Source organism: Akkermansia massiliensis, from assembly GCF_018847375.1.
In the GTDB taxonomy this organism is placed as follows: Bacteria; Verrucomicrobiota; Verrucomicrobiia; order Verrucomicrobiales; family Akkermansiaceae; genus Akkermansia; species Akkermansia massiliensis.
The window spans coordinates 1,207,163-1,322,505 of record NZ_CP072036.1 but is presented as its reverse complement, the minus strand read 5'-3'; the positions used below and the strand labels follow the sequence as shown (position 1 = coordinate 1,322,505).

Sequence of the window (115,343 nt, the reverse complement as noted above, 5' to 3'; positions counted from 1 at the left end):
GTTCCTCTTCATCCAGCCGCCGGAAGATTTCCTCTGCGGAGGTGACGTGAGCCAGCAGATAACGCTTCATGATATGGGCCAGCCAGCCCTGCCTGACGGCAGATTCCAGCCAGCCGATTTTTTCCCAGTAGGCCGTCACATATTCCAGACGGTCCATGTTCATGGAGTAAAACCATCCGTCCCGGTCCCAGACGTCGGAAAGGGATCCGGCCCTTTTCCTGCGGTAAAAGTATAATTGATCCTGAATGACCGCGAGCCGTGACGCGTGGGGAAGCGCCGTCAGCCAGAAAATGTCATCTTCCCCGCCGCGGAACCCCGGTTTCATGCGCAGGCCGTTTTCTTCAAAAAAGGAACGCCTGTACACCTTGTTCCATACCACCACGTCCATCCGGAGCCACACGGACTCACCGCTGAAACAGGATTTTTTGGCATCAGGTTCAAATCCGGGTTCCGGCGCGTGCCCGGCGTCTTCCATCACCGTGCCGTCTTCTTCGGAAAAGGAGGTATATCCGCAGGCCGCCACCTCCGCACCATGCCGCTGCGCGGTTTCCACCAGCCGGGCATACATGGAGGTATCCACGTAATCATCCGGATCCACAAAGCCGATGTATTCACCCGCCGCCGCATCCAGCCCCGCATTGCGCGCGGAAAAGGCGCCCCCGTTTTCCTGGTGAATCACCCGGATGCGGGCGTCCTTTTCAGCCCATCCGCGCAGCACGTCCGGCGTATCGTCCGTGGAGCCGTCGTTGACGCAGATGATTTCCAAGTCTTCCCAGGTCTGCCGGACCAGGCTTTCCAGGCATTCATCCAGATAAGGAGCAACGTTGTAGCAGGGCAAAATAATGGAAACAGTACCATCCATAGAGAAATCGTGAGTATCATTCAGTTTTTCATGGGAAAAACCAGCGGAAACCATGATTCATGATGCCCGCGCCTTTTCCCGCAACGGCTACCTTACTTCAACACGGGCGTTCCCGCAAGTCCCAACGATGCGCAGAATGTTAAGAACCAGTCCGCCGGGAAGCTATTTCCCACCGCCGCAAGAGGAAAGCTTCCCTTTAAGCCTGTAGTAACGTCCCCGCCGTCCGCGGCAGCGGGAGAGAAGCTTCCACCACGCACGGGACAGGAAGCCGGGATGTTCCGGCGGAGAAGCCAGCATCCGGCACAGCGCAAAGTCCCATTTGCCGAGAGTCCGGAACGCCTCCGCTTCCCCCGCCAGGGCAAACCATTCCCGGCATTTGCCGCGCAGGCGCCCCCATTCCTCTTCACTCAACTGCGGCAGGGGCTGCCCCGGATTCAGCAGCCGGACCAGAAGATAATGCCTCAGAGCCCGGAGTACCCAGCCGCGCTCCAGGCCGGATTCCAGCCAGCCGCATTTTTTCCAATACTCCGTAGCATGCAGCAGCCGTTCCGCCACCAGCAGGAGGGGACGTTCCTGCGCTTCCAGCATCTGGGAGACGGAACCGCGCCTCCGGCGGCGGTACCAGTACAGACGGTCCGGAATGACGGCCAGGCAGGAGGCATGAGCCAGCGCCATCAGCCATAACACGTCGTCCTCCATGGACCGGAACGAGGTTTCAAAACGCAGGCCGTGCCGGTTCAGAAAATCCCTCCGGTACAGTTTGTTGCACGTCACCACGTCCATCCGCTCCCAAACGGAACCCGCGCGGGCCATACTTGACTGCACTTCCTTTTCCACGCCCGCAGCGGGGGACCAGCTCAATTCCTCCAGCACGGAACCGTCACCGTCGGAAAAACTGGTGTAACCGCAAGCCGTGACGTCCGCGCCATGCCTGCGGGATTCCTCCACCAGACGGGCAAACATGGCATGCTCCACATAGTCGTCCGGGTCCACAAAGCCCACATATTCACCCGCAGCCGTATCCATCCCGACGTTGCGCGCGGAGGCCTGCCCTCCATTTTCACGGTGAATGACGCGGATGCGGCCATCCCTCCGCGCCCACGCATCCAGAAGCGCCGGGGTAGCGTCCGTGGAACCGTCGTTCACACAGATGATTTCAAGGTCCTGCAAGCTCTGGTTCACCAGGCTTTCCAGGCACTCCTCCACATACGGAGCTACGTTATAACAGGGAACGACGATGGAAACGGACATGGGGCGTCAGGAATGGTTTTTTTCTCCGGCGGAAGCCAGGAGCAAGCGAAGAGCGGAATAGCGCCCTCGGCGCCCCCTGCGGAGGGAAAGACGCTTCCACCAGCGGCGGCGCAGCCAGCCGGGACGTTCCGCAGGCTGTTCCAGCAGGCGGCAGAAGGACTTTTCCCATTTGTCCAGGCCCCGCAACCGGTCCGCCCCTCCCACCAGGGAGAACCATTCCCGGAATTTTCCGTGCAGCCGGGCCCATTCCTCCGCATTCAGGCGCGGAAGCGGCTTGTGCGCCGGCACCAGATGCACCAGCAGGTAGTACCACAGGGCGTGCAGAACCCAGCCGCGTTCCAGGCCGGATTCCAGCCAGCCGCATTTTTTCCAGTACGCCGTGGCATATAGAAGGCGGTCCGCCACAAGAGGCAGCGGACAACCTTCTTCCTCCCATGGCAGGGAAATAGCCCCTTCTCTCTGGCGGCGGTACCAATAGAGCCGGTCCGGAATGACGGCCAGACGGGAGGCGTGGGCCAGCACCATCAGCCAGAAGGCATCGTCCTCCCCCTGCCGGAAGCGGGGCTCAAAGCGGAGGCTGTTCCTTTCCAGGAATTCCCTCTTGTAAAGCTTGTTCCATGCCACGGCGGCCATCCTTCTCCATACGGCATTTTCCTGAAAAACGCATGCCTGTACATTCTCTTCCACTCCTTCTTCCGGTGACAGGCTCCATTTTTCCAGTATGGAACCGTCACGGTCGGAAAAACCGGTATAGCCGCAGGCCGTCACATCCGCATCACTCCTGCGGGCTTTTTCCAGCAGGCGGCCATACATGGAGTGTTCCACGTAATCATCCGGGTCCACAAAGCCGATATATTCCCCGCCAGCCAGGGCCATGCCGGTATTGCGCGCCGCAGAAAGGCCGCCGTTTTCCCGATCCACCACCCGGATGCGGCCATCCCTTTCAGCCCATGCGCGCAGGATGGCTGGGGTATCGTCCCCGGAACCGTCATTCACGCAAATGATCTCAAGGTCCCCCAGCGTCTGGAGAGTTAGGCTTTCCATGCATTTATCCAGATAAGGAGCTACATTATAACAGGGGACGATGATGGAAACAGCCGCGCTCATACCAAGAAAACCCTATGTAAACGGATTTCAAATCCGGGGTCAAGGGCCGATTTTCATACCAAGGAGCTTACGTTGCGTGGCCCTTCCTCGAGGGGAAACCGTTTTCCCCTGGAAAAAGCCTTCCGGAATTACGCAACGGAAACCTGGACCGCGGCAAGCCTCTCAGCCGTTGAAATGCATGCATTCCGTCAGGACGCACTGGCTTTCAGGAAAGAGAGTTCGCTGCCTCCCGGTTTGGCTTCCGGAAGCCGCAAGCGTTTACGGCACTCCAAACGGTACGGGAATCATTCCATATTAATCCATGACGGATTTGAAATTCGTATGATGCCCAAACAAAATATGAGCGTTTTCACCGCCGGGAATGTCCCATGCAGAGAATAACGGAACGCCGGAACAGGGATGCCCGTTTTCCCTGTTTCAACAGCTCTTCCGGAATTCATCTCCGCCATGAAAAACAAGACCTTTCTCCCAACTACCTTTATACCGGAATTCCCGGCAGGCACCGGAAACGCTTTCAGCTTTTCCCATTCTTCTTCATGACCTGTTGAATTCCTTTTATGCCGACTATCTCTCCCTTATCCGGCATGGCGGAACCTCCCGTTTCCGTCATGTTCGCCGTCACTTCCTCCTGGCTCATCCCGCTGGCCGTGGCGATACGCTCCCTTTGCGTGCATTCCGATCCGCGGCGGAATTATGAACTCTACATCGTTCATCATGGATTGGAGGAAGAACAGATGAAGGAACTGGGAAAAGCCGTTTCCGGCTATCCCCGCGTCTCGCTGGAGTTTTGCAGGCTTCCGGAGAGGCTGCTTCGCATTCTGCAGCACAGGGATTGCGGACGGTTCTCCCCTCTCACGTATGGACGCCTGCTGGCCGCCGCCCTGTTCCCCCGGCACGACAGGGTGGTTTACCTGGACGTGGACGTGCTGCTGAATGGAGACGTGGCCGAACTTTACGATGCGGACCTGCACGGCGCGCCGATAGGCGCCGTCCGGGACTGCGCCGTCCTGCAAAGCATCAGTACGGGCCGCCTTCCCGACCATCTGGAATACATCAGCGGCATGGGGGTAACGAATCCGCGCCTGTACTGCAATACCGGGGTCATGGTCATGGACCTGGTCCAGATGAGGGAGCAGGAAACGGAAGACAGGCTGCTGAGGCTGCTTGAGGCCCATCCGGATTCCTTTCCGTACGTGGACCAGGACATTATCAACATTGTCTTTCACGGCCGCATTGCTCCGCTGCCCCTCCGCTGGAATTACCACTTCCAGTTTGAGCTGCACCATGCGGGAATGGCGGACCTCATCTCCGGCACCGAGTTTGAAGAAGCCCCGGCCCTGTTTGAAAGCCGTTCCTGGAAGCTTTTCCACCTGGTGGGTGATTACAAGCCGTGGCTGCCGCCGGATATGGAAAAAATCTACCACCGCCTGTATCTCGCCCTCTGGTGGCCCCTTGCCCGGCAAACTCCGGCTTTCCGCAGGGAGCTGCGCGCCCTGTACCGGCAATTCACGCGCGCCTTCCGTTCCCGGCTGCGCCACCACCAATGGAGCCTCCCCGTCTCTCCGGGCCGGAATTTCCGGAAACGCCGGGAGAAAATCAAAACCCTTCAACGCCAACTGGCCGTGTTTGACGGCTCATGGCCCTGATTCCATCCCATCCTTTAACATCATGCCCTCCTCCCTCTCCGCCGCACCGCCCGCAGTCTTCCATGCTGCCGCTGCGCCTCCTGCCATAGACGTCATGTTTGCCGTCACCTCCGCCTGGACCGTGTGCCTGGCCGTCACCCTGCATTCCCTGGCACGCCATTCCAACCCGGAACGGAACTACAGGCTGTGGGTGGTCCATGACGGGCTGGAAGAAGAAAACATGCAGGAACTGGACAAGGCCGTTTCCGGTTATCCGAACGCAACCCTTCAGTTCATGACCATTCCCGGCAAGCTGGAACAGATGCTGCGCCGGAGGGACGTGAAACGCTTTTCCGCCCTGGCCTACGCGCGCCTGCTGGCACCCAGCCTGTTCCCCCGGCATTCCCGGATTGTCTATCTGGATGCGGATACGGTCCTGTATGCGGACGTAGCGGAGCTTTACGATACGGACCTCTGCGGGGCGGCCGTGGGCGCCGTACGGGATACGGCGGTGCTGAGCAGCCTGGTGGCGGGGTATCCGCGGCGCCAGCTCCGGAAACTTCAACCTTTGGGCCTGCACGATCCCTTCCACTATTTCAACTCCGGCGTGCTGGTCCTGGACCTGGACCGAATGAGGGAGGAGGATGCGGAAGTCCGCCTGCTCCACGTCATTGAAGAACACAATGAGCTCCTGGAACATCCGGACCAGGACGCGCTGAATATCGTCTTCCACCGGCAGATTTTTCCGCTGCCTGTTGAATGGAACTACCATTTCCAATTTGAACTGGGGAAAAACGGACTGGAAGAGGCCTGCGCAGGCACGGAATTCGCCGGGGTTTCCAACATCCACGCCACATGCTCCTGGAAGCTTTTCCACATGATCGGCTCCAAAAAGCCCTGGCTGTTCCCGGAAAAATCAGAGGAATATATCGTGTCTGCGGCCGTCTGGTGGAAGCCGGCCATGGAAACGGCCTCCCTTCGGCCCCATCTGTCCCAATTGCTGGAGGAATTCACGCAATGGACGCGACGGCAATTGCGCCACAATCAATGGCACCTGCCGTTCTCCTTCGGGAACGGCTTCCGGAAACGCAAGGCCAGAATCAACCTGCTGAAACGCCTGCTGCGCGTCTTTGAAGGCGTATAGCCCCGCCGGCGGCAACAGGCGTTCGAGAAGAGCCGCAGTTTCCAATCACTCCGGCAGTTTGATGATTTCCCCCGTTTTAGGTTCCCGGTCTTTCAGAGCCGGATTCAGGCGGATAATTTCCCCGGCGCGCTTTCCGTCCTTCAACCGGCTTTCAGCGATGGACGCCCGGGTTTCCCCGGCCTTCACCTGGTAATCCCGCGCTCCTTCTGCCGGGCACGCCTGTACGTACGCCATTTTCCCTACATTCACCACCTGGTCCCGGCCATTCAGGCGGAATACCAGCGTTTTCCGCTTTTCCTGCGGACGGCCGTAATCCGTGTACACTTCCGCGTACAGAGTAACGGGAGCCAGCATTTTCTGCGACCGGGTGCCGTAATAATGCGTCTGGATCAGATAGGGACCGGGAAGAGCCTTGCGCACCAGGTATTCTTCCGGCCCGTAGCCCTGCGTCACGTCACGGGACAAATGGCCGCCATGAGTGGTCAGCCGATGGGAGTAATAGCATTTTTCTCCGGTGATGTCCGTGACCCAAAGGTCCATGTCAGACGCATCCGTGTCCCAGTTGATGACCACACGCAAATCAGCCTCCACCGGCTGGAGAAAGGCAGGGTCCAGCCCCCCGGTATCCAGCTTCACTCCCGCCGCCCTGCTCCGGGAAACGAGCCGGTTCAGTTCCACCAGCACAATCTGCTCCACGCCGGTGAAGCGGCGGGGCATCGGGCGTTCCAGCACCTCCCGGTACATGTCGAACGCCTTTTGGGCTTCCCCCAGTTCATCCAGCACCAGCGCCAGATCCCGGTAGGACTGGGGTTCTTCCGGAAACAGCGTTTTTACGGTTTCAAAAATGAACCTGGCTTGCCGGAGTTCTCCCATGTAACGCAGCTTGTAGCCCAGCATGCGCAGCAGGGAACGGTTTTCCAGTTCCAGCTCCGCCAGGTTGGACAGAATCTGGACAGCCAGCGCCTTGTCCCCCTTCCCGGCAAACCAGTCAGAGCAGTCCATGTAAAAACCGGGGCTGTCCCCATACTTTTCCTTGAGTTTCATATAGACCGCAAAAGGCCGGTCAGCCGCATCCAGAGCCGCCAGATACGGAGCCTTGGAGTCCCACGCCTTCACGTTCATGACGGGGGAAGAACCGGCATCCCGTTCCCGCGCCTTTAGTCCATTTAATGTTTCTCCCCCTCCCAGGAACAGGGACCCTACCACCTCTTGATTTTCCGGAGCGGAATTCTCGTTCCCCAGCAGATCCGGGGAGGCGGAGTCCGGAGAACTACCGGCTTCTGCATTAAAACTTCCGGACGCCCTGATGACAGCACCGGAATCTCCGGATATATTGTTACCTTGAACTATAACAGGCGCCGGAGCGGATTCCCCCGAATTTTCATCCTCCGGAGAGGATCCGGCCGGACGCTCCCAGAGAGAATCCACTTCCGCCAGCATGGCGCTTCTTCTTTCATCATAAGCGGCGGAGTAATAGGCAGTTTTTCTGCGGGCCACAGTCTCCGCACCCCTTCTTGCCGAAACATTTTCCGGAGCCTTTTCCAATATCCTGTTAAACAGGGAAAGGGCCTTATCGTAATCCCCAAGGTCATAAAAGCCGTAGGCCAGGCGGAGGCTTCCCGCTATGTCCGCAGGCTCCCTGTCCAGTTCCCTGTTCAAGTTTGCTCTTGCCTCAGCCAGCTCCCTGTCACGGGCAGCGTTTTCCCCAGAGGCTTTTTCAGCCTGTGCTTCTTTTTCCCGGAGGCGCCTTTCCATGACCGTGACGCCCTTCAAGGCCGTCCGGTTATTACGCTCATCCTTCAATACTTTCCGGTAGATTTCCAGCGCCTCCCGGTCATTGCCCCGGCACGTATGAATCAAGGCCTGTTTCAACCGGTCATCTTTCAAGACGCTTTCCATCTCTTCCGGATTGAAAAATTCCTTTGCGTACCATTTCTGCATTTCTTTCCAGGAAGCAAGGCACGCTTTCAAGCGGTTTAATCTTGCGGTCTCTTCAGCCATGTCCTCCTTCCGTCCGCGTTTCAGCATCCTCTTGTCATATTCCGCCCGCAATTCTGAAGCGGAAGCGGGAGGACGCACACCATATTTCAGGTATTGCTCCAGGGAGTCCAGCACCAGCAGAGAGGTACCGGGCGTCACGATTCCATATTCCATTCCCAGGTTCCCCACAGCTTCATCCGTCACGGCAGAGGGTGGACGGCAGAGAAGTTCCTGGAGCCTTGCCTGGGCATATAAGGCCCTCAGCATGGTTCCGGGCGTCCCCCCGGAGGCATCCGCCGCCACGGGAATTTCCACTCCGGCAACCTCCACCGTCCCGCGGTAAGAACCCGGCTCCAGTTCCGCCAGCAAAAGGACGGAATCCGATGGCATTCCAGGAATTTCATACCTTGAAAACGCCCTCCAGGGCATATTCCCCCTGTCAATAATGTAACGGATGGAAATTTCCCCCCTGACGAGGCGCTCCATCGCCTGCTCCGCCGTTTGACTGGCCAGGTCAATCACAGGAATGCCCATCCGGATGAACGTATTCGCATCCTTGCGCGGTGTCACCATCAGGGCGAAGGTTTTAGCGGAGCTAGTCTCCCGCTTTTCCGGCACGGGGCTGAAATTGATAAATCCATCACTGACAACCAGGCAGTCCGACGCCCCGGAACAAGCGCTCAGCTTTTCCCGAACAGCGCTCCAGTCACACGTGGCCCCGTCATAGTCCAGAGCCAGCAGTTCGCGGGCCAGCTCGTCCAGATTGTCCGGAGCGACCTCGAACGTTTTTGAAGGCATGATCCGGTCCCGGAAGACAGTCAGGTTGATGCGGGTTTGCCGCCCCTGCGTTCTGCCGCAAGCAAGATATCGTTTCAGAAAATCCAGGAATTTCCGGACATCCGCTCCTTTCATGGAACCGGAAGCGTCCCAAAGCAGCTCTATCGTGGGCGCGGCTTCCACGCCGCTCTTTCCGTCCGTCCGCTCAGGCCGGGGAATAATCACGGCGGCATAGTCCCTGCCGTCAAAGGACTCCACAAATACCTTCGCTCTCCCCGCATCTTTTCCCTGCGCACGCGGCAGGGAGATGAACAGGTCTTCCGTCAGGGACAGACCCTTCCATTCCTTTTCCGCCAGGAAGGCGCTGCGCCAATCCTTGAATTCCACGTTGTCCAGCGGGGAGGAAACGACAACGGGCTTCCGGCCGGCGAACACTTCCACCCTCAGCTTGAGGGAATCCAGTTTCTCCTTGAAATTCATCGGAAGCTGCAGGGACGGCGCTCCTGCGGCATCCACGGGAAGAACCGTGGAATAGCGCAGCCGCACAGTGCGGGTTCCTCCCGCAGGAATGGGATATACGCGCGTCTTGAACATGTTGCCGCCGGACCATTCCACCAGTCCGGGATCAACCTGTTTGCGCACCTCTTCTTCAAACGCCACGCGCGCCTTTTGCCTGGGTACCGGCACGCCATCCACCATGCGGCCGTTGATGTCCAGCGCATACCCCTGTACGATGGCTCCAGCCGGGAGAGGGTACACCAATTCCCCTTCCATCACACGCGTGTTGGGGTTGTGAAAAACCAGCGTCACTTCCGTTTCCGCCAGGAAATCCATCACGCGAGACTTGATTTCCGCCCGGGAAATGGAAACGGGGCTCTCATCCGCGCGGCATTCCACTTTCATGGAAGGAGGAGGGAGAACAACGGAACGCAAGGAAGCCGTCTGGGCCAGAGAAACGCAGCAGGCAAGAATGCACAGGCAGAGAGAATATGTAAATTTCATCATTCTAGGGGGGGTTGGGGAGAGATGGGAAAAGGCGGGTTTTCCCATCTCCCTCCCTTCCTACCACAAGGCACAGTCCAGGGCAAACTATTTGTTGTAAACGGCTCCCGCATGATTGCCCGCAAAAGGGCCAATCCCCCGGGAGGAAAGGAATCTGCCCTTCCCCGTTCAAAAGTGGAACCTGACGGCGGCAAACCAGGTCCATCCGCTGAAGCACCTGGCGCCTTCCGGCGCTCCGCTGGTCGTCGTATATTCCCCCCCTGCCATCAATTTCAGCATGTCCGGGTCTTCCGGGAAAAAATAATAATTCAGGCCGAAGTAAAAGGAGTTCATCGTGCTGACCCATTTGGGATAGGTGGTCACCGCGGGAACATAGCGGGCGTACATTTTCACGGCGTCCCGCCCATGGGAGAGCTGGTAGCGGAACACGCCTTCCAGATGCGGGGAAAACCTGTAGGAAGGCAATACCGCCAGGCCGTAAACATTCTCTCCCAGAGAGGTCCCCACCACGCGGAAGCCGGACATGAGTTCCGTCACCATGGAAAATTTCCCCCGGGACATGACCCAGTCCACCGCCGCCACATCCCGGGCGCCAAGCCCGGAGTAATAGGAATCCTCCGGCAGGGAGCGTCCCGCGTAATGGGTGAAGTTGTGGGCATACGTCAGCCAGACGCGGCTTTTCTCCCCCGGCAGAAAGCCGCGGGCGTCCAGATGGACGGAGGCCTTGGCAAAGGCATTGTCCGCCGTATTAAACCTGATTTCATGCGCCAGGCTGTCGCTGGTGTCGTTCAGGAAGACGGAAGCCTCCCACCCCACGGGCACGTCCTGCCGCGGGTTTTCCAGCACAACGCCCCAACTGGAGATGGTCCCGAGCTGGTTGACCAGGTCGGACCGTTCTAGGGTCTTGAGTTCACTGGCCGTCTCCCGGAATTCCGCCGTCATCTTGGAAGTGATTTTCCCGACGCGCGCAAAGAAGGAGGGATTGACCTTGTATTTCAGGTAGAGTTCAAAGATGCTCCAGTCCGTCTTCGTTCTTCTCCAGCGGCCATCCTCCACCTTGTACATGCCGTCCAGCTCCCCCATGTTGGTCAAACTGTGCAGCGTCAGGCGGTTTTTGAAGAAAACGGCTTCAAACCCTATCTGGAGCCTCCGCCATTCGTTTTCCCTGCCATGAGAGCCCTTGCGGAACCGGTTGGCTCCGGAAGGGGAGACCTGAGCCCCCTGGTACTGCCCCGTCAGCAGCAGCTTGAACTGGTTCAGGAACTCCGCGTCCTTGTTGTCGTAGAGATAGGGCATCTTCTTCAGACGGGAGTACAGGCCATCCTCCGCCGGATGGGAAGGAGCCCTTACGGAGGCTCCGGGGCCCGCAGGCCCGGACGCCTGCCATGCCGAACCTTCCGCCCATACAGAGCCGTACCCCCCAGCCAGCGCGATCAGGAAAAAACAGCATACGCGGGCAAACATGTCTCATGAAAAGACATGTTCCGGACCCCTACGTGTTGAAGGTATGCCGGAGGATGCCACGCATGCGGCCCAATGCTCCGGACCGGGTTAATGCGGCGTGTGGGGCTCCAGCATCTGCTGGCGTTCCCGTTCCTTGTCCTTGGCCAGGCGGCGGGCCTCCTTGGTCAGGTACTGCTGCAAACGGAAGGCTTTCTGGCCCTTTTTCCGAACGACGTGCTCGGAAGTGCCGTCAGGCAAAATATTGCAGGCCTGCACGTTGTCCCTGAAACAGGCGTCCAGGATGGATTTGAGGCGGCGCGCCAGCTTCCCGTTGGTGACGGGCACCATGAGCTCCACCCTCTTGTCCAGATTGCGGGTCATCCAGTCCGCGCTGGCGATGAAGAGCTGGTGATTGCCGCCGTGGTGGAAGAAGAAGATGCGCGCGTGCTCCAGATAGCGGTCCACAATGCTGACCACGCGGATCACCTTGCCGTTGGGCCGGGGGCCCGTTTTCAGGCAGCAGATGCCGCGCACGTTCAGTTCAATGTCCACCCCGGCGTCCGCGGCCCTGTACAGGGCGTCAATGATTTCCACATCCTGAAGGCTGTTCATCTTGGCGGAGATGCGGGCCGGTTCCCCCTGCCGTGCGCGCTCCGCCTCCCCTTCAATGAGTTCAATGAGGCGAGCCTTCATCAGCACCGGCGAGGGGTACAGCTTGCGGAAGCGCATGAGCTTGGTACGTCCCGTTACGGAGTTGAAGAACTGGGAGGCGTCCGCCCCCAGCTGGTCGTCGCAGGTGAGGTAGGAAATGTCCGTGTAAATCTTGGCGGTTGTTTCATTGTAGTTCCCCGTGCCGAAGTGGCAGTAACGCCGCAGCATGCCCTGCTCCCGGCGCACCACCAGGCATATCTTGGCATGGGTTTTCAGGCCCTTGACGCCGTAGACCACCTGCACGCCGGAACGCTGCAGTTCCTCCGCCTTTTCCAGGTTGCGGGCTTCGTCAAACCGGGCTTTCAGTTCCACCAGCGCCGTCACTTGCTTGCCGCTTTCCGCCGCCTTTTTCAAGGCGGCTACGATGCGGGAGTTTTTGGCGGTCCGGTACAGGACCTGCTTGATGGCGATGACGTCCGGGTCTTCCGCGGCTTCCTCCACCAGGCGCAGGACGGGTTCAAAGCTTTCATAGGGATGGTTGAGCAGGATGTCTCCGTTGGCGATGTTTTCAAAGATGCTGACGGCAGGGTCCACGGAGGGTGACGGCTGCGGGGACCATTGCTCCACTTTCAATTGGTCATTGCCGGGGGCAAAGGCCATTTCCATGAAGTCGGAAAGCATCAGGGGGCCCTTGAGGTCATACGTTTCCTCCTTCCCCGCGCCGACGATCTGCATGATCCTGTCATGCAGGGGGACGGGAGCGGAGGATTCTATTTCCAGCCTCACGCATTCGGAGAATTTGCGGGCCACAAGCACTTCCTCCATTTCATCCGCCAGGTCCAGGGCGTCCTCCTCCTGCACGGCAATGTCCCCATTGCGCGTGACGCGGAATACCGCGGCGGAGAGAACGATTTCACCGGGAAAAACGGTGCCGATGCATTCCCGGACCAGGTCCTCCAGCATCACGTAGCGTTCCGTTTCCGCAGAAGGGACGGGCACGCGCCGCGGCAGGCCGTCCGGCAGGGCCACTACGCTGGCGCGGACCTCCCCGGTTTCATTGTCCCGCAGTTCCACGCCCATCAGCAGCTTGAGGGACGGCAGCGCGGGAGCCTCCGGCGCATCCATGTCCAGCGGCGTCAGCAGCGGGAATATCTGGTTGTTGAAGTATTGCTCCAGCGTCAGCTTCTGGGAAGTGCTGAGGTCCTCCATGGCCAGCGGATTGATGCCGTTGATTTCCATCCACGGCAGGATTTCTTCATGAAACAGGCGGTACTGGTCCTCAATCATGCGGCCCACGCGGGTGCGGATGTCCTTGAGCTGGCGGGTTGGGGTCAGCCCGGAAATGTCCTTCACGCGGGAGCCGGAATGCCGCAGCATCTGGAGGCCGCCCACGCGCACCATGAAGAACTCGTCCAGGTTGGAGGCGGTAATAGCCAGGAACTTCAGGCGTTCCAGCAGGGGAAGGTCCGTTCTCACGGCCTGGTCCAGCACGCGCTGGTTGAATTCCAGCCAGGAGAGCTCTCTGTTGATGTATTCGTTAGACATGGAGAAAATAAGGGATGGAAGTTTCTTGAATCGGCCTACCGCTGGGGCACCAGCATGACGTCATAACCGAAGATGTCCGCAAACAGGTCGCCCTTCAGCCGCAGCGCCAGGTCTTCCACGGCGGTTTCACGCACGCCCTGGAGCTCCAGCTCCAGCATCCGGCCCCGGATGCGCGCCCGGACGCCGTTCACGCGCTGGGCATGGCCGCGTTCCAGGGCGTCCGCCACGCGCAGGATGGCAGCCATCTTGGCTACGCGCATGCGGTCCGTCAGCTCCAGCTCCCCGTACATGGGGTCGGAATTGGCGGGCACCTCATGCCGGTGGTAGCGGGCCAGCAGGGCGATCGTTTCCACGTCGTCCCGGGAAAGGCCGAAGATTTCACTGTTCAGGATGATGTACTGGGAATGGAGCTGGTGGTCCTGCTGGCTGATGAAAGACCCCACCTCATGCAGGATGGAGGCCACCTCCAGCAGCAGCCGGTCGTGCTCGGAAAGGCGGTGCAGGTCCTGGAGCTGGTCAAACATTTCCATGCACAGGCGCGCCACATGCTCGCGGTGCCCCTTGTCCGCCTTGTACCTGTCCGCTAGAATCCCGGCGAAGTGGAGCACCTCCGCCTCCAGGTCCCCCGGATGCTGTTCCGCCCGGATCAGGCTGCTTGAGAATTCCTCGTCATAGCCGCTTCCGGGGATGATCACGTCATTCAGGTTCAGGCTGCGGGCAATCATCTCCGTCATCAGTACGGCGGGCAGAAGGGAATCCACCCCGGCAAAGTCCGCCCCGTAAACGTTCATGCGCTGCTCCAGGGTGGTGCGGGACATCCGTTCCGCTTCCGCCACCAGGGCGGAACACGCCACCTTGCCTTCCGGCGTGGGGTCCAGGCGGTCACGGAGCTGCTGCATCTCCTGGCCGATGACGATAAGCCCCGCGAGGCCCTTGACGCCGCCGTAATCCAGGCAAATCTGGTCCACCTGCCCGCGCATGTGCTCCCGCAGCAGGGAAAGTTCCGCCACATCGTCCCCGTATTCTATTTCTCCGACGGCCTCGCCCGTGCGGTGCGTCCCCAGCCGGTAGCAGGAATAGCGCACGATGCGCCCCTTCTGGAACAGGAGCACGCGGGTATTGCCCGGCCCCGTATGGACCACGAGCACCTTTTTCTTGCTGAATCCCGGGTATTGTGCCAGCGTTTCCTGCACCTTCACGTAAATGAGGCGCGTCATCTTGCCGTCGTCAATCCGGCGTCCCCGCAGGCCGTGGGCCACGTGCATGCGGTTGACGAACACGTCCACATTGTCCGCCTCGGAAATGATGTTGGAGATCATGAGCCGGACGGAAAGCCTGCTGCCGGTTCCGTATTCCTTGAGAATTTCCAGATAGTCTCCGATGATTTGCACGCAGCGGTCCATGGTATGCCGGGAAATGCGGTGGAAACGGAAGATGTCCCGCGCCATGGGCACGGGCTGCTGGAGAAAGTCCAGCAGGCGAATCCTGTCCTGAACCACCTCAGCCACCATCAGGCTCATGGAGCCCGGCCCCAGGTAGATCACCGCCTGCGTTGATAATTCCGAATCCTGAACCTGCTCGCCTTGAATCATTGCCATACCATGTATTGTTTCCCAGCCGTGGAGCAAGAATGGCGGCGTGACAAAAGCGCCATCCCCGCCCGTTCCAGCAAGGGGCAGAATAAGGAATTTGCCTTTTGACGGCAAGAGATAAGCGCGGCTCCTTTTCCGGTCCGGAGGAACGGCCCTGCAGGGCGGCTATTTCCCGTAGGCTCCCAGTAGGGGAACCAGGCGCGGGGCAAACCTTTTCATGCAGAAGAAGAGCCCCGCCAGCACGGCGAAGATGACCGGAACCAGGCAGAGCCACAGGACGTCCCAGGCCTCCCCCTTCCACGTAATCCAGCCGCTTTCACGCAGCAGGATGATGACGATGTAGTGCGTGCCGAAGATGAAGAAGCACGCCGGGGCCAGCCCCGCCACCCATCTGGCCGCGCGCGGAAACCACTCCGTGAACAGGATGGCCAGGGACATCAGCCCCAGCATTCCCAGCGCAATAAGCATGGAGTTGTGCTGGTCCCGGTGGCCCACCAGCCACCAGGTGAGCGCGAGCGTGGCAAGCAGGAACGGCACCGCATACCGGCGCACGGATTCCGTCAGGAACGGAAGGGAGTAACGGGATACGTACATCCCCACCAGGAAAAAGCCCAGGCTGTTGGCGATAGGATAGTCATGATCCGCCAGGTCCAGCGCAAAGTAGTTCAGGGAGAGCATGATGATTCCCACCCAGAGCATGTAGTTCCCCATGCGGTGCAGGAGGGGCGCTACAGCGGTATAAATGATGATGTCGCGCAGAAACCACATGGGGGCGTCCACCGGGTGCCCGGCAATGCCCAGGCAGCGGCCGAACGCCGCGAGGGCGGACCAGAAGCCGCTGCCCGCCTCCCCCTTCAGCCATGCATACATGGGCTGGTAGGAGGCGTAGTATTCATGAAGGGGGGACCAGCCGATCAGAACGGCCGCCGCCAGCCCCCACACCAGGTACGGGCGGAGAAGAAACCAGCTCCGCTTCCACAGGAAAAGGCGCCCCCCGTCCAGCGGACCGAACGAACCGCGCCCCACAAAGTAACCCGCCGCCAGCAGGAAAAAGGGAGTGCGCGCCGCCAGGAATTCCGCCCATATCCACCGGTAAAGCTCCGCCGAATAGAAGGCCATGTGGTTTGCAATAATCAGGATGCAGGCAATCACACGGGCCACATCCACCCACACCATCCGGTGCGTGGCCGTCCTCTCCAGAATTACGGGAGCGGGAATCTGGGCGTCCGGCGGCGTCATTCCCTTGCGGGGCTGGAGTTACAAAGGGGCGATGCCGAGCTGCTCCGGCAACGCGATGCGGGGACGCTCCGTCACAATCAGGGGAGCCCCGTCCGTCACGATGACCGTGTGTTCAAAGTGGGCGGATGGCTTGCCGTCCGCCGTGACGACCGTCCAGCCGTCATCCAGAATCTTGACTGAAGGCCTGCCGGCGTTCACCATCGGTTCGATAGCCAGCGCCATGCCCTTTTTCAGGCGCGGAAGCTTGTAATGGGGGCGGTAGTTGGGAACCTGGGGCTCTTCATGCAGATGGCGGCCTATGCCATGGCCTACAAAGTCCCTGACCACGGTGTACCCGCGGGGACGCACAAAGCCCTCCACAGCCGCGCAGACGTCCGCCAGCAGCGCGCCGGGCCTCACCAGTTCAATGGCACGGAACAGGGATTCCTCCGTCACGGCCAGCAGGCGCAGCTTTTCCGGGTCCACCATGCCCACGGGCACGGTCATGGCGTTGTCTCCATGCCAGCCGTCCACAATGGCGCCCACGTCCAGGCTCACGATATCCCCGTTCTGGATGCGGCGCGGACCGCCGCTGCCGTGCACCACTTCCTCATTGATGGAAATGCAGAGCTGGCCGGGGAACCCGCGGTACTGGTAGAAGGAGTTGCCTACCTTGTGCTTCTTGAAGATTTCACGCGCGATGTCGTCTATTTCCCGCGTGGTGCGGCCCGCCTGGACCTCGGCTCCGATCTCCATCAAGATTTCCGCCGTTACAGCTCCGGCCTTTTGCATCTTGGCAACCTCGCCGGGAGACTTGATGTGGATTCGTTCTGCCATGGAATTCGTCTTTCTATTGCCGGTATTCTTCCAGCTTGCGGGCCAGGTCGCGGGAAACCTCGGCAGGTTCCCGTTCCTCGGTTACCGTCATTTTAACCACCAGGCCGCGGGCTTCGTAGTACCTGGCTACGGGCAGCGTCATGGCTTCAAAGTCTTTCCAGCGGCGGGCGAAGGCCTCCATGTTGTCATCCTTGCGGGAGACCATTTTGCCTCCGCATTTGGAGCATTCCTCTTCCGACGTCTGCACCACATGGCCGCACGTGGAGCATTCCCGGCGGTGCATGATGCGCTGTTCAATGAGTTCCCGGGCTACGTCCATCCAGACGACCACGTCCACGGAGGTTCCGCGCTGGGTCAGGAAATGGTCCAGGGCTTCCGCCTGCGCAACCGTGCGGGGATAGCCGTCCAGCAGCCACGCGTCATTGTCCATTTCCGAAAGCCAGCCGCGCACCATGTCGTTGACGATCTCGTCCGGAACCAGCATGGCCTTGTCCATATAGCCCAGGGCTTTCCGTCCCAGCTCCGTGCAGGATTCCACTTCCCGCCGCAGCAGGGAGCCGGTGCTCAGGGAGTTCAGGTTGAAAGTATCAGCCAGAAACCGGCCCTGGGTTCCTTTGCCGGATGCGGGAGGCCCAACCAGGATGAAATGCTTGAGATCCTTCATGTCTTTACTTTCGGAAGAGGGAATGGCGTTCCTTACTGCATGGCATTGTAGGCGATGGCACCAGCCAGCACCAGCAGGGCGATGACGACCCACATGACGGTGACCGTGCGGCTGCCTGCGGCGGCTCCGGTACCCTGGATGTGACCGTATTTGCCCTTGAGCTTGCCTTTTTTCAGGAAGCCGTCGTAGTTGCGGGAGAGAAGAGTGGTTTCCACCTGGCGCATCATGTCAAGCAGCACGCCAACCAGAATCAGAAGGCTGGTGCCCCCGAAGAATTGGGTGACCAGGTAGGGGATGCTGCCCCCGATGTTCAGCAGGGAAGGCAGGAAGTAGATGAGGGTCAGGAATGCGGAACCGGCAAAGGTCAGCCTCTGCATGGTCTGGTCCAGGAAAAGGGCGGTGGGAGGTCCGGGGCGGATGCCGGGGATGTAGCCGCCGTTGCGCTTCAGGTCTTCCGCGATCTGGGAGGGCTGGAACATGGTAGCCACCCAGAAGTAGGAGAAGAAGAAGATCATGAGGCCGGAAATGATGTAGTAGCCGGAGGAAGCGGGGTTCATCCAGTCATTCATCTTGGTGGCGATCCACTGCAGCGTGGTGTTGTAGTGGGCGATCTGGGAGAAGAGCACCTGCGGAAGGGACAGGATGGCCGTGGCGAAGATGACGGGCATCACGCCGGAGTAGTTGAGCTTGAGCGGCAGGTACTGAGTGGCGCCGTTGAACATTTTATTGCCCATGACCCGTTTGGCGTATTGCACGGGTATGCGCCGCTGGGCCTGCGTTACCGTGACGACGAGCGCCACCACGATAATCAGGAAGGCGATCAGGGCCACGAGCAGCATGGCGCCCATCGGGACGACCGCGCCGTCCTTGTACACCAGCGTTTTCCAGGCCAGGGTCACCGCGCCCGGAAGGGCATGGATAATGTTGACGGAAATAATGAGGGAGACGCCGTTGCCGACGCCGCGCTCCGTAATCTGGTCGCCTATCCACATCAGGAACATGGTGCCCGCCACCATGATGAGCACCGTCATCAGGGCAAACTGCATGCCTGGGTCAATGACGAGCTGGCAGTCCGGAGGGATATTGAGGCCCACGGCTTTCAAACGGTCCGGATGTTCCAATGTACCGACCAGGAACCAGCCCTGCACAATGGCGATGACGATGGCAATGGCGCGCGTCCATTTGGTCATCTTCTGGCGGCCGCCCTCTTCCCGCACCATCTTGGCCCACTGGGGAACCACCGCGGAAAGGAGCTGGGTCATGATGGAAGCGGAGATGTAGGGCATGATGCCCAGCGCAAAAATGCCGCACTGCTGCAGGCCGCCGCCGGAAAAGATGGTCAGCACGGTAGCCAGGCCCGCACCGGGGCCGCTGGCATTCGCGGAGGCTTCAATCACTTTCTGCAGCTCCATGACGTCAATGCCCGGCAGGGGTATCTGTACCCCCAGGCGGACGACGACGATCATCGCCAGTGTGAACAAAATCCGGTGCCTGAGCTCCGGTACTTTCATGGAGTTTGCAAATGCGGATATCATGGTCCTGTAATATAGAAGTTGTCGCGCAGCTTGGCTTGCATGTCACGGCGGCTTGTACCCGGGGCATCCATGGGGACCGCAACAGTAAACACAATGATGCGAACCGGGTCAAGCTGCATGACCCGGTTCGCCAAATGTGATTAGGCTTCGCTGAGCACGGTGACGGTGCCACCGGCCTGAGTCACCTTTTCGCGGGCGCTGGCGCTCACGAAGTCCACGACTACGTTCAGGCTTTTGGTCAGGGTGCCGTTGCCGAGAAGTTTCACGGCGTCACAGGGACCTTGAACGAGCTTGGCTGCACGCAGGGTGTTTTCATCAACCGTAGCGCCGGCTTCAAACACGCGTTCGAGCTGGGAGAGGTTGACGATGAGGATTTTGTCCTGGAAGCGGGTGTTGTTGAACCCCTTCTTGGGCAGACGGCGGTGAAGGGGCATCTGGCCGCCTTCAAATCCCGGGCGGATGGAGCCGCCGGAACGGGCCTTCTGGCCCTTGTTGCCTTTGCCGCAGGTCTTGCCGAGACCGGAGCTTTCCCCGTTGCCGAGGCGCTTCCTGCGGTGCTTGGCTCCCGGATTGGGCTTAATCGTATGAAGCTGTAACATGTTATTTACAATGGTTGGATTTCGTGGAGGCGGCGGCACGGGGCGGCCGCCTCCTGGTCAGATTAGATGGCCTTTTCCTTCTTCTTGCCGCGGTCGGCAAGGACCTGGTCGCTCGTGCGCAGGGAAGCGAGAGCCTGCAGGGTAGCCTTCACCACGTTGGCATGGTTGGAGGAACCGAGGGATTTGGCAACGATGTCACGCACGCCGGCTGCTTCCAGCACGGCACGGATGGTGTTGCCGGCAATGAGGCCGGTACCGGGGGAGGCGGGCTTCAGGAGCACCTTGCCGCCGCCGAATTCGGAGTAGACTTCATGCGGAATCGTGCCGTTGGCGATGGAGACCGGGCGAAGCTGGCGCTTGGCGGCTTCCGTAGCCTTGCGGATGGCGTCTGCCACTTCATTGGCCTTGCCGAAGCCGAAGCCTACGCGGCCTTCCATGTCGCCGCTCACGACGAGGGCGGAGAAGGAGAAGCGGCGGCCGCCCTTGACGACCTTGGCGCAACGGTTGATGAACACAACCTTTTCAGCGAGCTGGGGGCCTTCTTCCACGGGAGCTTCAGCCTGGAGGCCACGGCGTCCGTCACGGCGGGGACCACGGGGTCCGCGGCCATTCTGGCCGTCACGGCGGGGTCCGCGGGGGCCGCGGAAGTCGCGGCCGCCCTGTGCGGGTTGCTGCGCTTGAGCGGGAGCGGCGGCTTCCGTAGCAGGAGCAGTGTTTTCCGTTTCGTTATTCATTTAGGGAATCTTTCAATTAGAATTTCAAACCAGTTTCGCGGGCGGCATCGGCCAGGGCCTTCACCTTGCCGCAGAACTTGAAGCCACCGCGGTCGAAGACGACTTCAGTGACATTGGCGGCCTTCGCACGTTCACCAATCAGGTTGCCTACCTTGGTGGCAGAGGCGCGGTTGGCGAGCTTGGAAGGATCGGCGATGGATGCATCGGCCGTGGAAGCGGAGCAGATGGTCTTGCCCACCGTATCGTCGATGATCTGGGCATAGACGTGACGGTTGGAGAAATAGACAGCCAGGCGGGGGCGGGAAGCCGTTCCGGAGAGCTTTCTGCGGATGCGGCGGCGAACCTTGGAGCGGATGGCTTTGCGATTGATAGTACTCATCGTGTATAAATATGTTGTAATAGTTATTACCTGAATTACTTACCGACGCTCTTGCCTTCCTTGCGGCGGATAACTTCACCGGCGAAGCGCACGCCCTTGCCCTTGTAGGGTTCCGGGGGATAGTACGCACGGACTTCAGCGGCAAACTGGCCTACGACCTGTTTGTCGATGCCTTCGACCGTCACTTTCGTGTTTTCGGTCACGGTCACCTTGAGGCCTTCGGGAATCACCTGGTTGATCGGATGGGACTTGCCCAGGTTCAGGTCCAGGATGTTGCCCTTCACGGCGGCGCGGAAACCGACGCCGACGATTTCAAGGTTTTTGACGAAGCCTTCGGAAACGCCGATGACCATGTTGTTCAACAGGGAACGGTTCGTGCCGTGCAGGGCGCGAAGCTGGCGGCTTTCGCCAGCGCGGTCAACGGAAAGCTGATTGCCTTCAACGGAGGCGGTGATGCCTTCCGGAAGCGTCCAGGAAAGCTTGCCTTTGGGGCCTTCCACCTGAACGGAAGAGCCGTTAACCTTTACCGTTACCTTGTCCGGCAATGTGATGGATTTTTTACCAACTCGGGACATATGTTTAGGAAATGTTAATGGTTACCATACAAGGGCGAGAAGTTCGCCGCCGATGCTCTGCTTGCGCGCCTGCGCACCGGTCATCACACCACGGGAGGTGGAGACGATGGCAATGCCAAGCCCACTGAGAACGCGGGGAATGTCCTCGGAAGAAACGTACTGGCGGCGGCCCGGCTTGGAGCTGCGCTTCACGTCGGTGACGACCGGCTTGCCCTGGGGGGTAAATTTGGTCTTCACCTTGATTTGCTTCTTGGTTCCTTCACCGGTCACTTCATAGTTCCAGATGTAGCCTTCTTCCTGCAGAATCCGGGCGATTTCCACCTTGATGTTGGAGCAGGGAGCGGTAAATTCCTCGTTGCCGGCCAGGCTGGCGTTTTTCAGGCGGGTGAGGAAGTCGGAAATGGGGTCACTTAATACGGCCATGGTAAGAAATAGTTAGGCGTTAGCGGTTTGAGTTTCTTCGGCCTTCTTCGGTTCACGCATGGGAACGCCCAGACCGCGAAGCAGGTCGCGGCCTTCATCGTCCGTAGGAGCGGAAGTCACGAAAATGATGTCGAAGCCGATCTGACGCTTGATCTGGTCAAGTTCGATTTCGGGGAAGATGGACTGGTCGGAGATACCGATGGCATAGTTCCCGTTGCCGTCAAAGGACTTGTAGGGAAGGCCGCGGAAGTCGCGGATGTTCGGAGCCGTCACGTTGATGAAGCGGTCCAGGAATTCCCACATGCGGGCGCCGCGCAGCGTTACGCGGGCTCCCAGAGGTTCGCCTTCACGCACCTTGAAGTTGGCCACGCTCTTGCGGGCGAAGGTGACGGACGGCTTTTGTCCGGTAATTTTAGCGATTTCATTGACGGCATCTTCCACGGCCTGTTTGCGGTCCGGGTGCTTGCCCATGCAGGAGGTGACAACGATCTTCTCCAGGCGGGGAATCTGATGCACGTTCTTGTATGCATGCTTCGCTTGAAGGCCGGGAACGACCTTTTCACGGTAGTATGTTTGCAGTGTTGGTGTACTCATTGTTTTAGCGGGTCAGCTCTTTATTAATGATTTATGTGGCTTAAGCGCAGGGTCAGGCCGGAGGCCTAGCCTACTTTTTTCACGTTGGAGATGTGAATCGGGCCGTTAATCTCCTGAATGCCGCCTTCCGGGTTCTGTTCCGTCGGGCGCACAGCCTTTTTCAGGGTGCGGACGCCTTCTACGATGACAGTACCTTTGGAAGCATTCACGGCGAGAACGGTGCCGCGCTTGCCCTTGTGGTTACGTCCGGCGATGATTTCTACTTCATCACCTTTTTTCACGTGGGTCTTCATATATGACTATTTCTTACGCGTTTATGCGATTAAGATCTACCACCCCCTTGGTGGTAGGGCAGGAAGAGTATTATAGGATAGGCCTTTTCGTCAAGCCCGCATCCTAAAAAAATCGTTTTACCGCCCCTGCGCCAATGCGGAACGATCAATGGAGAAGCGCCCCGGCCTGCAAAAGACGCCGGGCCCGGTTTCCGAACCGCCGGAACGGTTTTATTCATCATCCGTAGGAATCTCCGCTCCCTGCCAGCGCAGCTTGGCCCTCAAGAGAGCGCCGAAGTTCTGTTTGCGGAGATGAACCAGGGAGAGGGTTTCCGGAGCTTTCCGGATCACGAGGCTTTCTCCCACTTCAATGGGATAGGCGGAACGGCCGTCCAGGGAATAAACCATGGAATCAAAGCGGCCGCGGCGCTCGCGGGGCCGCAAGCGTATGGTCATGGTGTCCGGAAGCACCACGGAACGGTTGGTCAGGCTGTGCGGGCAGATGGGGGTGACGCACACTACGCGGGACATGGGCCATACCAGCGGCCCTCCGGCGGAAAGGGAGTACGCCGTGGAGCCAGTGGGGGTGGAGACCAGAACGCCGTCCGCATGGTAGCGGTTCAGCAGTTCTCCGTCTATCTCGGCATCCAGGTCCACCATCTTGCCGGACTGGGCGCGGATGAGGGAGACTTCATTCAGCGCCAGCTTGCGGGGAGGGACTGCGATACCGTCCACGCCCATCCGGACCACCTCCAGCATGGAGCGCTCGTCCGTCAGGAAAGAACCCTCCTGGAGCGCGTACGCCAGCAGCGGCAGCTCCTGTACGGAACAGGTGGTCATGAATCCCAGGCGCCCCAGGTTCACGCCCGCCAGGGGCACGTGGTGCGCAGCCGCCAGAGAGGAGACGGTCAGCATGGTGCCGTCCCCGCCGAAGGTTACCAGCATGCTGCACCGGACGATGGCCTGTTCCAGGGCATCCGGCGTCTCAATGACGCAGGACCCCAGCCCGTGGCGGGAAAGCTCGCGGCGCATGATGCGCAGCGCTTCCCCCAGTCCCGGTTTTTCCGCCAACGCGACCAGGCCGATTACCTTGGAAGGATTCATGCGGGCAAGCATACTGCATTTTCCCGCGCCGCTCAACTGGTAAACCACGGCAGGGGGAAAGATTCCTTCCGGGCATCCCTATCCATTAAATTTCAATTCCTGTTTCTTTTTTGTTATACAAGATTATAAACATGTGTTAAAGATAAAAAGCGTGAATTGGTCCCTCCCCGTCCTGCTGCTTTTTCTGATGCCGGGCTGCTCCACTACGGAGAAGTGCGGCCAGAAAACGGCCCCGGCCGTACAGGCGACAGAGGCGCATGTAAAAAATGCGCCCTACCGGGTGAGGGGGAAAAGATATACTCCCATGAGCGTCGCAGACGCCCTGCAATACAGTGAAACCGGCTATGCCTCCTGGTATGGCGGGAAAGGACGCAGCATGAAGACATCCTCCGGAGAGTACATCAATCCCCAGCGGTCCATGACGGCGGCCCACAAAACCCTGCCGATGCCGTGCAAGGTGAAAGTCACCTGCCTGGCAACGGGCAAATCAGCCGTCGTCAGGATCAACAACCGAGGCCCCTTTCACAGCAACCGCCTGATAGACCTGACCGCGTCCGCCGCAAGCCGCATCGGCCTGCACAGCCGCGGCGTATCCAAGGTCCGTCTGGAAGTCATTTCAGTGGGTGACGGCCCGTACGAGGTTTTCGCCCGTTAATCCCTTTTATCATTTCCCGTATCTCTACTTTCTCCATCCATGATTCCGCCCCGCATTCTCCTTGCCGGCCTGGCATGCCTGTGCCCGTTCACCCTGGCTCAGAAGCTCAAATCGGATCCCCACAAAACGCTGATCATCATTTCCACCAGCGATATGCACGGCAATCTGGAAAAATTCCCCAAACTGGCCACGCTGGTAAAACAGTACCGCGCCAAGTACCCGCACGTGCTGCTGGTGGATTCCGGAGATTATTTCATGGGCAACCCCTATGTGGACGACTGGGAAAAACGGGGCGAACCCCTGACTGTCCTGATGAACAAGCTTAAGTACGACATCGTGACCATCGGGAACCATGACCTGGATTACGGGCAGGAAGCCCTGCGGGACCACATTAAGGGGATGCCCGGCACCAAGTTTGTCGTTACCAACGTCAATCCCTCCCCCACGCTGGAAAATTGTTTTTCCCCGTATGCCAGCATCCCCATCAAGGGCACGCCGATTTCCATAGGGTTCATCGGCCTGGTGGACCTGCAGACCACGGACGTCCGCAGGATGAGCGGCATTTCATGGAAACTGCCGGATGAAGAGGATTACAAGGGCATCACGGACAGGTTCCGCCTGCACCATAACACCATCAATGTCATCCTCAGCCACCTGGAATACGACCACGATCTGAAAATGATGAAGTATTCTCCGAATATCGACGTCATTCTGGGTGGCCATACTCATGTGATGCTTCCGCACGGCCATCTCAGAACCGGAACGCTGCTCAGCCACACAGGCCACAGACTGAGCCATGCAGGCGTTACGGAAATCACCTTCTCCACGGAAAAACCCGCCTCCATCCTTTCCAAGTCCACGAAGGCCGTTTCCCTGGACGAAAGGATTCCCAGCGACCCGGAAGTAGAGAAGATTGTCCAGCAGTTCACCGGAAACCCGTTCTTCAACCAGCAGGTGGGCGTCGCCGGGGAGGATATCACGCACGTCACCGTAGGCACCTTTTTCTGCAAAGCCATCCAGCAGGCCTCCCATTCGGACATTGCCATTTACAACCGCGGCGGCGTACGGGCCAGAAGCCATCTCTGCAAGGGCCCCATTAAGATCAAGGATATTTATGAAATGGAGCCCTTCCGGGAAAAGGTCGTCACCTGCTCCATGAGCAATGGCGGACATTGAACAACTGATTCTGTCCAAATTCATGTCCCCGTCCGATGACGAAGGAGGCATTCTGGAAGTTTACTGCTCCGGTTTCTCCTACCAGATTATGGACGGCGTTACGCCAAGCATCACCAGCACCTTGAAAAACGGCGTCATTTACACTGTCGCGATGGGCGACTACCTGTGCAACAATTTCAAATTCCCTCAAAAGGGAAACGGCAAACCGACGGGAATAAGCGTCCGTTCAGCCCTGATCGAATATCTGAAACAAATCAAGGAGCTTTTCAATCCGCCGCCGCCCAAACTGCCCATCATCAAAGATACGACGTTCGCCCTGTAAGCGGCACGGGAACCGCATGCCGCAGGGCGGCGGGATGGATTGAACAAGCTGGGCGGCCATGCTACATTCCTTCCAGCCATGCAGCCGGAATCCCATCACGCAGCGCCGGAAGAGGAACGGAACTTCAGCGGTTTCCGCATCCTTCCATCCGGAGCGCCGGTGACGGACACTCCCCCCTTCGACCGCCTGTTTGAAGAGGGGGCCGGAAACGGATTATATGCCCTCGCGGTCTCCAACTGGGAAACCGCGCCTGACCCGGGCGCCTTTTTTATCAAGAACATGGCGCGCCAGGCGCTCACCCGCATGGCGCACGCCGCCGCGGAAAGGCCGGATGAGGTGGACACCGTCCTGGACCACCTGCTGGCCTCCACGGCGGAAAGAGCGGCCCTGGCGGAACAGTTCCCTCCCGTGCCGGGGGCGGAATACGTCACTCCGGGCGTCATCGCCGGATGGCTTGAGGATTTCCGGAGGCTGGTGAAAAAGGAAGTCGGCACCCGCGGCATCACTCCCGCCGCGTGGCTGAACGGGCTGGGCGCCCCCTGGAACCAGATTGGGAAGGTATTCTTCCACCTTGCGGAAAACCGGGATGACGCCACGGGCTCCCGGCCCTTTGCCTTCATGGCTACCTTTGCGCATCAAAGCGCGGCGGACAACCAGGTGCGCCACCTTCCCCTTTCCACCGCCCTGAAACTTCATGAAGGGAACTACACTGCCCTGCTGGCCGTGCTCCAGCCCTTGAAGGAAGCGGCACGGGAAAGCTCCCTGCTGCAGCGACTGCTGGACAATGGAAAGATTTACGCCCCGCTGGCCTGGAGCGCTGCGGAAGCCCGGGACTTTTTACAGGACACGCCAGCCTATGAACATGCAGGCATCATCGTGCGCATGGTGAACCTGTGGAGAAAATCCCCTCCCAAATTACAGGTAAAAGTCACGGCGGACGCTCCCGGCAGTGAAAAAACGGCTCATTCCTCCGGGCTTTCCGTCCACAGCCTGCTGCGGTTTTCCGTAGCCGCCACGCTGGGAGGCAGGGACCTGGCCCCGGAGGAACTGGAGGAACTGCTCAGCAACGGAGACGGCCTGATACGCTTCAAGGGGGAATGGGTGCGCGTGGACGCTCAAAAAGTCCGGGACCTGATGGACCGGTGGACCAAGGCGGCGCGCATGATGAGTTCCCTGGGCATTCCCCTGGTTCAGGGGCTGAGGCTGCTGGTCAACGGCCCTTCCGACCAGCTTGCGCAGCTCCCGGAACCGGATGAAGACTGCGTGATGGAACCGGGCCGGGATCTCCGGCAGGCTCTGGATATCCTGGCGGGTGAGGTTCCCGTCTCCGTGCCGGAGCTTGCGCCCCGGTTGAACGCACTGATGCGCCCTTACCAGAAAGAGGGCTTTTCCTTCCTGTACCGGGTTACGGAACGGGGCTTCGGCGCCTGCCTGGCGGACGACATGGGGCTGGGGAAAACCCTTCAGGCCATCGCATGGCTGGATGCGCTGCGGAGGGAAGGCCGGCTGGAAGGCCTCCCGGCCCTGATCGTGGCCCCGGCGTCCCTCCTGTCCAACTGGAAGGAGGAAGCGGAACGCTTCGCGCCGGAGCTCGCCCTGCGCATCATGCACCCCTCCGCCCCGGATTCATGGCAGCCGGAGGAAATCCCGCGCCGGGAAGGCTGCCACGCCGTCATTACTACCTACGGCATGGCCGCGCGCACGCCTGCGCTGGCCGGGCTGCATTTCCCGGCCATCATTCTGGATGAAGCCCAGGCCATTAAAAACGCAGGTTCCGCACGTTCCCGCGCCATCCGCTCCCTGCACGGGGAGAGGCGCGCCGCCCTGTCCGGCACGCCGGTGGAAAACAACCTGAATGAATTATGGAGCCTGATGGAATTCCTGAATCCGGGCCTGCTTGGCGGCAGAAAAAGCTTTGAAGCCTTCACCCGCTCCCTGGAACGAGGCTATGCCCCGCTGCGCCGCCTGGTGCGCCCTTTCATCCTGCGCAGGATGAAGACGGATCCGGCCCTGGTCCCCGACCTGCCGGACAAGACGGAAATACCCGCCTACTGCCCCCTCACGCCGGAACAGGCCGCCCTGTACCAGACGCAGATAGATACGCTGCACGCCATGCTGGACGAACCGGACCCGGCCGCCCGCCTCATGCTGATCCTGCCCGTCCTGGCGCGCCTCAAGCAAATCTGCAACCATCCGGCGCAGTTCCAGGGCACGGACGACTACGCCCCGGAACGCTCCGGAAAGTTCCTGCGTCTTCAGGAATTGTGCGCCTCCATCGCCGCCCGGCAGGAAAAAGCCATCCTCTTCACGCAGTTCCGTTCCATCATTCCCCATCTGCACGACTTGCTTTCCGGGGTCTTCGGCCGTTCCGGGCTTACCCTGCACGGAGGCACGCCCATTCCGGAACGCCAGGGCATCGTCACCGCCTTCCAGAAGGAATCCGGGCCTCCCTTCTGCATCCTGTCCCTGAAGGCCGCCGGGACCGGACTGACTCTGACCCAGGCCTCCCACGTCATCCATGTGGACCGCTGGTGGAACCCCGCCGTGGAAAACCAGGCGACGGACCGGGCCTACCGCATCGGCCAGCACCGGAACGTGCTGGTGCACCGCCTGATCTGCCGCGGCACCATTGAGGACCGCATTGACGCCATGCTGACGGAAAAGCGCCGCATGGCGGACGACCTGTTCTCCGGCGGCCCGGAACAGTGGCTCATGAACATGAGCGCAGAAGAACTTAAGGACGTTCTTTGCAAGAGCTGAACCAATTTCATCTCCTGAAGGAGCGGTTGATGAAAATCAATTCAACGGGGAGATAAGAAAGGGAACAGAAAAATGCATTAACACGCATTTTTTCCTCTCTGACGAGGGAAAGTCAGAAAATCCGGTTTTCTTGATGAGCCCTGTTTTTGGCATCCGGCCGCCCATGCCGGAGAATTTGCCGGAAATCATAAAAACAGGGGCGTACACCATCACGGCATTCCACCTGTTTGCGGCAGCCTTGGAACAATCCCATGACGAAATCTTTCACCGTGCATTCCGCGTCCATTGTGTCTCACCCATATTAGCCATGCAAAGTTGCACCGGGGAAACTGATTCGCGAGCTTCCAGGAATGCCTTATCTAGCAGTAAAGCTTATAATTTATTTATTATGAATTAGAAAAATATTTTTACCACCCAATTCCTTTACGATGGAATAACGGCAAAACATCTACCGGGATTATCAATTTTCATTGACAATTTATCATTTCAATTTCATAGGTGATAATATGATGATGATTCCAAAAATATTGTGCTGTTTTTCGCTTGTTTTGGGCATCCTCGTTGGAGCGGCACATGCCAAACAAGCAAAATGCGGCTATGAGCTCATAAATATTTCAGAGCCGACAGCAGAGCTGGTTGAACCGGTTAAGGGAAAATCAATGAAATTCAAGGTTCATGCGACTGCCATGGCAACTTACACTCACAAGGACGGCTCCACTGTTTCAGAGATCGTGAATCTGGATCAGGGTGCCACTGTTGTCGTGGATGTCTCGGAAGACCTGCCCTGGAATGAGAGAGCAAAAGAAAAGGCGATTCTTCTTTTACACCAAAAAGCCCTTTCCAGAAGAATGGAATTATGCAGAGACAACGGATGCAGCAAATAATGGCGGTAACACAATAACCATACACATTAACAATAACATAGGGAAATGAAGATGAAAATATTATTAAAAATAACCATTTTGACCATAGGATGCAGCGCCATGCTGGCCATCAATCCATCATTTGGAGCGGACGAAGCACAAAAACAGGCCGCCGGGGCCGTCCAGTTTCCTGCCGGTTCCTATAAAAATCCCGCCGTGCTTGATCTTAAAGGGGTCAAGGATTACAGCATGCTGGAATCGGCGCGAGATGAATACCTCAGAAAACATTACGACGGTTACCGTGTTCTGGGTGAAGGATTCACCATGATTGGAGGCCGCTACATCCTTACCGTCAGCTTGACGAATGATGAGGACGAAAACAAGGTAAACAATCTTAAGCTGGTCTATTTCGACATGACTGATGCGTATAAGAAATTAGGCAAATCAAAAGACAGGCAGACGCGCGAGAAAATAAAGGAATTGAAGAATAATCACCACCCCATGAGTGAAAAGGAACTCATGGAAAAACTGGAACGGGGGACGACGGAAAAAACCGGAAAATAAGATAAATGCCGTCTGGCCCCGGTTTTCATTTTAATCCCTTTCTATTTCCATCGTGAGGGATTTTTTACTGGAATGACTCCGCGCGCTGGCTTGTTAAATATAGAGCCTGTATTTTCTGATAAGCCGTAGTTTTGTTTTTTCAGGAATGCGACTCGCAGGCATCATTTCCATGATGCCTGCGAGTCAAACCCTGTACATCTGCTTTTCCAGCGTCTTCTGCTATCTTCCTTCTCAGGAAACCACGGCCAGCGGCGCGGTGGTTTTCCAGTCTCCGCGGGTAAAGTCCGGGAACTCCACGGGCATGCCGCCCTGCGCGATGGAATGAGCCGTCAACGGCAGCAGGGAAGACCAGGCGGCTCCTTCGTAAATATTCTGGTCCATCGGCTCTCCGTTCCGGAGGCATTCCACGATGCGGGAAAGCATCACGAAGTCCATGCCGCCGTGGCCGCCCATTTTCGTAGCCAGATTCCCGATGCGTTTCCAGAGCGGATGGTCGTATTTCTCGTAAATGGCGGCCAGCTTCTCCCGGCCTTCAATCCATTCGTGATAGTTGCCGTTGCCCAGCTTTTCACCCGCCACGCGGGTCGGGAAGCCGGCCAGGGTGCCTTCGGTTCCCTGGATCAGGTTGGCGCGGGAATAGGGCCGGGGGGACGTTTCATCCAGTTGGACGACAATAGTGCGCCCCAGTTGCGTCTTGACGATGGCCGTGTTCATGTCCCCGCAGATGAAGGGGGTATTGTTCCAGCGGTGGTCCGCGGGAAGGTGTTTTTTGGCGTAGGCATTGCGCCCGAGCGCAGGGGAGGCGAACGCAGCCACCCGGCTGAAATGGTCTTCTCCGCGCGCCAGGTTCATGTACTGCGCCACGGGGCCCAGTCCATGGGTGGGGTACAGGTTGCCGTTGATCCGGGTATGGTATTCAGGCCGCCAGGCCCCTTCCCCGCGCGTGTCCCCCAACTGCGTCACCAGGCAGTGGATATATGCGGCCTCCCCGTGGAGCAGATCGCCGATGACCCCCTGCCGGACCATGTTCAGGAACATAAGCTCGTCCCGGCCGTAGTTGACGTTTTCCATCATCATGCAGTGCTTCCGGGTGGCCTCGCTGGTGTCCACCAGATTCCAGAGTTCTTCCAGGGAGACGGCCAGCGGAACTTCCACAAAGGCGTGCGCGCCGTGCTTCATGCTGTCGCAGGCGATTCCGGCATGGGTACTCCAGTCCGTGCTGATGATGACAGCGTCCGGTTTCAGCTCCTTCAGCATGGTCAGGTATTCCGTGTCCCCGCCGGAATAACTCAGCGGGCTTTTCCCCATCTTGGAAAGCACGCGGTCCACGCCGCGCTTGGCCAGGTCTTCCTTCAAATCACATACGCCCACGATTTCCACCCCGTCCATCACGCACATTTGAGCCAGATGGGAAAAGCCGCGGCCGCCCACGCCGATGAAGGCAAGCCTGATGCGGGCCAGCCCGGGAGCCTTGAAGCCCCCCATGTACATGGAGCCGGAAGGCCGCGGAGACGCCTGGGCGCCGGATTTCCAGAGGCTGTCCCCGGCAGGGATTTCCAGGGCCTGCCCGGGGAGAACGTTTCCGGCGGCAGCCGCTCCGGCCGCGAGCCCCAGGGATTTGAGAAATTGTCTGCGTGATGAAAAAATAGACATGATTTGAAAGTATGGCTTCAAGGAAGATTACGCCTCCCGTGCCGCGGATTTATCATCATTCCCGTCCCGGAGGAAAAAAGCTCCGGATGGCTGATTTTAAGGTTTGCAAAATCCGGCGGAACTTCCACTATGAGATAAACTTCTGCCTCTAACCACCTTCAATTTATGCGTTACCTTCTTCTTATCCTGTTGCTCGCCGGCGGCTATTACGGCTGGGATTATTACCAAACCGGCCTCGTGCCCAGGCATGAAGCCATCAAAGCCATGGAGCAGGAGCCTTATCCGGAGCTGGATGCGGCCCAGGCCCGTTTTGACGAGGCGGCGGAACTTCACGAACAGCAGGCGGCACGCCTCCAGGCGGCCATCCAGAGGAAGGAAGAGGCCATCCGCAAGTATTGGGATGCCCAGATGGAGAAGATCGACCAGGCAAACGCCGGGAAAAAGTCCGTGCCCGCCGTGAAGGGAAGGCCCAATGCCCGGAGCGCGGAAGCCCGGATAGCCAATCTCCTGGAACAATATGACCGCCGCGTCGCGGACGTGGAGGAGCTCAAAGGCAAGCGGGACACCACCAGGCAGCAGTTGGACAACGCCCGGAACCGGCTCCAGGAACAAATACGCCAGGTGGAAACCCGGCTGGACATCAACCGCATCCAGCGCGCGGAGGCGTCCAATACGAAGAGCAAGGATTTCAAGGTGACGGAGAGTCGGGCGGACCTGCTCAAGCTCCAGGCCAGCCTGCCGCAGGAGCTGGACCGCATCACCCGCAAGGGGGAAGCCATGCTGAGTGACCAGACGGCGGCCTACGAGAAGGCCAAAAGGGAGCTGGCCCTGTTCCAGAACAAGGTGGACAGACAGATCGCCAGTCTCCGGGATGCCATGAACTCCCCCCTGGCGGAAGAGTATGATGAGACGGAAATCCTTTCGGAAGACCCCGAGTTCCGCACCATGATCGCCCCTTACGACCAGGCCGTCAGCCATGAGGAAACGCTTGTCATGCGGACGGAGGCGGACGTGGAGGAGCAGGCCAAGGTCCTGCACGGGCTGCAGCGCATCAGGGACGGGAAAATTGAAGGGGAGCGCAGCCAGCTCAGGCAGGAGGAAGAGATTTTCTTCACGGCCGCCGCCGTCATCGGCGTGGTTCTGCTAATCTCCATTTTGCTCTCCTTTACCAGAAGGAGATGATGCCTTTGAAGGTTGACACTGCACCGCAAACCTAGTTTACTGTCTGGGCCGCCGGGAACCCCGTGGAGGCACGACTGGCAAACCCCGCCAGGACCGAGAGGTAGCAACGGTAGCTTGTTCGTGTTTGCCGCGTCCGTTCCCGGCGGTATTTTATTGACGCCCCCTTCCATACCGGGATTGAACGGGAGCCTTCCCGTGGTAGAATACCGCCCATGAACGTGTCCGCCGCCCTTGACTGGCTTTTTTCCACCCAATTCTTCGGGATCAAGCTGGGGCTTGACAATACCGGGAAGCTGCTGGCGGCAGCCGATGCGGACCGGACGGATGCCACAGTGGTCCACGTGGCTGGCACCAACGGGAAAGGCTCCACCTGCGCCATGATTGAGGCCCTGGCCAGGGCACAGGGGTATGTGACCGGCCTGTTCACCTCCCCCCATCTGGTGGAGTTTTCCGAACGCATCCGCGTGAACGGGAATATGATTCCCCCGGAGGCGCTGGCGGAAGAAATTTTCTTCCTGAAACAACTGGCGGAAGGCTGGGAACAGCCGCCCACCTTTTTTGAGCTGGCGCTTGCCGTCGCCCTGCGCCACTTCCGCAAAAGCGGCGTGAACTTCATCATTCTGGAAACGGGCCTGGGCGGCAGGCTGGACGCCACCAACGCCGTGCCCAAGGACATCGCCGTGCTGGCCCCCATCGGCCTGGACCACCAGCAGTACCTGGGAGACACCCTGGAAGAGATCGCCGCGGAAAAGGCGGCCATCATCTCCCCCGGCAAACCGGCCGTGACCGCCGTGCAGAGCCCGGAAGCCATGGCCGTCATTGAACAGACGGCACGGAACCGCCGTTCCCCCCTTACGGTCGCCCGGGCGGACGGGGAAACGCCCCGGCCATCCCTGCCCGGAGCCCATCAGCGGGAAAATGCCGCCCTGGCGCTGGAAACCATGAGGCAGCTCCACGCCCTCCCCTCCCCTTCCGCAGCCGCCGCTGCCCTGGCAAAGGTGCAGTGGCCCGGAAGGTTTGAACGCCTTGAAACGCCACCGCTGGTGCTGGACGGCGCCCATAACGAACATGCGGCGCGCGTGCTCGCGGCCACATGGAAGGAGGAATTCCCCGGGCGGAAGGCGGCTCTGGTTTTTGCCGCATCCGCAGACAAGCACATCCGGGAGATGATCCCCGTTTTGCGGGAAATCACCGGAGAATGGCACCTGGTTCCCTGCACTTCCCCCCGCATCATGCCGGCGGAAGAATTGGCCGTCCTGCTGGCCGGACTGGAAACCGGCCCCGTCTTTATCCATTCCACCCTTCCGGACGGGCTGCATGCGGCCCTGGCCTCCCCGCTTCCGGCCCTGGCGGCAGGCTCCCTGTTCCTTCTGGGGGATTTGAAAGCGCTGCTCCGCCATGCGGAAAAACGCTGCACCGCCCAGTAACCCCTCCATCCTTTTTGTTTTTCCCCGTGATTTCCGACGACATGACCCTTTCCTCCCTCCGGCCCGGAGACCTGCGCCCCGAATTGCTGACTCCCGCCGGGGACATGGACTGCGCCCGCGCCGCCGTAGCCAATGGCGCAGACGCCATTTATTTTGGCCTGGACCGTTTCAACGCCCGCTTGCGCGCGAATAATTTTACGCTGGATTCCCTGCCGGAACTGATGCGCTTCCTCCACGCGCACGGCGTGAGGGGATACGTGACGATGAACACGCTCCTTTTCACCTCCGAGCTGGCGGACGCCCTCACCTACCTGGGCCATTTGAATGCCGCCGGCGTGGACGGCGTGATCGTGCAGGATATCGGGCTTGCCCGCTGCCTGACAGAGTGGGGAAGGCAGGATCCCGCCATGAAGCTGGAGCTGCACGCCTCCACCCAGATGACGCTTTCCTCCCCGGACGGCCTGGAATTCGCCGCCGGTTTCCTGGACTTGAAGCAGGCCGTGCTGGCGCGGGAATTGAGCCTGGAGGAAATCGGGCAATGCATACGCCATACGGATATTCCCCTGGAGGTGTTTGTGCACGGGGCGCTCTGCGTGGCTTACTCCGGCCAGTGCCTCACGTCGGAAAGCCTGGGCCAGCGCAGCGCCAACCGCGGAGAATGCGCACAGGCCTGCCGCCTGCCCTATACCCTGGTCGTGGACGGCAAGGCCGTTCCGCTGGGAGAAAGGCGCTATCTGCTCAGCCCGCAGGATCTGTGCGCCCTTGACCGCATTCCGGACCTGGTCCGCATGGGCGTGAAGAGCTACAAGATAGAGGGGCGGCTGAAAAGCCCGGAATACGTTGCGGCGGTAACGGCGGCCTACAGAAAGGCCCTGGACGCCGCCTGCGCCGGAATACCCGTGGATGAATTGGTGACCGCACGCGACCGTTATGCACTGCAAATGGTATTTTCACGCGGCTTTTCCACCGGCTGGCTGGACGGCACGGACCACCCGCGCCTGACCCACGGCCGCCACGGCAAGAAGCGCGGCGCCTATGCAGGCGCCATTGTGGACAGCGGCCAGGGCTGGCTGGACATCAGGCCGGAAGGGAACGTTCCGCTCGCTCCCGGCGACGGCTTCGTCATTGACGCCGGGGAGGACCGCAATGAAGAACAGGGCGGCCGCATCTGGAAAGTGCAGAGAAACCGCCTTTTCTTCCACGGAAAAGCCTCCGGCATTGACTGGAGCAAGGTCAGGCCGGGGCAGAAGCTCTGGAAAACGGATGATCCGGCCCTGAACGCCGAGCTGAAAAAAATGCGGGAGCACCTGCCGGAGGCCGTCCTTCCCCTCCATTTGGCATGCACCGGATCCGCCGGGGAGCCTCTGACGGTTTCCTGCCCGGAATACGGGTGTTCCGTGCAGTCCGCACAGCCCCTGCAAACGGCGGAAAAACGCCCACTGACTCCTGAAGTTCTGGAACAGCAGCTCGGCAGGCTGGGAGGAACGGGGTTCCGCCTGGCTTCCTGCGAATGCTGCCTGCCGGAGGGCCTGATGCTCCCGCTCAGCATCCTCAACCAGACAAGGCGCGCCCTCGTGGAACAAATTCAAACGGCCCGTCAGGAAAAAGAAATCTCCGTTCCCTCCCGTCTTCCGGAACCTTTCGTCCTTCCCGCGCTTCCGGCGGGTGCGGCAACGCCGGACGCGCCGCCTCACCTGTCCGTGCTGTGCCGCAGGCCGGAACAGATACTTTCCGTTCTGGATGCCGGAGCGGACGCCGTCTATCTGGACTTTGAAGACCTCCGGGACTATGCGGCGGGAGTGGAAGCGGTCCGGCGGCACACGAAAAGCATCCCCGTCTTTCTGGCGACGCCCCGCATCCAGAAGCCGTCGGAAACCGGTTACTTCAAGCTCATGGAACGGGCGGAGCCGGACGGCGTCCTCATCCGCAACCTGGGCGCGGCGCAGTACTTCCGCCATTCCCCCCTGCACCGCATCGGGGATTTTTCCCTGAATGTCGCCAATCCGTACAGCGCGGCCATCCTGAAGGAACGGGGGAACCTGGATTATCTCACCATTTCCTATGACCTGAACGCCGGACAGGTGGAGGACCTGCTCCGCGCCGCGCCGCCGGAATGGTTTGAACTGACTCTGCACCAGCACATGCCCATGTTCCACATGGAGCACTGCGTGTTCTGCACCTTCCTGTCGGACGGCTCCAGCTATAAGAACTGCGGCCGCCCCTGTGAACGGTACCACGTGCAGCTGCGGGACCGCGTGGGGCAGCTCCATCCCCTGCTGGCGGACGCCGGGTGCCGGAACACCCTGTTCAACGGCCGCGCGCAGACGGGAGCCGGCTTTTTCCGGGGCTTCCGCCATCAGGGCCTTTCCCGCTTCCGCGTAGAACTGCTGGACGATTCTCCGGAAAAAGCACGCCTTCTGGTATCCCGCTACCGGGAATTGCTGGACGGCTCCTGCACTGCGGCCCGGCTCATCCGGGAACTGGACGTCGCGGAACAGCTCGGCACCACGGAAGGCACGCTCCGGCCCAGATAACGCAAGCCCGGGCCTGGCAAGGAGAAAGGCGGACAAAGAATGCACCGCCCGCGCCTTGAAGCGGCGCAAAAACCGCCTTATGATGGCATCAATGGGAATGGAAGACTCCTTTCCCGGAACTTCCGCAAGATGAATAATTCCCTTAAAGACCGCCTGGTCCGTCACATGGAAGACGGACATTACGAACCCCAGAGCAAATCAGAACTGGCCCGCGCCCTGAACGTGGATTCCCGGCAGAAGCAGGACTTCCGCGCCATTGTGGACCAGCTGGAGGAGGAAGGCAGGCTCGTGCGGCTGCAAAAGGGGAGATACGCCCTGAAACGGGAACGCCGGAACCTGGTGCACGGCATGATCCGCATTCTGCGCTCCGGCAAGATTCTTTTTCTCCCCAAAAAGGGGGATCCCGCCGCGGCGGACCTGGGGTGGGATCTGGAGGCCATTCCGGAGCTGGAGCTCAAGCCCAACCACCTGGGAACCGCCCTGGACGGGGACCGCGTGGCCGTGCGCGTGGAACGCAAGGCGGCCAAGGGCCGGAGAAACGTCCGCAGGGACCGCTTTTCTTCTCCGGATACCGGCATGAAAGCCCGCGTGGAGGAAGTGACGGAACGCGCGCGCTCCCGCTGGCTGGGCGTTTTCCGCGCCGGAAAGAACAAGCTGGGCCGCGTGCTCGGGGACGGCGTAGGCTCTCCGGAATACATTGAACTGGTGGAAAAACCCGCCATGGAGGTGCTTCCCGGCCAACTGGTTTCCGTGGAACCCGTGTCCCGCGGGGAAGAAAAGAAGGCCCCGCGCGGGAAAATCGTGGAGGTGCTCGGCTACCCGGACGATCCCCACGTGGACATGGAAGCCGTCATCAGAAAGTATGACCTGCCCGTGGAATTCCCCGCCTCCGTGCTTCAGGAGGTGGAATCTTTCCGGAAAAACCCTTCTTCCGCGGAACTGGGCCGCCGGGAGGACTGGACGGACCGCACCGTCATCACCATTGACCCGGCAAGCGCCAGGGATTTTGACGACGCCATCTCCATCACGGCCACTCCATCCGGCTGGACGCTGGCCGTCCACATCGCGGATGTCTCCCATTTTGTGAAGCCCGGCGGCGCGCTGGATGAGGAAGCCCTGCGCCGCGGCAACTCCACCTACCTGCCGGACCGCGTCCTTCCGATGCTGCCTCCCCGCCTTTCCGATGATTTGTGCAGCCTGCGGCCGGACGTCGTGCGCCTGACGAAGGTATGCGAAATGAAGTTTGATAAAAAGGGGAAGATGCTCCACGCCCGCTTCGCGGACGCCTTCATCCGCAGCAAGGCGCGCCTGACCTACCAGGAGGCCTTCACCATGCTGAAAGGGCATGACAAGGGGGAAGTTTCCTCCATGGTCCGTGAAGCCTGGAAGCTGGCCTCCATCCTGCGCCGCAACCGCTACGCCAAGGGAGCCCTGGACCTGGACTTCCCGGAAGTGCGCGCCGTCATGGACAAGGACGGCCACGTGACGGACATCATCACGGAAGAGTACGATGAGAGCCACCAGCTCATTGAGGAGTGCATGCTGGCCGCCAACGAGGCCGTGGCCCTGACGCTGAAAAACAGGAACCGCCCCACCATCTACCGTGTCCATGAAGAACCGGATTCCGCCAAGCTCTTTGAATTCGGCCAGTTGTGCAAACTGTACGGGCACCCCGTCCACGACATCGGCCAGCGCCAGTACCTTAATGAGCTGATGAAGTCCATCAAGGGTTCCCCGGACGAGCAATTGCTCAAGCTGGCGCTCCTGAAAAGCCTGATGCGGGCCAGGTACGACACGGAGCCCCTGGGCCATTACGGCCTGGCCACCGCCAATTACTGCCACTTCACCAGCCCCATCCGCCGTTACGCGGACCTGGTGGTTCACCGCTCCCTGAATCCCCTGCTGGCCAATCCCCCCAAGGGGGCCAAAGGCGCCGGCAGCGTAGGCAGGCTGGAGGAGGACGCGGAACACATTTCAGAGACGGAGCGCACTTCCGCCAGTGCGGAAAAGGACGCCAACCGGATGAAGCTTTTCGAATGGCTGGAAGGCCAGTGCTATGCGGACCATCCGGAAGTGCACGAGGCCCTGATTACGGAAACGCGCCACTTCGGCGTGCTGCTGGAAATCCCGCGCCTCCAGATCAAGGGGCTGATCAAGCCGGACAAGCTTCCCGGCGGCCGCTGGGTGTACGAGGCATTCGCCAACCGCTGGAAGAGCGACCACGGCTCCGTGCTGTGCGCAGGGCTGCGCATTCCCGTCATTCCCGTGAAAGTGGACCGGGAACAGCAGTGGGCGGATTTTACCATCGCCTCACGGGAGGAACGGCGGCAGCCGGAAAAGACAGCCTCCCCAGGCAGAAAGGAGAAGCGCACGCCCGGCCGCAGGCGGCGGAACCGCTGACGGCACACGCCCGCAGGCGGGAACGGCCACATGCGGGCGTTAAATCCGGTTCTCCTTGCAGCAGAATCAAATCTGTATTTTTTCACCAAAATTTTCTTGAAGCAAATTGTACTTTTCATGTATAAAATGGTTGCTGTTTACTTGTGAACCCGACCCCACGCCTATGAACTCAGGACGTTGAACCCGTAAGTAAGCACCATATGAATGCTGAATGCCAAGGTCCGCTCCCGGGTCTGGAGCGGACCTTTTTCCCGGAAGCCTGTCATGGCGGAAACGGGAAGGGGAAATGAGTGTGTCCAACCTGCATGACAGCAATTCAGCATATCCCCGAACGGGCGCCTTTCAATTACGCTGACCTGATTGAATACCGCGAAGGGCAAATCACCAGCCTGGCCCTTGTGCGTTCCAAAGGCGTCAACATGACCATCCTGGCTTTTGACGACGAGCAGCTCCTCCCCACCCACCAGACGCCCGGCCCCGCCCTGGTGCAGATTCTGGACGGGACGGCGTATTTTACCGTGGGCAATGAAGAGGTCAACCTTCCGCAGGGCAAGACTCTCCTGATTCCCGCCGGAGTGCCTCATTCCGTCATTGCGCAGGAACGGTTCAAGATGCTGGTCACCTCCATCCTGCCGCTGGACTGAGCGGAACGCTTTTTCCACGTGCGCACGGGAGGAAAACTCCCGGCTTCTTGTTACAGTTCCCTGACGGTAATTGACGAACGCTGCTCCAGGTTCAGCTCCGGATGGCGCACGGTAATGACGTGCGCTCCCGGTTCCAGCAGCACGGAGGCCTCTTCTCCATACTGCACGACGGTCAGGGTGGGGGATGACCACACCGCCCCCGCCGGCAGGTTGGAGCGCAGTTTGAGCCTGCGTCCCCCGCCGGGCAGTTCCGGATCCAGCGCCAGGCGCGAGCCGTCTGCCGGAACCAGGATGCGGGGAGCCTCCCCGGACCACGCCCGCGGAAGCAGGCAGAAGGTATTCCCCACCGTGCAGGAAGGACTGGTAAACCACTCCGTATAACGGCTGTCCAGATATGCCCGTCCCACGGCATCGTAATCCGCCGGGGAGGCCGGCTGCGGCATCGTTTCCGGGGAAGCCCATTCCTCCCGGACATGGGCTTGCGGCAGATCCAGCCCCTCCGCCCTCTTTCCGGTGCGGGAATCAATGCGGATGCGCACCATGCCGGGAGGGGGACCGGGGAAGGAAGGGGCAAGATTGCGGTGAGCCAGCCTCATGACCCCGGCAAAAATGGGGGCCGCTCCATCCATGCCCCCCACCTGCTTCATGGGGGAGGCGTCAAAATTGCCCACCCAGACGCCAACCGTGATTTCACGGGTGAAGCCCACGCACCAGTTGTCGCGGAAATCGGAGGAAGTGCCCGTCTTGCACGCATACCGGAAGGGAAGGTTCATCAGCTCCCGGTCATGGAACGCCGCCATCCGGGCTTCCCGGTCCGCCAGAATGTCCGCCGCCATGAAGCAGGCTTCCGCAGGCAGTACGGGCCGTTCCGGAACGGAAGCACCCTGCTCCAGCTTCAGGGGGAGGAAGGAGCCTCCGCGCGCCAGGCACGCATAAGCCCCGGTCAAATCCCGCAAGGTCACCTCCGCATTGCCGATGGCGAGGCCCAGGCCGTAATGCGCGGCGTCTCCCTGGATGCCCCGGATACCCAGGTTTTCCAGCAGTTTCAGTAGCCGTGACGGGCCGCCGAAGGTATCCAGAACCCTCATGGCCGGGATATTCTGGGAACAGGCCAGGGCCTGCCTGACGGAAACGGGACCCATGTAGGCCCTGTTGTAATTCTGCGGCGCTTCCAGCCCGTGCGCGCTCCGGTACGTGGTGGGAACGTCCGGAAGAACGGTTCCCGGATAGGCCCCCAGGACAAATGCCTGGGCGTACACGAAAGGCTTCAGGGCGGAACCGGGGGAGCGCGGCAGGGAAGTCCCGTCCATCAGCCCTCCCGCCGGATGCTTCCGGTCCGCGGAACCGACCAGGCAAAGAATGTTCCCCGTGGCGTTTTCCACCACAATTACGGCGGCCTGTGTCACATGATGGCCTTTCAAGCGTTCCAGCTCCCTCCTCACGATTTCCAGCGCGCTGCGCTGCAGGGAGGCGTCCAGCGTCGTGCGCACCTCCCCCGTCCGTCCTGCGTGCATCAGGGCGGCTGTTACATGGGGAGCCGCCGGCTGCCGCCCTTCTTCCGTTCCGGCGCTGAACAGGGGTTCCTGCAAGGCCCTGTTCACCATGTCCGCCGGGAACATGCCTTCCTCCTCCAGGCGACGCAGAACGCGGTTCCGCCGTTCCAGCGCACGTTCCGGATGCCGGAGGGGGTTCAGAAAGGACGGCCCCTGCGGCAACCCCGCCAGCAGGGCGCATTCCGCCAGGGACAGGCGGGACATCTCCCGGCCAAAGTAGAAACGCGCCGCCGCGGCGGGCCCCCGGCGCAGATTGCCGTAATCCAGGAGGTTGAAATAGGACTCCAGAATTTCCTCCTTGCTCATGCTCATCTCCATGCGCCGGGCCTGAAAAAACTCCCGGGCCTTGGTCCACAGGTTCCTGCGTGCGGGAGGATTGGCATTCTTGGCGAGCTGCTGGGTGATGGTGGACGCTCCGGACACAACCTCCCCGCCTGCGGCATTCGCCGCCGCGGCGCGGGCCAGCGCCAGGAAATCCGCCCCTCCGTGGCTGAAAAAGCGTTTGTCTTCCGCCGCCAGCGTAGCCTTAAGAAGCATGTCCGGAACCTCCCGGAGCCGGACAGGCTCCGTGTGGTAATAATCCGGTCCCGGCAATGTGGCGATTCTGCCGCCGTCCCTGTCCAGGACCACGGCGCCCCGCTCTTCCGGATGGAGCAGCCCTTCCGGCAGGGGAACCAGCCAGGGCACGGCATACCATGCAAGCAGCCACGCGGCGGCCAGCCCTCCGGCAGTCCAAAGAAGGGTTTTCCGTTGAAGGAGCTTTTTGAAAACCGCCCTGTTCATAGATCTGCGCCGCATCATGAAAACACTGCACTTACTTCCCCGCGGAGACGGTCAGTTTCTGGGGAATGCTCAATCCGTAGGTTTCCGGCTTGTACATCAGCTCCGCCTTGGCGGACGGGGCGATAACGGAGCCGGACTTGGTCACCCTCGCCAGGTAGCGTGCCGTAAAGCGGCCTCCCGACCAGGAATCGGCGAAAAAGCGCACCCGGTCCTTCAGGAATTCACGGTGGGAAACCCACCAGCTCCAGTAGAACCAGCGGTTTCCTGCATCCGCCGTCTCGCTCTCCCGGCCTCCCGGTATCTGGGAAAGCAGCGCCGGATTGACGGCTTCAAAAGCGGAGGGCAGGTAATCCTCCATCACCACATACGTCAGCGGGTCAGCGGACTTGTCCACGTGCAGCGTAATCCTCACCAGGTCCCCCACGGCAAACTCCGCCGCAGGCGTCCAGGTTCCTTCCGGAGAAAGCCTTTCATAAACGCGGGAAACGGCAAAGCCCCTGTTGACGGCGGCTCCGTCCTGCTGCGTTTTGCTGCGTCCGCGGGCCTCCGCCATGCCGTATACCCGGGTTCCCGCTTCCGGAAGGCTGAGCACGGCCTTCTCCCCAACCGCGGTCAGGAACCGGGACGGGGAAGACACGGAGCATATCCCGTCAAACGTCCGGCCGCCGCGGTCCACGCGGAAGGCGGCGGAAAGGGGCGCCTCCTGCAATCCTTCCAGGTATTCCCCCAGCAGAATCACATCCCAGCCGGAAGTCCAGGTGGAATAGGGGGCCCTTCCTCCGAAAGATCCGGACGTCCTGTCCACGATCAGGCGTTCCAGCCTTTCCCGGACAGCCCGGTCACCGGGGGCCTGCGCCATCTCCGCCAGCGCCAGCAGAAGACGGCAGCGGGGCTGTTTCATTTCCTCCCCGGAAACATTCATCAGGCTCCGGGCCTGCGCCTTTGCCTCCGCACGGGAAGAGAGGGCCGCCGCCAGAGCCACGTACAGGCGGTCTTCCGCCCTCAATTCAGCGGCATGGTCCAGCAGGCGGTTGAGCAGGGACGCGGGCATGAGCCCCGCCCTGGCCAGCACCCATGCCCCCAGGAGCCCCTCCCGCGGGCGGGCGGACAGAGAACGCCCCAGATAGGCGTACAGCTTGTTGAGGCCCTGTTCCGGAATGTAAACCCCCTGCTCCCGCGCCAGGGTCAGCACCAGAGCGGCATACGCGCAGTACTCGCTCACCTCCGTGCCTCCCTGCCAGTAGGACAGGGCGCCGGAAGAAAGCTGGTTTTTCATGATTTTGTAAACGCCGCTCCGGAGGGCCCTGGAACGGTCCTCCGGCGATTTTCCCTTGAAACCGGGGAGATATTTGGCCAGGAGCGGTTCATAAATCCAGGGCAGCGTGGAGGAGGAAAGCTGTTCCAGGCATCCGTACGGATAACGCAGCAGGTAATTCACGCTGCCGTCCGCATACAGCAGGGGGGACGTGCCCAGCGTCACCCGGATGGGGGTGCCTTTCAGGAAGGGAGTCGCCAGCAACCCCGGCAGATCCAGCGTCCGGCCGGAGGAAAGCGAGAAGCAGCGCAGCTCCCTCAGCTCCGGGAAGGGAGGCACCACCTCAAACGTGTGCTCCACGGAATCCTTCAGCAAGGAATAAACGCCGGAGGAATAAGGCGTGCCGCTGCCGTCTGCGGCGCGGATTTCCCAGGTCAGCCGGGCTTCCCCCGGCTGCGTGAATTTTACGTTGAACACCAGCGTTTTCGGCTGGTTCCCGTTCAAAGTCAGCGTCTGGACGGGCTGGGGCACCGAAGCCGCAGCGGTCCCGGATTTCAGCGTGACCACCCACGGGCCCTTCCTGTCCCCCGTCTGGCTGACCGTCACCGGAATGTCCAGGGAATCACCCTCCGTTGCGGTAAAGGGGGGAGCGGGTTCCAGCATCACGGGCTTGTTTACCACATAGGCGCTTTCCCCGGTTCCGAAATCGGCAGCTCCCGCCAGGGCGACCGCCATCACCCGGTAGCGGGTCAGCGTATCCGGATTCCTGTACTCGGTCTTGAAACGGCCCTCCCCGTCCGTACGGAGGGAGGCCAGCCACACGGCGCACGGGTTGAAATTCTTCCTTAAATCCAGGTTCTCCGGCGCTTTGCGGGAGCCGTCGGAGGAATCTCCGCCGCCGATGAAAACTCCTTTGTTGTCCGTGGAGCGGCCACCCCAGTCTTCATCCAGAATTTGTTCCAGCGTCGTCCACGTGCCCACGGACAGGGGGCGGTCCGCATAGAAGTACCGGATGGGACGGGGAGTCTGGTACCCGATGACCTGTAAGGTGCCTTCATCCTCCGCAAACAGGCATACCTCCGCATTCCGAACCGGCCTGCCGGAATAATCCGTCACCACGCCGCTGACCACGGCGGGGGAACCGGGCCGGGACATCCCGGCGGGGGGAAACACCTTTACATTCAGGGTATGCTGGACAGGCTGAACCTTCAGCGCGGCATATCCCAGCTTCAACTGGGGATTGCGGACCTTGCGGCTGCTCAGGTCCGCCCCCTTCACCAGGAAAACGGAAATATAGACATTCGGCGCGTCCGCCTCTTCCAGAGGCACCTCAATCACGGGATTGTCCAGCGTCAGCTTTCTGGCAAAACTCCGGAGCACCTTTTCCCGCTCCACCGTCACCATCACCTCCCCCTCAATGGGCGTCTGGATCAAGAGACGGGCCGTCTCTCCCGGCTTGTACAACTGCTTGTCAGGGATGATCTTCACCTTCAGGCCGTCATGGTACTCCCACGGGGAAACGTCGCTGCCGTAAACCCAGTACTTTACGGCAGTGCGGAATTCCCGTCCTTCCGCGTCCCTGCCGGAAAAAGCCACCTCGTAAATACCGTCCTGCGGGGTGGGAACGGAGACGGCTTTTCCTCCCGTACGGACATCCGCGGAATCCGCCGGGGCAAGCGTCAGGGCCTTTTCCAGCACCGTGCTCCTTACCTCGTCATTGCGCACGGTGGTGGCATCTCCGCTCTCGTAGCGCGCGGGACGGAAAGCGGTGCGCGTCACGGTCATGTTGAGATCAAGGCCGCTGCCCGCATAGGGCTTGCCGTCCAGCCCCAGGGCAATCAGGCGCAAATCCAGGGGCGTTCCCTGGCGGCAGATGGAAGAACTGTTCTTCACGCCCACAAACACGGAAGCCGGATTCCAGACGGCGCCTCGGGAAACCTTGACCAACTGCTCATTCCCGTTTACCACGGAAGCCTGGAGGGACAGCCTCCTGACCCGCGGGAAGGACTGCCCGTCCAGGGAGAACTCCACGGTATTCCTGCCTTCCCCGTCCAGCACGGAGGACTGCTGCTTCATGTGGGAGGAGGAACGGCTGCTGGAATAACCGTAATAGGCCTCCCAGTAGCCCCCATCGTCATCACGGTAATCCCCGAAACGGTAATCCTTGTATCCGGCAGGATAAAAGTTGGAGGGAGTACTGCGCAGGGACCAGTTCACCTTGCCGCCTGAAACAGGCGTGCCGGTAAAATTCGTGGCCTTCACATCCGCCTTCAGGAGATGAGCGCCGGGCTTCAATTCATGAATCTTCTCCTCCACTTCAAACTCGTTCCGCTTGAACTCGGCTACTTCCACCTCATACCGGAACTCCCGGTTATTCTTGTCAAACTCCTTCCGGTAATACTTCTTGTAATCGTATTCGTCGGAGGAATCATCCTCTGCCCCTTCTTTTTCCTCTTCCGCGGAATCCCCTTTCAGCCGCAGGCTGGCAAGGACGCTGTAAGTTCCCGTCTCTTCCCCGGGAAACGTGAAATCCAGGTCAAAGGTTCCCACATCGGACAACTTCACCTGCTTGACGGCTACTTCCCGGTCCCGTCCGTCCCTGACCGTCAGCTTGACCTCCTCCACGGGAGCGAGGCCCAGCCTGTTGTCCAGCAGGGAGCGCACGATTCCCTTCAAATGCATGGTCTCCGCCGGGCGGTACAGGTTCCTGTCCGAAAACATGAACACCCTCGTTTCCGCGGTAGTGGCGGGATTCAGCCCCAGGGCTTCCCATTCGTAGGGCAGCGTCTTCACGCCAAAGGACCACATCCTCACCTGCCCCGGCCAATCCTCCAGGGGGCTCAGGTAACTGTCCACCCCGGACAGGACGCGAACATAGGCGGCCTTTCCGTTCATCCCGGCCATGGGCAAAATCACGGAACCGTGCTCCACGGGAACGGAAGCCAGAACGGAGCCGTTCGCATCCAGCAATTGGACCTGCGCTTTTTCCACCGCTTTTCCGGTGGAAAGGGAATACACGTAAGCAAACATGGTATCCGCCGTCTTTTTATGCAGAACGCCCAAATCCGTCACCTGCACGACGGCCTGCGCGGCGTAGGATGCCTCCTTTCCATCGAACTTCCTTCTGCCTCCGTTTTCCGACGGCACGCCAAACAGCCTGTACGCCTCCAGCACCGGATCACTGACACGGCCTTCCACCTCAATGAAATACATGCCTGGCTCCACGGCTCCGCCAAACAGGCCGTCCAGGCTGATGGCCGCTTCCGTTTTGCCGCGCACGTCCAGTATCAGCGCGCCCGTCTTATCCGCCGCAAGAAGCTCCGCAGGCAGAAAATGTCTTTGGTCGCGGTCCGTCACGGTACGGGAAAGGGGCGCGGACTGGTCCCGTTCATAAATCTTCCGGTAGGCCGCCAGCGTCTGGTGCCGGTGGCCGTCCCTGATCCGGTAGCCGCGCACCGTCAAATCCTTCAAATTGCTCACGGAGGCTTTCAACTTGCGGGCTCCGGCGTACATGACGCCGTTGTTGCCCGCATCCAGATACAGGCACGGATCCTCCGGCTCCACTTCCACGGAACCTTCCGCATTCTTTCGCGCCAATTCCTGATCATCCACGGACCGGACGCCCTTCAGCCTCCATTGCAGTTTAAAAACGGCCTCGTCTGCGCTCACCAGAAAAGGCAGGGACGTATACCACTGGGACCGGGCATGCTTCATCTCCGCCAGCCGTTCCCTGTCCAGGCGGATTGCTATTTTTCCGGCCGTTTCCGCATCCTCTCCGTCAAGGGATGTCGTAAAGCCTCCCTCCTGATCACCGTAAGCCATCGGCTTCCCGCCGCCCTCCACGAAAAACTCCACATGGTCCCGGCAGAACCGTTCCAAATCCTCAATCCGGACAGGGAGAGTCCATTCCAGAGTAAACCGGCCTCCGTTCCCGGAAAACGCATGGTAATAACCGGAGGCGGAAAAACGGGGCACGGCCCCCAGTTTGATTTCTTCCCATCCGGTTTTCTGCCCTCCTCCCCGGGAGGACAGGAAGGAAGCATCCAAACTGACCAGGCAATAATTCCTGCCATACCGGAACATTCCTTCTGGCTGAATGACATACACGCCGGGAACAACCATGCCGTCCGGACGGCCTCTGAACCTTCCCTCCCCCGCAATATTTCTCACACGGTAGGATTTGGCGTCTCTCACCTCCTTCAACGTGGCAGGCCTTAGCCGGAACCCCGCATCGTTCCCCCCGGCGCCCGCCTTGAGCCGCTTCATAAAACCTGCGGACTTCAACTGCTCTTCATCTGAAACGCCGGCAAAACGGAGGTTCTTTTCCAATGCCTCCTTCCATGAGCAATAACCGGGAAGCATCAGGAACCCCTTGCCGTCGCGATACAAGCCATTCGCAGGATTGCCCCTGTCCGGAACTGCGTCGGGAACCACCAGGAAAAAACTCTCCCACGGGTAAACTTCACTGCCCTGCCAGCCCCTGTCCATGGAAGACAGGAAGAAATTCCAGGTCGTGCGCCCCGTCAGACGCAGCGGAACGGACGGCACCAGGGAACCGTCCAGAAAACGGACATTCTCCGCCGGTTTCCATAGATAGGAGGACCGGAAGGGAACCTCCTCCTGCGGAACGCACTCCAGCACGTTGGGGGTAATCCATTTGGAAGAAAACTTCAAGGAAGGGGGAACGAACATCAGCTTCGCGCCTTCCGGCATGGCCGTCCCTGCGCCGTTGCCCAGCGCCAGTTCCACCGGTTTCTTCTCCGGGGAAAAGGACATCAGTTCCGGGTCCGCCGGTTTTCCCACCTCGGAAGCGGGCACCACGGCCTTGTCAAACACCAGTTGAAACGGCTTCCCTTTTTCCAGATGGGACGGAGAGGAAGACGGATAGCGCACCGTAGTGTCGGCAATGGATGGAAAAATACCGCAAATTCCTAAGAAGCAGCCAATAGCAAAAGAACAGGTTTTCATGGGAGGAGGGTAATTCTATGTACCCATCTTCTCCTCTTTTTAAGTCTTCAACACAAGCAGAAAATCCGCAAGCGGCAAAAAATAGAGATAAAAGTCGTTACCACTTGATGAAGTTTCTTTTGTACCTTGAATAATGTTCTATAAAAACTCCTTTCTTATGCTCACTAGGATGGTAGTGCGGTCATGAATCCAACCGGTAATTTTTAAATGCAATAACTCCAATGGAACGCGGGAAACTTGGTTCATCAGAGAAAAATCTCCTTTACCTTTTGCTAGTATTTCTCTTCCTGCACGCTGTCTTTTACCCTGGCAATGGGTAAATTTTGAAAATATGGCAAAGAAATATGTGCCACCGGAGAAGAATCCCCTCCCTTTTCCCACGTTGCCATCCGCCTCAAAAACTCACCAAATATCATAACGTTCCCGGCGTGTTTACGTTGTTAGTTTTTGATTCATGGTAGTCGCAACCATTGAACAAACATCATTTCATTACCATGAACAACACTTTCAACATCGGCGCCATGGACACCGTCTACCCCTTCATTCCCATGTACCCCAACGGGCAGCCACAGGGCGACTTCCTGGTCAACGGCCTCTCCGCTCCCGTCCTTATCCCCAAACGAACTGCTTCCTCCCCCACCCGCCACGAATGGTTCGGATACCTCAAGGTCATGGCTCCCTCCACCTGTTTTCTCCACCTCCACGCCCACTCTTCCATCTCCCTTTCCATTCCCGCCAAGGATCTGGAACTCTCCACGGAGCCGAGTTCTTCCACCCCTCTCCGCCGCCAGATCCAGTTTGACCAGGGATACTACTGGTGCCATATCGTCCACCAACACCAGCCTGCCGCGGAGGACCAACAGGAGTTCTGCATTGCCTTAATGTGCGACAAGGAAGGAGAGCCCGACCTGGATTATTACCTGCTGGCGGAAAACACTCCCGCCGGCAAGGAGGGAGAAACCGTCCTGACTCTGGTCAACCTGTACCAGGAGATGGAAGAAGGAGATTCGTCGAGCAGTTCGGCAGGGGGAGGAGATTCGTTTGAGTTTGACCCCAAGCCAAGCAGCAGTTCGAGCTCTTCCTCCTCGAGCAGTTCGTCTTCCAGCAGCTCTTCGTCTTCATCCAGTTTCCAGCCGAGTTCTTCGGCTCCCGAGCCTCCTGATTCCTCCAGCAGCGCACCGCCTTCTTGTTCCAGTTCGTCGTCTTCCAGCAGTTCGAGTTCTTCCTCGTCCAGTTCCTCCAGCAGCTGGTCGTCTTCCAGTTTCCACAGCAGTTCTTTGGAGCCCCAGGAGCCGGATTCCTCCAGCAGCGCTCCGTCTTCCAGCTCGTCGTCCAGCAGCAGTTCCAGTTCTTCTTCGTCAAGCAGTTCTTCCTGGTCCTCGTCAAGCTCATCGAGTTCTTCGTCTTCTTCCAGTAGCAGCAGTTCCAGTTCCCTTTCCTCTTCTTCCAGCGAGCCAGACCAGGAAGAGGAACCCTGCCCCTGTGAATGTGAGTGCAATGAAGAAGGGGACGAACATTGTGTCCAGACACACCCCACTCCGGGGGATCCCGAGGGAGAGCAGGATTGCCAGGGCAACGCCTGCATCAACCCTCCCTCCCCGGGAGGACCCACGCCTCCGGTTCCCGCCAGGTTCATGCGGACGGCACGCTCTTCCACCACTAATTCCGCGGCTTCCAGCGGCTTTTCCATGCGCTACAACCACCCCATGGCCTGGAGCGCTTCCTTCTCGGCTGACGAGCGCCGCGTCACCGTCAAGCGCCCCTCCGGAAGCCATCTCTATTTCAAGGCCCAGGAGGGAAGCAGCGACGCTTCTCCCATCGGCTCTTCCAGGAAGAGCGACTACCGTGTGAGGCTTCTCAACGAAGATCTTACTCCCAACCTCCAGGGTACTCCCGCTTTCATGGACATGGTTCTTCCCGGCGGCATGGTCCTGCGCTTCTCTTCCTCCACCGGAGAGGTCGTGTCGGTCACCAGCTCTTCGGGCCATGTGACCTCTGCCGAGGAGTACTTCAGCAAGGTCCAGGTCACTTACCATCAAAACGGCTCCCTTGCCAGTGTTTATTCCCGCGCCCAGGGGCTGATGAGAAGCATTCCCGAAGGCGACAGGCTCACCCTGGAGTGGTTTGCTCCCGGCAAGACCGTCCCGGACGGGGAAGGCGGGTTCACCGTTGCCGGAGAGCCCTACAAGACGGCCGTCTATGAAACCTCGCTTGAAAACGGAGTCAAGGTCACCCATATCACCAACCGGCGCGCCGGTCAGGAGCCGCATTTCATCGAACGCCGCGAGGAAGGCAACAAGGTGACCATCGTCAAGGGGGAGGGAGAGGAGCGCATCGTTCGCACCATTGAACGCAACGCCCTGCCCGATTCCAAGTGGGAGCGCATCGAAAGGGTCCAGGGCATCAACGAGGAAGCGCCCGCCTCCTGTACCCGGACAGTGAAGAAGTACACCGACGGCGGCTGGCTGACCATCAGCCGGACGGAGGGATACAAGACCCCTCTGGCCAGAACCACCCTCTATACCTACAACGACCAGTTCCGAGTGTCCCTGGAACTCAAACCCAATGGCGGTTACACGCGCTACGAGTACGACGAGCAGGGCAGAACCGTGCTTTCCGCTGCTCCCTGGGCCGGTGGCGGGGAGAGAGGGACCCGAACCACTTACGCCGACCTGCGCTTCAACGACTTCAGACCCGCTACAGAAACCGAAGTGATCATTGCGGAGGATGGAGAAGAAACCCAGCTTCTCAAGCGCACTTACACGTATGAAGACAGCCCGCAAGTCGGCCGCACGACCGTGACGGAAACCGCTCTGGGTTCCAACCAGGTCCATACGAGTGTAGAGGAGACTTACGGGGAAATGGCGGAGTATCCCTACGCCCGGGGCAGGCGGAAGATGAGCCAGGGCGTCAATGGCGTCCAGACGGTCTATTCCTATGAAGCAGCCGCGGAATACGGAGCCATTCACCAGGTGACGGAGACCGTGCAGGCCAACGGAAGCATCGTTCCAGGACAAAGCACCAGGAACGTAGAGTACATCGCTGAAAACGGCGCCACCACCAGGAAAGAACAATACGTTCACACCGGGAAAGACTGGTCGCTGATTGCCTCGGAGGACTACGAGTACGACGACGAGCAGAGGCTCGTCAAGACGACGAAGGGCAACGGGCGCACCAGCACGACGGAATGGATGTGTTGTGGCCCGTTGAGGGAAACCGATGAAGACGGCATCACCACCAGCTACGGGTACAACTCGGCCAAGCAGCTGGTGGAAACCATCCGCTCGGCGACGGAAACCACGCCTGAAACGATTACTTCCTACAGCTATGATGCGGCGGGAAGGACGATTGCCACGCGCCGCGACATAGGAGCCATGACCACGGTGGAAAGTACAGAGTATGACGATCTGGGACGGGTCATTTCTTCCACGGACGTGCTCGGACGTGTCACGCGAACCGAGTACAGCGAGGACGGACTCACCACTACCGTCACCACTCCGGCAGGCGCTACCCTGATCACCAAAAAGTACTACGATGGCATTGACCTGTTCCACGGCGGCACGGGACAGCGGGGAATTGAAACTCAACTTGAATTGACCGAAGAAGGCATACTGACCACTACCTTGTCCAAGGGAGTCATTCTCTCACGCAATCTGAAAAACGGTTTTGGCCAAATTACCCGGCAGGAACAACCCAATACCAAGGGCAGCTTTATCGTCACCAGGAACTTATACAACGGCAAGGGGCAATCCGTCTGCTCTCAAACGGAGGACCTTGCTCCTATTATCACAGAATACAACGAACTGGGGCAGGCCATGAAGAAAACCGTCCTGCCGGACGAGTTACATCCTGATAACCCTGCTAAAAACAGAATCACTGAGCACTCCTCCTGTTACCGGTTCCGGGAAGACGGCGTCTACCAGGTGCAGGCTTCCACCACCTACAATGCCGATGGACTCCCCCTCACCCAGACCACGGAAAACATGGTCTCCAGACTCAGTGCTGTACTGGAAAACAAATCCATCACCACGGACATCTACGGTCAGCAGAGCGTACAATGGACGGAGTATATTGCCCCAACCAAGCGCACCCAGTTCAGCCGCATTCCCACTTCAAACATGGTAGCCGAGTCTCTTGTCGTGGACGGCTTTACCGTAAGCCAGACCGACCACTCCGGAATCCGTTCCTCACAAACTCGTTCCTACGCCTCCACGGGCATGGTTCTCAAGCAGACGGACTCCAGAGGTAATGTCACCACCACGGAAACCGACCTTGCGGGACGTCCTGTCCAAACTACCGATTCTGCAGGCAACGTGACTACCACCAGCTACTTGCCCTGCTGTGACAATCCCGCCTGCATCACCGACGCCCTGGGGGGAACAGTTTGCTATTCCTACGACATCCGCGGCAGAAAGACGGCCGAGTACGGCACCGCCATTCAGCCGGCCTGCTTCGCCTACGACGAAGCCGATCACATGGTGGCGTTGACTACCTTCCGGTCGAACGAAGAAGACATTACTTCCGATCCTTCCAACCGAACCGACGGAGACACCACCGCGTGGCTCTATGACGAGGCCACGGGGTTGGAATTGAAAAAGACCTATGCCGACGGCTCCCGCATCTCCAAAACCTATGACGAGCTTAATCGTCTGAAGACATTGGCCAAAGCACGAGGCGTTGTGACAATATATACATATGCTTCCCTTACCGGAGAACTTGTCTCCGCCTCCCACAATGACGGTACGCCAGGATGGGAGTTCACCTACAACCATCTTGGGCAGATGATCTCAGTCCGGGACGCCTCCGGCATCAGGGCATTTTCTTATGATGCCTATGGAAGAACGCAACAGGACACTTCCTTTGGAACCGTGGAAAGCTGCATTCAGGAAGAATACGATACCTTTGGTCGTTCGGCCGGCTGCCGCCTGATGGTCGGCACACGCACCGTGCAGCACTCCCACCTTGACTATGACTCCAAAGGCGGCATGATTGGGATAAATCTGGAAGGTCTAAAGTCTCCCTTTACCTGGGAGTACGATCAAACCAGCGGCTTCCTCAACCATCTCACCTACCCCAACGGCATGGTCCGCAATAACGCCTACCACCCCACACTGAACCTTGTAACCGCCATCGGCTACAGGAAGGGAGAGGAGGATGAATTGGCAACCTGCCATGAATACGACTACGACGCTCTGATACGCCCTGTCCAACGCCGGGATTCCTGGGATAAAACAACCCCTGAAACAGTAAGGGATTTTACCTACAATGGCCGCAGCGAGCTGGTGGAAGACCGTATCGGCCGGGGAGGAAGCTTCAACTATCAATACGACAACCTTGGCAACCGCAAGGCCGCCCGTGAACTGGAGAAGGAAGTAGCCTACGAATCCAACCCGCTCAACCAGTACACGGAGATTGCCGGGGAAGGAGAAGATTTTACCCCCGCCTACGATGCCGACGGCAACCAGACCCGCATCATGACCTCAACGGGCATCTGGGAGGTGAGCTACGACGCCAACGACCGCCCCGTGATCTTCACTCAAGAAGACGGAAGAACCGTGATTACCTGCTCCTACGACTACCGGGGAAGGCGTTTCGAGAAGAAGGTCTCCGTCAATGGGGCAGTATCCAGCCATTGCCGGTTCCTGTACCGGGACTACCTGCAGGTAGCTGAACTGGATTTGAGACATCCTGAACCTGTGCTTGTAAAGAGCTACCTGTGGGATCCGACGGAACCTGAGGCAACGCGCGTCCTGATGATGACATGCTGGCAGGAAAACGGAATGAAAGTAAAAGAGCATCTCTACTTCATGCACGATGCCTTGAAGAACGTCACTTCCATCTTCGACGGTCAGCAGAAACAACAAGCCCGCTACGAGTATGCTCCCTTCGGAAGTCCTATCACGGAAGAAGGAGATATGGCCCGGGAGAACAAGTTCAGGTTTTCCTGCGAGTTCTCGGATGACGAATTGGGACTCGTCTACTACAATTACCGCCACCTTAATCCCGCAGACGGCAGGTGGATCAATCGCGATCCTATCGCCGAACAAGGTGGATGGAATTTGTATGGGTTCATTGATAATAGAGTAATAAACTGTATAGATATATTGGGGAAAAAATTATTTATTGTAACATCTTTTCATAATGATGAAACACAATTAATAACATTTACTAAAGATAGAGAAAATATAGTAAAAGAATCAAATAAAATAGAAAAATTTATACAAGCCTATAAAACTCATCTAACCACACAAATAAAAAAGAAAAGAATTTATTTTAATGGGGATATTTATGAAGGAGATGTTAACACTTTAATAAATTATTTTAATGACGATTCAAAAACCTCTTTGAATAATCAAATATCTCCGGAGGAGGCTTTTAAAGCAGCAACAAAAGCTTCTCAACAGAATAAACCTGATGCATTACAATTTGCCGTAATGATTTCACACGGAAAGGGAGAAACAAGAGCTCCAATTTTTGCGGGACAAAATGGAGTAACAATACATCCCTTAATGGAAAAAATTCTAGCGAATAAAAATATTAAAACGATTGCTTGTTTTCATGAAACAGGACATATAAAATCCGTTTATATTTTGTCTCCACTTAGGAGAATATTCAGAGTAAAGACAGGGAATAAAGAATGTAATTTTATTCATTTTTTTACTTCTGATATTACAATTCTTAGAACATCAACGGGACACCATGAACTCAAAACATTAAATCCGAATATGATCAAAATGAATAAATCAAGAGAGGAGATTCTCGAAGAGTGGAAAAAGAAAGAAAAAAAATGAAAAAGATATTTGCTAACTGTTTCAGTATTTTCATTTATTGCATACTTATGGGATTACTACCACTTCAGTCGCTCCATGCCAGTGTCGATTTATTCCATATGCCGTCTCCGAATAACAAAACGGTATTGGTGAAAATCAATCCGGAGGCAGTCAGTTGCATCTACAGCTACCGGCAGTTAGTGGGATGGTGTGAAGAGGAACGGAGCTTTGACTTGGACTCCCAGCTTTGGGGATTGAGTTTTATACTTGGCTGCGGGGAGGAATGTATACAGGCCTACAACCGCAATACGATGCCTCCCCCTCTATTATGGATGATGTTGAGACAGCCTCTTTGCCGTGATTATTTATGGATGGTCACGAGAAATCAACTGCCGGTCGTACAAAAGGAATGGAAATACCTATCTATGTTCCCGGAATGGCCCTGCTCCCGCGGATGGCTTCCGGTTTTGATCATTCCATTCAACCAGGAACTCATTTTCCACAATGGTCGGCAACAGCCTGTAAGCCTGGGAAGCCGCCCTTATTTATGCGTGGTTGTCCAGGGAATCGCCCAGTTGGGCGAATACACCAGAAGGGACCAACATGGAAGGGACAAACGGTACGGCATTTTTTCAACCGTCAACTGGACATTGATGTACGACGTTGAAAACCATTGTTATGCCAATGAATCTCCAGGTACCGTTCAAGTATTTCACTTTAAACCTAAAAGCCATCCCCTGACCACGAAACAGGCTCCCCATATACTTCATTACCATTGTCCCACAATCCCTCCCTTTGATCTTCCGGAAAACATGCCAACACCGGATGAAGTAAAATTTAAATGAATTTTACCTGGAGCACGCCTTCTCTTCCTGGCGGAAGCCGCCTTGCGCTTCAGAGAGAATATAACGATCGTCAAGAGGTCAGTTCTTCAGGGGGCCGTTTATCAGCATTCCGCGCGCCATCTGGCCTGCTCCGTCTTGTAGAGCTTGCACGTGACGGCGTCCGCCAGGGCTTCCAGGCTGGCCTCAATGATGCTGTAGGAAACGCCCACCGTGGTCCAGGTAGCGCCGCCGTCCGAAGATTCAATGAGCACGCGCACCTTGTAGTCGATCAGTGCATTTGCTCCAGTTCCGGGTATCAGCGCGTCAGGACACAGCAGAAAGACGGCCGAGTACGGCACCGCCATTCAGCCGGCCTGCTTCGCCTACGACGAAGCCGACCGTATGATCTCGCTGACTACCTTCAGCGACGGCGAAGGCGACATTACTTCCGATCCTTCCAACCGAACCGACGGAGACACCACCGCGTGGCTCTATGACGAGGCCACGGGGTTGGAATTGAAAAAGACTTATGCCGACGGTTCATTCACAAGCAAGACTTACGACAAATTTAACCGTCTGGAGACGCTGACCAAAGCCAGAGGAATCGTCACTACCTACGCCTATGCTCCTCTCACCGGAGAACTTATCTCCGTCTCCCACAGTGATGATACGCCAGGATGGAAGTTCACCTACAACCACATCGGACAAATGACCTACGTCCGGGATGCCTCCGGCATCAGGGAATGCTCCTACGATGTTTACGGCAACATGATTCAGGACACTTCCTTTGGAACCGTGGAAAGCTCTCTTCAGGAAGAATACGATCCCTTTGGCCGTTCGGCCGGCTGCCGCCTGATGCTTGGAACCCGTACCGTGCAGCACTCCCACCTTGACTATGACTCCAAAGGCGGCATGATTGGGATAAATCTGGAAGGTCTAAAGTCTCCCTTTACCTGGGAGTACGATCAAACCATCGGCCTCCTCAACCATCTCACTTACCCCAACGGCATGGTCCGCAATAACGCCTACCACCCCAAGCTCAACCTCGTAGCCGCCATCGGTTACAGAAAGGGAGAGGAGGAGGAATTGGCAACCTGCCATGAATACGACTACGACGCCCTAATGCGTCCCATTCAGCGACGAGACTCCTGGGATAGCAGTACTACTCCAGAGGTAAGAGATTTTACCTATAATGACCGCAACGAGCTGGTGGAGGACCGCATCAACCGAGAAGGAAGTTTTAGCTACCAATACGACAACATCGGCAACCGCAAGACCGCCCAGGAACTGGAGAAGGAAATAGCCTACGAATCCAACCCGCTCAACCAGTACACGGAGATTACCGGGGAAGAAGAAGATTTTAGGCCTGTCTTCGATGCCGACGGCAACCAAACCAAAATCAAGACTTCCACAGGCATCTGGGAAGTGTCCTACGACGCCAATAACCGCCCCGTCGTTTTCACCAGCCAGGATGGACGGACCATCGTTACCTGCGGCTACGACTACCGGGGAAGGCGCTTTGAGAAGAAAGTGGTCATCAATGGAACAGTATCCAGCCACTCCTGATTCCTGTACCGGGACTACCTGCAGGTAGCCGAGCTGGATTAAGGCATCCTGAACCTGTGCTGGTAAAGAGCTACCTGTGAGATCCAACGGAACCGACGGCAACGCGCGTCCTGATGATGACATGCTGGCAGGAAAACGGAATGAAAGTAAAAGAGCATCTCTGCTTCATGCACGATGCCTTGAAGAATGTCACTTCCATCTTCGACGGTCAGCAGAAACAACAAGCCCGCTACGAGTATGCTCCCTTCGGAAGTCTCATCACGGAAGATGGGGCTTTATCACGTCTTCACCGTCAGAAAATTTCAAAAGAATTTGATATTAAAGGAAGTATGGAAATAGAATATTGTTGAAAAAAGGTGATTCATCAGATAATATAATTTATAAAATTAAACTAATATCCAAGAAAAAGAAATGAAAGTAATACTCGTTCCTCTGCTAGCTATGAGCACGTTTACAACTGCATGCAAAGAACATACCATAAATTCAAAAGAAAAATTGGAAGAACCTGCTAAGCATATTAGGGAAACAGTGACTATATTAAGCTCTCATCCAGAGCTTCATCATTTCCCAGCTTCCTCCAAAATTTGGATTGATAAAGAATTAACATCCTTGGAGGAAAGCAATATAAGTTCAAGACGGCTAGGATATTCCATACGGACTAAGCATCCTGAAATCAAAGAAAAGGTGAAAGGAGTTTTTGCACATTCTATTGATCGCATCTTGCCATCCAAGAAAAATATTGAATTGAACACAATTCAAAAAAATCATCATCTTACAGAGAATATCAGCCATGTCTTAAAAAGAATTAATTCCGTATATAACTCTCTGAATTATCCAGTTATTAATCCGGAAGATATAGAAGCCTGGTGGCAGGATACAGATTGGAAAGAAAAAGAAGGACTTCCCTATGATCATTATTACATCACCGCCCTCATTCTGAAGAACGGCCATACATTGTTTATTTTTGATCGGCGTCCTGTACTGACTGAAGATGAAATTCGTTATTGGTAATCTTGAAAAATCCCATAGAGACAATCTAAATAGATAAATTATTTTTTGAAATTATTACGCCAAATGCTACAAATATTTTTAAAGATCTAAGTAATTCACCTTCAAGGAAGCATATTCAAGACATACATAATCGCACAATTTGATTTTTCTTTGCTCCAAACCCTTAATCCTATTAACAATACCCTGATTTTATTCTACATCTTCTTAATGGAGTTTAGCAATTAATATGCTTGGAGAAAATAATATGTTAAAAAAATTACACAACAGGGAAAATCGAATCTCTAAAAAATCAAAAAAACCTCCCATTCAACAACAGGTGCAATAAAAACAATTCCAAATGAATAATGTTAAGAGTTAGTTCATATTTTTCAAACAGAATTATTCCCTTTAGTCTTGTGGAAATCGCTCTCTTTGTTTTACTTTTTCCGAATTCTTGATGAACAGCGCCAGCCTTTCATTGTTGCCATCCAAATTCCCTCGATGACTGATAAAAACGGCCTTACAAGATTACCCTATATAGTTCCGTTTCAGAATAAAAGGGGGGTTCCAGCATAAGGCTGTTCAAAAATGGAATAAGCCTCCATAGTCTCTCAAAGCAGAAATCATGATGAGGCATTATTTTTGATCTTCTTTCTTTTCTTCCGCATCCAGCGTTTCAAAGCGGGCCAGAACCCAGCAAAGATCGGAAAGGCGGTTGAGGAACAGGGCCGTGTTGACGTTGCTCAGGGCGTTATCCAGCCTCAGCGCCACCACCCGGCGTTCCGCACGGCGGCAGACGGAACGGGCCAAATCAAGCTGGGCCGCTCCCAGGGAACCTTCCTTGCCGGGGCGCGCCCACCCCTTGAAGCGGATGTCGCATTCCTTCTCCAGCAGATGGGCCTGTTCCTCCAACCATGCTACGTCCTCCGCCGTAATGCGGGCATAACCCTTGGCGTCATACTTGGGCAAATCCTCCTCCAGCGTAGCCAGTTCCCCCATGGCCCCCACCAGGCGCGCCTGAACGCCGTCCAGCATTTCCACCGTCCGGGGGCTTACTCCGGAATGGCGCACTACGCCAATCAGGGAATTCAATTCATCCACCGTTCCATAAGCTTCAATGCGCGGGGCCGTCTTGGGGCTCCGTTTGCCGAACATCAGGTCCGTTTCTCCGCTGTCTCCACGCTTGGTGATCACGCTCATACCCTGTACCCTACCATGCCTGCGCGGCCCTGCACGCAAAAAAGAAGGCATCCCACCTCGCCAACGGCGCAAATTCGATGTTCCGGACAGCCGTCCATCCGCTGGCCCTGTTCCCAGTACCCAATCACCCGGGGATTTTGTCCATTGTGGTTAAAATATCTTGTGCCATTCCTTTCCAGGGCAGGAACTGCGCCATGACACGTCAACCGTTTGAAACTTTTTCCGATGGCTGTACAACCCCTGCATGACCCGGACCAGAGATGAATTGGCGGCGGAAACCGCACCGCCCGTCAAAGTGCCTCTCTGGACGCGGGACTACATCCTGGCCTGCTGCGCCAACCTGATGATGGGGCTGGCCTTCTTCGAACTGGTGCCCGTTCTCCCACTGTACTTGACGGGGCAGTTGCAGGTTTCCTCCGGCTGGCTGGGCTGGATCATGTCCATTTACGTGCTGGCCGCCATCATTTCCCGCCCCTGGTTCGCGCACCGGGTGGATACCGGGGACCGCAAGAAGATTTACATCACGGTTTACATCCTGCTGGCCCTGTCCTTTTCAGGGTATGCCGTGGCCGCCACCGCCCTGGCGTTTTTCCTGACGCGCTTTGTGCAGGGCCTGATCTGGGGCGGCATGACCACCTCCGGTCCGACGATGGCCGTGGATATCATCCCCCCTTCCCGCCGCGGGGAGGGCCTGGGCTTTTTCGGCATGACGATGACGCTGGGCATGTGCCTAGGACCCGTCATCGGCCTCCAGATATACCAGCAGTACGGTTTTTACGTGATTACGTGGAGCTCCCTGGTCCTGTGCCTGGCTGGGGCGGGCATCGCCTCCCTCATCCGCGCCCCCAGGCGCCCCGTTCAGGAGTCCGTGTATGAAACGCCCAAAAAGGTGCTGGACCGCCTGGTGCTGCGCGTGGGCATTCCGCTGGCGGTGAATGTGATGATCGCCTCTTTCTCCTACGGCGTTGTGGCTGTGTATTCCGCCCTGTACGGGAAAATGTACGGTTTCAAGTATGCCGGGCTGTTTTATGCGCTGATGGGGCTGGGCATGCTGGTCTCCCGGTTCATGGTGGGCCGGCAGATCGACCGCGGGCGCGTGGCGGAACTTTCCGTCATCTCGCTGGGCATCCTGACTGTCAGCTTCGGCGCGCTGGCGTTTGCGCCGCTGGAATGGGTCTATTATACCTCCGCCATCCTCATCGGCTTCGGCTTCGGCATCTTCATCCCCACCTTCCAGACCATGAAGCTGAACATGGCGGACCGCGGCCACCGGGGCGCCGTCAATTCCACGTTTTTCACCGCCTTTGACATCGGGGTGGGCACGGGCATGTTTTTCGGGGGCAAGATTTACGCTTACCTGAACCTGAACTGGGCCTTCGGCGCAGGCGCGCTGCTGAATCTGCTGGCGATCGTGTACTTCTACCGCATTTCCCTGGACCACTACCGGAAGAACAAGCTTGGCGTGGATTCGGATTGATTTTCCTTCCGCTATTCCCGTTCCGGAGCGGAAAAAACGTCAATCACGCGCCGGGCGGAAGGCCTCACGCGCAGCAGGCGGGGATTCCAGGCCAGGGAAATACTGCGGGACAGCCTGTCCAGCGCAGGATGGGTGACCTTGACGAATCCCCCGCCCAGCTCCGCCTCCACCATGCAGGGGAGAACCGCCATGAACGCCCCGCTTTTCAGCATGCGCGCCGCAAACGGGAAGGACTGCGTTTCACACTGCACCCGCAGCCTGATGCCGAATTCCGCGCAATTCCGTTTCAGCGAGGCATGGAAGCCGGAACCGCTCCCCAGCGTAGCCAGGGGGAACATGCCCAGCAGGCGTGAAAAATCCTCCTCCCTTCCCCGCACCTTTTTTCCGGCCAGGGCCGCGGGCACGTACAGCGCATAATCCATGGAGCAAATGGCCCGGCTTTCCAGCCCTTCCGCCGCCAGCGCGCTGGTGCGCACGATGCCGAAGTCCACATCCATGTTCTGAAGCTTGAGGGGAATTTCACTGTTGCGGAGGTTCTCCAGCGCAAACAGCCACGGCAGGCCGCGCTGCTGGATGTCCGCAAGCACGGGAGCAACCACCCACGCGTGCAGGCTGTCTCCGGCGCCGATGGTGAACCGGTAGGGCAGGTTCCGGCTCCGGCTTTTGAAATCGTCCAGCAGGCACAGGCTTTCGCTGGCCAGTCGCACCAGTTCCCATCCGGACCTGGTAAGCGCCAGCACTTTCCCGCGGCGGGCCGCCAGCTCCACGCCGAAGAATTCCTCCAGTTCCTTGATCTGGCGGGAATACAGGCTTTGCCGTGCGCTGTCCCCGCGCGCGGCGGCGGCAATGCTCCCCGCCTTGGCCACTTCTATCAGGGTTTTCAGGCGGTCCAGGGACAGCCCCCGTTCTGCGAAAAGGTGCTCAAACATAACTTTAAAGTCATATTATATGAATACTTGCATAATGCAAGAGTCAGTAAATGCGCTATGGTAACGGAGTCACAGGGCGCAGCGCCGCTTTCCGCGGCCCCCGCCCTTCAACCAAAAGAAAATAAAACCATGATCACCATCGACGGAAAATACACGGAAGCCCGCGTGTTCACGGATGAACTGGAAGACCTGGCCCGCACCCAGATCAGGGACGTCTGCAACCACCCCGCCTTTGAAGGAAGCCGGGTGCGCATCATGCCGGACGTGCATGCCGGAGCCGGCTGCGTCATCGGCTTCACCGCTGAACTGAAAACGGACAAGGTGATTCCCAACCTGATCGGCGTGGACATCGGCTGCGGAGTGCTCACGGCCAGACTGCCCGGAATGCCGGATTTCTCCCGGTTTGACGAACGCCTGCGCGAACGCGTCCCGTTCGGCTGGAACACCCGTTCCGCCGTCCACCAGGCCCTGCTGGATGATCCGGAACTGGATGATGAAATCTCCCGCATCTGCGTGGATGTGCTGAGAACGGAGAAAGACAGGCACCGCCGTTCCGTGGGGTCCCTGGGCGGCGGCAACCACTTCATTGAAATAGCGCAGGGAACGGAAGACGCCTTTCTGTGCATCCACTCCGGTTCCCGCAACTTCGGCTTGAAGATTGCGGAGCGCTACCAGAAGATCGCCGTGGCCACTTGCCCGGACGCCTATCTCAAGGAACGCAAGAAAGGCCTTTGCTACCTGCAGGGAGAAGATACGCTGAACTACATGCGGGACATGAAGGTGGCCCAGCGCTTCGCCGCCCTGAACCGCCGCGTGATGCTGCATGAGCTGCTGGACGATGCCGCGGACCTGGAAATCTTCGACACCGTGCACAACTACATTGCGGAAGACAACGTCATCCGCAAGGGGGCCGTCCGGGCCGGACTTGGAGAAAAGCTCATCGTTCCCCTGAACATGCGGGACGGCTCCGTCATCTGCATTGGCAGGGGGAACGAGGAATTCAATTCCTCCTCCCCGCACGGCGCAGGCCGCAGCATGTCCCGCAAAAAGGCCAAAGCCAACCTTTCCCTGGAGGAATTCGAAGCTTCCATGCAGGGCATTTTCTCCACCTGCGTCTCCCGCGCTACGCTGGATGAAGCGCCGATGGCCTACAAGGATGGAGAAAGCGTGCTGGGCAACATCCATGAAACGGCGGAAATCGTGGAACGCATCAGGCCCGTGTACAACTTCAAGGCGCCCGAATAACAGGACGCCCCAACACCCGGCCCCTCCCGGAATAATTTCCCGGGAGGGGTCTTTCCTAATTTTCGGAACCAAGTCAGGAGCGCGTGGCGGAATAAATCAGCTTATAGGGTTCCGCAGTCTGAATCGGAATGGCGTACACCTTGGAGGTATCATTCCATTCCACGCCGGAAACGTCAAACTTCTGGCGGTCATAATAACCCACCACCTTTCCGTTGGTCACTACGCAGAAAGCGGCCGCATTCTCCCCATTCCGCACGATAATCATGCTGTCCTTTTTGGAGGCGCTCACGGACGGGCTGAGCTTCGCGTTCTGCTTGTATTTGGTCCAATACCCGTTGAGCTGGGAACCATGCAGGTTCTGTCCCCACAAATCGACCGTTTTCCCATGCTGGTGCAGGAAGGCGATGCGGAATTTCGGCTTGGGATACCGCCTGGCGGCGATCCGGGCCTTGGAGGCGCGGGCCATTTCCTCCGTCATCTTGAAGCTGTATTCCCCATACTGGTTCCCTTTGTGGTCAATCGGGACGAACCAATTGAAAATTTCAAAGTCATCAGTAAAGTCCGTCCTGCTGACATTGCAGATGCGTTCATACAGGGCCAGATGGGCCTCGGAAACCTCATACGCCTGCCTGGAAAGCGGCTTGCGGCGCAATGATTCAAACAGCGCAGGGTAAAATTCCGGGTTGATGCCCAGCTTATGGAAATACAGGTAGAAGGAATATTGGGCAAAACCCCACTTGGCCCAGCCGTTCAGATCATGGAACGGCAGCCCCTTTACCGCCTCTGACAGCAGGTACTTGCACGGGTTTTCCATGTCGGAGGCCAGTTCATTGCCGTTAATGGGGTTGGTCACCTGGTCCAGGATCAACTGGGCGAAGAAGTTATTGGAGCTTTCAGACATGCTGCGCCAGTTGAACGGATGCTGGTAGCAGTGGCCGACTTCATGCCCGAATCCCCAGAGGCGGTTCCCCTGAAGAACGCCGGGGGCGAGCACTTCATTTTTCAGCGTATTTCCCTGATCCCCGACGCTGTAGCCGCAGTAATACCAGGTGGCGAACATATGGGCTCCGCCTTCTACGGAAACTCCAAGCTGCCGGTTGTTATGCGGCTGGGGATATTTGTCAAAGCCCATGATTTTCCACATGGCCCTGACGCTCTCATCCCACACCCTGACGGATTTCGTGATGGAATCCGGGCTGTAAGCCTTCAGATATTCCGTGTGAAGGATCATCATGGAATACCGCCCCACGATGTCGAACATGCTGTGGGGGGCCTTGCCGATCATCCGCTTCCAGTCCTTGTCCGTGTGCCTCGTCACGTCAAAATATCCGTTCACCGTCCCGCTGCCCACGGGGATGTGCACCTTCACAGGCTTCTTGGGCGTGCTGATATCGGTGTGGTACATCACATAAAGCAATCCCGAACGGTTGATTTTGATTTTGTTTACTCCTTCATTCAGGGGATAGGTGGAAGATTCGATTCCCGCCGGGGAAACGGAAGCCAGCGCAATATCCTCTCCATGAGTGGGACCCACGAATACAAGGATTTCATCTCCTTTCTCCGCAGCAATTCCGGTGGGATTGTCAAATTTGTTCAGGGCGTTGATATTTCTCACCTTGGCGGCAAACTCCGGATGGCTGTAAGCCTTGTAGGACGCAATGCGGAATTCCTTGTCTTCATAGGCGCCGGATTTCACTTTCCGCGCAATGAGCTGCAAAAACTCCGGCAGCGCCTTGAGGTCTGCCAGGGTGCACCTGGGATTGATGGAGGAACAGCTCGTGTCTCTGAACACTTTCAGCAATTGCCGGTTGAGCGTGGATTCCGCCTTTTTGTAAAAACTGATCTCCCGTACGGTAAACGCCGGGGAAGCTCCTTCAGGGTAATCAACCTCCACCTTGATTTTTTGAACTTTCTGAAGAGGGTTTTTAAACCTGATCATTTTGGAGCCGCCTATATCAAACTTTCCAAGGTTCTTCCACGACGAGCCGGACATGGCGGACACGGAAACTTCATTGAAATTGGCTCCGGAAAAGGTGATGTAATGAATGGTGTCCGGCACTTCAAATACAAATTCCCCCTCCACATGCCGCGCTCCGGGAACATGCCAGTTGGCGGATTCCAGAGAACCGTCCACAGCCTGCTTTACGGAATGGCCTCCTGAGTAGGGGGACTGAGGGGAAGAAGCCTCCCTTACTTGAAGAGGGATGTCCTCCGGAACGTCCAGTGAAGGATATTTTTCCGCAAGGGACAAATTCGCGGCAAACATTAAAAAAATGAAAAATAAAAAAAACGGAGATAAAATCAGCTCTCTTTTCATAAATAGTACTGGGCCCTGATGATACTATACATGATTTCCAGCGTGCGTTTTTCATGTTATCCCTGTGATGGCGCAAAATCCCCTGATGCAAGGACGGGATTTTTCCTCTGCTCCACGGTCCAATTCTTTCATGGACCCCCACGGAACATTATGCCATGTTATCCTTCATGAACGGAAGACGGTCCCGTCATCAATCAGGAAACAAGCCGGGCAAATGGATTGCCGTCCTGGCCGTTCCCCTCTTTCTCCTGGGCACGGGACTGTTCTCCTTTTTGTGGAACGTTCCGCTGAATACGCTGAGAGCCGCTCATTCCGCCACAGCGCCTCCCGCAATTCTTATCAGGAAAGCTTCTTCCCCGGAAAATCATCCCATGGCCCTGGACTCCTCCTTCCTGGCCGGCATCCAGCCCTTCCTGGAACATTATGCGGGGTCCGTCAGCAATGCCGGGCGCCTTGACTTCACCACCCATGACCCGCAGGAAGTGGAAATACGGATGGACGGGCTCTCCATCGGCCTGAGCCCTTCCCTGGCGATTTTCAATTTCCACACCAGGTACGGGTTCAGCATGCAGACGAGCAGAAAACCGGACGCTGCCGACCGGGCGGTTTACCAGTGGCTGAAAAACATGATGCAACCGGAAGAGCCGGAGGAATCGGGGGGACGTTGACACAGGCATCGAACGGAACAGGCTCGGCGTTGTCTAATCCTTCATCTTCCCGGAAAAGCTGTGGAACGGCAGGTTCTTCAGCCAAGGGAGCAACTGCATCCGCACCGGAAGACGACCCCATACAGCGTTTATGAAACGTATTTACCACGGACCATGGACCCTGGCCGGACTGGCATGCGCCATTCTGGCCGCAGTAGCCATGCTTTCCCTGTTCTCCTGCGGAGAAAACGGACAGGCAGGCAACAAAAACAGACATCATATGGACAACAAGGATTTAAAAACGATTTATCTGGCAGGAGGCTGTTTCTGGGGAGTGGAAAAGTACTTCTCCCTGATTCACGGAGTCAAGGAAACGGAAGTGGGGTATGCCAACGGTTCCACTGCCTCCCCCACGTATGAGGAAGTCTGCAGCGGACGCACGGGCCACGCGGAAACGGTAAAAGTGGTATTTGATCCGGAAGAACTCAGCCTCCCGTTCCTGCTGGAACAATACTATTCCATCATTGATCCCGTTTCCGTCAACAAGCAGGGAAACGACAGGGGAGTTCAATACCGCACGGGCATTTATTATACGGATGAGAAGGACAAGCCGATTATAGAAGCCTCCCTGAAACGGCTCCAGCAGCACTTCAAACAGCCCGTGGCGATTGAAGTTCAACCGCTGCGTCAATTTTCACGGGCGGAAAAATACCACCAGCGCTATCTGGACAACAACCCCGGCGGCTACTGCCATATTCCGCCCGGCAAGTTCCAGGAGGCGGCCCAGGCCAGGGAAGCCGCTCCCGTCTACCGGAAAAAACCGGATGACGAGCTGCGCCGCAGCCTGACGCCCGAGCAATTTGCAGTTACGCGGAACAATGCGACGGAACCTCCCTTCCGCAACGAATATTTCAATAACGACAAGCCCGGCATTTATGTGGACGTTACGACGGGGGAACCCCTGTTTCTTTCCACGGACAAGTTTGATTCCGGCTGCGGCTGGCCCAGCTTCTCCCGGCCCATCAAGGAAGAACTGATTCAGGAAAAACAGGATCTTTCCCACGGCATGCGCCGTACGGAAGTCCGCAGCAAAACGGGGGACGCCCATCTGGGGCATGTCTTCACGGACGGCCCGAAGGACCGCGGCGGCCTGCGCTACTGCATCAACAGCGCTTCCCTGAAATTCATTCCTGAACAGGATATGGAAGCGCAGGGGTATGGAAAATACCTGCCCCAGCTTCGCCGGGAGGCAGCGGACAGAAAATCCGCGGAAAAGTAGCTCACGGAAAAAACGGAAGGCGAACCTCACCAATCCATCAATCCGTTAAAAATCAGGAGGACGAAGTGTGGCCGGATAAAGAACCGGCTCTCGGCTCCATGCAAGATTCCATGCGCACTTATGCCGTAAGACGGGAGACAGGAAACAAAGATGCTGGATGCGGCGTCCCATGCATAAGAGATTCCGGAAAGGGATAAAGTAGTACTCCGGAAGAAGATTCATGAGGGCTCCTTCCCGGGCCGCAGGCAGTCAATCAATTCCGGTACGCCTGCGTTTGAAAAAAGACACCCTCCATCCATGCCGCTGCCGATGAATGGAGAGTGGGCAATCGGCAGCAGGCCATGGAGGATTTGGGTTGTTGGGGCAATACGACTTGCAGCAAATGCCGTTTATCTTCATGCCGTTCATTGAAATAGCGACGGCCAGGCGCGTTTTGTGTTAAAAAAATGAGTTTTTTATTTTCAACGCTTTCATCCATCTATTGAAATCGTCCCGATTCTTTGACCATGAACATATCATAAAAATAAAAACCATTTTCTGCCAGTGCCGGATTCCCCTCACCTGCCACAAGAGGGAGGCAAGGAGCTCTTCTCCGCCAACGGTATCCGCCTTCTCCTCCGCGTCACTGCACGATCGTGACGGGAGTACCTACTTTAACGGTCTTGAAAAGCGGCACACAGGAGGAGCGGGTCATGCGGATGCATCCATGTGACTGGGGCGTCTGGAAAACGGGTCCCACGTGCATGCCGATGCCGCTGTCCGTCAGCCGCATGAAATAGGGCATGGAGGCATCATATAAGTTGGAGACGTGGTGCACCGCCTTTTCCGTAATGCGGAAATGGCCCACGGGCGTGCGGTGGGAAGCGGTCCCCAGACAGACGGGAAAATCCATGGCTACTTCATCCCCCACCATCAGCTGGCCCCTCTGGCTTCCGCGGCTGATCACCACCCGCGTATTGCCGGGAGTGGCTTTTTTCATAATGTCCTGGTTCATCCACTCGTCATGCACCTCCGTATAATCCACCCCGGCCACCACCACTCTCGTATTCGGCCCGTAAGAAGTCATGGGCATGGTCGTAGGCACGGTCAGGGGCACCATGCGCAAATTCTCTTCCTGCGGCCCTGAACAGGCTGCCAGCGCCAGCGCTCCCGCTGCCGCTCCTGCAATAATTGATAAGGTTTTTTTTGCGTTCATCATCTTTAACCCTTTCAGAGGATTGGACAATGCCGCGAACTTATTTTCAATGTTTCATGACGCACTCTATCAAAATTCCGGCATGCACGCAAAAGGCGGAAACCGGAAAAAAGCGGCCGTCACGACAGCGGAATATTGCGCGCCACGGTAAACAGGGCAAGTACGGCCACGCCGGCGGTCAGCACCCTCAGGAATACGGTCTTGTCCCTGATGAAAAACAGCGTTCCCAGCCAGATGAGCGTGGGAACCAGCAGCACGTTGTACCGCAGGGAATCAAGCCAATGGCCATGAAGCAGGGCATGCAGGGCCCTGGTGGAACCGCAGCCGTAGCAAAGATAACCCGTGGTTTTATAGAAAAGGCACTCCGGCAGCCAGCCGGACCGGGAAGGGTCATCCACCAGCAGGAGCACCGCGCATGCCGCAGCCAGCAGCGCCAGATACAGGAAAAACAGTTTCATTCCATGAAAAAGGCCTGCGGATCTTCGGTTCTCCGCAAGCCTTGGATTCACGAGCCTGGTGAAGCCTTTTATCAGTTGCGCCAGGCAGTCCAGCCGCCGACCAGCATCAGGACGATGCTGAGAATCACGGCAATAAGGCTCATCGTCTTGCCGTTGCTCTTGTCGGGGTATTTGTTGAGGCCTATGATGCCCAGAATGAGGCCTACGAGGCTGCATAAAACGGCAAAGACGAGGGCACAAATGGCAAGCGTATTGTTTGGTCTTTCTAACTCAGACATATTCTTTAATCCAGTTTGATTTTTATTGGGGTGCGCATAGCAGGATGCCAGACGCAAATCCTTGCCATCTAAACAAAATGCCGTGCTTCTACAAGTTTTTCCTGGTTCTGTTGTCAGTTCCTGCGCGTCTTACAGGCAAAAACGCCGGAAAAAACCGGCAGCACGCGTGCAAAAAGGAATTTCCACGCTTGCGGGAGAGGGGGAAAAATCCTCCCCCCGTCACACAGAGTCCTTGCCTTATCATATTTGGCCTGTATAGTACCCGCGACTGCCAGGAGGGCAGCCGCCTGTTTACAGTTAACCCTCTATTCCGCATCATGACCAAGATTGCCAAGAGCACGTTCACCACGGGAACCGGAACCCCGGGACAGTTTTATTCACTGCCAGCCCTGTCGGAAAACGGCTATCCCCGCCTGAACCGTCTTCCCGTTTCCATCCGGATCGTTCTGGAATCCCTGCTCCGCAATTGCGACGGCCTGAAGGTAACGGAAAAGGATGTGGACAACCTGGCCTCCTGGAACGCCAAAAATCCCGGTTCCTATGAAATCCCGTTTACGGTGGCCCGCATCGTCCTCCAGGACCTGACGGGCGTTCCGCTGCTGGTGGACCTGGCCGCCATGCGCTCCGCCGTGGCCGGACTGGGAAAAGACGCTTCCGTCATTGAACCGCTGGTTCCCGTGGACCTGGTGGTGGACCACTCCGTCCAGGTGGACTGGGCAGGCCGCACGGACGCCCTGGAAAAGAACCTCGACATCGAGTTCCAGCGCAATGCGGAACGCTACGAATTCCTCAAATGGGGCCAGCAGGCTTTCCAGACCTTTTCCGTAGTGCCCCCTTCCGTGGGCATTGTCCACCAGGTGAATCTGGAATACCTGGCGCAGGGCGTCATGGAAAAGGACGGCGTTTATTTCCCGGACACCCTGGTAGGGACGGACTCCCACACCACGATGATCAACGGCATCGGCGTCGTGGGCTGGGGCGTGGGCGGCATTGAGGCGGAAGCCGGCATGCTCGGCCAGCCGGTCACCTTCCTGGTGCCGGAAGTAGTGGGCGTCCACATGACGGGGGAACTCCGTGAAGGAGTGACCGCCACGGACCTGGCGCTCCATGTCACCCAGATGCTGCGCAGCCACGGCGTGGTAGGCAAATTTGTGGAATTCTTCGGGGAAGGAGCGGCGGCCCTCCCGCTGGCGGACCGCGCCACCGTAGCGAACATGGCCCCGGAATACGGCGCCACCATGGGCTTCTTCCCCATGGACGAACGCTGCTCCGACTACCTGCGCCAGACAGGCAGGAGCGAGGAAGCCATCGCCACGTACGAAAACTACTTCAAGGCCCAGGACCTGTGGGGAATGCCCCGCAATGGAGAACTGGACTACACGGTTCAGCTGGAACTGGACCTGTCCACCGTGGAACCCGCCGTTTCCGGACCCAGGCGCCCGCAGGACCACATCCGCCTGGCCTCCATCAAGGACAGCTTCCGCAAGCTCGCCGGCATGCCCGCGGCGGAAGGCGGTTACGGCAAAAAGGAATCCCCGGCGGTGAAGGTCACCATGCACTCTCCGGCTGGCGTTCCCGTTCCGGTGGAAGGCTTCAGCCAGGAGGCGGAATTGAAAGACGGCAGCATCCTCATTGCCGCCATCACCTCCTGCACCAACACCTCCAATCCGGGCCTGATGCTCGCCGCCGGGCTGCTCGCCAAAAAAGCGGTCGCGCTGGGCCTGCAAGTGCCGCCGCACGTAAAAACGTCCATTGCGCCGGGCTCCCGCATCGCTTCAGACTACTTTGCGGCCAACCAGCTCCAGGAATCCCTGGACGCCCTGGGCTTTGAAACCGTCGGCTACGGCTGCACCACCTGCATCGGCAACTCCGGACCGCTGAATCCGGAACTGGAACAGGCGGTCAGGAACAATGACATCGTGGCCGCCTCCGTCCTCTCCGGCAACCGCAACTTTGAAGCGCGCATTCATCCTTCCATCAAAACCAACTTCCTGATGTCCCCTCCGCTGGTCGTCGCCTTCGCGCTGGCCGGACGCGTGGACATCGACTTCCAGACGGAACCGCTGGGCACGGACCGCAGCGGGAAGCCCGTCTTCCTGAAAGACCTCTGGCCCAGCTCCGGGGAAATCGCGGAAGCCGTCGCCAAATCCCGCAATCCGGAAGCGTACCGGGAACTATACACCATCACGCCGGACAAAAATCCGCGCTGGGCCGCCGTGTATGCGCCGGAGGGCTCCGTCTTCCAGTGGAATGAAAACTCCACCTACATCCAGGACCCGCCCTTCTTCTGCGGCTTCAACGGCCAGCCCCGCACGCTGGCGGACATCCGGGACGCCCGCCCCCTGGGCATCTTTGGCGACTCCGTGACTACGGACCATATCTCCCCCGCCGGAGCCATCCGGGAAACGGGCCCCGCCGGGCTGTACCTGCAAGGCATGGGGGTGGACAGAAAAGACTTCAACTCCTTCGGCTCCCGCCGCGGCAACGACCGCGTGATGGCCCGCGGCACCTTCGCCAACGTCCGCATCAAAAACCTGATGGTGGACGGCACGGAAGGCGGCTATACGCTGTACTTCGGCAACCGCTCCATTCCCGCCCCGGACAAGAAAATAACCTCTGCCGCCGGAGCCCCCGCCTTCATCTATGATGCAGCCATGGCCTACGCGCAGGACGGTGTTCCGCTCATCGTCATCGGCGGAGAAGACTACGGCATGGGCTCCTCCCGCGACTGGGCGGCCAAGGGCACGAACCTGCTGGGCGTCAAGGCCGTCATCACCAAGAGCTTTGAACGCATCCACCGTTCCAACCTCATCGGCATGGGCGTGCTGCCCCTCAACTTCGCCGACAAGGCGGACTACGACCGCATCGCCCCGTTGAAGGACGCCACCTTCTCCATCCTGGGGCTGGACAACGGCATCGCCCCGCGCCAGCAGGTCACGCTGCGCGTGCAGCCCGCAAACGCGGAGGCGTTTGACGTGCCCGTCATCGTCCGCATTGATACGCCCATTGAAAAGGAATACTACCTGGCGGGCGGCATCCTGCAATACGTCCTCACTCAAATCCTCAAATAACGCGGCTTGGCCGGGCTTTTCCGGCGCCGCATCCTTTCCAGGCGGGCCGCCCTTCCCCCCGAAGGCGCGGCCCGTCTGGCGCCTTCCTCTCCGGGAGCACCCGCAGCTCCATGACACGGCTTGATTAGTTCACTTGAACTAATTCCAAATTCTGCTTGCAATCCTTCCGGGCTGTTTCTAGAACAAACACATGGAATATAGATCTGTCTGGACGGGCTTTCTTGCCGTATTCGCCGCCCTGGCGTTCTGCAGCTGCTCGCAGAACGATAAAATGAGACCGCCGGCCGTCTCCTTCAAAATTCAAAAAGCCCCGGTAGTCCCCCCGCACGTCCAACCAGATGGGCCGTGAGGTGGGCATCCGCGTCTCCTACATGCCCAAAAGCACGTATGCCCGCAGGCATGCGGCCTCCATGCGCCCCCGCTTCATCACCATCCACAGCACCGCCAACCCCAAGGGAGACGCCAACGCCCATTCCCGCTACCTGAACAGTGGCAAATCCCGCAGCCTGAACTGGCACTTCACGGTGGACCAGTTCGGCGCGTACCAGCACATTCCCACGACGGAAACGGGCCACCATGCGGACCACTCCGGCCCGGGCGACCAATACTCCGTAGCCATTGAAATGTGCGAATGCACCACGCACAATCCCGTCGTCATCTACAACAAGACAGCCAAGCTGGCGGCCCTGCTGATGATGCGCTACAACGTCCCCCTGCGCAACGTGGTGCCCCACAACTACTGGTCCGGCAAGAACTGCCCCGCCCCGCTGATGACCAACGGCCGCCCCGGCTATAAATGGAGCTGGTTCATCTCCCGCGTGGACTATTACTACCGCTGCCTCCAGGCCGGGAAATAATCCCTCCCCCTTTCTGCCGCGCATGCCGCACTCATGACAAGGCGTTCTCTTTACCGTTTCCGGCGGAGGGTGCTTCATGAAGAGTATGAAAATCATCACTTCCCCCGGAGATACGCAGCGGCTGAGCAACGGCCTCCCCATTCCCGGCATCGGTTACGGAACCTACCTGGCCCCGGACGACACGTCGGGAACCCGGAGCATTCTTGACGCGCTGGAAGCAGGCTACCGCCTCATTGACACAGCCAGCGTATACGGCAATGAAAAAACGGTGGGACGCGCCGTCAGGGAAAGCTCCATTCCGCGGGAGGAAATCTTCATCACCAGCAAAGTCTGGAACACGGACCAGGGTTATGAAAGCACCCTGAGCGCTTTTGACGCCTCCCTGAACCGCCTCGAAACGGATTATCTGGACCTGTACCTGATCCACTGGCCCATCCCCGCCGGATATGAGAAGGACTACAAAGAGCTGAACAGGGAAACCTGGAAAGCTATGGAGCGCCTTTACAAGGAGGGCCAGGCAAGGGCCATCGGCGTCAGCAACTTCCTTCCCCGCCATTTGGAAGCCCTGATGGAACAAGCCGATACCATCCCCATGGTGAACCAGCTGGAAATCAATCCCAGGTACCACCAGACGGAAGCGGTCGCCTTCTGCCGGGAACACGGCATTCTGGTGGAATCATGGGGCCCCCTGGCCCGCGGAGGCGTCCTGGAGGAACCCGTCCTGCGCCGCATCGCGGACAAGCATAAAAAATCCGTAGCCCAGATATGCCTCCGCTGGGAACTCCAGCGCGGCATCGTGCCCCTCCCCAAATCCGTGCATGCGGACAGAATCAAAGCCAACCTGGACATTTTCGGCTTCTCCCTGGACGGAGAAGACATGGCCCTTATTGACACGCTGGACGCCCCCGGGCACTACTCCATTCACCCGGACCATCTTTCCGAGGAGTAATCTTTCCAGAAAAGATTCAAGGACGGACTATTCTCTCCGCTTCCTGGCGGATTCCACCAGGCGTTGACGAGCTTCCTGCCTGGCACGGAATGCCTGTTCGCGTTTTCTTTCCTCCGCCAGCGCCGCTTTCTTTTCGGAATCACGGAGTTTCCCGTAAAGCAGCGGGTTCATGGCGGCCTCGTCCTCCGGGCCTTCATGGTGGTACACGGGCAGCCCGTCCGCAGCCAGCGCCACATGGCAGTAACGGCCGTCCTCCCTGGAGTCCCGGCCTTTTTTATCCAGACGGGAAAGAATCACGGCATACCCCAGCCCCGGAGCGTTCATCAGCTTCCGCTGGTCGTCAAACAGGGCGGCAACGCGCATGTTGTCGTAGTCCAGCTTCATGATGCCGCAGACCATTTTGCCCTCCGTATTCCAGTACATCACCAGCTTCTTTTTTCCCAGGGAATTGGGCTTGCACGTTTCATAGGCTCCCTTGACGGGGCGGCTTTCCATGGACAGGGAGTAGTCCGCATTGCTGTAGGATTTTGTCTCCCTTGCGGCGAGTCGTTCGCCCGGAGGAAGCAGGGAGGAAACGGGAGCGCGCATTTCCGTCCGTTCCTCAGGCATGTACTTGGAGGGAATGAGCAGTCCTTTTCCGGTATCGTAATAGGCGTAAAGGCTTCCCTGGTCCAGAACCATGTCAAAGTTTTTCTGCCCCCTCCCGCTTTCCGGGCGCGCCTGCGGGCGGCAGTATTCCTGAATTCGGAACGGAGGGCCCTTGATGGCGGAAAGGGAGGTGGTACAGACCAGCCCGTCCACCTTCCTGGTTCCCGTCAAGGTTCTGGTGGGGTTTTTCCGGGCCGCTTCATTATACCGGGGAGTGATGTCTTTTTCCACCGGCGTCCACGTTGTTTTTTCCAGCTCCTTCATCAGGAACGGCCAGAGCATCGCGGCCAGCTTCAGGTCCCGGCGCGCCGCCGTGCCCGTCAGGGAAGCCGCCAGCGCCGCGTCTTCCTCATCCAGGCGGTTCAGCGGAATTTCCACACGTTTCCGCCCCGTTTTAAGCGCCAATCTGGAACCCGTGCAGGATTGAAAACTGCCTTTTACCACGTCTCCGAGCTTGGATATCCATTCCCGTTCGCCCGGAAAGGCATATTCATCAGCCGGCGCACAAACCGCGCCGCACCATACCAGCACAGCAAGCAGAAGGAGTTTCATCGTCAGGGACACAGGGTTGCAACTGCAACCCTAACAACAGGGCCGGCCGGATAAAAGCTTTTAATTGACCGCCGCTGCATCGGGAACCCGGAACAAGAAAGGAGAAAACGGCCTCATCACATGTCATCCGGAGGCCATGCAGGGCCGATAAGGGCCGGAAGGCCCTTTTTCCCGGGCGGGAGACCGTGACAAACCGGGGGGGAATTGGAAGAAGCAGGGGAAACTGAATTTGGCTTACCCGGGAGTGAGGGTCTCCCGCCCCTCATCATTCCCGCCAACCAGGGGCCTCATGCCTCCCTGACCGCGCATCCGGAGAAAATCCTCGGACCGCAGTTATTGCTTCTTCCCTTTTTTAGGAGCCGCCTCTGCCGTTTTAGCGCTTCTTCCCGCGCCTTTCCCGGCAGTTTTGGGCGTCCTGGCCGTTTTGGAAGCCGAAGCTTTTTCCTTGTCTTCCGACTTGGCCGCAGCTTTTTTAGCCGGATATTTCTTTTCCCGGGGCGGGAATTCAAAGCCGATCTTGCCCGTCTTCGCATTGAAGACCAGATAAGCGTCAAACGGGCGCTTGGTGCGCTGGGAGATGAAGCCCTTCATCAGGTCGGACTTTCCTTTCGCCAGAATCTTCAACACCTGGTCCAGCGGGATTTCACGGCCCAGGATGGTGCGGGAAACGGAGACGGCGGCATTTTCCTTTCCAATGGCCAGGGAAGGGACTTTCCAGGCCTTGGCCGTTTCCATCACATCGTGTTCCCCCATGTCCGGGATGGTGACGGAGGCCACTTTCACGGCTTCCTCCGTCCCGGCGGCTTCGTCCTCCTCCCGTGCCGGGAAGTAGAGCGTGGCGCGGAACTTGTCGTTGAGCTCCAGCCCCGCTTCAAAGGGTTTGCCGAACCGGGAGGTGAATCCGTGGAGGATTCCCGTCTTGCCGTCCACAATGAGGGTTTTCAGCTCTTCATCCGTCATGTCGCGGCCGGAGATGACCTTGCGGATGCTGAACTTGCAGGAACGGCAGGAAACGGCGTCCAGCGTGTTTTTCAGGCCGTGGGCATGGCAGGACGGGCAGTCCAGTTCCATTTCCGGCAGTTCCACCTGCTGCTGGGCTTCCCGGAAGTCTTTCACCCTCTTCACGATTTCCCCGGTCAGAGTCTTGATGCCTTCCATGAAGGAGTCCCTCGGCAGGGCGGCCTGCTCCATCTGCTTGAGCTTGTATTCCCATTCCCCGGTGAGGCTGGGGGAGGTAAGCGTTTTCAGCCCGATGCGTTCCAGCAGGGCGATCAGTTCAATCCCGCGGCGCGTCGCCAGAAGCTCGCGGCCGTCACGGACAATGTATTCCTGGGAAATCAGGCCTTCAATGATGGAGGCGCGGGTGGCGGGGGTGCCCAGGCCGCGTTCGCTCATGGCGGCGGCCAGTTCTTCGTCATGCACCAGCTTTCCGGCGCCTTCCATGGCGGCCAGCAGCGTGGCTTCATTATACCGTGCGGGCGGCTTGGTCATGGCGTTGCGGATTTCAATTTCACGCACGGCAGCCTGTTCCCCGTCATGGACGGGCACCAGCTCTTCCTTGGAGGAACTGCCCGCCTTGCGTCCGTAGACGGCCTGCCAGCCCGGTTCCACCAGCACGCGCCCCGTGGTGAGGAAGGCGTCCGTCACGCCGCCCTGGTGGGCAATGAGCGTGGTTCTGCGCGTGTCCTCAAACACGGCGGGGGGGAAAAAGACGGCCAGGAAGCGGGCCATGACCATTTCAAAGAGTTTCTGCGCGTCTCCGGTGAGCTTTTCCATCTTGCCGGTCGGGATGATGGCGAAGTGGTCGCTTACCTTTTTCGTGTCAAACACGCGCCGGTTGGGCTTGATGCGCTTGTTGTCCAGGATGTCCTTCGCAAAAGTGGCGAATTCCGGGTCCTGTTCCGCCACCGTGCCCACGATGCCGTAAACCTTGCCCAGATAGTCCTCCGGCAGGTAGCGGGAGTCCGTACGGGGATAGGTGAGCACCTTGTGCTTTTCATAGCACTCCTGGGCCAGCTGCAGCGTGCGCTTGGCGGAAAAGCCGTAGCGGTTGGCGGCTTCCCTCTGGAGGGAGGTCAGGTCATACAACAGCGGGGCGATGGTTGTGACGGGTTTCTTTTCCTCCGTCACCGTGCCGGATTTGCCGCGGCAGCGGTCGCGGATGACGGTCGCCTGTTCCGGGTCCCAGATGCGTTCCGCGCGGGACTGCGGGTTGTCGTCCTTTTTCCAGTCCCGGTCAATCCAGCGGCCGGAGTAGGAGCCGGACTGCACGCCGAATTCCGCCCACACTTCCGAATAGGGCACCGGTTCAAACGCCTGGATTTCCAGTTCCCTCTGCGTCAGAATAGCCAGCGTGGGAGTCTGCACGCGTCCGGCGGGGGTGACGTTGAAGCCTCCGCGGGATTGCAGGATGGTAAGGGCGCGGGTGCTGTTCAGGCCCACCAGCCAGTCTGATTCGGAACGGCACACGGCGGCGTTCGTCAGGGGCTGCATGTCGGTCTCGCTCCGCATGCTGTGCCACGCATTCAGGATGGCTTCATCCGTCATGGACTGCATCCACAGGCGGCGCGCAGGCTTGGTCCATTTTCCGTAACGCACCAGGTTGTGGAAAATGAGCTCTCCTTCGCGCCCGGCATCGCATGCGTTGACGATTTCCGTCACGTCCTTGCTTTTGGCGAGCTGGAGAACCTTTTTCAGGCGGTCTTCCGACTGCTTGATGGGTTCCAGTTCAAACGTCCTGGGGATGACGGGCAGATAGTCGAACTTCCATGGCAGGGACTTGCCGCCCTCCGTCATGGGCTTCTTCTGTTCCAGCAGGTGGCCCACGGCGGACGTGATGATGGCCCGGTCATTCTGGTAAAACGCGCCGGATTTGTCCCGGGTGAATTTCCCAAGCTCCTTGCCGAGGACTCTCGCCAGATCAGTGGCGACGCTCGGCTTTTCTGCTATAATTAACGTTTTGGACATATCGGCGGCTCGGAAAAATAGAAGTGGTAAACAGTGGCGGCAACCTTTCCCGCATCTGCGGCGCGTTGCATTTGGAGGTGAATTCCTACTCCCCTACCCCCCATGCTTGTCAATAACCAATTATGTATTTACGGGAAAAGCGAGCTTTTATGTCAGAATAACGGATTTTCCCGCCTCCATTTTCCGGAAAAGCCGCGCTGGCACCTTGCCAGCCATCTTACGCCATGCTATTTGTGGGATGATGAAAACGAGCCTTCCTTTCGTCCTGCTTCCCGCCTGCCTCGCGCTGCTGGGGGCCTGTTCCCCCACGCCGTCCGACCGCATCGCGAAGAATATGCAGGCCTATGAACAGCTTCCGAAGGAGCAGCAGGCCAAAGTGGCGCGCGGAGAGCTGGAAAAGGGCATGTCCCCCATGGCGGTCCTGCTGGCATGGGGGGAACCTGAACAGAAGATGGCAGGCCGGATGAACGGGAAGAATACGGAACGGTGGATTTACACGCGGAGCGGCACGGGCTGGTCCGTGGGCCTGGGCGGAGGCGGATTCCGCAGCAGGGATTCCGGGGTAGGCACCGGGATAGGCGTCACGATGCCCCTGGGCAGCCGTCCGCCCGTTTCCTATAATGTCCTGTTTGAAAATGGAAAGGTCATCGGCTGGGAAGCCGTCAATGGCTTTTAAACGGCATTTCCCCGGATAACGCTTTTCCATCCGTTCCGCCCCGGCATCTCCCGCGGGGCGCACCGTTTTTCCTATTTGCCGGCGGCCTTGACGATGGCCTCCACCAGGCCGTTGATGTCGTGCGTTTTCGCGGTAATCGAGGGTGCGCGCCCCAGCTCCTTGAGGGTTGCCGTGGTCACGGGCCCGATGCTGGCGGCCTTGCAGCCGTCCGGCCATGGAAGCCCCAGCTTGAAAAAGTTTTCCGCCGTGGAGGAGCTGGTGAACGTCACGATATCCGCCCCCCGCTCCCGGAAAGCCGCCTGGGCTCCCGCCACGTCCTCCGTTTCCGCTTCCGTCCTGTAGGCGATGCATTCGTCCACAATAGCTCCCAGAGCGGTCAGGCCGTCGTAAATCACGCGCCGCGCTTCCTCCCCGCGCACCCACAGGAACGTGCTGTGCTCAATGGTTCCGATTTCCTCGCGGGCGTCCTTGAAGGCCTTGACGAGTCCTTCCGCCACGAATTTTTTAGGCATGATATCCACGGCCAGCCCATATTCCCGGAGCTTCGCCTCCGTTCCGGGCCCGATGGCCGCAATCCTGGCGCCTCCGATGCTCCGGATGTCCTGGTACACGGCAAAAAACGCCTGGAAGAAGCGTTCCACCCCGTTGGGGCTGGAGAACACCAGCCAGTCATAGGTATGGGCGTGCACCACGCCTTCCGCAAATTCCCGCTTGTTGGAGGGGGGTGCCATGCGGATAGTGGGCATTTCCAGCACTTCCGCACCCAGACGGCGCAGGCGCACGCTCAATTCCCCGGCCTGGGCGCGGGTGCGCGTCACCACGATGCGCTTGCCGAACAGGGGCAGTTTTTCAAACCAGTCCAGGCTGTCGCGTTCCTTCACCACATCCCCGATCACGACCACCGCAGGGGCGCCCAGCCCGGCCTTTTGAACCTTGGCGGGCAGCGTCCGGACAGTGCCCGTGACCGTGCGCTGAATGCCCGTGGTGGCCCACTGGATGGCGGCGGCCGGCGTGGACGGCTCCTGCCCGTATCCGGTCAGGGCTTCGCAGACGTCCGCCAGCTTCTGCATGCCCATCAGCATGATTTTCGTGCCCTGCGCTCCGGCGATTCCTTTCAGGTCCAGGGAAGATTCCTTCTTGTTCACGTCTTCATGGCCCGTGAATACGGTAAATTGCGTGCAGTACTTGCGGTGCGTCACCGGAATGCCCGCATAGGCCGGCCCCGCAATGGCGGAGGTAATGCCCGGAATGACTTCAAACGGCACGCCCGCTTCATGCAGGGCGTCCGCTTCCTCCCCCCCGCGCCCGAAGACGTAGGGATCGCCGCCTTTCAGGCGCACCACTTTTTTCCCGGCGCGTCCCAGCTTGACCAGCAGGGCATTGATTTCCTCCTGCGGCAGGGCGTGGCGGGAAGCCCGCTTGCCCACAAAAATCCTTTCACAGGCGGCAGGAGCCCAGTTCAACAGTTCCGCCGAGCTCAGCGCATCATATACCAGCACTTCCGCCGCTTCCACCAGTTCCCGCCCGCGGACGGTCATCAGGCCGGGATCCCCCGGACCCGCTCCAAGCAAATAAACAATACCCTGTTGCATGCTGTCATTCAACTCCATCACCCGCTTTTTGGCGACAATAAACCCCGCCATGCCCGGATTCATTCCATTGATGGCAGAATTGTCACAAGACATCCACAAAAGATTCTTGTTTTTTGAATAAATACAATTATCACGTATTTATGAATATTTCACGTATACTTACGACCACTCTCGCTGCCGCATTCACCCTTCCGGCTTTGGCGGATATTCCGGCCTCCCGAGTTCCCGCCCCCGTGAAGGAACAGGTGCAGAAGCAGTATCCGAACGCCGGCGCCATCGAATGGGATTTCGACAACGACGAAGACGTTTACGAGGCGGAATTCCACCTCAACGGCCTGGAATACGACGTCAAGCTTTATCCGGACGGCACCGTCTGCCTGATTAAGGCGGACATGCGCCTTCAGGATCTGCCCGCCCCCGTTACGGCGGCCATCGCCCGCGATTTCCCGGGGTACGCTCCCCGCCGCGCCAAGCAGATCACCGCCAGGGGAGCCCTGAAGTACCGGGTGGACTGCCGGTCAGAAACCACCGCCGTCCGCAAACTGGAGCTTTACTATGCCCCGGACGGCAAACTTCTTTCCCAGAAGGCGGACGATTGAATGCACCGTTCTTCCGCATGTTTCCGTATGACAGAAGCCGGGGGAACCTCCCCCGGCGGCTGACACGGCGCCCTCTGGATTCAACAAAGCCTTATGATATAAGGTCAAACTTGCAATGATTGAATTATTCAATACCGACTTCCTTTCCTACACGGCCCAGGCGGCGGAAACCGCCCCGCAGCATTCCTATACCATTTACTGGATGATTCTGCTGGGCTCCATGCTTCTGAGCTGGCTGGTCAGCGCGCGCATGAAGAGCCGTTTCAGCGAATATTCCCAGATTCCCATTCCGGTGACCGGGCGGGAAGTGGCGGAACAGATGCTGAAGGACAACCACATCACGGACGTGAAGGTGATTTCCACCCCCGGCCACCTGACGGACCATTACAATCCGGCGGACAAGACCGTCAACCTGAGCGAGTCCGTTTACAATTCCAACAGCATTGCCGCCGCGGCGGTGGCGGCCCATGAAGTGGGGCATGCCGTACAGCACGCCCAGGCCTATCACTGGCTGGGCCTGCGGTCCGCGCTGGTTCCCATCGTCCAGTTCTCCTCCAATCTGGTGAGCATCGTGCTGATCATCGGCATTATCCTGCTGGCCATGGGCGGTTCCCCGTGGGTGCTGGGGCTGGGCATCGGCCTGTTTGCCATGACCACCATCTTCGCCTTCATCACGCTTCCGGTGGAGTTTGACGCTTCCGCCAGAGCTCTGAAATGGCTGGACCGTTCCCACCTGATGAATTACTTCGACCACGGAAAGGCCAAGAGCGCCCTGTTCTGGGCGGCCATGACCTATGTGGTGGGCGCGCTTTCCTCCCTGGCCATGCTGCTGTATTACGTGTTCATCTTCCTGAACGCGCGCGGCAGGGAATAACCCGGGGCACGGGCGCAGCGGCATACGGGGTTCCAGCCCATGCGGAGAACGAGGCTTTTCAGGCCCTCCCTCCGCAGGAAAACCTCTTTCAGCCTTTTTCCCGAAAGACGGGGAGCACGGAAACGTGCTCCTCTTTTTTAACGCATCAGGCGCGGGCAGCGGTCCCATGCAGGGGTCCGTCTTCCCGCGCCTTCCGCGGCAGGGGTATTCCAGGCGTTTCCGTTCCAGCCTCGTGCCCTATGCTTCTTCCGGGTGTTCCTGTTTCCTCTTTCCGGCTGTCAGGCGGAAGAAGAGGGGAACCAGGAAGATCGCCAGCAGGGTGGCCGTAATGATGCCGCCCAGCACCCCCGTGCCTACGGCGCGCTGCGCGCCCGCCGCCGCCCCGTGGGCGAAGGCCAGCGGAACCACCCCGGCGCCGAACGCCAGGGAGGTCATCAGGATGGGCCTCAGGCGCAGTTTGGCGGCGGCAACGGCAGCTTCCATCACATCCATGCCTTCCCGGTAGAATTCCTTGGCCACTTCCACAATCAGGATGGCATTCTTGGCGGAAAGACCGATGGTCGTAATCAGGCCCACCTTGAAGTAGATGTCGTTGGGCATGTCGCGCAGGAAGACGGCCAGCAGGGCTCCGAGCAGGCCCAGGGGCACCACCAGGATGACCGCCAGCGGAATGGACCAGCTTTCATACAGGGCCGCCAGCACCAGGAAGACGATCAGGATGGACAGGCCGAAGAGCAGCGTGGCCTGGGACCCGGCAAGCTTTTCTTCATAGGACTGTCCCGTCCATTCAAATCCCACGCCCTGCGGCAGGGTGGCGGTAATCTGCTCCAGGGCGTTCATGGCGTCCCCGCTGCTCTTGCCGGGCGCGGAGGAGCCGTTGATGGTGAAGGAGGGGTAGTTGTTGTAGCGCGTGAGCTGCGGGGGGCCGGCCGTCCAGTCCAGCCGGACGAAGGAGGAGAGAGGCAGAAGCTTCCCCTGGTCATTGCGGACATGCAGGTCTTCAATGTCATTGCCGTTCAGGCGGCTTTTTCCGTCCGCCTGCACAATGATGCGGCGCACCTGGCTGTCATGCATGAAGTCCCCCACATAGCTGGACCCGAACATGACCGCCAGCGAATTGCTGATTTCCGTAATGGGCACTCCCATGGAGAAGGCTTTTTCCCGGTCAATGGAGACGTGCAGCCGCGGCGTGTCCGCCTGTCCGGAGAAGTAGACGCCCGTCAGGTTGGGGTCCGCATTGGCGCGGGCCAGGAGTTCGTCCCGGGCTTCCACCATGCGGGCATACCCCAGGCCGCCCTTGTCCTGGAGGCGGAAGTCGAAGCCGGACGTGCTGCCCAGTTCCGGCAGGGACGGCATGTTCAGGGCCATGACCATCATCTGGCGGTCCCCGCCAAAACGGGCGTTGACCCGGTCAATGATCGCCTGGGCGGAGTTGTCCTCTCCGGAACGCTCGTCCCAGTTTTTCAGGCCGACAAACAGCATCGCCATGTTGGTGCCGGTGCCCATGAAGCTGAAGCCGCCCACGGAGTAGGCGTATTCCACCGGTTCATGCTGCATCAGGTAATCCTCCACCTCCCGCAGCCGGGTGCTGGTTTCCTCCTGCAAGGTCCCGGCAGGCAGGGCAACCATCGCCATGAAGTTGCCCTGGTCTTCTTCCGGAAGGAAGGAGGTGGGAAGCGTGAGGTACAGGTAGCCGGCCCCCGCAATGATAAGCACATACAGGAACAGGGAGCGTACGGGGCGGCGGATGATTCCGGATACGGCATTGCCGTACCGGTCCGTGGACCGGTGGATGGTCCTGTTGAACCATCCGAAGAATCCTTTCTTTTCCTGATGCTCCACGGAGGAGGCTTTAAGCATGGCGGCGCACAGAGCCGGAGTCAGGGAAAGGGCCAGAAACGCGGAGAAGGAGATGGATACAATGAGGGTCACGGCAAATTGCCGGTAGATGTTCCCCACCGCTCCGCTGAAAAAGGCCATGGGCACGAACACGGCCACGAGCACGGCGGTGATGCCCACGATGGCGCCTCCGATCTGCTTCATGGCTTTTACCGTAGCGCGCCGGGCGTCCAGCCCCTCCTCCATCATGATGCGTTCCACATTTTCCACCACCACAATGGCGTCGTCCACCAGAATGCCGATGCTGAGCACCATGGCGAACATGGTGAGCATGTTGATGGAGAACCCGGAGAGCCACATCACCGCAAAGGTGCCCAGCAGGGCCACGGGGACGACGAGCGTGGGAATCAGGGTGGCCCGGAAGTTCTGCAGGAACAGGAACATGACCAGGAATACCAGCAGAATGGCTTCCAGCAGGGTTGAAATGACTTTCTGGATGGAGATTTCCACGAAATGGGTGGTTTCATACGGAATCTGGTAGGTGACGCCGGGCGGGAAGTCCCTGGCCAGCTCATCCATCTTGGCCTTGAGCAGGCCCATGGTTTCCACGGCGTTGGAGCCGGGAGCCATCTTGATAGCCATGCCGGTGGCGGTCTGCCCGTTGCAGCGGGAGAAGAACGCGTAGCTGTTGGAGCCCAGCTCCACCCGCGCCACGTCCCCCAGCTTGACGGAGGAACCGTCTGAAAGCGTTCTCAGCGCAATGGAGGCGAATTCCTCCGGCGTGCGGAAGGCTTCCTCCGCCACCACGCTGGCGTTGATGGGGGCGGATTTGGAAACGGCCGCCCCCCCGATGTCACCGATGATGATGCGCTCGCTCTGGGCGGCCACGGCATTCACGATGTCCGTGGGCGTCAGCCCCAGCGCTTCCAGCTTTTCCGGATCGGGCCAGATGCGCATGGACGTTTCCGCGCCGAAGAGCTCCACGCGCCCGACGCCTTTCACACGCTTCAATTCAGGGATGATGCGCGCGGAAGCCCATTCCCCCAGTTCCGTATCATTCAGGTTCCCCGTGGAGGAAAGGGAGATCATCGCCTGAATGTTGTTGGAGGATTTTTCCACGAACACTCCTTCCTTCCGGACAGATTCCGGCAGGCGGGATTCCACGATTTTCAGCCTGTTCTGCACTTCCACGGCGGCAATGTCCGGGTCCGTGCCCTGCGTGAACGTGGCGGCGATTTCCACCGCGCCGTCGGAACTGCTGGTGGCGGACATGTACATCAGGCCGGGAGCTCCGTTGATTTCCTTTTCAATCACGGCGGTGACGGCTTCCTCCGTATCCTGGGCGGAGGCCCCCGGATACGTAGTGCGCAGGGTAATGACCGGCGGAGCGATGTCCGGGTACTGGGCAATAGGCAGGCTGGGAATGGCCAGCAGCCCGATCAGGGAAATCAGGAGGGCGACTACCCAGGCAAAAATGGGGCGGCGTATAAAGAAATCAGGCATAACGGGTTATTGCTGGGCGTTGGATTGCGGCTGGGGCGCGGCGCTGCGGACCTTCATGCCGGGCCGGAGGGACATGATGTGGCTGACGGCCACCTTGTCCCCGTCCTTGAGGCCTTCCGAAACCAGCCATTCCCGGCCGTTCAGCGTATCCGCCTTCACGGGGCGCATTTCCAGCACGCCTTCCGGGCCCACGACAAAGACGGAAGCCCCCTGCGCGGTGCGGATGACGGCGTCCCGGGGAATGGCGAACACGTTGTCCCGCACCGCCTTCTCAAATACCACGCGCACATAGGCGCCGGGCAGAAGCTCATAGTCCGGATTGGGGAACTGGGCCCGCATTTCAATGGTGTCCGTATTCGGGTCCACCGCCATGTCGGAAAAGATGATCTTGCCGGAATGGGGGTATTCCTCCCCATTGGAGAGCAGCAGGCGCACCTTGATTTCACCCAGCGGCACTCCCTTCCACAGGCCGGACACCACGGCGCGGCGCAGGCTGCTGTACTGGGAGGCCGGCTGGCAGAAGCGGACATAGATGGGGTCTATCTGCTCAATGGTGGTCAGGTGCGTGAATTCGTTCTGGTTGGCAAATGCCCCTTCCGTCACCAGCGCGCGGCGCACGCGGCCGGAGATGGGCGCTTCCACCCTGGTGTATTCCAGATTCAGGCGGGCCTGCTCCAGAGACGCGGCGGCGGCGGCATATTCCGCCCTGGCCCGGTCTTCCTCCGCCATGGCCTGCTTGTGCTCCCGCACGCTGACGGCGCCCTTGGCCACCAGGGAGGAATAGCGGGCGGCCTTGTCCTCCGCATCCGCCAGCACGGCCTTGGCGCGCGCTACCGTGGCCTTGCATTCGTCCAGCACGGCCTGGAGCGGAGCCGGATCTATCTTGAAGAGAAGGTCGCCCGGGCGGACCGTCTGCCCTTCCTGGTAGCAGCGTTCCTGAATGATTCCCGTCACGCGGGCGCGCACTTCCGCCTGGAGGTACGCCTCCATGCGGCCGGGAAGGTTGGCGGTTACGGGAACCTGGGTGCCGTGCACCGTGAGAACGGCCACTTCCGGCACGATTTCTCCGGGAGAACCGGCGGCCGGATTTTCATCCCCCTGCCGGCAGGAGGAGAGAGCTGCCAAAAGGGTGGTGCAGAGAAGAAGGAGACTAGTTGTTTTCATCAGTAATCATGCTTTATAAGACCTCAAGAAACCCCGGAACCACGCTTCCGACAAGACCGGGGATTTTTCAATTGCCATAAGATGTAAAGTATCCCATAATGGGAGAGTCAAGAGGCAATGAAAAGATTAAGTGGAGCGGCTTTTTATCATTTGTTGTAAGCTGCTGGCAACAAGAATCAAATGAATGACGCGACGATTTCGTCTTCAGGAAGATTTCTCTTGCATGCAGCAGCCGTTTCCGCCGGGCGCGCCTCCGGCGGGAAAAAATCAGTTTCCACGCCAACCGCAATACAGGATGGACAAGCAGAATTTACTAACCATAGGCAATCTGTCCAAACAGACCGGCGTACATATTAAATCACTCCGGTATTACGAGCAGCTGGGGATTCTGCGCCCGGCCCATACGGACCCGGATACAGGCTACCGTTATTACACCCTCTCCCAGATTCCCGTGGTGGACGCCATCCGCGCCTGCACCTTCCTGGACATTCCCCTGAAGGAGTTCACCTCCTTTCTGACCGAGGACCAGCAGAGAATCCATTACAAGAAGCTGATTTCCCACGGCACCATGCTGGCGCACCAGAAAATCAGGGACATTCAGGAGAAACTGCACCTGCTGGAAAAATTCCAGAAGCAGATGGACCGGATGGAAGGCCTCCGGCGCCATGAGGGGCAGACCGTCCACGCCCTGCCGGAAAAATATTGCTGGACGGCTCCCTATGCCGGAAAACAGCACAGCACGGATTACAATGTACTCATCACCAACATGTTTGATGACATTAACCGCAATGAGCTGAGGCTGGGCGCGGAAGCCGGACTCCTTTCCTTCCACCGGAGCTCCGGAACGGAAAGGTTCCTGTATGTGGAGGTGGAAGCGACCAAAAGGGACGCCCGGCAGTTAAAGGAAGTCGTGCGCCTGCCTGCCGCCTCCTTCCTCTGCTCCATCAGGAAGGAAAGCGATATCGGGAAGGCCCCCCTGGTCTTTCCCGAACTTTTTGCGCAGGAGTATGATAAAATCATCATGGAAACGGAATTGTTTTCCGGAGACTACGATGTGGTGCATCCCAAATTCGAACTGAGATGCTCCCTTCCGCCGGAAGGGAAGTGAACCGGGGGATTTTTTCCGGAACAGGCAATGGGTGAAGAGGATGTAAAAAACGCCTTTCGGGAACCGGAGTTCCCCGTCCGCGCCCCTGCCGCCCTGCGGTGCAGCCGGAACGTCCGTTCAGGCCCGCAGGCATGAAGTCTCCGGAAGTTTCATGAAATGGCATTGCATTTCCCCATGCAGCATATAAAATAATGGGGTGGCACATTGCGACACTACACAACCGGACTTGAAGGAAAGCGCCGTCAAGGCTTACAAGGCCATGTTGCTGGCGCGGGCCTTTGACACCAAAATTTCCAGCCTGTATAAAGCGGGCAAAATCACGGGCGGCGTTTACCTGGGCCGCGGGCATGAAGCGATTGCCGCCTGCGGCGGCGTTTTCCTGACCGCCGGGTATGACGTGATCGCCCCGTTCATCCGGGAACAGGCGGCGCGCATCACCTGGGGGGAACCGATCATTGAAGCGGCCCGCTCCTACCTGGGCTCTGCCCTGGGCTATATGAAGGGACGGGACGGGAACGTCCACCGCGGACTGCCGGCGGAAGGCTACATGGCGCCCATCAGCCATCTGGGCAGCACGGTGGCCTTCGTCATCGGCTGCCTTTTTGCCAAGCGGCTGGACGGCAAGCTTCCCGGCCCCGTAGGCGTGGCCTTCTGCGGAGACGGCACCACGTCCACAGGCGCCTTTCACGAAGCCGCCAACATGGCGAACGTGGAACAACTGCCGCTGGTGCTCGTGGTGACCAACAATCAATTCGCCTATTCCACTCCCAATGTCCGTGAATTCGGGGAAGCCTCCCTGGCGGACAGGGGCCGCGGCTACGGCTTCACCGTGCATGAAACGGACGGCACGGACTTCATGGCTACGCTGGAAGCCTTCCGCACCGCCGTCAACAACGCGAGGGAAGGCAGGGGCCCCCAGTGGGTGCTGGCCAAGACCCTGCGCATGTGCGGCCACGGGGAACATGACGACGCCTCCTACATCCCCAGGGAATTGAAGGATGAGTACGACAAAAAAGACCCCGTCACCGTCGCGGAACGGCAACTGCTGGAAGCCGGCTGGCTGACGCCGGAAGAAGTGGCGGACCTGAAAAAGCAGTATGCCGATGAAGTCCAGCTGGCCGTGGCTACTGCGCAGAGGGAACCGGAGCCGGACCCCTTCCGGGAGGACTGGAACGCCACGGTGTGGAGACCTTATTAAGCCTGCAAACGGAATATTCCCATGAGCGTAACATACATTGATGCCATTCACGACGCCCAGAAAGACCTGCTTGCGGAAGACAAGGACGTCTTCCTGTACGGACAGGACATAGGCGTTTTCGGCGGCGCTTTCAAAGCGACCAAGGGCCTCAAGGAGCTGTTCCCGGACCGCGTGATTGACGCCCCCATCAGTGAGGACGCCATGGCCGGCATGGTCACCGGAGCCGCCGTCATGGGCAAGAAGCCCATCATGGAAGTCCAGTTTGCCGACTTCAGCACCATTGCTTTCAACCAGATCGTCAACATGGCGGCCACCCATTACTACCGCACGGGCATTCCCGCCAACATCACGGTGCGGCTGCCCTGCGGGGGAACGCCCGGCACGGGTCCCTTCCACAGCCAGAGCCTGGAAGCCCTGTTCGCCCACTATCCGGGCCTGCACGTCATGACCCCGGCCACCGTGGCGGACGCCTACTGGATGCTGCGCCAGGCCGTGGAAGTGCCCGATCCCGTCATCTTCCTGGAACACAAGTTCCTGTACCGCTGGCTGAAGGCGGAGGACAACTACCGGGAAGCCCCGGTGATTCCCTTCGGCATGGCCCGGATCGCCCGCACCGGAAAGCACGCCACCGTAGTGGCGTACAGCGCCATGGTGCCGGAAGCCGTGCGCGCGGCGGACCTGCTGGCGAAGGAGAGCGGTTATGAAGTGGAAGTAGTGGACCTCCGCACGGTGCGCCCGCTGGACATGGACACCGTCATCGCCTCCGTAGCGCGCACTGGCCGCGTCCTGGTCGTCGGGGAAGACTTCCCGTGGGGGGGCGTCACGTCGGAAGTCGTTTCCCGCATCGTGGCGGAAGGCTTCCATCTGCTGGACGCTCCGCCCCAGCGGCTCAACGCCAGGGACACCCCCATCCCCCAGCATCCCAACCTGTGGAAGGCGCACCGCCCTACGCTGGAATCCATCGCCGCCTCCATCCGCCATCTTTTATCCATCTGATTCAACCCAGTTTCCACCATGCCTAAAGTACCCATTCTGATGCCCCAGCTCGGGGATTCCATTGCGGAAGCCACCGTGCTGCGCCTGCTGGCGGCCCCGGGCGACACCGTAGAAGCCGACCAGGAAATCTTTGAGGTAGAGACCAACAAGGCCACCATGGGCGTCACCACCATGTGCGGCGGCGTCCTGAGCGACGTGTTTATCAAGGAAGGGGAATCCATCGTGGTCGGCGCCTGCATGGCCATGATTGACGCCACGGAAGAGGAAATTGAGCGTTCCGGGGCCACCCCGGCCGGTGACTCCACCCAGCCTTCCCTTCCGGCCAGCCCGGAATCCGTGCCCCAGCGCGTCCCGGACGCTTCCGCCCGGGAGGAAAAGCCCGCCGGGGTCCACTTTGGCCTGACGGGGGAATCCTACCAGGAAAACGGCACGGACCTGAAAGTCCAGCCCAGCGTGCGCGGCCTGCCGGTGCCCGCCGGCATGAAAGGCGCGCACTACATGTCCCCCCGGATGAAGGCGCGCATGGATGAACTAGGCATGAGCGCCTCGGACATCGCTTTCATCTCCGGCTCCGGAGCCGGAGGACGGGTCACCATTGACGACCTGGAGGAATTCCTGGAATACGTGAGCCAGTGGCCGCACCGCAAGGCCTCCTCCATGCGGCTGGCCGTGGCGGACGCCATGCGCCGGAGCTGGACGCGCCCCCTGGCCTCCGCCGGGCGCCCCGTGTTCATGGACCCCCTCATCAAGCACAGGCAGCATTCCCCGCTGCGGCCCGGCATCACCCTGTACTTTGCCCGCGCCCTGGCCCTGGCCCTGGCGGAAAGCCCGGAATGCGCCGGCTACCTGGTGGGGGAAAACATCCTTTCCCCCAAAACCATTGACATCGGCATCGCCGCCCAGGTGGCAGACGGAGTGATGGTTCCCGTGCTGCGCCGCGTGAACGAACGGACGATGGAAGAACTGCTGGAAGACTACAACAGGCTGATCGCCCAGGCGCGCCGCCGCAGGCTGGCCCCGGAAGACAGCACGGGCGGCATCGCCACAGTCACCAACTTCGGCGGCTTCGGGCTCACCTTTGCCGCCCCCATGCCCATGCCCAGCGAATCCATCATCCTGGGGGTGGGAGCCGTCACCAAGACCCCGGTCTGGAGCGACGAGGTGGAGGCGTTCATTCCCATCTCCAAGGCCAACATCGTGGCTACGGGGGACCACCGCGTGGTGGACGGCGCGGACATCGGCCGCCTGCTCAAGCGCGTGGCGGAACTGCTCCAGCGCCCGGAATACCTGTAACCCGCTCCGTTCCCACACGCTTTACGCCGCATGACGACAGACCCACCCGTACTAGGCCTGGTAGCCGGAGACGGCGTCTACCCGGAATACATCGTCCGGGGGGCGCGCCGCCGGACGCCGGAGCTGCGCATCGTGGCCGTGGGCTTCAAGGGGGAGACCAATCCCGCCGTCATTCCCCTGTGCGACGCTTACCAGGAATTCAGCGTGGGCCAGATCAGCAAGCCGTTCTCCTTCCTGAAAAAGCACGGCGTGCGGAACGTCATCATGGCGGGAGGCATCAACCCGAAGAACATTCTCTCCCTCCGTCCGGACCTCCGCGCCCTTTCCGTGCTGATGCGCATGCCGGAGAAAAACGCGGACTCCCTGCTGGGGGCCGTCATCACGGAGGCGGAAAAAGAAGGCTTCACCATCCTCCCCGCCTTCACCTACATGGAAGAGCACATGCCGCAGCCGGGCCACATCGCCGGACCGCGTCCCTCGACCGAACAATGGGAGGACGCCGTTTTCGGCATGCAGATGGCCAAGGAAATCAGCCGCCTTCACATCGGGCAGTCCGTCGTCGTGCACGGAGGCACCGTAGTTGCCGTGGAAGCCATTGAAGGCACCAACAACTGCATACGCCGCAGCGGCGAGCTGGGCAACGGCAAACCCGCCACACTGGCAAAAGTGGCGCGCCTGGGGCATGACATGCGCTTCGACATTCCTACGATCGGCCCCGTCACCATTGAGACGTGCGCGGAATGCGGCGTCAGGCAAATCGCCCTGGAAGCGGGCAAAACCATTCTGCTGGAGCGTGACCGGGTGGCGGAACTGTGCAAAAGGCACAAAATCAGCCTGCATGCCATGGACGCTTCCGGGGAGGGCTGCCCTCAACCGGAAAATCCCGCCCAATAAAAATCCCCTCGTCCGGAAACCCGGACAAGGGGAAATCATGCCGCATACGGGATGCAGAATAGAAAACGGCTTATTCAACCGCCGGAATTAAGCGTTTTTGTCCTTGTCCATCATGGACTTGGCCTTGTCACTTACCCCGGAAGCCATATCCTTGACGCCTTCCTTGCTCTTTTCGTAGGCGTCTTTCATTGCCTTCTTGCCTTCTTCCATCTTGCCGGAAGCGGCATCTTTCGAGCATCCACAGCCTTCATGCATATGGTTCATATGATCTTTGGAGTCACACATAATAAATAAATGGTTTGTATTTTAATCGTTTGAGTTAACCGTTTTTCGCAGCGTCGCCAATGGCTTCGGCCTTATCGGCAGCCCTGTCCGCCGCATGGTCCACGGCTTCCTTGCTGTCTTGGTAAGTATCCTTGACGGCTTCCTTGCTCTTTTCGTAGGCGTCCTTCGCCGCTTGCTTGCCTTCCTTCATTTTTTCGGAAGCGGCGTCCTTGGCGGCTTTGGCGCCCTTTTTCATGTGTTCCTTGGCTTCAGCCATGTCCTTGTCACCCTTGGTGCAGGAACCGCTGTTGCAGGCGCTCTGCGCCAGGGCCACTACCGGAACTGCAACGGCTACCGCTGCTATAGCATATATCAATTTTTTCATGACGTTGTTCTATTTGGATTCATTCCAATAGACTCTTTCTTCATGAAAATCTATGAATACAGTCGTGTCATTCTGCGTTCACTCCTGCAAATCAAAAGCCATAAACGCCGCGGAGGCAACGCAGTCCCGGCACGGAACGCAGCCTTCTTTTTTCAGCTCCCTGCAATGGGAATAACCCAGCTTCTCCACAAACCGCCGCTTCAGCTCCTCCCTTGACTGCACGGGCGTGCACAGGAGCGCTCCATACAAGGCGCCGCATACCCCGTCAGGCGCTCTTCCCGTGCCGCACGCGGAGACGGCTTCCAGCAAATCCTCCCTTCCCAGGGCTGCGCAAACGGCCTGGGCGCAATTGTGGCGCCAGGGTTCCGTGCGGAAGGTGGACAGCGCCTTTTCTTCAACGTTCATGCCCCCACTGTAGGCCCGGCCCCCTTCCGGGTCAAGAGCCCCGTCCCGCCTTACCACCTGCAAACTCCGCCGCCGTATTCCGGGTGAGGAAAACATAACCCCTCCGGAAAACCGCCGGCAGCGGCGTTTACTTCCCGGCAAGCCGGCGGCTGGTCTCCAGGCGCGCAGCCAGCTCCTCAAAGGGGACGGTCCCGTCCAGGCAAAGGCTCACCCAGCTTTTCTTATTCATGTGGTAGGCCGGAAAACGGCTGTGATGGTCCACAAGGCCCTCGAGCTCCCCAGGGCGGACCCGCAGATTCAGCACCTCCACCCTTTCCCTGGAACTGCCGCCCAGTTTCAACCGCGGCACAGCCAGAAAAACGGCATACCATTTTTCCGTGTCCTTCCGCCGCACGACAGCGCTTCCCGGCGACTTCCTCCACAGGAATTCCAATTCATCCCCGTAAGCCTCCCGGACGTGCGCGACGAGGCTCCGGGCAGGATCGCCCTTGAAGAAATCAGGTTCAAAGCAGCACTCCGCCACATGCCACAGCTCTTCCTCATATTCCCTGCGGAGCGCCCTCTCCCGCAACCTGTCCGCCTCTCCCTGAGCAAGATGAGGAATACTCTTCCCGTCCGCATCACGCACCGTTACGCTGACGGAACCCTCCGCATGTATTTCAAATTCCATACAGAGCTGCCCGTTCAGCAGCTTTGTCCGGTACAGAAAACCATTTTCCCCGCGAACGCAGCCGAAGGGAGGCAATTTTTCCTCACACAACCTCCTGTCCCTGAAAACGCGTTCCACGGCTTTCTCATACCAGCTTTTCCGGGGAATGCGGCGAAAGAACATGAGGAAAAGAAGTTAAAGGAGATGGAAGGATGGAAAACGCCAGCTGCGCCCCTGCGGGCGTGCAGAACCCGGCCAAGCCATGATAAATCCGCACGGGAACGGTACAAGGCCAAAATAACCTGCGCCCCATGTCCGGGGCGCCCGCATCGGGAAAAGAGTTTTTACCTCCCCGTCAGCACATACCACACGAACAGGCTGTTATGCTTCACGTACCGCTTGAGCAGCCTGCCCGGCTCCCGGTAAATGCGGTATAGCCATTCCAGGCCGTTTTTCTGCATCCACCGGGGCGCGCGCTTCACCGTTCCGGCATGGAAGGCGAAGGCCGCTCCCACGCCCACATAAACCGCGGGAGGCAGCAGCTCCTTCTGCTCCGCCATCCACCGCTCCTGCTTGGGGCAGCCCAGGCCCACCCACACCACATTGGCCCCGCTTGAGGCAACCGCCTCCCGCATCTCCCTCCGGTCTTCCTCCGTCCAGGAACGGAATGGCGGGGAATGCACGCCGGCCAGATGAAAAGCCGGGTACTTCTCCTTCAATGCGGACGCCAGGGTCTCCAGCGTCCCTTCATCTCCGCCCAGCAAAAAATGGCGCAGACCCGGATACTCCGCATTCGCCCGCACCAGGGCTTCCATCAGGTCCGGCCCGCTCACGCGTTCGGCGCTCCTTTCCCCTGCGGGAAGGCCCCTGTTCAGCTTCCACACCACAGGCATTCCGTCCGGGCAAACCACGTCCATCCGTTCCAGCACGGCCCCATAACCCCGGTCATGAACGCCGAGGGTTATCACGTGCGCGTCCGCGGCGGCCACCAGGCACGGGGCCTGCGCTTCCAGGGCACGTTCCGCCAGGGCAGAGCTCATTTCCTCCACGGAGCTGACGGCCACGGAAAAGCCGAACACCTTTCTGGTCTCGCACGGCATCCGCGCGCCGGGCTGGTCAGGATTGTTTGCAGCAGTCATGGCCTGATGGAAATGAAGGGTGAAAATCACGGCAGGGACAGCCTCAGCCCGTCGTAGGCAGGCATGACGTTCTCCGGCAGCTTGCCGGAAAGAATCTCGTAATCCATGTCGTGGGACATATGGGTCAGCACGGCGCGCCTGGGCCGGATGGCGGCAATGGCGGCCAGGGATTCCTTCAGGCACAGGTGCGTGGGGTGCAGATGATAGCGCAGCCCGTCAATAATCAGCAGGTCAACCCCTTTCATGGCCTCCAGGGAGGCCTCCGGGATGCTTTTCACATCCGGCATGTACGCCAGCCGCTGCCCTTCCGCCTCCAGCACGTAGGCATAAGTCTCCACTCCGGCATGCATTACGGGAAGAGGCGTCACCAGCACATTCCCTACACGGAACGGCTCCGTCACCTCGTGAGGTTCCGGCCTGACATAGCCGCTCCGGGCCGTTTTGGGTTCAAACGCCCAGCCGTACATGGTCCGCAGGGCTTCCATCGTCTGCGGTGAGGCGTACAGGGGCAAGCCGCCGGACCTGCGCCAGCAGAAGGCGCGCAGATCGTCAAAGCCGCCCACGTGGTCCACATGGGCGTGCGTGTACAGCACGGCGTCCACGTCCGTGATGTTTTCCCGCAGGGCCTGCTGACGCAGATCCGGGGAGGAATCCAGCAGAATGCGGGTGCCCGCGGCCTCCACGTAAACTGAAGAACGCAACCGCTTGTTTCTGGGGTCCGGGGACGTGCAGACCGCACAGGAGCAACCTATCTGCGGAACTCCGGTGGACGTTCCGGTGCCCAGAAAGAGAATGTTCATCACAGAGGTCATGATTGCGTTTAGAGCAAATGATGCCATAATGCATTCAAAATCCAAAGCCCGAATGCTTACATTGCTGAAAATTAGAAACCTGGCCCTCGTGGACCAGCTGCTCTGGGAACCCAGCTCCGGTTTCATCTGCATCACGGGGGAAACGGGGGCGGGCAAATCCGTCATCATCGGCGCCATACGGCTGGCGCTGGGGGAACGCGCGGACAAAACGCTCATCCGGTCCGGAGAACAGCAATGCAGCGTGGAAGCCGTGTTCCATCTGCCGGAATCCTCCCCCGTGCACGGCATTCTGAACGAACACGGCGTGCCGCCCTGTGAAGACGGCAACCTGATTATCAAGCGCATTATTTCCTCCACGGCCAACCGCCAGTTCCTGAATGACAGCCCGTGCACCCTGAACCTGCTGCGGGAGGCGGGCGCCTGCCTGGTGGACATGCACGGCCCCAGCGACCACCGCTCCCTGATCTCCCAGGAGAGACAGCTTTCCCTGCTGGACGCCTTTGGGGAGCACGCCCCCCTGCTGCACGCCTACGCGGACGCGTGGCGGCAATGGCAGGACGCGCGCCGGGCCTATGACGACCTGGAGCATGCGGAAGCGGCCACCGCGCGGGAAATAGAGCTGCTGCGCCACCAGGTGGACGAGATAGACGCCGCCGCCTTTACGCCGGAGGAAGTGCTCACGCTGGAAGAACGCTGGCAGCGCGCCCGCAACGGCACCAGGCTTCAGGAACAGGTTTCCAGAATGCTTGCCATGCTGGAGGAAACGGACGTGCCCGGCCTGGGTTCCCAGTTGAGGGAACTGACCCGGGCGGCGCACGAACTGGAACGCATGGACGCCTCCACAGCCGCGTGGCTGGCCCCGCTGGCGGAAGTGAATCTGGAGCTTAAGGAAATTGAAGGACGCCTGGCGGATTATTCCTCCGAGCTGGATTGTGATCCCCGGGAGCTCTTCCAACTGGAGGAGCGCATCAACCTGCTGGAATCCCTGAAAATGAAATACGGCCCTTCCTTTGAAGACGTCTGCGCCCGGAGGGAGGAGGCGGCCCACCGCCTGGACCGCATCGAGCACCGCACGGAACGCCTGGAAGAACTGCGGACCTCCATGGCCGTCCTGCGCAAGCAGGTGGACGCCGCCGGACAGGCCCTGACCAAAGCGCGGCAGGCATCCGCGCCCAAACTGGCCTCCTCCATCGTCAGGCACTCCCGGGAACTGGGCTTCCGCCAGGCCGTCTTTGAAGTAGGGCTCTCCCCCCTCCAGGAACCCGGCTCCCAGGGAATGGAAACGGTGGAATTCCTGTTCGGCCCCAATCCGGGCGAACCCTCCAAGCCTCTCCGGCTGATTGCCTCCAGCGGGGAGCTGGCGCGCATCATGCTGGCGATTAAAAGCGCCCTGGCGCACAAGGACTCCACCCCCCTGCTGGTATTTGACGAAATAGACGCCAATGTGGGCGGGGAAGTGGCGCGGGCCGTCGGCTTCAAGATGCAGCAGCTCGGGAACAGGCACCAGGTCATCTCCATCACGCACTTTCCGCAGGTGGCGGCCCTGGCCTCCCATCACTACCTGGTCCAGAAGGCTTCCGCGGGCAACCGCACCATCTCCTGCTTGCGGGAGGTGAGCCATGAAGACCGGATAGACGAGCTGGTCCGCATGCTGGGCGGCGGCGGGGACCACGCCCGCACGCTGGCCCAGGCCCTGCTGCAGCCCTCCTGAACGGAGGGCGCCAAAAAGGAAGAGGCCGCCTTATTTTTCCAGACGGGGCTTGAAGCCGCGCAGCCGCAGGGAATTGAACACCACGCACAGGGAGCTTAAACTCATGGCCCCGGCGGCAATCATGGGATTCAGCGTAAGGCCGAAGGCCGGATACAGGCACCCGGCGGCCAGCGGAATGCCGATGATGTTGTAAAAGAAGGCCCAGAAGAGGTTCTGCCTGATGATGTGCAGGGTGGTGCGGCCCAGTTGAAGGGCTTCCGCCACGCCCACGGGATTGCTCTTCATCAGCACGATGTCGGAGGACTCCATCGCCAGCTCCGTTCCGGACTTCATGGAGATGCCCACCCGGGCGCAGGCCAGCGCCGGGGCGTCGTTCACGCCGTCCCCCACCATCGCCACCTTGTCCCCGCGTTCCTCCATCTTCATCACATGGGAGGCCTTCTCATCCGGAAGCACGTCGGAAATCACTTCATCAATATGCAGTTCCCCGGCCATGTGCCGCGCCGTGGCGGCATTGTCCCCCGTCAGCATGACCACGCGCAGGTTCATCCGCTTCAGATAATCCACCGCCGCCCGGCTGTCCGGTTTCAGGGAATCCGCCACCATGATCACTCCCGCAGGGCGGTCTCCCCTCCCTACATACAGCGGGGACGCGCCCTGCCGCATGAACTCCCGGAGGCGGCCTTCCTCCTCCTTCCAGGAGATGCCCTTGTCCTGCATGAAGCCGGGATTGCCCACCGCATAGGGCACGCCGTCCACTACGCCGGAAATGCCGCGGCCCGGCACAACGGACAAATCCGCCACGGCGCGGATGGGGAGTTCCAGCAGCCTGGCGTGTTCATAAACGGCTTTCCCTACCGGATGTTCCGATCCCTGCTCCAAAGCCGCCGCCATTTCCACCAGTTCATCCGCATTCATGCCCGGCTCCGGCAGAACGGCCACCACACGGGGCTCCCCTTCCGTCAGGGTGCCCGTCTTGTCAAAAACGACGGTATCCACGCGGCTCAAAGCCTCCAAAGCTCCGGCGGACTTGCACAGGATGCCCAGCCGCGCGCCCCTGCCCGTCCCTACCATGATGGCGATGGGCGTGGCAAGCCCCAGAACACAGGGGCAGGAAATCACCAGCACCGCAATCGCCCTGGCAAGGGCGAAGGAAAATCCCTCCCCGGCAGCCAGCCACGCAACCAACGACACCAGGGCAATGGCAATCACCGCAGGGACAAAGAAATAACACACCCGGTCCGCCAGCCGTGCAATCGGAGCCTTGGACTGGCTGGCCTCCTCCACCAGGCGGATCATGCGGGCCAGCGTGGAGTCCCTGCCCACGCGTTCCGCACGTACCTTGAGATACCCGGCCCGGTTGAACGTGCCGCTGATCACCCGGTCTCCCGCCGTCTTGTCCACCGGCATGCTTTCCCCCGTCAGGTCCGATTCATCCAGCGCGGCCTGCCCTTCTTCAATGACGCCGTCCACCGGAATCCTCTGCCCGGTTTTCACCACCACCAGGTCCCCGGAATGAAGTTCATCCAGCGGGACGGCGCGCTCCGCGCCGTCATGCCAAACCAGGGCCTCCTGGGGAACCAGCTTCACCAGCCCTTTCACGGCGGCGTTCGTCTTGCGGTAGGAACGGCGTTCAAGATATTTCCCCAGGGAAATCAGGGTGACGATCATGGCCGCGGATTCAAAATACAGTTCCATTCCGTCCACGTTGGCGCCCTGCCACAGCGCCGCAATCAACAGATACAGCCCGTACAGGAAGGCGGAACCGGAGCCGATGGCGATCAGGGAATCCATATTGGGAGACAGCGCGGCAAGCTGGCGCACGCCGTTGATTAAATAATGCCGGTTCAGCCACAGAATCGCGGCCGCCAGAATGCACTGCGCCCACAAATTCATCCAGAGCCCCCAGCCCCCTCCCGGAACGGGCCAGTGCCACATGGGCCCCATGGACAGATACATCAGAGGCGCCAGCAGCAGAACGGACCAAACGAGACGGGAGCCTCCCGTTTCCTCCTGCCCCTGGCTTTCCTCCCCATCCGCACCGGAAAACGGTTCCTCCCGCCAGTCCGCCAGGTGGAAGCCGGCTTTCTCCACTACGGACGCAATGCGCCCCCTGGCGGGCGAATCGGGCTTTTCAAACAGAACGGTCATCCGCCCCGTCAGCAAATTCAGCTCTACGCGCTCCACCCCCTCCAATCCCTCCACGGCGCGCTCCACCTTGGCAGCACAACCGGCGCAATGCATGCCGGAAACAAGATAGTTCTTTTCTTCCATTGTCGTTAAAACGGAGTGTTTGATTTTCCGGGACCAAAGAAGGCTCCCATGTTGTTAGGTGAAACTAATCCCATCAATCCCGTTTCTCAAGCCGCTTTCGCGGCTTCACCCTTTTCCAATAAAAAATGACAAAAAAACGCCCGCGGCCCCGTAACAGTAACAAACACCTTCATCCCTTCATGATGACCGCTCCCACCCTGTTCCGAGTCCTGGCCTGCACGGCCCTGTTGTCCGCCCCCCTCCATGCCCAGCTTTACACCCTGCACGGGGACGGCGTCAAAAAAACCGAGAGGGTGGTGGAAAAAGCGGATTATTCCGATTACGAACTCGTCTGGCACGACGAGTTCGACAAGGACGGCCGCCCGGACCCCGCCAAGTGGAATTACGAACACGGATTCGTCCGCAACAAGGAGGAACAGTGGTACCAGCCGGAAAACGCCCGGTGCGAGGACGGCATGCTGATTATTGAAGGCAAAAAGGAAAAACACGCCAATCCCCATTATGACCCGGCGGGAAAGAATTGGCAGACGACGCGCAAGGAAGCGGATTACACCTCCGCCTCCCTGACCACGCGCGGCAAGTTTTCCTGGCTGTACGGGCGGTTTGAAATCCGGGCCAGATTCAGCCCGCGGGAGGGCATGTGGCCCGCCTTCTGGACCATGGGCGTCAAGGAAGGATGGCCCATGTGCGGGGAAATAGACATCATGGAGTACTACCAGTCCACCTACCTGGCCAACCTCTGCTGGGCCTCCCCCAAAAAACACGTGGGCAAATGGAGCACTACCTACACGCCGCTCAAATGGCTCCAGGAAAGGCATGCGGACTGGGCGGACAGCTTCCATGTCTTCCGCATGGACTGGGATGAAAAGGAAGTGCGCCTGTATGCGGACGACATCCTGCTGAACAGGACGCCCCTGGACAACACCGTCAACGCCGTTTACAAGGAAGTCGCCAATCCCTTCCGTCAGCCCCATTTCATCATCCTGAACCTGGCCATGGGCGCCACAGGAGGCGATCTGAATAAACTGCCCCTGCCCCAGAAGTATGAAATAGATTACGTCCGCATATACCAGAAGAAGGATTCCCCCCACAAGGGCACCATTCCCTACCGGACAGAGAAGAAAAAGGATGCTCCCGTGGAACTGTCCCGCCTTCAGAAAGCGCTAGACGAATAGGGAAACGTGAACGGCCAGGGGCGCATGGAACGGATAGAGCAAAAAGAGAATTCCGGCTTCGCCGTATCCGTAAGGTCCATCCAGTTTCTTTAACCCCTTCCAATTCATATAAAAGTCCCTGCCTTCGGGAACGGGGGCGGCCTGTTACTCGGCAGCCTTCCCCTTGAGCACCAGGAGAATGTGTTCCGCCATGAGGGCGTGCCCTTCCGCATTGGGGTGCACGCCGTCCACCAGCAGGGCGCCCTTGTCCTTCATCACCTTGTTGAGGTCGATCACCCTGGATTTGGTGCTCTTGGCCACCTGCCGGATGAGCGGAATGATTTCCTTTTCAATGCATTCCCTGCTGATCCCCCCTTCCCTGGCCTCCTGGGAGGGGATGGGCAGCAGGCAGTATACCTTCAATTTGGGATTCTGCTTGCGGAATTCCGTAATGATCTCCTTGTAATTGTTTACAAAATCATCCTTGTGGCTCCAATTCACTTTTTTGCTGTCATTGGTGCCCAGGCCTATCAACAGCATGTCAGGCTTGAACGCCAGCGCGTCCTGATAAGCCTTCTCCCGCGTGATGGGGCGGTCCCCCTTGAACAGCAGGCAGCGCGCCGATACGCCGAAGTTTCCTACTTCCGCCTTCCTGTCCAGGGTCTTCGCAATCCGGGATACCCAGCAGTCTTCCTTTTTAACCCCCATCCCGGCGGTGATGCTGTCCCCCAGACAGGCCAGCTTCACTGCGGCGGCACAATCCGCCGGCAGAAAAGCGGCCAGCAACCCTATCCACAACAAGACAATAAACTTTTTCATGGAGTAAAATATTACAATGAGAATGGCTTACTGGACGCGGCTTCAAATGTAAAGCCCGTACTCCGGCCCGTCTTCTGGTCTTTTTCCGCGCCGTCCCCTCATGAAAAAGCCCCGGCCGGATAAAACCCGGACGGGACTCTTCAAATAACAGGAAAAGGGAACGTTTAATTCACGCGGCCCAGGTAGGAGCCGTCTTCCGTCTTTACGGAAATCTTTTCGCCGGGCTTGATGAAAAGGGGCACCTGCACCACCAGGCCGGTGGTCATCGTGGCGGACTTGTAAACGTTGTTCGCGCTGTCGCCCTTGACGCCTTCCGGAGCTTCCGCCACTTCCATGGTGATGGCGGCGGGGAGTTCCACGGAAACAACCGTCTCATCCGTGAAAAGCAGAATGTAGATGTTGCCTTCCATCAGGTAATCCTTGACGGGTTCCACGATGTCCGGAGACACGGTAATGTCTTCGTACGTATCGGGGTTCATGAAGTGGTAGCCCATGCCGTCAATGTAGCTGAACTCATATTCCTCACGGGCGAGGTTCACGCCTTCCAGGGATTCATTGGAAGTCAGGCGAAGGTTATATACCTTCTTGGTGGAAATGCTGCGGATGCTCATTTGCACGTAGGAGGCCATGCGGGGGGGGCACTTGTGCTCCATGCTGACCACGACGCAAACGTCATTGTTATGATTAACCGCGTGTCCCTTGCGAAGATTGATTACGGGTACTTTTGCCATGCGGCCCGTACCATACCATGTTTTCCCCTCCCGTCAAGCCGAAAAAACGCGCCAAACCCTTGATGCGCTTGGAGAAAACGCCTTTGGCCGGGTGACCGGAAAGGCCGGAAAAACCATCGTTCCTACCGGCTGAGATCCTGCTGGAACAGGACCTTGATGCCGCTGGAATTCAGCACGGTGCGCCCGAAGTTGAGGTCATCCACATGGAGGGCGACCAGGGAGCCCCGCGCCATGCAGGGCATCAGGGGGTACAGGAAGTTGACGTTCATTTCCGCGGCATACAGCACATCCAGGCACTTCTTGAGGTCCGCGGGGCCATGGCGGAGAACCGCCACCAGAACCTCGGACTCCGTATAGCAGATGCCCTTTTCCAGAAAGATTTCCGACGTTCGTTCCGGATCGCTGACAATCAGGCGCGCAATGGTCGCCTCATGGCAGTCGTGCATGCTGAACCCCAGGCAGAAGATGCCGTGCATGTCCAGCAGGCCGAGGAGGGCGGACAGCGCCCCCACCCGGTTCTGGAGCATGATGGAATATTGCCTTATCGTACTGCCGGGGGCTTTGATGGCTTCTTCCTTCATGACAATAAAGCAAACGGGGTTGAGTTCTATTTAACGTATGTCTTAAGCACGCGCCTGATGATGGCAAGCGCCTGCTGGACTTCCTCTTCACTCACGTTCAGCGGAGGCAGCAGGCGAACGGTTTCCGGCCCGGCGGGAACGGAAAGCAGGCCCTCCTGCCGCAGAGCCTCCACCACCACGGCGGCAACCGTCTTGCCTTCCGGCGCGTCCACCATCTCCGGATTGAGGCCGATGCCCAGCAACAGGCCCAGGCCGCGCACGCCCTGGATCACGGGCAGGTTCCAGGATTCTATTTCCGCGCGGATTTCCGCGCCCAGGCGCCGCGCCCGTTCCGGGAGCCCCTGGGAGACGATTTCCCGCAGCACGGCCAAGCCGACCGTGGTGCCGAGCGGATTGCCGCCATACGTGGAGCCATGGGAGCCGGGGTCCATGATGGAGGCAAGCTCCGTGCCCTGGTCGTCAATGGCGCGGTCGGAAATCCAGAAGCCGCCGATGGGAAAACCGCCGCCAAGAGCCTTGGCCCAGGAAACGCCGTCCGGCTCCACGTCCGGAGCCACGGCGCGCCATCCCATGATGTCGCCGCAACGGCCAAAGCCGCACTGCACTTCATCCATCAGCAGGAGAAGATCGTGCTCCTTGCACAATTGTGCCAGGCCGCGCAGGAATTCCGGAGTCACGCAGTTGACGCCTCCTTCCCCCTGGATGGTTTCCAGCATGAAGGCTACTGTTTCCGGCCTGATGGCTTCGCGGGCCGTTTCCAGGTCATTGAAAGGCAGATGGCGAAATCCCGGCAGCATGGGGTCAAAGCCTATCTTGATTTTATCCTGCCCCGTGGCGGACATGCTGCCCAGCGTTCTTCCGTGGAAGGATTTGTTGAACGTAAGCACTTCATAACGGGGTTTGCCGTCCGCCTGGGGCTTCCGGTGGCCGTAGCGGCGCGCCACCTTGATCAAGCCGTCATTGGATTCCGCGCCGCTGTTGGAGAAAAAGACCTTCCCCGGACGCTCCACGCATTTGGTCACGATGAATTCCGCCAGATCCGCCTGCTGGGGAATCTGGTACAGGTTGGAGCAGTGCACCAGCGTGGCCGCCTGCTTTTGCAGGGCCTGCGTTACCACGGGATGGCAATGCCCCAGCACGCAGGTGGCAATGCCGGCACAGAAGTCCAGATAGCACTTCCCCGTGCTGTCCCACAGTCGGGAGCCTTCCCCGCGGACGGCAGCCATGGGATAACGGCCATAGGAATGGAGTACGTACCGGTTGAGTTTTTCTTCTGTGTTCATAAGCTAAGGTAATACGCGTGTAGTTTGCGCTTCTGGCCCCGTCTGTAAATGATTTTTTTGGGAGCCACGTCATGATTCTCACATTTTATCCCGGCGAGTAGTCATATCTCTGTTCGGCGGCATTTCATTTTTCTTTTCTTTTATCCTTTTGCCGCCAGAATAAATCTACAACCAGCAGCAATCCATCATGGCACATTTTTTCAATCCCAAAGGTTTTCTGGAGGAATTCAAGGCATTCGCCCTTAAAGGAAACGTCATTGACCTGGCGGTGGCGGTCGTCATCGGCGGCGCGTTCAACAAAATCGTTTCCGTCTTCGTCTCCAGCATCATCACCCCCATCATCGGCTACCTCACCTCCGGCGTGAACCTGGCGTACCTGACCCTGAAACTGGGGGACGTGGAATTGAAATACGGGGAATTGCTTCAGGCGACCATCGACTTCATCATCATCGCCTTCTCCATCTTCGTGGCCATCAAGCTCATCGGCTCACTGAGGCGCAAGAGCGAAGAAACGCCCGCAGCCCCCGCGCCCAAGCCGGATGACGTCGTTCTGCTGGAACAGATCCGGGACATCCTGCAAAAACAGGCGGACGTCAAATAAGGCCGCCAACAGCATTTGTGCCGGTTTCCCGCTGAACCGGCACATTTTTCCTCTTTACTTGTTCCGCCGCGGGCGGGAAAGTGGCAGCATGAATTTCCTCCTGCGCTCCCTTGCCTGTGCCCTGCTGCTTGCGCCGTCCCTGCTTCCGGCGGCGGAGACCCAGCGCTTCGTTCTGGAACGCCCCTACCAGGTGGCGGAAATTCCGGAGCCTGACCGGAACCTCCCTGCCACCAACGTCATCCTGATGATTGGGGACGGCATGGGCATCCATCACCTTTCCGCGGCCTGGGCGGCCAACCGCGGGCGCCTGTTCATTGAAAACTGCCCGGTAACGGGCATCTCCAAAACATGGTGCGCGGACAAGCTGGTGACGGATTCCGCCGCCGCAGGCACCGCCATGGCGACGGGTACCAAGACGCTCTACAAGAGGGTGGCCGTGTGCCCCAGGGGCAACAAGCTGGACTCCCTGGTGGACAAGGCGGCGGACATGGGCAAATCCACCGGCGTGATCGCCACCTGCGAGCTGAACGACGCCACCCCGGCCGCCTTCTGCGCCAATAATGAAAAAAGGTCGGATTCCTACGGCATCATCGGGGATTACCCCCGTTCCCGCGCCGACTTCATTTTCGGCGGCGGCGGCAAGTATTTCACGCAAAGGCCGGACGGGAGGGACATTTTCAAGGAGATGCAGGCGCAGGGCTACCGGATCGCCCGCAGCTGGGAGGAAGCCGCCGCACTGCCGCCCGGAAAAACGCTGGCCGTCACCGCTCCGGGGAATCTTCCCCCGCCCTCCAGGCGGGGAGACGTTCTGCGCCGGGCCACGCTGAAGGCGCTGGATACCCTATCCCGTAATCCCGAGGGATTTTTCCTGATGGTGGAAGGCTCCAACATCGACAAGGCCGCCCACCGCAACAACCTGGAAGAAATGATGGAGGAGCTTCTCGACTTCGACCGGACCGCGGGAGCCGTGCTGGACTGGGCTTCAAAACACCCCGGCACCCTGGTCGTCATCACGGCGGACCATAACACGGGCGCGTTCGCACTCACAGGCGGCAACCGGGAGAAAGGGGAAATAAACGCCCAGTTCGGCTCCGGCAATCACGACGGCATGGCCGTTCCGGTGTACGCCTTCGGCGCGGGAAGCGGCGCGTTCACCGGCATTTACGAAAATACGGACATCTTCCACAAGATCATGAAGGCCTTCAAAAAAGGGACGGTCAAACCCGCACCCGGGCGTTAGAACTTCTGTCAGGCTCCGTTCCGCCCCTGCTCATCCATGTGCCGCGCCACCAGCCCGGCCCCGGCGGTAGCCAGGCCGCCTATCAGGAACACCGCCTGCGGACCGCCCGTATTCATCCAGATCACGCCGCCCAGCACGCCGTAAGTGATGGAAGCCACATGGTTGATGGCCAGCCCGGTGTAAATGCTCGGCGTGATGTCCTCCGGCTTCTCGCAGATGCGGGCCACATAAGTGCTGCGGGCCATGCCCAGGGCGAACAGCAGGTTGTCCAGCACGAAGCAGGCGGTCACCACGCCCACGGCCCAGTGCAGGGGGAGCAGCTCCGGGGCGAAGGCATACGCCAGGCACAGGAGGGACAGCGCAATGCTGTCGAAAATCGTTACCTTCCGTTCCCCATACCGCTTGATGCTCCAGCCGATGAGGGGCTGCGTGGCCAGCCCGATGACGCCGGCAATGAGCAGGGTTTTTCCGATGTATCCGGGCGGCTGGCCCAGCGTGCTGACCATCAGCCAGAAGCCGAAGGTCAGATAAAGCTGCTTGCGGATGCCGTGCAGGATTTCCAGCCCGTAATAAACGGCATACCTGTGCTTGAAGACGAAGCACTGCCGCCAGCCGCGCCGCTGCGGAAAGACGGGCGTTTTCACCCGGCTCAGGAACAGGAACGCCAGCAGGCACACGCCGCCCGTAACGAAAAAGTCCACGGCAAAAGACTGGTTGAATTTCCACTTGATCCATACGCACAGCGCGCCCAGCAGCGCGGCCGCCGTCCCCAGCGCCTTCATCTGGCCGAGCCTCAGGCTACGGTTCTCCGGCCTCGCCGTATGGATGACGATGGTATCAATCATGCCCATCAGAATGTGCTGCCCCAGGCTCACCGTCAGAATCCACGCAGACAGCGCCCACAGGCTGGTTCCGGCGCCGCAGAAGGCCAGCGCGTACATGCCGCCGAACATCAGCAGGCACGCCACCCCGGCCATGCGCACCTCATTGAACATGAAAAGCAGGCTGACCACAAAAAGGGACAGGATGCCGGGCAGTTCCCTGGGGAGTTCAATGAACCCGCGCATCTCCACGTCCAGATGCTGGGCGTCACGCAGGAAGTTGCTGAAAATGAGATCATACACGCCGCTTCCGAACTGGCCCAGAAAGAGAGCCAGCAGCACAAAAACCATCGTCTTCCTGATGCGGGGGGAAGCGGCTTCACTCATAGGGCGGGGATACTCTCACAGGTGCACAGGCGGAGCAACCGCTATTTTTATCCGCCGGCCTTTCCCGGCATTTGAAAAAAACAATCGCCGGAACAGAATTTTTTCGGGAAATACCACGTAGTTACGCTATGATTTCCAGACACCTTTTCCCTGCCATGGCTTTCAGCTTATCCTCCCTCTGCTGGGGCGCCCCGTCCGCTCCGGTTCCCGGGACGCCCCACATCATTCCCCAGCCCGCCGCCATGCGCGTTAAAACCGGAGAAGCCGGATTTTCCCTGAAAGACGGCGTCCGGCTCCCGGAAGGAAATCCCCTTTCCAAACAGGCGGAACGGATTTTCCGCGACAACGGGATCAAAACGGCGCTGGTTGAAACCGGAGCGGACCTCATCTTTACGGAAGACGCGTCCCTGGGCAGGGAAGGCTACCGCCTTGCCGTAACGCCGGATTCCATTTCCATTGCCTCCGGTTCCGTGAACGGCGCTTTGTACGCCCTTCAATCCCTTGTGCAAAGCGTCGCTTCCGACGTGAACGGAGCTCCGGCCCTGCCCCGGCTGGACGTGAAGGACCAGCCCCGTTTTTCATGGCGCGGCCTGATGATGGACAGTTGCCGCCACATGATGCCCGTGCGGGACGTCAAAAAGATCCTGGACCTGATGGAGAGGTACAAATTCAACACCCTGCACTGGCACCTGACGGACGACCAGGGGTGGAGGCTCCCCATCGCCAAGTACCCCAGGCTGACGGCTGTGGGAGGTACCCGGGCGCAGTCCCCCGTCATCGGCAGCCGCAACAAGGCGGACGGCACCCCGTACTCCGGCCATTACACTGCGGATGAAATCCGGGAAGTGGTCCAGTACGCCAAAGACCGCGGCATTACCGTCATTCCGGAGGTGGAACTGCCGGGCCACGCCTCCGCCGCCATCGCCGCGTATCCGGAACTGGGCAACACGGACATTCCGGGCTTTGCGCCCAAGGTGCAGGAAACCTGGGGCGTGCTTCCCTACACCTTCGCCCCCACGGAAAAAACCTTCCGTTTTCTGGAAGACGTTATTGATGAAGTGTGCGCCCTGTTCCCGGACAGCCCCTATATCCACATCGGCGGGGATGAGGCTCCCAAGGACCAGTGGAAGCAGTCCGCCGCGGCGCAGCAGGTCATGAAGGACAACGGCCTCGCCAACGAGAACGAACTCCAGAGCTACTTTATCCGGCGCGTGGAAAAAATGATCAACAGCCACGGCAAGAGGCTCATCGGCTGGGATGAAATCCAGGAAGGAGGCCTCTCCCCCACCGCCACCATGATGGTCTGGCGGAGCTGGATGCCGAACAGCGCGCGGCATGCCCTGGAACAGGGCAACGACGTGGTGATGACGCCCAACAGCCACCTGTACTTCGACTATGACCAGGGCCCCGGCAAACCCTCCGCCCCGGAGTATGAAACCATCAACGACGACAACCTGACCTGGCAGCGCGTCTATGGGCTGGAGCCCGTCCCGCAGGGAACGCCCCGGGAACAGGAAAAACAGGTGCTGGGCTGCCAGGCGAACATCTGGACGGAGTACATCCCCAACCTGCCGAAATGGGAATACCATGCCTTTCCCCGCGCCCTGGCGCTGGCGGAAGTAGCCTGGACCCCCAAGGAGCTGAAAAACGAGAAAGACTTCCGCAAACGCCTCGACCGCCAGCTTCCCTTCCTGGACGCCCATGGCGTCAACTACAAGAGGCCGGACAACGGGGCCCCCGCGCAGCCGGACGCCGTCATTACCCGGGAACGCCGGTAAATACGGAGGGAAGGCCCCCGCGCAGCCTCCTTCCGGAGGCCGCATTATGGGCTAGCCAACCTTCACGAAAACCATTACATTGGCGGCATTATGAATTTGGAACTGCTTCGTCAGGTTTGCGTGACTCCGGGCGCTCCGGGGTTTGAAGACAAAATCCGTGATTTCATCATTCAGGAAGTGGCCCCTCTGGTGGACGCCGTGCGGGTGGACAACCTGGGCAGCGTGATTGCCATCGTGGAAGGCAAGGATACGGAAAAAACCATGATGGCCGCCGCCCACATGGACGAAATCGGCTTCATGGTCCGTCACATTGACGACAAAGGGTTCATCAAATTCCTCCCCCTGGGCGGCTTTGACGCCAAGACGCTGACGGCCCAGCGCGTCATCGTCCACGGCAAAAAAGACCTCATCGGCGTCATGGGCGTGAAGCCCATCCACGTGATGTCCCCGGCGGAACGCGCCAAGCTGCCGGAAGTGACCGATTTCTTCATCGACCTGGGCATGAGCAAGGAGGAAGTGGAAAAATACGTCTCCGTGGGCGACTCCGTCACCCGTGAACGCGACTTGGTGGAAATGGGGGACTGCGTGAACGTGAAGTCCCTGGACAACCGCGCCGGATGCTACGTGCTGATTGAAGCCCTCCGCGCCATCAAGGCTTCCAAAAAGAAGCCCTCCTGCAACTTCGTGGCCGCCTTCACCGTTCAGGAGGAAGTGGGGCTGAGGGGCGCGCAGGCCGGCACGCTGGACATCCAGCCGGACTTCTCCATCGCCCTGGACGTCACCATCGCCTGCGACATTCCCGGCACCCCGGCGCACGACCAGGTCTCCCACCTGGGCGCAGGTGCCGCCATCAAGCTGTATGACGGCTCCGTCATTGCGGACCGCCGCATGGTGAAGTTCATGAAGGCCATGGCGGACGCCCACAAGATCAAATGGCAGGTGGAAATGCTGCCGGCAGGCGGCACGGACGCCGGAGCCATGCAGAAGTTTGTTCCGGGCGGCTCCATTGCCGGGGCCATCTCCGTTCCCACCCGCAACGTTCACCAGGTCATTGAAATGGCGCACAAGGATGACCTGGACGCTTCCGTAGCGCTCCTGACCGCCTGCGCCATGAACGTGGACAAATGGGACTGGTCCTGGAACTCCGTCAACGAATGCCCGGCAGAAAAACCCGCCAAGGCATCCAAAACGGCAGCCAAGCCGGCCAAAGCCGCCGCCAGGAAGAAAAAGGCCAAATAAAAGCCCCGGCGCCAACCGATCACTCACCCGCAGGCCGCCCCGGAAACGGAGGCGGCCTGCCTGTTTCCGGACGTCTTCAAGCGTTCCGCGCAATACGCCCGCGGCGTTGCTCCGTCCCGTCAAGAAGTGCCGCAGCCCCTTGCGCCAGTCAAACCTGAAATTGAGCGGCAGTGAACTCTGTTCCCTGAAGCAGGGCATCCTGTCGGACGCATGCGTTTCAGCTGCCGCAGAGGCCTGAGGCACGCCACGGAGGCTTTTCAGGACGGCCTCCCCATAAAAAATCCTCCGGCACCCAGAGATGCCGGAGGAGGATCAATCCTGAAAAAGAAAGTTACTTGGCGGCGGGAGCGGGAGCTTCCTTCGAAGCGGGAGCGGGGGCCGGAACGGCTTCCACTTCCACTTCTTCCTCCACTTCAACGCCTTCTTCGGGACCGGAAGCTCCGGTCTGCTTCATGGCGTCCTTCAGGGCCTGGCTTCCGAAGAAGTCGGCCTGCTGCAAGCGCTGCATGTCGGTCATCATGCCCATGAAAATGGGCAGGAGTTCGGCCTGGCGCGCCTGCATGGCGGCATCCATTTCAGCCTGGACCTTCTGGGCGCTCTTGGAAAGGGCTTCGCCCTTTTCATTGATCTTCGCCATCTTTTCAGCAGCCGCGTCTGCGGTGGCCTTGTCCTTCACCGTGCTGAGCGTGGCGGACATTTCCTTCATCAAAGCCAGCATCTGGTCAGCGGCTTCCTTCGCTTCCTTGGAAACTTCAGCGGCCGGCGCGGTGGGCGCGGCAGGGGTTTCAGCGGCCGGGGCGGGTGCCGGAGCCGGGGCATCCTGGGCGGAAGCCATACCTGCAAATGCCAGGGCACATGCCGAACTAATTGTTACAATGCTCTTCATAACGTTTCCGTTGTACAGGCTCGCCATGCATGCGTCAATGAATCATTGTGTAACGGCTCCCCGTGATGCCGCAGAAAGGGGAATTTGCGTTTTTTCTTCCCTTGGAGGATTTTTTCAGTTGCATCTTTTTAGAATTATTATAAATTCATTCCCGATGACTAAAACCATAGAAAACCTGAAAGCCGCCATTACGGGCGAAAGCACCGCCTCCGCCACTTACGCAGCCTATGCCGCCAAAGCCGCCCAGGAAGGGCAGCCCCTCATTCAGAAATTGTTTGAAGCCGCCTCCAAGGCGGAATCCGTCCACGCCGCCAACCACAACAAGGTTCTGGAAAAGCTGGGCGCAACGATGGACCCCATCGATATCCAGATTCATGTAGGAACCACCGCGGAAAACCTGAAAGCCGCCATCGCCGGGGAAACCCACGAATTCGAAAGCATGTATCCGGAATTCATCGCCGTGGCGGAAGAGGAAGGCCAGAAGGCCGCCGTCCGCTCCTTCACGTGGGCCACGGAAGCGGAAAAGGAACACGCCGATTTTTATGCCGCCGCCCTCAAGGCCCTGGAAAGCGGAGACACCAGCGCCCTGCCCAGGCAATACTGGGTATGCCTGGTGTGCGGGGACACCTTCAAATCTCTGGAAGGCGTGGACGCCTGCCCCCTCTGCGGCACCAAGGCTGAAAAATTCCTCGTCATCGGGTAAACTCCGTCTGAGCACCGGAGGCCATCCATGGCACACAAAACCCGCCCGGAACATTCCGGGCGGGTTTTTACAGGCCGGAAACCGCTGCCATCTGGGGAAGCGGCCAGAGAAGAAGCATCGCCGGGTTTTCCCTTCCGGTCATTCCGCAAGCGCCGTTCCAGAACCGTGTTCCGGCCCTTTTCCGGACTTCAAGACTTTTCTCCACTTCCGACTGTCCGGGTGGCCCTGGTCCTCTCCTCCCACGTGCATCCGGCCCCGGACCTTTTTTGAATGCCCGGATTGATGGACTTGTTCATTTAAAACATTAAATACATGCATTCCGTTCCGGCTACGGCGCAGGCGAGCATCCCGATTAAAATCATGATGATGCCGAATGCGACGGATTTTCTGCACAAGGCGACAACGGCGCAGGCAACGGAAGCCACCCCCAGCAAAATCCCGGCTGCGCCCAGCACGGTTCCGGGAACAAGCCCCAGGCCGGAAGCCGCTGCGACCCAGGGCAATGACACGGCCCCCACGACACAAATACAGGCGGCTCCTTTCACAGCTTGGGGACATTGCAGCACAACGGGCTGATTTTCCATAAGCTTCCCTATACCCTCCCAAAACCGGGCCTGTCAACTACAACCGGAAATTCCCCTCTTTCCGTTAACCCCACATGCCGGACGGGATGCCCCACAGCCAATTGCCTGCGCCGCCATCCGCACCAAGCCCCAAGCGCAAAAAACGGCATATGCTATCAGCACAGCCGTTTCAACGGCGGTTCCCTTTTCCTGCCCGGGCCCTTCCATGAAAAGGCGTTCCGCCACATTCTGCTTGAGCATCACCGTGAAACCCTTACAATGGCTCACCCCTTCAAGCAGGAAGAATACTTTATCCTTTCTTTGCGATGACCTCTCCCCATGCATCCACCCGTTCCGCAGAACGGTACGCGGGCCGGCCAGGCGCTCTTTCCGCCGTCTTCCAGGCTCTTCGCGCCGCGTTCTTTCCGCGCCGCATGCGCTGCCTGTGGGCAGCCGGACTCGCGGCGGCTCTGGTGGTCAATCCTTATGTGCTCAATGACGGCCAGAGCGTGCTGATGAGCTGCATGGGCATCGCCTGTTCCGCCTCCCTGCTCTGCGGCACCATCCTTCTCTGCCTGAAATACCGCTTTACCGCCTACGTCGTCCTTCCGGCCATCATCCTGTTCAACGCGGGCCTGTACATGATGCAGATGCGGTACGGGCTGACGCTGAACCTCTCCGTCCTTTCCAGCATGGCGGAGACCAACTTCCGGGAAGCCTGCGCCTTCTGCACCGCCGCCTCCGCCACCGGGGCCCTGCTGCTGGCGGCCTTCATTTACCTGGCCATTTACTGGAGCCGCCGTTCCCTGCGCCAGAAGGCCACGTGGGGCGCGCTGGCGTGCATCTGGAGCCTGTACGGAATCTTTCTGCTGCTGGGCATTCCGGCCACCTCCTACAGCTCGGAACCCCTTTACCTTTACTACACCTCTGACAAGGCCAAGGGCTGGCCCCTCGTGGACTTCGTGATGGCGTACAAGCTGGCGGACGAATACGTCACCCAGGACGCAAGCCGTTTCAATGAACTCCGGAACCTGCCGTCCTGCGCGGAACCCCTCTCCGGATGCGATGCTCCGGACGACCTGGCCGTGGTCTTCCACATGGGCGAGAGCGTGCGCGCGGACCACCTTTCCCTCAACGGCTACCACCGGAACACGATGCCCCTGCTTTCCCGGGAACCCAACGTCGTTTCCTTCCCCCACGCCACCTCCTTCGGCATCGTGACCAGGATTTCCGCCATCGGCATGTTTACGGATGCGGAACTGTCCCGCCGCCGTCCCGCCCATTCCTCCTTCATTGACCTGTTCAACAAGCACGGTTTCCGCACCGTCCGGATCATGGACCTGTGCGGAGACTCCATCCATGACTATTCCCTGGGCATCCTGACCCGGAACTGCCGGGAACGGAAGCAGACGCCGCCCATGCACGAAACGCCCGGAATGATGCAGGAACGCACCTCCCTGGTCATGGAGGAATCCCTGAAACGGCACGGCCGGGAAAAACAGCTTTACGTCATTTACAACAACGGCAGCCACATGGCGTTCAGCTACCCCGCACAGGCGGAACGCTTTACCCCGGCGTCCTGCAACATGGACGACCCCAAGGCCCGTCTGGAAGAAACCGTCAATGCGTATGACAATTCCATCGTGGACCTGGACGCCTCCGTCCACCGCATGATTGCACTGTTGAAGGACAGGCCGGCCATTTATTTTTACTGCTCCGACCATGGCGTGGCGCTGGGCGAGGAAGGAAAAATGTTCCAGGGGCATGTTCTGCCGCCTGTTTACCGTCCCGCGATGTTCGTGTGGTATTCGGACGCCTTCGCCTCACGCTACCCGGACATGGTGCGCGCGCTGAAGGCCAACCGCCTGAAAGCCGTTTCCCACGACCACATTTTCCACACCCTCCTTTCCCTGGCCTCCATCCGGTCGGAAGTCGTCCGGAACGGCCTGAATCTGGCCTCTCCGGACGCCCGGGAAACCCCGGCCCCCCTCCAGCCGGAAGTGCTGGCGGAATGGCTGGCCGCTCCCGCACCGCCGCAGCCGCTTCCGTAAAAAAGATGGAAGCTGCCGTCATCCTCTGCGGGAAACGGCTGGAGGTAGGACGAACTCACCGTACCCGGACTTGCAGTGGATGCCTGACGCACTCCCGGACGCGGCGCGCCTCCGCCTCCCAGGCGGCAGAGGATTTGAACGGAGAAGCCTTGTCCCAAACCGCCCCCATGTACCACTCAAAGGGCTTTCCGTTCGCCGCCTCCCTGATCCAGTAGGTACAGCCTTCCGAGTCCACTGCCCCGCCTTCCGGACCCCAGGGA

The 115,343-nt window shown here is 59.0% G+C and carries 94 protein-coding genes and 1 other RNA gene (2 of these 95 running past the window's edge); 43 read left to right on the top strand and 52 right to left on the bottom strand.

Annotated elements, in window-relative coordinates:
- The 3 genes from J5W70_RS05490 to J5W70_RS05480 form a co-directional block, all read right to left on the bottom strand.
- Window positions 1–862, bottom strand: partial view of a glycosyltransferase gene (locus J5W70_RS05490; RefSeq protein ID WP_022397451.1) — the 5' portion only. 224 nt of this gene lie to the left of the window's left edge; only the first 862 of its 1,086 coding nucleotides appear in the window; its start codon is at window positions 860–862; the stop codon falls past the left edge of the window.
- Window positions 863–1,024: 162 nt separating this feature from the next.
- Window positions 1,025–2,113, bottom strand: a complete 1,089-nt coding sequence (locus tag J5W70_RS05485; RefSeq protein ID WP_102730832.1) for a glycosyltransferase family 2 protein — start codon at window positions 2,111–2,113, stop codon at window positions 1,025–1,027.
- Window positions 2,114–2,119: 6 nt separating this feature from the next.
- Complete coding sequence (locus J5W70_RS05480; RefSeq protein ID WP_102730833.1) at window positions 2,120–3,220, bottom strand: glycosyltransferase; 1,101 nt, start codon at window positions 3,218–3,220, stop codon at window positions 2,120–2,122.
- Window positions 3,221–3,804: 584 nt separating this feature from the next.
- Here J5W70_RS05480 and J5W70_RS05475 point away from each other — a divergent pair.
- Entirely contained in the window at window positions 3,805–4,866 is a 1,062-nt protein-coding gene (locus J5W70_RS05475) for a glycosyltransferase family 8 protein (protein WP_215841944.1), read from the top strand.
- A 22-nt stretch (window positions 4,867–4,888) separates the two neighbouring features.
- Window positions 4,889–5,989 (top strand): glycosyltransferase family 8 protein, encoded by a 1,101-nt coding sequence (locus J5W70_RS05470; protein ID WP_022396888.1) that lies wholly within the window; start codon window positions 4,889–4,891, stop codon window positions 5,987–5,989.
- Window positions 5,990–6,034: 45 nt separating this feature from the next.
- Here the strand turns inward: J5W70_RS05470 and J5W70_RS05465 are convergent, their stop codons facing one another.
- From J5W70_RS05465 to J5W70_RS05390, 16 genes are all read right to left on the bottom strand, one after another.
- A complete protein-coding gene (locus J5W70_RS05465; protein ID WP_215832969.1) occupies window positions 6,035–9,751 on the bottom strand; it encodes a VIT domain-containing protein in 3,717 nt (1,238 codons plus the stop codon).
- Window positions 9,752–9,916: 165 nt separating this feature from the next.
- A complete protein-coding gene (locus tag J5W70_RS05460) occupies window positions 9,917–11,212 on the bottom strand; it encodes a hypothetical protein (RefSeq protein ID WP_022396886.1) in 1,296 nt (431 codons plus the stop codon).
- 87 nt (window positions 11,213–11,299) lie between these two features.
- Window positions 11,300–13,387, bottom strand: a complete 2,088-nt coding sequence (gene ppk1 / locus J5W70_RS05455) for a polyphosphate kinase 1 (protein ID WP_022396885.1) — start codon at window positions 13,385–13,387, stop codon at window positions 11,300–11,302.
- A gap of 35 nt (window positions 13,388–13,422) precedes the next feature.
- A complete protein-coding gene (locus J5W70_RS05450) occupies window positions 13,423–14,985 on the bottom strand; it encodes an HD domain-containing protein (protein WP_215832968.1) in 1,563 nt (520 codons plus the stop codon).
- Window positions 14,986–15,144: 159 nt separating this feature from the next.
- Window positions 15,145–16,218 (bottom strand): acyltransferase family protein, encoded by a 1,074-nt coding sequence (locus tag J5W70_RS05445; RefSeq protein WP_022396883.1) that lies wholly within the window; start codon window positions 16,216–16,218, stop codon window positions 15,145–15,147.
- An 18-nt stretch (window positions 16,219–16,236) separates the two neighbouring features.
- The gene (map, locus tag J5W70_RS05440; protein WP_022396882.1) at window positions 16,237–17,034 is read right to left on the bottom strand and encodes a type I methionyl aminopeptidase; all 798 of its coding nucleotides are present in this window, start codon (window positions 17,032–17,034) and stop codon (window positions 16,237–16,239) included.
- A gap of 13 nt (window positions 17,035–17,047) precedes the next feature.
- Window positions 17,048–17,698, bottom strand: a complete 651-nt coding sequence (locus J5W70_RS05435; RefSeq protein WP_022396881.1) for an adenylate kinase family protein — start codon at window positions 17,696–17,698, stop codon at window positions 17,048–17,050.
- Between the two features lie 32 nt (window positions 17,699–17,730).
- Window positions 17,731–19,209: a preprotein translocase subunit SecY gene (secY, locus tag J5W70_RS05430; protein ID WP_022396880.1), complete on the bottom strand. Its 1,479-nt coding sequence runs from the start codon at window positions 19,207–19,209 to the stop codon at window positions 17,731–17,733.
- A 164-nt stretch (window positions 19,210–19,373) separates the two neighbouring features.
- Window positions 19,374–19,832, bottom strand: coding sequence for a 50S ribosomal protein L15 (gene rplO / locus J5W70_RS05425; protein WP_022396878.1), 459 nt, complete (start codon window positions 19,830–19,832; stop codon window positions 19,374–19,376).
- A gap of 62 nt (window positions 19,833–19,894) precedes the next feature.
- Window positions 19,895–20,566, bottom strand: a complete 672-nt coding sequence (gene rpsE, locus J5W70_RS05420; protein ID WP_022396877.1) for a 30S ribosomal protein S5 — start codon at window positions 20,564–20,566, stop codon at window positions 19,895–19,897.
- A 16-nt stretch (window positions 20,567–20,582) separates the two neighbouring features.
- Window positions 20,583–20,945: a 50S ribosomal protein L18 gene (rplR, locus tag J5W70_RS05415; RefSeq protein ID WP_022396876.1), complete on the bottom strand. Its 363-nt coding sequence runs from the start codon at window positions 20,943–20,945 to the stop codon at window positions 20,583–20,585.
- Window positions 20,946–20,980: 35 nt separating this feature from the next.
- Window positions 20,981–21,520: a 50S ribosomal protein L6 gene (rplF, locus tag J5W70_RS05410; RefSeq protein ID WP_102721103.1), complete on the bottom strand. Its 540-nt coding sequence runs from the start codon at window positions 21,518–21,520 to the stop codon at window positions 20,981–20,983.
- A 21-nt stretch (window positions 21,521–21,541) separates the two neighbouring features.
- Window positions 21,542–21,943, bottom strand: coding sequence for a 30S ribosomal protein S8 (gene rpsH, locus J5W70_RS05405; protein WP_022396874.1), 402 nt, complete (start codon window positions 21,941–21,943; stop codon window positions 21,542–21,544).
- A gap of 12 nt (window positions 21,944–21,955) precedes the next feature.
- On the bottom strand, window positions 21,956–22,537 hold the full coding sequence (gene rplE, locus J5W70_RS05400; RefSeq protein ID WP_022396873.1) for a 50S ribosomal protein L5: 582 nt from the start codon (window positions 22,535–22,537) through the stop codon (window positions 21,956–21,958).
- 65 nt (window positions 22,538–22,602) lie between these two features.
- A complete protein-coding gene (gene rplX, locus J5W70_RS05395) occupies window positions 22,603–22,830 on the bottom strand; it encodes a 50S ribosomal protein L24 (RefSeq protein WP_022396872.1) in 228 nt (75 codons plus the stop codon).
- A 210-nt stretch (window positions 22,831–23,040) separates the two neighbouring features.
- Window positions 23,041–23,913 carry an NAD(+)/NADH kinase gene (locus J5W70_RS05390; RefSeq protein WP_180971112.1) on the bottom strand — a complete coding sequence of 291 codons (873 nt, stop codon included), beginning with the start codon at window positions 23,911–23,913 and terminating at the stop codon, window positions 23,041–23,043.
- 151 nt (window positions 23,914–24,064) lie between these two features.
- Here J5W70_RS05390 and J5W70_RS05385 point away from each other — a divergent pair, with 151 nt between their 5' ends.
- The 4 genes from J5W70_RS05385 to J5W70_RS05370 all read left to right on the top strand — a co-directional run bounded on the left by J5W70_RS05385 (window position 24,065) and on the right by J5W70_RS05370 (window position 28,826).
- Window positions 24,065–24,568 carry a septal ring lytic transglycosylase RlpA family protein gene (locus J5W70_RS05385; protein WP_102721102.1) on the top strand — a complete coding sequence of 168 codons (504 nt, stop codon included), beginning with the start codon at window positions 24,065–24,067 and terminating at the stop codon, window positions 24,566–24,568.
- 39 nt (window positions 24,569–24,607) lie between these two features.
- Entirely contained in the window at window positions 24,608–25,744 is a 1,137-nt protein-coding gene (locus J5W70_RS05380; RefSeq protein WP_215841943.1) for a bifunctional metallophosphatase/5'-nucleotidase, read from the top strand.
- Complete coding sequence (locus J5W70_RS05375) at window positions 25,731–26,066, top strand: hypothetical protein (protein WP_215841942.1); 336 nt, start codon at window positions 25,731–25,733, stop codon at window positions 26,064–26,066. The genes J5W70_RS05380 and J5W70_RS05375 overlap by 14 nt, the downstream gene beginning before the upstream one ends.
- Window positions 26,067–26,144: 78 nt before the next feature.
- Entirely contained in the window at window positions 26,145–28,826 is a 2,682-nt protein-coding gene (locus J5W70_RS05370; protein ID WP_022396868.1) for a DEAD/DEAH box helicase, read from the top strand.
- Window positions 28,827–28,862: 36 nt separating this feature from the next.
- Here the strand turns inward: J5W70_RS05370 and J5W70_RS05365 are convergent, their stop codons facing one another.
- Entirely contained in the window at window positions 28,863–29,039 is a 177-nt protein-coding gene (locus tag J5W70_RS05365; protein WP_180973025.1) for a hypothetical protein, read from the bottom strand.
- 293 nt (window positions 29,040–29,332) lie between these two features.
- Between J5W70_RS05365 and J5W70_RS05360 the strand changes: the two genes are divergently transcribed.
- Together J5W70_RS05360 and J5W70_RS05355 are read left to right on the top strand one after the other, a co-directional pair.
- On the top strand, window positions 29,333–29,710 hold the full coding sequence (locus J5W70_RS05360; protein ID WP_022396867.1) for a hypothetical protein: 378 nt from the start codon (window positions 29,333–29,335) through the stop codon (window positions 29,708–29,710).
- A gap of 45 nt (window positions 29,711–29,755) precedes the next feature.
- Window positions 29,756–30,253, top strand: a complete 498-nt coding sequence (locus tag J5W70_RS05355) for a hypothetical protein (RefSeq protein ID WP_215832967.1) — start codon at window positions 29,756–29,758, stop codon at window positions 30,251–30,253.
- 231 nt (window positions 30,254–30,484) lie between these two features.
- On the opposite strand, the gene J5W70_RS05350 is transcribed toward J5W70_RS05355, so the two are convergent.
- On the bottom strand, window positions 30,485–31,906 hold the full coding sequence (locus tag J5W70_RS05350; protein ID WP_022396864.1) for a Gfo/Idh/MocA family protein: 1,422 nt from the start codon (window positions 31,904–31,906) through the stop codon (window positions 30,485–30,487).
- A gap of 165 nt (window positions 31,907–32,071) precedes the next feature.
- Here J5W70_RS05350 and J5W70_RS05345 point away from each other — a divergent pair, with 165 nt between their 5' ends.
- From J5W70_RS05345 to J5W70_RS05320, 6 genes are all read left to right on the top strand, one after another.
- Window positions 32,072–33,088, top strand: a complete 1,017-nt coding sequence (locus tag J5W70_RS05345) for a hypothetical protein (RefSeq protein ID WP_022396863.1) — start codon at window positions 32,072–32,074, stop codon at window positions 33,086–33,088.
- A gap of 51 nt (window positions 33,089–33,139) precedes the next feature.
- Window positions 33,140–33,234, top strand: an RNA gene (gene ffs, locus J5W70_RS05340) — signal recognition particle sRNA small type.
- A 66-nt stretch (window positions 33,235–33,300) separates the two neighbouring features.
- Window positions 33,301–34,515 carry a bifunctional folylpolyglutamate synthase/dihydrofolate synthase gene (locus J5W70_RS05335; protein ID WP_022396862.1) on the top strand — a complete coding sequence of 405 codons (1,215 nt, stop codon included), beginning with the start codon at window positions 33,301–33,303 and terminating at the stop codon, window positions 34,513–34,515.
- Between the two features lie 26 nt (window positions 34,516–34,541).
- Entirely contained in the window at window positions 34,542–37,049 is a 2,508-nt protein-coding gene (locus J5W70_RS05330) for a U32 family peptidase (RefSeq protein ID WP_215832966.1), read from the top strand.
- A 129-nt stretch (window positions 37,050–37,178) separates the two neighbouring features.
- A complete protein-coding gene (locus J5W70_RS05325) occupies window positions 37,179–39,449 on the top strand; it encodes a ribonuclease R family protein (protein ID WP_022396860.1) in 2,271 nt (756 codons plus the stop codon).
- A 305-nt stretch (window positions 39,450–39,754) separates the two neighbouring features.
- On the top strand, window positions 39,755–40,093 hold the full coding sequence (locus J5W70_RS05320) for a cupin domain-containing protein (protein ID WP_022396859.1): 339 nt from the start codon (window positions 39,755–39,757) through the stop codon (window positions 40,091–40,093).
- 50 nt (window positions 40,094–40,143) lie between these two features.
- Here J5W70_RS05320 and pbpC read toward each other — a convergent pair whose 3' ends face one another.
- From pbpC to J5W70_RS05300, 4 genes are all read right to left on the bottom strand, one after another.
- Window positions 40,144–42,429, bottom strand: coding sequence for a penicillin-binding protein 1C (pbpC, locus tag J5W70_RS05315; protein ID WP_180973657.1), 2,286 nt, complete (start codon window positions 42,427–42,429; stop codon window positions 40,144–40,146).
- A gap of 31 nt (window positions 42,430–42,460) precedes the next feature.
- A complete protein-coding gene (locus tag J5W70_RS05310) occupies window positions 42,461–48,652 on the bottom strand; it encodes an alpha-2-macroglobulin family protein (RefSeq protein WP_215832965.1) in 6,192 nt (2,063 codons plus the stop codon).
- A gap of 452 nt (window positions 48,653–49,104) precedes the next feature.
- Complete coding sequence (locus tag J5W70_RS05305; protein ID WP_147553811.1) at window positions 49,105–49,476, bottom strand: hypothetical protein; 372 nt, start codon at window positions 49,474–49,476, stop codon at window positions 49,105–49,107.
- 92 nt (window positions 49,477–49,568) lie between these two features.
- On the bottom strand, window positions 49,569–50,150 hold the full coding sequence (locus tag J5W70_RS05300) for a hypothetical protein (protein WP_147553812.1): 582 nt from the start codon (window positions 50,148–50,150) through the stop codon (window positions 49,569–49,571).
- Window positions 50,151–50,286: 136 nt separating this feature from the next.
- On the opposite strand from J5W70_RS05300, the gene J5W70_RS05295 reads away from it, so the two are divergent.
- Together J5W70_RS05295 and J5W70_RS05290 are read left to right on the top strand one after the other, a co-directional pair.
- Complete coding sequence (locus J5W70_RS05295) at window positions 50,287–55,443, top strand: RHS repeat domain-containing protein (protein ID WP_215832964.1); 5,157 nt, start codon at window positions 50,287–50,289, stop codon at window positions 55,441–55,443.
- Window positions 55,444–55,490: 47 nt separating this feature from the next.
- Entirely contained in the window at window positions 55,491–56,267 is a 777-nt protein-coding gene (locus tag J5W70_RS05290) for a hypothetical protein (RefSeq protein WP_022396595.1), read from the top strand.
- A 101-nt stretch (window positions 56,268–56,368) separates the two neighbouring features.
- Here the strand turns inward: J5W70_RS05290 and J5W70_RS05285 are convergent, their stop codons facing one another.
- The gene (locus tag J5W70_RS05285) at window positions 56,369–56,611 is read right to left on the bottom strand and encodes an alpha-isopropylmalate synthase regulatory domain-containing protein (protein WP_022396596.1); all 243 of its coding nucleotides are present in this window, start codon (window positions 56,609–56,611) and stop codon (window positions 56,369–56,371) included.
- A 37-nt stretch (window positions 56,612–56,648) separates the two neighbouring features.
- Between J5W70_RS05285 and J5W70_RS05280 the strand changes: the two genes are divergently transcribed.
- The 3 genes from J5W70_RS05280 to J5W70_RS05270 all read left to right on the top strand — a co-directional run bounded on the left by J5W70_RS05280 (window position 56,649) and on the right by J5W70_RS05270 (window position 58,823).
- Entirely contained in the window at window positions 56,649–57,812 is a 1,164-nt protein-coding gene (locus J5W70_RS05280; protein WP_102730848.1) for an RHS repeat domain-containing protein, read from the top strand.
- A gap of 113 nt (window positions 57,813–57,925) precedes the next feature.
- The gene (locus J5W70_RS05275) at window positions 57,926–58,162 is read left to right on the top strand and encodes a hypothetical protein (RefSeq protein ID WP_102730849.1); all 237 of its coding nucleotides are present in this window, start codon (window positions 57,926–57,928) and stop codon (window positions 58,160–58,162) included.
- A 91-nt stretch (window positions 58,163–58,253) separates the two neighbouring features.
- Window positions 58,254–58,823 carry a hypothetical protein gene (locus J5W70_RS05270; protein WP_146021356.1) on the top strand — a complete coding sequence of 190 codons (570 nt, stop codon included), beginning with the start codon at window positions 58,254–58,256 and terminating at the stop codon, window positions 58,821–58,823.
- Between the two features lie 615 nt (window positions 58,824–59,438).
- Here J5W70_RS05270 and J5W70_RS05265 read toward each other — a convergent pair.
- A complete protein-coding gene (locus J5W70_RS05265) occupies window positions 59,439–60,002 on the bottom strand; it encodes a cob(I)yrinic acid a,c-diamide adenosyltransferase (protein ID WP_022396791.1) in 564 nt (187 codons plus the stop codon).
- 244 nt (window positions 60,003–60,246) lie between these two features.
- On the opposite strand from J5W70_RS05265, the gene J5W70_RS05260 reads away from it, so the two are divergent.
- Window positions 60,247–61,479: an MFS transporter gene (locus J5W70_RS05260; protein ID WP_022396792.1), complete on the top strand. Its 1,233-nt coding sequence runs from the start codon at window positions 60,247–60,249 to the stop codon at window positions 61,477–61,479.
- A gap of 11 nt (window positions 61,480–61,490) precedes the next feature.
- Here the strand turns inward: J5W70_RS05260 and J5W70_RS05255 are convergent, their stop codons facing one another.
- Complete coding sequence (locus tag J5W70_RS05255; protein WP_022396793.1) at window positions 61,491–62,408, bottom strand: LysR family transcriptional regulator; 918 nt, start codon at window positions 62,406–62,408, stop codon at window positions 61,491–61,493.
- 129 nt (window positions 62,409–62,537) lie between these two features.
- On the opposite strand from J5W70_RS05255, the gene J5W70_RS05250 reads away from it, so the two are divergent.
- Window positions 62,538–63,653 carry an RtcB family protein gene (locus J5W70_RS05250; RefSeq protein ID WP_215832963.1) on the top strand — a complete coding sequence of 372 codons (1,116 nt, stop codon included), beginning with the start codon at window positions 62,538–62,540 and terminating at the stop codon, window positions 63,651–63,653.
- Between the two features lie 73 nt (window positions 63,654–63,726).
- Here the strand turns inward: J5W70_RS05250 and J5W70_RS05245 are convergent, their stop codons facing one another.
- Window positions 63,727–65,919 carry a M60 family metallopeptidase gene (locus J5W70_RS05245; protein WP_022396795.1) on the bottom strand — a complete coding sequence of 731 codons (2,193 nt, stop codon included), beginning with the start codon at window positions 65,917–65,919 and terminating at the stop codon, window positions 63,727–63,729.
- 218 nt (window positions 65,920–66,137) lie between these two features.
- Here J5W70_RS05245 and J5W70_RS05240 point away from each other — a divergent pair, with 218 nt between their 5' ends.
- Together J5W70_RS05240 and msrB are read left to right on the top strand one after the other, a co-directional pair.
- A complete protein-coding gene (locus J5W70_RS05240) occupies window positions 66,138–66,638 on the top strand; it encodes a hypothetical protein (RefSeq protein ID WP_215832962.1) in 501 nt (166 codons plus the stop codon).
- A gap of 130 nt (window positions 66,639–66,768) precedes the next feature.
- Window positions 66,769–67,896 carry a peptide-methionine (R)-S-oxide reductase MsrB gene (gene msrB / locus J5W70_RS05235; RefSeq protein WP_022396797.1) on the top strand — a complete coding sequence of 376 codons (1,128 nt, stop codon included), beginning with the start codon at window positions 66,769–66,771 and terminating at the stop codon, window positions 67,894–67,896.
- Window positions 67,897–68,518: 622 nt separating this feature from the next.
- Here the strand turns inward: msrB and J5W70_RS05230 are convergent.
- Complete coding sequence (locus J5W70_RS05230) at window positions 68,519–68,968, bottom strand: L,D-transpeptidase (RefSeq protein ID WP_215837113.1); 450 nt, start codon at window positions 68,966–68,968, stop codon at window positions 68,519–68,521.
- Between J5W70_RS05230 and J5W70_RS05225 the strand changes: the two genes are divergently transcribed.
- Window positions 68,961–69,242, top strand: a complete 282-nt coding sequence (locus J5W70_RS05225) for a hypothetical protein (RefSeq protein ID WP_215837112.1) — start codon at window positions 68,961–68,963, stop codon at window positions 69,240–69,242. The two genes, J5W70_RS05230 and J5W70_RS05225, sit on opposite strands and share 8 nt — an antisense overlap.
- Here J5W70_RS05225 and J5W70_RS05220 read toward each other — a convergent pair.
- Both J5W70_RS05220 and J5W70_RS05215 read right to left on the bottom strand, forming a co-directional pair.
- Window positions 69,211–69,549: a DUF2752 domain-containing protein gene (locus tag J5W70_RS05220; RefSeq protein ID WP_022396799.1), complete on the bottom strand. Its 339-nt coding sequence runs from the start codon at window positions 69,547–69,549 to the stop codon at window positions 69,211–69,213. The two genes, J5W70_RS05225 and J5W70_RS05220, sit on opposite strands and share 32 nt — an antisense overlap.
- Before the next feature lie 71 nt (window positions 69,550–69,620).
- Window positions 69,621–69,827, bottom strand: coding sequence for a hypothetical protein (locus tag J5W70_RS05215; protein ID WP_022396800.1), 207 nt, complete (start codon window positions 69,825–69,827; stop codon window positions 69,621–69,623).
- A 317-nt stretch (window positions 69,828–70,144) separates the two neighbouring features.
- Between J5W70_RS05215 and acnA the strand changes: the two genes are divergently transcribed.
- From acnA to J5W70_RS05200, 3 genes are all read left to right on the top strand, one after another.
- Window positions 70,145–72,898: an aconitate hydratase AcnA gene (gene acnA, locus J5W70_RS05210; protein ID WP_215832961.1), complete on the top strand. Its 2,754-nt coding sequence runs from the start codon at window positions 70,145–70,147 to the stop codon at window positions 72,896–72,898.
- A 338-nt stretch (window positions 72,899–73,236) separates the two neighbouring features.
- Window positions 73,237–73,755 carry a peptidoglycan recognition protein family protein gene (locus J5W70_RS05205; RefSeq protein WP_257228530.1) on the top strand — a complete coding sequence of 173 codons (519 nt, stop codon included), beginning with the start codon at window positions 73,237–73,239 and terminating at the stop codon, window positions 73,753–73,755.
- 76 nt (window positions 73,756–73,831) lie between these two features.
- The gene (locus J5W70_RS05200; protein ID WP_022396803.1) at window positions 73,832–74,704 is read left to right on the top strand and encodes an aldo/keto reductase; all 873 of its coding nucleotides are present in this window, start codon (window positions 73,832–73,834) and stop codon (window positions 74,702–74,704) included.
- A 27-nt stretch (window positions 74,705–74,731) separates the two neighbouring features.
- Here the strand turns inward: J5W70_RS05200 and J5W70_RS05195 are convergent, their stop codons facing one another.
- Together J5W70_RS05195 and topB are read right to left on the bottom strand one after the other, a co-directional pair.
- Window positions 74,732–75,904, bottom strand: a complete 1,173-nt coding sequence (locus tag J5W70_RS05195) for a hypothetical protein (RefSeq protein ID WP_022396804.1) — start codon at window positions 75,902–75,904, stop codon at window positions 74,732–74,734.
- Between the two features lie 333 nt (window positions 75,905–76,237).
- Window positions 76,238–78,871 carry a DNA topoisomerase III gene (topB, locus tag J5W70_RS05190; RefSeq protein WP_022396805.1) on the bottom strand — a complete coding sequence of 878 codons (2,634 nt, stop codon included), beginning with the start codon at window positions 78,869–78,871 and terminating at the stop codon, window positions 76,238–76,240.
- Between the two features lie 238 nt (window positions 78,872–79,109).
- Here topB and J5W70_RS05185 point away from each other — a divergent pair, with 238 nt between their 5' ends.
- A complete protein-coding gene (locus J5W70_RS05185; RefSeq protein ID WP_102722226.1) occupies window positions 79,110–79,547 on the top strand; it encodes a hypothetical protein in 438 nt (145 codons plus the stop codon).
- Between the two features lie 71 nt (window positions 79,548–79,618).
- Here J5W70_RS05185 and cobA read toward each other — a convergent pair whose 3' ends face one another.
- The gene (gene cobA / locus J5W70_RS05180; RefSeq protein WP_257228334.1) at window positions 79,619–81,202 is read right to left on the bottom strand and encodes a uroporphyrinogen-III C-methyltransferase; all 1,584 of its coding nucleotides are present in this window, start codon (window positions 81,200–81,202) and stop codon (window positions 79,619–79,621) included.
- 77 nt (window positions 81,203–81,279) lie between these two features.
- Here cobA and J5W70_RS05175 point away from each other — a divergent pair, with 77 nt between their 5' ends.
- Both J5W70_RS05175 and J5W70_RS05170 read left to right on the top strand, forming a co-directional pair.
- Window positions 81,280–81,738, top strand: a complete 459-nt coding sequence (locus J5W70_RS05175) for a PepSY-like domain-containing protein (RefSeq protein ID WP_022396808.1) — start codon at window positions 81,280–81,282, stop codon at window positions 81,736–81,738.
- Window positions 81,739–81,940: 202 nt separating this feature from the next.
- A complete protein-coding gene (locus J5W70_RS05170) occupies window positions 81,941–82,612 on the top strand; it encodes a zinc metallopeptidase (RefSeq protein WP_102722270.1) in 672 nt (223 codons plus the stop codon).
- A gap of 237 nt (window positions 82,613–82,849) precedes the next feature.
- On the opposite strand, the gene J5W70_RS05165 is transcribed toward J5W70_RS05170, so the two are convergent.
- Together J5W70_RS05165 and J5W70_RS05160 are read right to left on the bottom strand one after the other, a co-directional pair.
- The gene (locus tag J5W70_RS05165; RefSeq protein WP_022396810.1) at window positions 82,850–85,954 is read right to left on the bottom strand and encodes an efflux RND transporter permease subunit; all 3,105 of its coding nucleotides are present in this window, start codon (window positions 85,952–85,954) and stop codon (window positions 82,850–82,852) included.
- A 6-nt stretch (window positions 85,955–85,960) separates the two neighbouring features.
- Window positions 85,961–87,118 carry an efflux RND transporter periplasmic adaptor subunit gene (locus J5W70_RS05160; RefSeq protein WP_022396811.1) on the bottom strand — a complete coding sequence of 386 codons (1,158 nt, stop codon included), beginning with the start codon at window positions 87,116–87,118 and terminating at the stop codon, window positions 85,961–85,963.
- Window positions 87,119–87,413: 295 nt separating this feature from the next.
- On the opposite strand from J5W70_RS05160, the gene J5W70_RS05155 reads away from it, so the two are divergent.
- The 5 genes from J5W70_RS05155 (at window position 87,414) to J5W70_RS05135 (ending at window position 92,607) form a co-directional block, all read left to right on the top strand.
- Entirely contained in the window at window positions 87,414–88,226 is an 813-nt protein-coding gene (locus tag J5W70_RS05155) for a MerR family transcriptional regulator (protein WP_022396812.1), read from the top strand.
- A 226-nt stretch (window positions 88,227–88,452) separates the two neighbouring features.
- Entirely contained in the window at window positions 88,453–89,424 is a 972-nt protein-coding gene (locus J5W70_RS05150) for a thiamine pyrophosphate-dependent dehydrogenase E1 component subunit alpha (protein WP_240454371.1), read from the top strand.
- A 21-nt stretch (window positions 89,425–89,445) separates the two neighbouring features.
- Complete coding sequence (locus J5W70_RS05145) at window positions 89,446–90,420, top strand: alpha-ketoacid dehydrogenase subunit beta (protein ID WP_022396814.1); 975 nt, start codon at window positions 89,446–89,448, stop codon at window positions 90,418–90,420.
- 18 nt (window positions 90,421–90,438) lie between these two features.
- A complete protein-coding gene (locus J5W70_RS05140) occupies window positions 90,439–91,713 on the top strand; it encodes a 2-oxo acid dehydrogenase subunit E2 (RefSeq protein WP_022396815.1) in 1,275 nt (424 codons plus the stop codon).
- A gap of 30 nt (window positions 91,714–91,743) precedes the next feature.
- Window positions 91,744–92,607: an LpxI family protein gene (locus J5W70_RS05135; protein WP_102730169.1), complete on the top strand. Its 864-nt coding sequence runs from the start codon at window positions 91,744–91,746 to the stop codon at window positions 92,605–92,607.
- An 87-nt stretch (window positions 92,608–92,694) separates the two neighbouring features.
- Here J5W70_RS05135 and J5W70_RS05130 read toward each other — a convergent pair whose 3' ends face one another.
- The 6 genes from J5W70_RS05130 to J5W70_RS05105 form a co-directional block, all read right to left on the bottom strand.
- The gene (locus tag J5W70_RS05130) at window positions 92,695–92,871 is read right to left on the bottom strand and encodes a hypothetical protein (protein WP_156340827.1); all 177 of its coding nucleotides are present in this window, start codon (window positions 92,869–92,871) and stop codon (window positions 92,695–92,697) included.
- A gap of 55 nt (window positions 92,872–92,926) precedes the next feature.
- Window positions 92,927–93,256, bottom strand: a complete 330-nt coding sequence (locus J5W70_RS05125) for a hypothetical protein (protein WP_022396819.1) — start codon at window positions 93,254–93,256, stop codon at window positions 92,927–92,929.
- Between the two features lie 78 nt (window positions 93,257–93,334).
- Entirely contained in the window at window positions 93,335–93,661 is a 327-nt protein-coding gene (locus J5W70_RS05120; protein ID WP_102722223.1) for a hypothetical protein, read from the bottom strand.
- 127 nt (window positions 93,662–93,788) lie between these two features.
- The gene (locus J5W70_RS05115) at window positions 93,789–94,493 is read right to left on the bottom strand and encodes an MmcQ/YjbR family DNA-binding protein (RefSeq protein ID WP_022396821.1); all 705 of its coding nucleotides are present in this window, start codon (window positions 94,491–94,493) and stop codon (window positions 93,789–93,791) included.
- Window positions 94,494–94,654: 161 nt separating this feature from the next.
- Entirely contained in the window at window positions 94,655–95,449 is a 795-nt protein-coding gene (locus J5W70_RS05110) for a WecB/TagA/CpsF family glycosyltransferase (protein ID WP_022396822.1), read from the bottom strand.
- Between the two features lie 26 nt (window positions 95,450–95,475).
- The gene (locus tag J5W70_RS05105; protein WP_257228431.1) at window positions 95,476–96,261 is read right to left on the bottom strand and encodes an MBL fold metallo-hydrolase; all 786 of its coding nucleotides are present in this window, start codon (window positions 96,259–96,261) and stop codon (window positions 95,476–95,478) included.
- Window positions 96,262–96,313: 52 nt separating this feature from the next.
- Between J5W70_RS05105 and recN the strand changes: the two genes are divergently transcribed.
- Complete coding sequence (gene recN, locus J5W70_RS05100) at window positions 96,314–97,972, top strand: DNA repair protein RecN (RefSeq protein WP_022396824.1); 1,659 nt, start codon at window positions 96,314–96,316, stop codon at window positions 97,970–97,972.
- Between the two features lie 30 nt (window positions 97,973–98,002).
- On the opposite strand, the gene J5W70_RS05095 is transcribed toward recN, so the two are convergent.
- The gene (locus tag J5W70_RS05095) at window positions 98,003–100,246 is read right to left on the bottom strand and encodes a heavy metal translocating P-type ATPase (RefSeq protein ID WP_102726435.1); all 2,244 of its coding nucleotides are present in this window, start codon (window positions 100,244–100,246) and stop codon (window positions 98,003–98,005) included.
- Window positions 100,247–100,425: 179 nt separating this feature from the next.
- Here J5W70_RS05095 and J5W70_RS05090 point away from each other — a divergent pair, with 179 nt between their 5' ends.
- Window positions 100,426–101,421, top strand: a complete 996-nt coding sequence (locus tag J5W70_RS05090; protein ID WP_022396828.1) for a glycoside hydrolase family 16 protein — start codon at window positions 100,426–100,428, stop codon at window positions 101,419–101,421.
- A gap of 144 nt (window positions 101,422–101,565) precedes the next feature.
- Here the strand turns inward: J5W70_RS05090 and J5W70_RS05085 are convergent, their stop codons facing one another.
- The 4 genes from J5W70_RS05085 to J5W70_RS05070 all read right to left on the bottom strand — a co-directional run bounded on the left by J5W70_RS05085 (window position 101,566) and on the right by J5W70_RS05070 (window position 104,814).
- Window positions 101,566–102,219, bottom strand: a complete 654-nt coding sequence (locus tag J5W70_RS05085) for a GDSL-type esterase/lipase family protein (protein ID WP_022396829.1) — start codon at window positions 102,217–102,219, stop codon at window positions 101,566–101,568.
- A 164-nt stretch (window positions 102,220–102,383) separates the two neighbouring features.
- The gene (gene efp / locus J5W70_RS05080) at window positions 102,384–102,950 is read right to left on the bottom strand and encodes an elongation factor P (protein WP_022396830.1); all 567 of its coding nucleotides are present in this window, start codon (window positions 102,948–102,950) and stop codon (window positions 102,384–102,386) included.
- A gap of 122 nt (window positions 102,951–103,072) precedes the next feature.
- Complete coding sequence (locus tag J5W70_RS05075) at window positions 103,073–103,531, bottom strand: amino acid-binding ACT (RefSeq protein ID WP_022396831.1); 459 nt, start codon at window positions 103,529–103,531, stop codon at window positions 103,073–103,075.
- A gap of 26 nt (window positions 103,532–103,557) precedes the next feature.
- Window positions 103,558–104,814, bottom strand: coding sequence for an aspartate aminotransferase family protein (locus J5W70_RS05070; protein ID WP_022396832.1), 1,257 nt, complete (start codon window positions 104,812–104,814; stop codon window positions 103,558–103,560).
- 187 nt (window positions 104,815–105,001) lie between these two features.
- Between J5W70_RS05070 and mscL the strand changes: the two genes are divergently transcribed.
- Window positions 105,002–105,415: a large-conductance mechanosensitive channel protein MscL gene (gene mscL, locus J5W70_RS05065; protein WP_022396833.1), complete on the top strand. Its 414-nt coding sequence runs from the start codon at window positions 105,002–105,004 to the stop codon at window positions 105,413–105,415.
- An 88-nt stretch (window positions 105,416–105,503) separates the two neighbouring features.
- Window positions 105,504–106,655 carry an alkaline phosphatase gene (locus J5W70_RS05060; RefSeq protein ID WP_022396834.1) on the top strand — a complete coding sequence of 384 codons (1,152 nt, stop codon included), beginning with the start codon at window positions 105,504–105,506 and terminating at the stop codon, window positions 106,653–106,655.
- Window positions 106,656–106,663: 8 nt separating this feature from the next.
- On the opposite strand, the gene J5W70_RS05055 is transcribed toward J5W70_RS05060, so the two are convergent.
- Complete coding sequence (locus tag J5W70_RS05055) at window positions 106,664–107,863, bottom strand: MFS transporter (RefSeq protein ID WP_022396835.1); 1,200 nt, start codon at window positions 107,861–107,863, stop codon at window positions 106,664–106,666.
- 155 nt (window positions 107,864–108,018) lie between these two features.
- Between J5W70_RS05055 and J5W70_RS05050 the strand changes: the two genes are divergently transcribed.
- Window positions 108,019–109,641, top strand: coding sequence for a beta-N-acetylhexosaminidase (locus J5W70_RS05050; RefSeq protein ID WP_022396836.1), 1,623 nt, complete (start codon window positions 108,019–108,021; stop codon window positions 109,639–109,641).
- Window positions 109,642–109,731: 90 nt separating this feature from the next.
- On the top strand, window positions 109,732–110,880 hold the full coding sequence (locus tag J5W70_RS05045) for a M42 family metallopeptidase (protein WP_022396837.1): 1,149 nt from the start codon (window positions 109,732–109,734) through the stop codon (window positions 110,878–110,880).
- Window positions 110,881–111,211: 331 nt separating this feature from the next.
- Here the strand turns inward: J5W70_RS05045 and J5W70_RS05040 are convergent, their stop codons facing one another.
- Window positions 111,212–111,715 carry a hypothetical protein gene (locus J5W70_RS05040; protein WP_102722213.1) on the bottom strand — a complete coding sequence of 168 codons (504 nt, stop codon included), beginning with the start codon at window positions 111,713–111,715 and terminating at the stop codon, window positions 111,212–111,214.
- Between the two features lie 205 nt (window positions 111,716–111,920).
- Between J5W70_RS05040 and J5W70_RS05035 the strand changes: the two genes are divergently transcribed.
- On the top strand, window positions 111,921–112,469 hold the full coding sequence (locus J5W70_RS05035; protein ID WP_022396839.1) for a rubrerythrin family protein: 549 nt from the start codon (window positions 111,921–111,923) through the stop codon (window positions 112,467–112,469).
- Window positions 112,470–112,765: 296 nt separating this feature from the next.
- Here J5W70_RS05035 and J5W70_RS05030 read toward each other — a convergent pair whose 3' ends face one another.
- Entirely contained in the window at window positions 112,766–112,978 is a 213-nt protein-coding gene (locus J5W70_RS05030) for a hypothetical protein (RefSeq protein WP_146017808.1), read from the bottom strand.
- Window positions 112,979–113,358: 380 nt separating this feature from the next.
- On the opposite strand from J5W70_RS05030, the gene J5W70_RS05025 reads away from it, so the two are divergent.
- The gene (locus J5W70_RS05025) at window positions 113,359–115,083 is read left to right on the top strand and encodes a phosphoethanolamine transferase (RefSeq protein ID WP_022396841.1); all 1,725 of its coding nucleotides are present in this window, start codon (window positions 113,359–113,361) and stop codon (window positions 115,081–115,083) included.
- Between the two features lie 55 nt (window positions 115,084–115,138).
- Here the strand turns inward: J5W70_RS05025 and J5W70_RS05020 are convergent, their stop codons facing one another.
- Window positions 115,139–115,343 carry the 3' portion of a glycoside hydrolase family 88 protein gene (locus tag J5W70_RS05020; protein ID WP_215832959.1) on the bottom strand. Its footprint extends 2,030 nt past the window's final position, so 205 of the gene's 2,235 nt are visible here — the last part of the coding sequence; the start codon falls outside the window, past its right edge — the gene reads right to left on this strand; it ends in the stop codon at window positions 115,139–115,141.

Excerpts from the sequence above, each read along its gene's own strand:
- J5W70_RS05230 (WP_215837113.1), bottom strand. The coding sequence starts at position 68,968 with ATGCCCATGACTTCTTACGGGCCGAATACGAGAGTGGTGGTGGCCGGG.
- J5W70_RS05175 (WP_022396808.1), top strand. The coding sequence starts at position 81,280 with ATGAATATTTCACGTATACTTACGACCACTCTCGCTGCCGCATTCACC.
- rplE (WP_022396873.1), bottom strand. The coding sequence starts at position 22,537 with ATGAGTACACCAACACTGCAAACATACTACCGTGAAAAGGTCGTTCCC.
- J5W70_RS05460 (WP_022396886.1), bottom strand. The coding sequence starts at position 11,212 with ATGTTTGCCCGCGTATGCTGTTTTTTCCTGATCGCGCTGGCTGGGGGG.
- J5W70_RS05345 (WP_022396863.1), top strand. The coding sequence starts at position 32,072 with ATGCGTTACCTTCTTCTTATCCTGTTGCTCGCCGGCGGCTATTACGGC.
- rplO (WP_022396878.1), bottom strand. The coding sequence starts at position 19,832 with ATGTTACAGCTTCATACGATTAAGCCCAATCCGGGAGCCAAGCACCGC.
- J5W70_RS05165 (WP_022396810.1), bottom strand. The coding sequence starts at position 85,954 with ATGCCTGATTTCTTTATACGCCGCCCCATTTTTGCCTGGGTAGTCGCC.
- J5W70_RS05390 (WP_180971112.1), bottom strand. The coding sequence starts at position 23,913 with ATGAATCCTTCCAAGGTAATCGGCCTGGTCGCGTTGGCGGAAAAACCG.
- J5W70_RS05265 (WP_022396791.1), bottom strand. The coding sequence starts at position 60,002 with ATGAGCGTGATCACCAAGCGTGGAGACAGCGGAGAAACGGACCTGATG.
- J5W70_RS05325 (WP_022396860.1), top strand. The coding sequence starts at position 37,179 with ATGAATAATTCCCTTAAAGACCGCCTGGTCCGTCACATGGAAGACGGA.
- J5W70_RS05200 (WP_022396803.1), top strand. The coding sequence starts at position 73,832 with ATGAAGAGTATGAAAATCATCACTTCCCCCGGAGATACGCAGCGGCTG.
- J5W70_RS05350 (WP_022396864.1), bottom strand. The coding sequence starts at position 31,906 with ATGTCTATTTTTTCATCACGCAGACAATTTCTCAAATCCCTGGGGCTC.
- J5W70_RS05480 (WP_102730833.1), bottom strand. The coding sequence starts at position 3,220 with ATGAGCGCGGCTGTTTCCATCATCGTCCCCTGTTATAATGTAGCTCCT.
- msrB (WP_022396797.1), top strand. The coding sequence starts at position 66,769 with ATGAAACGTATTTACCACGGACCATGGACCCTGGCCGGACTGGCATGC.
- J5W70_RS05055 (WP_022396835.1), bottom strand. The coding sequence starts at position 107,863 with ATGAGTGAAGCCGCTTCCCCCCGCATCAGGAAGACGATGGTTTTTGTG.
- J5W70_RS05160 (WP_022396811.1), bottom strand. The coding sequence starts at position 87,118 with ATGAAAACAACTAGTCTCCTTCTTCTCTGCACCACCCTTTTGGCAGCT.
- J5W70_RS05115 (WP_022396821.1), bottom strand. The coding sequence starts at position 94,493 with ATGTTCTTTCGCCGCATTCCCCGGAAAAGCTGGTATGAGAAAGCCGTG.
- J5W70_RS05060 (WP_022396834.1), top strand. The coding sequence starts at position 105,504 with ATGAATTTCCTCCTGCGCTCCCTTGCCTGTGCCCTGCTGCTTGCGCCG.
- J5W70_RS05040 (WP_102722213.1), bottom strand. The coding sequence starts at position 111,715 with ATGGCTTCCGCCCAGGATGCCCCGGCTCCGGCACCCGCCCCGGCCGCT.
- J5W70_RS05145 (WP_022396814.1), top strand. The coding sequence starts at position 89,446 with ATGAGCGTAACATACATTGATGCCATTCACGACGCCCAGAAAGACCTG.
- topB (WP_022396805.1), bottom strand. The coding sequence starts at position 78,871 with ATGTCCAAAACGTTAATTATAGCAGAAAAGCCGAGCGTCGCCACTGAT.
- J5W70_RS05320 (WP_022396859.1), top strand. The coding sequence starts at position 39,755 with ATGACAGCAATTCAGCATATCCCCGAACGGGCGCCTTTCAATTACGCT.
- J5W70_RS05085 (WP_022396829.1), bottom strand. The coding sequence starts at position 102,219 with ATGAAAAAGTTTATTGTCTTGTTGTGGATAGGGTTGCTGGCCGCTTTT.
- J5W70_RS05275 (WP_102730849.1), top strand. The coding sequence starts at position 57,926 with ATGATGACATGCTGGCAGGAAAACGGAATGAAAGTAAAAGAGCATCTC.
- map (WP_022396882.1), bottom strand. The coding sequence starts at position 17,034 with ATGGCAGAACGAATCCACATCAAGTCTCCCGGCGAGGTTGCCAAGATG.
- recN (WP_022396824.1), top strand. The coding sequence starts at position 96,314 with ATGCTTACATTGCTGAAAATTAGAAACCTGGCCCTCGTGGACCAGCTG.
- rplF (WP_102721103.1), bottom strand. The coding sequence starts at position 21,520 with ATGTCCCGAGTTGGTAAAAAATCCATCACATTGCCGGACAAGGTAACG.
- J5W70_RS05155 (WP_022396812.1), top strand. The coding sequence starts at position 87,414 with ATGGACAAGCAGAATTTACTAACCATAGGCAATCTGTCCAAACAGACC.
- J5W70_RS05255 (WP_022396793.1), bottom strand. The coding sequence starts at position 62,408 with ATGTTTGAGCACCTTTTCGCAGAACGGGGGCTGTCCCTGGACCGCCTG.
- J5W70_RS05095 (WP_102726435.1), bottom strand. The coding sequence starts at position 100,246 with ATGGAAGAAAAGAACTATCTTGTTTCCGGCATGCATTGCGCCGGTTGT.
- J5W70_RS05215 (WP_022396800.1), bottom strand. The coding sequence starts at position 69,827 with ATGTCTGAGTTAGAAAGACCAAACAATACGCTTGCCATTTGTGCCCTC.
- J5W70_RS05260 (WP_022396792.1), top strand. The coding sequence starts at position 60,247 with ATGACCCGGACCAGAGATGAATTGGCGGCGGAAACCGCACCGCCCGTC.
- J5W70_RS05220 (WP_022396799.1), bottom strand. The coding sequence starts at position 69,549 with ATGAAACTGTTTTTCCTGTATCTGGCGCTGCTGGCTGCGGCATGCGCG.
- J5W70_RS05285 (WP_022396596.1), bottom strand. The coding sequence starts at position 56,611 with ATGGCGGTGCCGTACTCGGCCGTCTTTCTGCTGTGTCCTGACGCGCTG.
- J5W70_RS05240 (WP_215832962.1), top strand. The coding sequence starts at position 66,138 with ATGAACGGAAGACGGTCCCGTCATCAATCAGGAAACAAGCCGGGCAAA.
- J5W70_RS05110 (WP_022396822.1), bottom strand. The coding sequence starts at position 95,449 with ATGACTGCTGCAAACAATCCTGACCAGCCCGGCGCGCGGATGCCGTGC.
- acnA (WP_215832961.1), top strand. The coding sequence starts at position 70,145 with ATGACCAAGATTGCCAAGAGCACGTTCACCACGGGAACCGGAACCCCG.
- efp (WP_022396830.1), bottom strand. The coding sequence starts at position 102,950 with ATGGCAAAAGTACCCGTAATCAATCTTCGCAAGGGACACGCGGTTAAT.
- cobA (WP_257228334.1), bottom strand. The coding sequence starts at position 81,202 with ATGAATCCGGGCATGGCGGGGTTTATTGTCGCCAAAAAGCGGGTGATG.
- secY (WP_022396880.1), bottom strand. The coding sequence starts at position 19,209 with ATGAAAGTACCGGAGCTCAGGCACCGGATTTTGTTCACACTGGCGATG.
- J5W70_RS05090 (WP_022396828.1), top strand. The coding sequence starts at position 100,426 with ATGATGACCGCTCCCACCCTGTTCCGAGTCCTGGCCTGCACGGCCCTG.
- J5W70_RS05435 (WP_022396881.1), bottom strand. The coding sequence starts at position 17,698 with ATGAAGGATCTCAAGCATTTCATCCTGGTTGGGCCTCCCGCATCCGGC.
- J5W70_RS05280 (WP_102730848.1), top strand. The coding sequence starts at position 56,649 with ATGATCTCGCTGACTACCTTCAGCGACGGCGAAGGCGACATTACTTCC.
- J5W70_RS05270 (WP_146021356.1), top strand. The coding sequence starts at position 58,254 with ATGAGCACGTTTACAACTGCATGCAAAGAACATACCATAAATTCAAAA.
- J5W70_RS05205 (WP_257228530.1), top strand. The coding sequence starts at position 73,237 with ATGGGCCGTGAGGTGGGCATCCGCGTCTCCTACATGCCCAAAAGCACG.
- J5W70_RS05170 (WP_102722270.1), top strand. The coding sequence starts at position 81,941 with ATGATTCTGCTGGGCTCCATGCTTCTGAGCTGGCTGGTCAGCGCGCGC.
- J5W70_RS05130 (WP_156340827.1), bottom strand. The coding sequence starts at position 92,871 with ATGAACCATATGCATGAAGGCTGTGGATGCTCGAAAGATGCCGCTTCC.
- J5W70_RS05290 (WP_022396595.1), top strand. The coding sequence starts at position 55,491 with ATGGGATTACTACCACTTCAGTCGCTCCATGCCAGTGTCGATTTATTC.
- J5W70_RS05445 (WP_022396883.1), bottom strand. The coding sequence starts at position 16,218 with ATGACGCCGCCGGACGCCCAGATTCCCGCTCCCGTAATTCTGGAGAGG.
- J5W70_RS05305 (WP_147553811.1), bottom strand. The coding sequence starts at position 49,476 with ATGGCACCAGTAGTATCCCTGGTCAAACTGGATCTGGCGGCGGAGAGG.
- rplX (WP_022396872.1), bottom strand. The coding sequence starts at position 22,830 with ATGAAGACCCACGTGAAAAAAGGTGATGAAGTAGAAATCATCGCCGGA.
- pbpC (WP_180973657.1), bottom strand. The coding sequence starts at position 42,429 with ATGAACAGGGCGGTTTTCAAAAAGCTCCTTCAACGGAAAACCCTTCTT.
- mscL (WP_022396833.1), top strand. The coding sequence starts at position 105,002 with ATGGCACATTTTTTCAATCCCAAAGGTTTTCTGGAGGAATTCAAGGCA.
- J5W70_RS05450 (WP_215832968.1), bottom strand. The coding sequence starts at position 14,985 with ATGGCAATGATTCAAGGCGAGCAGGTTCAGGATTCGGAATTATCAACG.
- J5W70_RS05250 (WP_215832963.1), top strand. The coding sequence starts at position 62,538 with ATGATCACCATCGACGGAAAATACACGGAAGCCCGCGTGTTCACGGAT.
- J5W70_RS05380 (WP_215841943.1), top strand. The coding sequence starts at position 24,608 with ATGATTCCGCCCCGCATTCTCCTTGCCGGCCTGGCATGCCTGTGCCCG.
- rpsE (WP_022396877.1), bottom strand. The coding sequence starts at position 20,566 with ATGAATAACGAAACGGAAAACACTGCTCCTGCTACGGAAGCCGCCGCT.
- J5W70_RS05295 (WP_215832964.1), top strand. The coding sequence starts at position 50,287 with ATGCGGACGGCACGCTCTTCCACCACTAATTCCGCGGCTTCCAGCGGC.
- rplR (WP_022396876.1), bottom strand. The coding sequence starts at position 20,945 with ATGAGTACTATCAATCGCAAAGCCATCCGCTCCAAGGTTCGCCGCCGC.
- J5W70_RS05035 (WP_022396839.1), top strand. The coding sequence starts at position 111,921 with ATGACTAAAACCATAGAAAACCTGAAAGCCGCCATTACGGGCGAAAGC.
- J5W70_RS05225 (WP_215837112.1), top strand. The coding sequence starts at position 68,961 with ATGGGCATGGTCGTAGGCACGGTCAGGGGCACCATGCGCAAATTCTCT.
- J5W70_RS05370 (WP_022396868.1), top strand. The coding sequence starts at position 26,145 with ATGCAGCCGGAATCCCATCACGCAGCGCCGGAAGAGGAACGGAACTTC.
- ppk1 (WP_022396885.1), bottom strand. The coding sequence starts at position 13,387 with ATGTCTAACGAATACATCAACAGAGAGCTCTCCTGGCTGGAATTCAAC.
- J5W70_RS05120 (WP_102722223.1), bottom strand. The coding sequence starts at position 93,661 with ATGAACGTTGAAGAAAAGGCGCTGTCCACCTTCCGCACGGAACCCTGG.
- J5W70_RS05470 (WP_022396888.1), top strand. The coding sequence starts at position 4,889 with ATGCCCTCCTCCCTCTCCGCCGCACCGCCCGCAGTCTTCCATGCTGCC.
- J5W70_RS05195 (WP_022396804.1), bottom strand. The coding sequence starts at position 75,904 with ATGAAACTCCTTCTGCTTGCTGTGCTGGTATGGTGCGGCGCGGTTTGT.
- J5W70_RS05185 (WP_102722226.1), top strand. The coding sequence starts at position 79,110 with ATGATGAAAACGAGCCTTCCTTTCGTCCTGCTTCCCGCCTGCCTCGCG.
- J5W70_RS05465 (WP_215832969.1), bottom strand. The coding sequence starts at position 9,751 with ATGATGAAATTTACATATTCTCTCTGCCTGTGCATTCTTGCCTGCTGC.
- J5W70_RS05335 (WP_022396862.1), top strand. The coding sequence starts at position 33,301 with ATGAACGTGTCCGCCGCCCTTGACTGGCTTTTTTCCACCCAATTCTTC.
- J5W70_RS05045 (WP_022396837.1), top strand. The coding sequence starts at position 109,732 with ATGAATTTGGAACTGCTTCGTCAGGTTTGCGTGACTCCGGGCGCTCCG.
- J5W70_RS05310 (WP_215832965.1), bottom strand. The coding sequence starts at position 48,652 with ATGAAAACCTGTTCTTTTGCTATTGGCTGCTTCTTAGGAATTTGCGGT.
- J5W70_RS05075 (WP_022396831.1), bottom strand. The coding sequence starts at position 103,531 with ATGAAGGAAGAAGCCATCAAAGCCCCCGGCAGTACGATAAGGCAATAT.
- J5W70_RS05125 (WP_022396819.1), bottom strand. The coding sequence starts at position 93,256 with ATGAAAAAATTGATATATGCTATAGCAGCGGTAGCCGTTGCAGTTCCG.
- J5W70_RS05070 (WP_022396832.1), bottom strand. The coding sequence starts at position 104,814 with ATGAACACAGAAGAAAAACTCAACCGGTACGTACTCCATTCCTATGGC.
- J5W70_RS05355 (WP_215832967.1), top strand. The coding sequence starts at position 29,756 with ATGAAGATGAAAATATTATTAAAAATAACCATTTTGACCATAGGATGC.
- rpsH (WP_022396874.1), bottom strand. The coding sequence starts at position 21,943 with ATGGCCGTATTAAGTGACCCCATTTCCGACTTCCTCACCCGCCTGAAA.
- J5W70_RS05025 (WP_022396841.1), top strand. The coding sequence starts at position 113,359 with ATGACCTCTCCCCATGCATCCACCCGTTCCGCAGAACGGTACGCGGGC.
- J5W70_RS05135 (WP_102730169.1), top strand. The coding sequence starts at position 91,744 with ATGACGACAGACCCACCCGTACTAGGCCTGGTAGCCGGAGACGGCGTC.
- J5W70_RS05360 (WP_022396867.1), top strand. The coding sequence starts at position 29,333 with ATGATGATGATTCCAAAAATATTGTGCTGTTTTTCGCTTGTTTTGGGC.
- J5W70_RS05375 (WP_215841942.1), top strand. The coding sequence starts at position 25,731 with ATGGCGGACATTGAACAACTGATTCTGTCCAAATTCATGTCCCCGTCC.
- J5W70_RS05050 (WP_022396836.1), top strand. The coding sequence starts at position 108,019 with ATGGCTTTCAGCTTATCCTCCCTCTGCTGGGGCGCCCCGTCCGCTCCG.
- J5W70_RS05475 (WP_215841944.1), top strand. The coding sequence starts at position 3,805 with ATGGCGGAACCTCCCGTTTCCGTCATGTTCGCCGTCACTTCCTCCTGG.
- J5W70_RS05140 (WP_022396815.1), top strand. The coding sequence starts at position 90,439 with ATGCCTAAAGTACCCATTCTGATGCCCCAGCTCGGGGATTCCATTGCG.
- J5W70_RS05105 (WP_257228431.1), bottom strand. The coding sequence starts at position 96,261 with ATGACCTCTGTGATGAACATTCTCTTTCTGGGCACCGGAACGTCCACC.
- J5W70_RS05485 (WP_102730832.1), bottom strand. The coding sequence starts at position 2,113 with ATGTCCGTTTCCATCGTCGTTCCCTGTTATAACGTAGCTCCGTATGTG.
- J5W70_RS05245 (WP_022396795.1), bottom strand. The coding sequence starts at position 65,919 with ATGTTTGCCGCGAATTTGTCCCTTGCGGAAAAATATCCTTCACTGGAC.